Raw genomic sequence first — 115,343 nt, 5'->3', positions numbered from 1 at the left:
TCCCTGTGCTCGACGGTCGTCGAGGAGGGGCTCACGGCGAGTGACCCGTGGCAGGGGCTGTCCCTGGCGGTCGAAAGGCTCGTGACTGCGTACGGCGGCGACCCGCGGGTCCGGGCCGTCATCGCGCAGCTCTCCCGCAGCGCCGAGTTCACCGCCGATCGCGACCGGACGGTGCGCGGGCTGCTCGAACTGATCCGGCGTGCAAAGGCGAGCGGCGAACTGCGGGCGGACGTCGTACTGGAGGACGTCGTCCTCGCCGTGCAGGCGAGCCATGGCGTCCGCGCGGGCTCCCCGGCGGCACAGGCCGCGGCGACGCGTCGGCTCGCAGCACTGATCATCGATTCGTTCCGGGCGAACCCCGGCGCGGCCCCACTGCCCCCTGCCGCCCGGCTGCCGATGCGTGTGTGAAGCACTCGCCACGGCAGGTGCGTCACCGACCTCACCGGACGTCACAGCCGGGTCCGCGGCGAGCCCCATGTCCCGCCGCGGTCGCGGCCGTTGCCGCTGAGGCCCCGTCTTCCGTCCGCGCATGACCTCCGCGTAACCCCGAATTGCGCTGCTGCGAAGCCCCTGTTGCAATGCCGGCCGGGGCCCGGGGCGGCCGTTGACCGGTCAGTGGGGCGTCACTAATTTCGAGGTCATGCGCGAGTCCGATGCATTCACGTCGCGATGTGCCGCGGATCGACCCTGCGTCGCCGCCACTCGATGTAGCTGAGATCCCCGGCGCCACCGGCTCTTCCAGGCGGCGCGGGCGACACGGCGTGGCCCGGCCGACGGCACCCTCGATTCCCCGCTTCCGCCTTCGTACGCCGACAGTCGGTCCAGTGCGCGGGAGCCCTCCCCCACGGGGCGAGCGCAGCGGCCTACGGGCCCCAGCTCGCTGACGGCTCCGGACGCGGTACGAGCAGGGGCGCGGCCGGTGGCACGGCGGTTCCGAGCCGCCGCCCTGAGGCTCCCCGGCCTCTTCGCCGGAACGTCTTCGCCGCAACGTCCTCGCCGCAACGCCGTCCCGGTCCCGCGTCGTCGGCGCCTCCTCCTCGGGCGACCTCGGCACTTCGTCCCCGCTCGGCCACCGCGAACTCCCGCGACCGCACTGCGCACAGCCGCTGCCCGACATCGACCGGAACATCCCGGATCCTTCCGGAATCCACCGACCCACCCGTCCGCGTACCCGTCCACGTCCACCCACCCGTCCACGTCCACATCCACGAGGGAAAGACATGAGTGAGCAGCAGCCCGTCGACTCCATCACCGGCGGGCACACCGCCGAACCCGCCCAGCAGCCCGAGGAGGGGGCCAACTGGTCCTTCGAGACCCGGCAGATCCACGCGGGAGCCGAGCCCGACCCGACCACGGGGGCGCGGGCGGTGCCGATCTACCAGACGACGTCGTACGCGTTCCGGGACACCCGGCATGCGGCCGACCTGTTCTCGCTGGCCGAGCCGGGCAACATCTACACCCGGATCCACAACCCCACGCAGGACGTCTTCGAACAGCGGATCGCCGCGCTGGAAGGGGGAGTTGCGGCGGTCGCGCTCGCCTCGGGGCAGGCGGCCGAGACCCTGGCGATCCTGACGCTGGCGGGCTCGGGCAGCCACATCGTCTCCAGCACCTCGCTGTACGGCGGCACGTACAACCTCTTCCGGCACACCCTCCCCAAGTTCGGCATCGAGGTGTCCTTCGTCGACGACCCCGACGACATCGAGGCGTGGCGGGCGGCCATCAGGCCGGAGACCAAGGCGCTGTTCGCGGAGACGCTCGGCAATCCGCGCGGCAACGTCCTCGACGTGCGCGCCGTGGCCGACGCCGCCCACGAGGCCGGGCTGCCGCTGATCGTCGACAACACGGTGCCGACTCCCTATCTCCTGCGGCCTCTTGAGCACGGCGCGGACATCGTCGTGCACTCCGCCACGAAGTTCCTGGGCGGACACGGCACCACCATCGGCGGCGTCGTGGTGGACGGCGGAACCTTCGACTTCGGCGAACACGCCGAGCGCTTCCCCGACTTCCACTCCCCCGACCCCAGCTACCACGGCCTGCGCTACTGGCCGGACCTGGGACCCAGCGCGTTCGCCGTGAAGCTGCGCGTCCAGCTCCTGCGCGACCTGGGGCCCGCGATCGCGCCCCACTCCGCGTTCCTGCTGCTCCAGGGCGTCGAGACGCTCAGCCTGCGCATCGAGCGGCACTCGTCCAACGCGCAGGAACTCGCCGAGTGGCTGGAACAGCGGGACGAGGTCTCCGCCGTGCACTACCCGGGGCTGCCGTCCAACCGCTGGTACGAGGCGGCCCGCCGCTATCTGCCGCGCGGCGCGGGCGCGGTGGTCTCCTTCGAGCTGCGGGACGGCGTGGAGGCGGGCAAGCGCTTCGTCGACGCCGTCGGCCTCTTCAGCCACCTCGCCAACATCGGCGACGTCCGCAGCCTGATCATTCACCCCGCCTCGACCACCCACAGCCAGCTGGACGAGGCACAACTGGCCGCGACCGGTACGCATCCCGGCCTGGTCAGGCTCTCGGCCGGACTGGAGCACATCGACGATCTGAAGGCCGACCTGGAGAGCGGCTTCCGTGCGGCGAAGGGCGCCGCCTCCTGAGCGGCGCGAAGCGCGGTGGGCCCGACGGTCTCGTGGCGGGCGCCGGGGGCGGCACGACTGGTGCGGGTACGACGGGCACCGGTGGCACTGCGGGCACCGCGGGCTCTGCGGGCACCACGGGCGAGGAGAGCGGGGACGGCGGGGCCGTCGTGCCGCGCCTGCCGGGCCCCACGCGTACGCCGGGTCCCGAGCGAACGCCGCGCCCCGCCCGTACGCCGAGCCCACGCCTCCCTCCCGCCACGGGCGCCTGGCGGGAGGGAGACCCGGTGGGCAGGCGCCGCTGGGCGGACCTCGTCACCGGCACGCAGCACCCGTTGCCCCTCGAATCGGGCGGTCGACTCCCCACCGTGCGGCTGGCGTACGAGACATGGGGCCGTCTCGCGCCCGACGCCTCCAACGCCGTGCTGGTACTGCACGCGCTGACCGGCGACAGCCACGCCGCAGGGCCGGAGGGCCCGGGGCACCCGACCCCCGGCTGGTGGGACGGGCTGATCGGGCCGGGGCGGGCGCTGGACACCGACCGGTGGTTCGTCGTCGCGCCCAACGTGCTCGGCGGCTGCCAGGGCAGTACGGGCCCGGCCTCGCCGGCACCGGGCGGCAACCGCCCCTGGGGCAGCGCCTTTCCGTCTCTGACGCAGCGCGACCAGGTGGCGGCCGAGGCGCTGCTCGCCGACGCGCTCGGCGTGGAGCGCTGGGCGGCCGTCGTCGGCGGGTCCATGGGCGGGATGCGGGCGCTGGAGTGGGCGGCGGCCCAACCGGCCCGGGTGGGCGCCCTGTTGCTGCTCGCCTGCCCGGCGGCCGCGTCCGCGGACCAGATCGCCTGGTCGTCCGCGCAGATCGAGGCGATCCGCGCGGACGCCGGGTGGCGCGGCGGCGACTACCACGACGCGGGACCCGGACGCGGGCCGCACCGCGGCCTGGGCGTCGCCCGCCGCATCGCCCATCTCACCTACCGCGCCGAACCCGAACTCCAGGCGCGCTTCGGACGGTTGGAGCAGGAGGAGGACGAAGAGCCGGGCAAGGGGCCCCGTTACCGCGTGCAGTCCTATCTCGACCACCACGCCGACAAGCTGGTGCGGCGGTTCGACGCGGCCAGCTACGTACGGCTGAGCGAAGCGATGAACCGGCACGACGTCGGCCGCGACCGCGGCGGCACAGCCTCGGCGCTGCGGCGCATCAACGTCCCGGCACTCGTCGCGGGGGTGGACTCCGACCGGCTCTACCCGCTCGCCCAGCAGGCGGAGTTGGCCGCCGGCATCGCCGGCGCGGACCGGGTCCGGGTCATCGAATCCCCTTGCGGCCACGACGGGTTCCTCGTCGAGACCGAGCAAGTCGGCGCGCTGGTACGGGAGTTGCTGAGCTGAACGACCGAACCAGCCCAACGACCCAACCAGCCGAACGACCGAACGAGCCGAACGGGGCGATCGGCGGCCGGAGAGCCGGCCCGAGCGCCCTCGACCACACACCGCACTGGAGGTCCTGTCATGTCCGAGTCGTCCGAGTCGTCGACAGCGGATGAGCCGTCGAATGAACCGCAGTTGCCGCCCCGCCGGTGGAACCGCCGCCGCATCGCATGGTCGGCGTCCGTCGCAGTGGTACTGATCGCGGGGCTTGCCGTCGCGCTGGCCCTCTCCCTCGGCGGCGGGGCGAAATCCAGGACGGTGAGCATCGGTGTCACCGACGGATCGCAGCCGTACTGGAAGACGTTCGCCGCGCTGGCGAAGAAGAAGCTGGGCGTGAACGTGAAGTACGTCAACTTCACCGACTACAGCCAGCCCAATCCGGCCCTGGCGGAGAAGCGCCTGGACCTGAACCAGTTCCAGCACATCCAGTACCTGGCGAACTACAACGTCACGGCGCACGAGAACCTTCAGCCGGTCGGCGCGACGGCTGTCTACCCGCTGCCGCTGTACTCGCTGAAGTACAAGTCGCTGTCGGCGCTGCCGGACGGGGCGAAGGTGGCGATTCCCAACGACGCCGTCAACGAGGCGCGGGGCCTCCTCGTGCTCCAGGCGGCGAAGCTGCTCACGCTCAAGGATGGCGGTACGACGTTCTCCGGCACGTCGGACATCAAGACGCACAAGGTCGACGTGGTGACCCTGGACGCGTCGCAGACCGCCGGGGCGGTACAGAGCGGCTCGGTCGCCGCCTCGATCGTGAACAACAACTTCGCGACCAGCGCCAAGCTGTCGAAGTCGGACGCGATCTTCCAGGACGACCCCAAGAGCGCCGTCGCCGCGCCGTACGTGAACGTCTTCGCCTCCCGGCCCGGCGACAAGGACAACCCAACGTACCGCAAGCTCGCCGCGCTCTACCGGGATCCGTCGGTGCGCAAGGGCGTGCAGAAGGCCAACAGCGGCACCGCGGTCTTCGGCGAGCAGTCCCCCGGGAAGTTGCGTTCCGAGCTCGCGACCGTCGAGAAGCAGGCCGAGGCGGCGAAGAAGTGACCGTGGCGGAAGAGGAGTTGGCGACCGGGAGCGAGTCGTCCGGCGGGCAGGCACAGGAGCAGGCGCAGACACATGTGCGCTTGGAGCACGTGCACAAGGCCTTCCCCGGCAAAGGCAGGCGCGGCACGCCGTTCACCGCCCTCGACGACGTCGACGTGGACATCCGGCGAGGAGAGGTCTTCGGCATCATCGGGCAGTCCGGGGCGGGCAAGAGCACCCTGGTACGGCTCATCAACGGCCTGGAGTCCCCGACGTCCGGCACGGTGCGCGTGGGCGACCACGACCTCACGGCGCTGGACGAGCGGAGCCGCCGGAAGGTGCGGCGCGACATCGGCATGGTCTTCCAGCAGTTCAACCTCTTCCGGTCCCGCACGGTCGCGGGAAACGTCGCCTATCCGCTCAAGGTCGCCGGGGTCGACCGGGCGGAGCGGGACCGCAGGGTCGCCGCGCTGCTGGACTTCGTCGGCCTGCTCGACCGCGCGCACGACCACCCCGAGCAGCTGTCGGGAGGGCAGAAGCAGCGCGTGGGCATCGCCCGCGCGCTTGCCACCGAGCCCGCGCTGCTGCTGGTGGACGAGGCGACCAGCGCGCTCGATCCGCAGACGACCGGCGAGGTGCTGGCGGTCCTGCGCCGCGCCAACCGGAAACTGGGCGTCACCATCGTGATCATCACCCATGAGCTGGACGTGATCCGCGCCGTCGCGGACCGGGTCGCCGTGCTCCACGGCGGGCGCATCGTCGAACAGGGCAGTGTCTACGACGTGTTCGCCCGCCCGCAGGCGGAGGAGACAGCGCGCCTGATCGGCACCACGCTGCGCGAACGCCCCTCCGAGGCCACGCTGGCACGGCTGCGCCGCAAGCACACCGGCCGGATCGTCTCGATCCGGATCCAGGACCGCGCCGGGCTCCAGACCGAGGTCGCCCGCGTGTTCGCGGATCACGAGGTCGCCGCCGAGATCATCTTCGGCGGCATCGGCGAAGTGCAGGAACGGCCGGTCGGAAGCCTCACCTTCGAACTCGCCGGCGAGCCGGCCGCCGTCGACGCGGCCCTCGGCGCGCTGCGCGCCGAGGGCGTCGACCTGATCGAGGAGAACCCCTGACGTGGACGAGTTCATCACCAACCTGCCGGTCTACCGGGAGGCGATCCGGCAGACGTTCTACATCGTGCTCGTCTCCCTCGCGGCGGGGGGCGTGCTCGGGCTCGGGCTCGGACTGGTGCTGTACGCGACCAGGCCGGGGAACCTGCTGGGCAACCGCGCGGTGTTCGTCGTGGTCAACGTCCTTGTCAACGTGGTCCGTCCGGTGCCCTTCGTCATCTTCCTGACCGCCATCCAGCCGCTCATGCTGCACACCATCGGCACCACGATCGGGACCGACGCGGTCACCTTCGCCCTGTCGCTCGCAGCCGCGTTCGCCGTCAGCCGCATCGTCGAACAGAGCCTGCTCACCGTCGATCCCGGGGTCATCGAGGCCGCCCGCGCGGCCGGAGCCCGGCGGGCCGGCATCCTGATCACCGTCCTGATCCCCGAGGCCCTCGGCCCGATCATCCTCGGCTACACCTTCATCTTCGTCGCCGTGGTCGACATGTCCGCCCAGGCCGGCCTGTTCGGCGGCGGCGGCCTGGGCGACTTCGCCATCACTTACGGCTCCCAGCGCTACAACTGGCCCGTCGTCTACATCACCGTCGCGACCATCGTCGTGATCGTGCAGGCCGGCCAGTTCCTCGGCAACTGGCTCGCGCGCCGCGCACTGCGACGCTGAGCGCCTACTCCTTCGCCTGCCTCGGATCGACCGGGATCTCCGGTGCCGCGTTCTCCGCGCGGTCCTCGGCGACCGACTGCCGCCCCGCGGTCCCGCAGCAACGCTCGTACTGGTTCCGCCAGTCCGTCATGAACGTGTCGTAGCTGGACCTGCCGACCAGCTTCAGGTCCGTCTCGTCGTTGTGCCAGACGCCGTTGCTCGTCCAGTTCGAGGAACCCACGAACACGATCCTGGAATCGGCCGCACCCGCGTAACCACCGCTGACCGTCATGTACTTGTTGTGCGTGTAGTGCAGCGCGTTGCCGTTCGCGTCGGTGCCGCGGCTGGTGTCGTGCACGTCGATGCCCGGCCGGTTCCTCAGGTAGCTCTGCACGCTGTCGTCGACCTGGCCGGCGGTGATCAGAATGTGGATCTTGACGCCGGTCCGTGCCAGGCTCACCAGCTTCTTCGGCAGTTCGAGATAGTTCCGGTCGCCCGGCTTCCCGTGAGAGGTCCACTCGAACATGGCGATGTTCACGGTGGCCGGCGCCTTGACGTTGTTCAGGAAGTCGACCCAAGTGTCGCTTCTGCTGCGGGCCTTGGGCCACTGGTACGAGGGCGGGGACAGCGCCCTGGCGGCCTTGCCGCCGGTGGAGTAGTAGTCGGGCGCCAGCGGGCCCGGGCCGCCCAGCGCTCCCTTCGCCATGGCGGTGAAGTAGCGGAGGTAGGAGTTGTACAGGGCGACGTTGCCCTTGACGGTGGCGCTGCTGTTCCACGCGGTACCCGCCTGGGCCGAGGTGGGATTGGCGCTGCTGACGGTCACTGTCCGGTTCGCATCCAGCCCTCCGCTGAACATGTAGTACTTCGCGTGCAGGGAAGAGCCGCTGAAGTGGGTCAGGCAGCCGCCCGGGCACAGCGCGGCGAAGCTGGAGGCCCGCGGGTCGTTGCCCAGCTCGGCAACCATCGACTGCCAGATCGCGTTGTCGCTGTGGGCGTCCATCAGCGCCTTGACGATGACGCCGCGCCGGTGTGCGGCTATCAGGGCGTCGGCGAACTCCGGGCCCGGCCGTGCGCTGCTGATCGAGTACATGGCGACCCGTATGGTCTGCCCGCACCCGGCGCTGTCGATCGACTCGATGATCGGGCCCATGATCTTCATCTGGGCGGCGGGGTCCTCCGGGTCGTTGAAGCGCGGACCCGCGCTGGAGGTGAACGTCCGGGACTCGCAACTGAGCGGCGCCTTGGCCTTCTTGACCGCGGCCTGCGCGGACGTCAGGGGCAGCATGGCGACGACCAGCGCGATGATCAACGTGATCGCCCGCTTCATCGACGGCCTCTCACCGAGCTGTCGACGTTGACGAGGCTGTCGACCGTGAAGAGCCGGGCCGCCGCCGGGCCGCAGGGCCGCGGCGCGCAAGGCCGGAAATATGGCGAGTTGAAGCAGAACATCAAGGAAACCCCCGTGACGTCGAGTTGGCTGACTCATGTACCAACTTGCGACATGTGAGGCCTTCGAAAGGTTGCAGGACGATCCGAACCGTGACCTGGCACTTGCCGGCGGAACCGGATCCGCTTCGCGACTCGTCCTGGGCGAGATGGAAGGGGAGTCGTGGTGGAGCAGGCGCGGTCAGGCAGAGCCGGCGGTGCGGACGGTCCTCCGGCGCCGATGGCGGTGGGCGCCGCGCGAGAGCTCAACGGGCCGGCCGGCCCGGAAGCGGGGGCGGGTGCTCGCCGCGTTCGCGGTGGTGACGGCGGCGTTGCTGACGTTTCACCGGGCCGTGCCCAACTCCGTGGGACACCTGGGCAGTTTGCTGGAAGCCTTCCTGCCATGGCTGGGCCTGGTGGCCGTGGTGCTGCTCGGCCTTGCGCTGCTGCGCCGCTCGGTCACCGCGCTGATCGCGCTGCTCCTGCCGGCGGCCGCCTGGACGTGTCTCTTCGGGGGGCTGCTACTGCCCGGTGTGAAGCCCGGCGCGCACGACTTGACCGTGGTGCAGCACAACGTCAGTGACGAGAACGCCGATCCGGCGGGTACGGCCCGGACACTGGCCGGTGCCGGGCCCGATCTCATCGGGCTGGAGGAGCTGGTGCCCCGGGCGCTGCCTGCCTACGAGAAGGCCCTGGCATCGGACTACCCGCACCACGTGGTCAGGGGAAGCGTCGGGCTCTGGTCGAAGCATCCCCTGAGCGACACGCGGCCCGTGGACATCAGGCCCCGGGGAGTCCCGAAGGACTGGCGCCGCGGGCTGCGGACCGTGGTCCGTGCACCGCAGGGCGAGATCGCGGCGTACGTCGCGCATCTGCCCTCGGTCCGCCTCCGGGCGAGCGGCCTGGAATCCTCGTGGCGCGATGAGAGCGCCGGTCTGCTCGGCCGGGCCCTCGCCGCCGAGAAACGCAGGACGGCGATCCTGCTGGGCGACCTCAACGGCACGGTCGACGACAGGGGGCTCGGCCCGCTGACCTCCCGCATGAACGTGGCGGAGCGCGGCTTCGCCTTCAGCTTCCCCGCGTCACTCCCGCTGGCCCGGATCGACCAGGTCATGGCCCGCTCGGCGACGGTCCGCCGGATCCGCGCCCTGCCCCCGACCGGCAGCGACCATCTCCCGATCGCGGCCCGGATAACGCCGCGTTGAAGGAACGCCTCAGTGCGACGGCAGGCGCCCGCGCCGGGCACCCGACGAGGCTCTGATCACTCGCCCGCCTCCGTCCCGCGCGGGCCGCCCCGTCCGTCCCGCTGCCCGTGCCCGTGCCCGGCGAGACCGACGTACATGCTCCGGTGCAGTTCCGTCACGTGTGCGCAGGCCAGGTCGGCGGCGAGGGACGCGTCGCGCGCGCCGAGGGCCGCGCGGATGTGCTTGTGCTCGTCGTTGCTCTTGCGCAGGTAATCCATGGGATACGGGAGGAAGTAGGAGTACAGCTCCTTCACCACCCGTCGGTACATGCCCAATGCAGCGGTCGTCCCCGCGCAGTTCGCGAGGGTGAAGTGGAACCGCTCGTCCGCCGCGTGGAATTCGGCCCAGGTCCCGGCCTCGTCCATCTCCGCGGTGCAGGAGTCCATGGCCGCGAGCGCCTCCGGTGTCGCGCGCTGCGCGGCGAGGTGGGCCAGTCCCGTCTCCAGCACGGTCCGCTCCTCGATGAGGCGGTGCACGCGCTCGCTGTCCTCGTGGTAGGCGGTCACCTCCGCCACGGTGCCGCGGCGAGGCTCGTCGGACACGAACGTGCCGCCGGTCCGTCCCGGCGCACGGCGCACGACGCCTTCCCGTTCCAGGGAGCTGAAGGCCCGCCTGACGGTGATCTCGCCGACGCCGAGAGCGGCGGCCGTCTCGCGCGGATTGGGCAGCCGCTCGCCCGGGGCCAGCAGCCCGAGGTCCACCGCCAAGGAGATGCGCACCCGGACCGTGTCCACGGCGCTGGTCCGGCGGATGGCCCCGACCGCCCCGCCCGTCAGCACTGACGGCACGGCGGAATCGTCCCGTTCGGTCATCGAGTCAGCCTAGGGACCGCGGCGCGGCCGGTCACCACTGTGTCGTGAGGGCGCAGCACCGCTTCTCCCGTTCTCCGGCGTTATGTGATCGAGACCTCGGACACCATATACTTTATCAAAATGAGCATGTTTCCATGTGGCCGCAACCGCACGACCGCCCTGGACGGTTCCGGCCCGGAACCAGAGAAGGCAGCGCCCCCATGAAGATCGCCGGACTTCAGACCTCCGGGACCCCCGGTGACGTCGACGCCAACCTGCGGGAGCTCGACGCGGCCTGCCGGGCCGCGCGCGAGGACGGCGCCGAACTCCTCATCACTCCTGAGCTGTTCATCACCGGGTACGACATCGGGGACGCCGTGCTGGAGCTGGCACGCACCGACCTGCTCACACCGGTGCGGCGCATCGCCCGCGAGCACGGCATCGCGATCGTCCTCGGCGCCCCGGAGTCCGACTCGGGCGCCTGCTACAACAGCGCCCACTTCATCGACCGGACGGGCACGGTGATCGCCGGGCACCGCAAGAGCCACCTCTTCGGCGAACTCGACCGCAGGTACTTCACCGCGGGCGACCGCCTGACGTCGATCGTCGACTACGGCGGCCTCCGTATCGCCTTACTCATCTGCTACGACGTGGAGTTCCCCGAGACCGTAAGGGCCGCCGCGCTGGCAGGAGCAGATCTGGTGGTAGTGCCCACGGCCCAGATGGAGCCCTTCGAGTTCGTCGCCGAACGGCTTCTCGCCGTACGGGCCTGGGAGAACCAGGTCTACCTCGCGTACATCAATCACGACGGGACGGAACGGACGCTCACCTACGTCGGCCGCAGCTCGATCGTGGATCCCTCGGCGACGGTGCTCGCCGAGGCCCTCCATGGAAACCGGCTGCTCACCGCCGTCGTGGACCCCGAGACCGTCAGGACGGCCCGCGCGCGCAACCCCTATCTGCGCGACCGGCGCCCGGCGTTGTACGCGTCCGCTCCCCCGCCTCCCTCGTAGGAAAGGGTTCCTCATGGCGTCCGATCTCTCCCGATCCGGCTCCACCGGGTCCATATCGCCCACCGGCCTCACCGGACGCCTCGGCACGGGCTCCATCGTGTTCATGGTGATCGCGGCGGCCGCGCCCCTGACGGTCATCGGCGGCAACGTCCCGCTCGCCGTCGGCAACGGACCCGGCGCGGGCGCCCCCGTCGGCTTCGCCCTCGCGTCGCTGATCCTGCTGGTCTTCGCGGTCGGCTTCGTCACCATGACACCGCACGTCCCGGAGGCGGGCGCCTTCTACGCCTACGCCACCCGCGGGCTGGGCGACCGCGTGGGCGTGGGCACGGCCGGTGTCGCGCTCGTCGCCTACACCGCCGTCCAGGTCGGCGTCTACGGGTACTTGGGCTGGGCGGTGGACTCCACCGTGCGGTCGTTCGGCGGCCCGCACATCCCCTGGTGGGCGTCCGCGCTCGCGGTCGCCGGGCTGGTGGCCTTCCTCGGATACCGGCACATCGACCTGAGCTCCAAGGTCCTCGGCGTGGCGCTCGTCCTGGAGATCGGCGTCATGGTCGCCGTCGACGCCGCGGTCTTCGCACGCGGCGGCGCACACGGAGTCAACGTCGAGTCCTTCACGCCGCACGCGGTCTTCTCCGGACCGCTGGGCATCGCGGTGCTGTTCGCCCTCACCGGGTTCATCGGCTTCGAGGCGACCGCCGTCTTCCGCGACGAGGCACGCGTGCCCGAGCGGACCATTCCCAGGGCCACTTATCTCGCCGTGGTCATCATCGGGGTCTTCTACACCGTCTCCTGCTGGGCCCTGGTCCTGGCCGCGGGCGTGGACGACGCCACGACCGTGGCCCGGCACACCCTGGACGGCGACGGCAACATGCTCATGGACATCGCCCGGACCTATGTAGGGACGACGCTGCGGGACCTGATGCAACTGCTCCTGCTCACCAGCCTGTTCGCGTGCGTGCTCTCCTTCCACAACGTCATCGCGCGCTACACCTTCACCCTCGCCGGCAAGGGGCTGATGCCCGCCGCGGCCGGCCGGGTGCACGAGCGGCACCGCTCCCCGTACGTCTCGTCCCTCGCCCAGACGGTGACCGCCGTGCTGCTCATCGCGGTGTGCGCGCTGGGGCAACTCGACCCGCTGGTCGGTGTCTTCGGCTCGCTGGCGGGAGTGGCGACGGTCGGCATGGTGCTGCTCATGCTCACAACCTCGGTCGCGGTGGTGACGTTCTTCGTCCGCAACCCGCAGCTCGCCCCGGGCAAGCTGTGGCAGACCAGAATCGCACCGGTCCTGGCCGTGTTCGGCCTGCTGACGGGCCTGTGGCTCGTGCTGAGCAACTTCACGCTGGTGACCGGCGGCAGCACCGGTATCAGCGTCTTCCTGGCGGTCGTTCCGTTCGCGGCCTTCGTCGCCGGTCTGGTCCGCGGCCCGGGCAAGCCGTAGACGAGACGTCCGCAGATGACACGGCCGCAGGCGCGACGGCCGCAGGTGAGGTCACCGCCGGGAGTTTCCCGCGAAGATGCGATAGCCGATCAGCAGAACCAGCGATCCGGCGATGGCGGCGACCCAGGTGGCGAGGTCGAAGAACTGCTTGTCCACGGGGCGGTCGAGGACGGTGGCGGAGAGCCAGCCGCCGAGGAACGCGCCGGCGACGCCGATGAGCGTCGTGACGATCAGGCCGCCCGGGTCCCGTCCGGGAAGAAGCACCTTGGCTATCGCCCCCGCGATCAGGCCCAGGATGATCCAGCTGATGAAGCCCATGACTCTTCTCCGTCCTCTCGGGTGTCTTCTCGGGGGGGTGCCGTACAGCCTCCCCCATCTGCGAGGACGGGACTACGCCGGGTTCGGTTGCCTGCGACCCGGTCCCGGCCTTGATCACGTGAGGACGGCCCGGCCGCTCCGTCCCGTCCGGCCGCGGATGTTTTACGTCACGACATCTCCGCAGGATTCCGGCACCCGCTCCCGCAACTCGCGGTGAGTGCGCGACGATCTGGCGTCGCCCTGGCCACCCACGACGAGAAGGGGACTGCGATGCCCGGATGGAAGCTCTCACGGCGCGGTCTGCTCAAGGCGGGAGGCGCGACCGCTCTCGCCGCCGCAGGGGCCGGAGCGCTGACCGTCGGCACGGCTTCCGCCGCCGTGCCGGCATCGAAGCGCTTCGACCTGTCCAAGCCCTCGTACGACGTCCTCCGCAAGGTCCTGCTCCACGAGAAGCACCACGCGATGCAGGGCATGGCGTTCGACACCGAGAACCGGCATCTGTTCATCGCCCAGGTACGCGACGGCAGTTCGGGCGACGACCTGTGCATCAACCGTCTCGACGAGTCCGGCAGGGTCACCGGCAGGATGCACATCGACAACGCCGGGCACGGAGTCTCGATCGGCGCGGAACCGAACGGCTCGGACACCTTCGTCTGGGTCGAGTGCGACTCCGACGCGGATGACGACGGCGGGCGCGGCACGGCGCTGGCCCGCTTCAAGTTCGCCGACGGCAAGGCTCCGTCCGGGGTGAGGAAGTTCTTCACCGGCAGCAAGACGATCACCTGCGCCACCGACCCGGTCAACAAGCGCATCCTGATCCGCCGCAAGGAAGCGGGCGAGTTCACCTACCGGCTCTACGACTTCTCCAGCATGGACGTCGAGAACGGCACGTTCACCGACGAGTTGGCGAAGATCACCCAGCCCGTGCTGGGCGACGGCTCGGTGACGTTCCAGGGGTACGCCGTCTTCGGCAGCTACCTCTACACGCTGGACGGCGAGGGCCACTCCGACCCGGCCGACATCGACTCGTTCGTGACGGCCACCGACTTGAACACCGGCAAGGCCGTCGAGCGCTTCCTCACCAAGGCGGGCAAGTCACTGGTCTACCGGGAGCCGGAGGGCATGGCGGTGACCAGGACGTCCGGCGGGGAGGTCAGGCTGTGCTTCGGCTTCGCCTCCCGCACCAGCGTCGGCGACATCGACCGGTACGCCAACGTCTTCCACAAGAACGTCCTCGTCTGAGGAGCGACGGTGTCGCGGTGCACGGACGACCGACCTCCGGGCACCGCGGACGCCGTCGCGCCGTGGGCGTGCGGGACCGCGTGCGGTCAGGCGTACACCCGCACGGAGTTCGTCGACGTGAGGCTGGTCCACAGGCCCGAGTTGCAGTTGTTCACGCTGAGGTCCCAGGCCACGCTGCCCGTGCCGTTGGACCCCGTGAAGCCCTTGACCCCCGCGCCGCCCGTCTGGCAGTTCACCACGGTGTAGTCGCCGATGAGGTTGGCCACGTTGTACGTGCCGTAGCGGTAGAAGCTGTAGACCATGGGGTGGTTGGAACTGCCGTCCCAGATGTCGCCCTTGTAGATGCAGACGTAGCCCGAGTCGCAGGGAGCCGTCCGCGTCTCGTGGCCGGCGGAAGGCGCGGAGGTCGTCACGGCGGTCGTCGCGGCGGGTGACGCGGACGCGGCCGTGGGCGCGGCGAGGGCCGCGGCTCCGGCCAGCGCGAACGCACCGGCTGCCGCGGCGGCCCGGCGGCGCCATCGTCTGCTCGTGGGGATGCGGCTCGTCATGGTGTCCTCCATGTCTCCCTGACTCGGTGGCCCGGCCGCCCGGCGTGGAGTCGGCTCGCACACGGCGCGTGCTCGAAGTCGCGGCGGGGGCCGGTGATTTGACGCGACGATAGGCAAGAGCCATAAACAAGCACTAAATGCCCATTAAGGGGACCTTCCTGCCCGATGGGGCGACGCCGGGTCCGCGTGGGTCGGCGGCCGCATGGGCGAGCGGCGTTCAGGACGTCTCCTCCGCACCGCCGTGGATCTGCTGCGCGAGAAGCGCCAGGCTCCACATGAGCTTGTCCTCCGTACCGGCCATGCCCCGGCCGGTGACCTCCTGGACGCGCTGCATCCGGTACATGACCGTGTTCCGGTGGCAGAACAGCCGCTCGCCGGCGCCGGTCGGGGACCCGTCCTCGGCGAGCAGGGCCTCGACGGTGCGCACGAGGTCGCCGCCGAGAGCAGGGGGCAGTGAGAGCAGCGTCGTGACACCCCGGCCCGTCAGCAGCGGGGCGAGCGCCGGGGCGGCCGCGACGAGCACGGCCGGCAGCCGGTCCTCGGCGGCCGCCACCTCGGTGCGGTCCGAGGGCAGACTGCGGGCCGTCCACAGGGCGACGGCCAGCGCGTCGCGCGCCTTGAGCAGCGGGCCGGGCGGGGCCAGTCCCACCCGGCCGGGCAGGTGGCGTGCGAGTATCCCCGGCAAGGCGCCGGACTCACCCCTCTCCGCCACGATCAGTCCGCTCCCGTTGCGCCCGCTGGTGACCCAGGCCGACGCGATCCCGGCATCGGCCAGAGCAGCCTCCAAGCGGTGCGCCGCCACCGGCGTACGGCAGCCCAGCACGCAGACGGCGAGCACGGCTCCGGCACTGCCGGGGAGGTTCCCGGCCCGTGCGATGAGCGCCCCGGCGGGGTCGTCCCCCTGCCCGTGCGACCCCTGCACGTGCGGCGGCGAGGGGGACTGCCGGCAACGAGCGTGGCCCTCGCGTACCGCCTGGGTGTGGTCCTGTACGCAGCGCCAGTACCGGCCCGACTCCGCTGCCAGGCGGGCAGGTTCCGGGCGGCCTTGCTCGGTGGGGGCCTGCTGAAGCGCCGACCAGAGCAGGTCGGCGCCGAGGTCCGCGGTGGCGATCAGGGACGCGATCGGTACGCCGCTGCGGGCGCACCGTTCCCCCAGCGCACGGGAGCCGTCGACCGGGGGTGTGCCTGCCGGGGCCAGCCCGGTGAGCGACTGGAGTATCCGGGCCAGCAGTTGACGTGTGGCGCTGACCAGGCCCTGGCGGTGGGCGGAGTCCGCGAGTTCGCCGGCTGTCGCGGCGATGCGGTTGATGCTGTGCCGGACGGCCCTGGCGCCGGCGTCCAGGCCGGGATCGTCCCCGTGGCCGCCGTCCGGGCCCGGATCGTCCGCGTGATCGGAGAAGCCCCGGGGCACGCGCTGGTGCACGGTCATCGGGAACTGCCGCCGCGCAGCTCGGTCTTGAGTGTCTTGCCGGTGGAGCCCTTGGGCAGCGCAGGGGCGAACCTGACCTCGCGGGGGTACTTGTAGGCGGCCATCCGGGCACGGCAGTGGTCGATGACGGCGGCCTCGTCGGGCTCGCCGCCCTCCCGTAGTACGACGACGGCGACGACCTCCTCGCCCAGGCGGTCGTCCGGGCGGCCGATCACCGCCGCCTCCAGGATGGCTGGGTGGGCGAGCAGGACCTCCTCGATCTCGCGCGGATAGACGTTGTAACCGCCGCGGATGATCAGGTCCTTGCTGCGGTCGACGACGAAGTAGAAGCCGTCCTCGTCGGCATAGCCCACGTCGCCCGTGCTCAGCCAGCCGTCCCTCAGCAGTGCGGCGCTCTCGTCGGGGCGCCCGCGGTAGCCCTTCATGACGTTGAAGCCACGGGTGACGATCTCCCCGATGTTGCCGGGGCCCGGCGGCAACGAGGCGCCGCCGGGGCCGAGTACGGCCATCTCGACACCCCACACGGGCCGGCCCACGGACAGGACCCGGCGGTCCTCGGCGCTGGTGTTGAACGTGCAGATGCCGGCCGTCTCGGTCAGCCCGTACCCCTCCAGTACGGGCACGCCGTACTTGTTCTCGAAGGCGTCCATGACCTCGGCGGGCAGCGAGGCGCCGCCGGACCCCGCCACGCGCAGCCGGCTCAGGTCACGGCCGCCGACGTCGGCCTCGGCGAGCGCGAGGAGCATCGTCGGAACGCCGAGGATCTCGCTCACGCCGTGGGCCTCGACCGCGTCCAGGACCGCCGTCACGTCGAACCGGGGCACCACCGAGACGCTGGAGCCGAAGCGCACGGCCCGGATGAGGGCGGTGAGTCCGAAGACGTGGAAGAAGGGCAGCACGGCCAGGCTCACGTCGTCCGGCCGTTCGCCGAAGGCGTCGCCGACCACCGTTACGGCCAAGTACATCTGGAAGTGGGCGAGTTCGGCACCCTTGGGGCGCCCGGTGGTTCCGCTGGTGTAGACGAGCACGGCCGTGTCGTCGGCTGCCGTCGGATGCACTCCGCGGTCCGGGCCCGGCGGCATGTCGGGCAGCAGTGTCTCGAAGGCGGATGTCCCATCGGGCAGCGGCGCACCTGAGGGGGCGAGCGCGTAGACGCCGACGCCCGCCGCGCATGCGTCCGCGGCCGCCTCGTCGATGAAGCCCTCGAAGCCGATGAGCACCGCCGCCCCGGAGTCCCGCAGGTGGTACCGGGTCTCTGCGGACTTCAGCAGCGGGTTGAGCGGCAGCACCGTCATACCGGCCTTGAGCGCCCCGAAGCAGGCGACCGCGAACTCGGGGACGTTGGGGAGCTGGAGCGCCACGACGGCCCCGGGAGCCAGGCCCGCGTCGGCCAGTCCGCGGGCCATCCGGTCGGAGAGCCCGTCCAGTTCGCCGTAACTCATGGTGTGCCCCGAGCACTTGATCACCGGGGCGTGCGGTGTACGCGCGGCCGACTCCCGGAGCGTGGTCGCCAGGTTGAAACTCACGTGGACTCCTTCTTCGCACCCGGCCGTCGCCGTCTCCATGACGCGGACCGACTACTGATGAGACATTTCTAAATCTGTCTCACCGGGTTGTAGGAATGTAAATGCGCCTCAGTGCGATGTGTCAAGGTCGCGTCGAGGGGAGACGCATCGCCCTTCGTCTCGGTCACGCCGGGACGGCCGGGCCGGTCCGTACGGACTCCAGCCCGTCAGGGGAGGGCGGAGGAGCGCGATAGCGTGTGGCCCCTGGGGCGAGGAGGTGGAAGTCGATTGGCGCCCGCGCCCAAGCGCGAGAACCGCGAGAACGCTGCCGGTTGCGCGAACTCCGACGCCGATGTGCGAGTTGTCGTCCCGGAAGGAGTGGCGGCCCCGTCCGGCATCCCCGCCGACGTCTTCGCCGCCACCGTCTCCGCGTACGCCGCGGGCCGGCGGCTGGACATGCAGAGCCTCGCCCGTCGCCTCGGCATCGGCCGGGCCACGCTGTACCGGCAGGTGGGCAGCCGCGAACGGCTCCTGGACGAGGTGGTGTGGTGGCGCTCGCGGCACGCGCTGGTCGACGCCGTCCGCCTCAGCAGCGGGCAGCGCGGTGCCGACCGGATCACGGCGGTCGTCAGCCATGTGCTGTCGATGGCGGAGAAGGACCGTGCGCTGCACGCCTATCTGGAGAACGACCCCCGTGCGGCCCTGCGGATCCTGACCGGAGTGCAGAGCAAGTCGCAGCGCTGCATGGTCGGCGCGGTCGAACGGCTGCTGGAGCTTGAGCGCGACCGCGGACATCTGCCGCTCGACGACATCCCGGCCGCGGCCTACGCCATCGTCCGGATCAGCGAGACGTTCCTGTACTCCGACGTGATCGCCGACCGTGCCCCGGACGTCGCCGCTGCCGTGCGGATGATCCGGGCCATGCTCGTCGGGCTCGGCAGCGCAGACGCTCCTCCTGCACGCGGCCACTGAACGCACCGCCGTACACGGCACCGACTGGTCCTCCGGGACACGGCGTCATGCCGCCGTGAACCGCCGCCGTGAACCGCCGCCGTGAACCGCCGCCGCGCACCCGGGCCGCGCCTGTTGAGCGTCGGTGCGATCCGCCGGGGCCACCGGCTCCGCCGGGGCCACCGCGTGCAGCGCTGAGCACAAAGATGACGTGCCCCGAGGTCCGCCTCGGCCCCAAGCGCGCTCTCCCCGGGTTGACTGTGCTCTCCCGGTCTCCCGATCAGTCTCGGAGCAACCCCATGCGCGCAGTGCGGCTCTACGGCCGTGAGGACATCAGGATCGAGGATGTCCCGCTCCCCCGGCCCGGTCCCGGGGAGGTCGCCGTCCGCGTTCTGTACAACGGCCTGTGCGGCAGCGACGTCCACGAGTACTTCGACGGTCCCATCGGGGCCGGCTCCCGTCCCCACCCGGTCACCGGAGCGCACCTGCCGAGCATCCTGGGCCACGAACTCTCCGGCGAAGTGGCCGAATCCGGCGAGGGCGTGGCGGACCTGGCACCCGGCGAACGTGTAGCGGTCATGCCGATGCAGAGCTGCGGCCGGTGCCCGGACTGCCTGCGCGGCCGGCACAACGTGTGCCCTCAACTGGCGATCCACGGTTTCAACCGGGTCGGCGGCGGCCTGTCCGAAGTGACCGTCGTCCGCCGCGACATGGTCTTCCCTCTGCCGCCCGCGCTCTCGGCAGCCCACGGCGCGCTGGTCGAGCCGATGGCTGTCTCGTACCGGGCGGCACGCCGGGTCCACGCCGAACAGGGCGACCTGGTTGTCGTCTTCGGTGCCGGGCCGATCGGACTCGGTGCCGTCATCGCCCTGCGCGCCCGCGGAGTCGACACGCTGGTGTCCGAACCCTCCGCGCTGCGCCGCACGGCGGCCGAACTCGTCGGCGCCACCCACGTCATCGACCCCGCGAACACCGACGCCGTGGCCGCCGCCCGCGATCTGACCGACGGCTGGGGCGCCGCCGGAGCGATGGACGCGGCCGGTGACCCGGGCGTCGTCGGCCCCCTCATGGAGTGCTGCCGGACCGGCGGCCACGCCGTGATCGCCGCGGTGCACACCCGCCCCCTCCGGGTGTCCCGCAACGCGCTCGTACGCCGCGAGGTCGACCTGAGCGGCAGCATGACGTACGACAAGGGCGACTACGAGGCCGTCATCGCGGACATGGCCGCCGGCGCATACCCGGTCGACGGCTGGGTGGAGACGATCGAGTTCGAGGACGTCGTCGAACGCGGACTCCACGCCCTGCGGCGGCAGGAGGCGAACAAGCTGCTCGTCCGCGTCGCCGGGGACGCGCCCCGTCTCGGCGGGCGCGGGGCGGACGGCACACCGTGACGGCGCCCCGGCTCCACCCCTGGCCGCCGCGGGCCGGCACCCCGGCCAGGGTGACTCCGCACGTGGTGCACCTGCTCGCCCCCAATGCGCACATGTGGACCTGGGAAGGCACGAACACCTGGCTCGTCGGCTCCGATCAGACCCGGCGCTGCGCGGTGGTCGATCCGGGAACCCGCGACCCGGCGCACCACCGCGCCGTGATGGACGCGGCGGCCGGGCGGGGCTGGAGCATCGACACCGTCCTGGTCACCCACGGCCACGTCGACCACCTCGACGGAGCGGACGAGATCGCGGCGGCCACGGGAGCGCCGGTCCGCGGCCGCGGGACGCGCCCCGGTGAAGTCCCGCTGCGCGACGGCGAGTTGATCGACCTGGGCGACGTCCGTATCGAAGTGGTCGCCACGCCCGGTCACACCGACGACTCCACCGCGTTCCACATTCCCGCCGACGCCTGCGTGCTCAGCGGTGACACCGTGCTGCACCGCCGCTCCTCCGCGATCGAGGGCAGCCTGTCCGGGTTCCTCCGGTCGGCGGCCCGTCTGCGCGCGCTGGCCCGCACCGCGGTCCTGCTGCCCGGTCACGGACCCGCCGTGGAAGACGCCGCCGGGGTGCTGGACCGGGTGGTGAACCTGCGGCGCGGTCAGGCCGAGCAGGTACGCGCCTGCCTCGACCGGGGGGTCACCGGCGAGGACGCCGTCCTCGCCGACCTCTACCCCGGTCTGCCGTCCGCGCGCATGCCCGCGGCCCGGATGCTCGTCCGTTCCCTGCTCCAGCACGCCGAGTCCAGCAAGGAGGGCAACCCCTCATGAGTGCCGCCTCATCGGCCACCGGACCACCGGCCACCGGACCGCTCGCCGGGCACCGCGTCCTCGACCTCACCAACGTGATCATGGGCCCTTACGCGACGCAGATCCTCGCCGATCAGGGCGCCGACGTCATCGTCGTCGAGCCCCGGTCCGGCGACACCAACCGCCTGATGGGGCCGGGCCCGCACCCGCAGCTGTCGGGCATCAGCCTCAACCTGATGCGCAACAAGCGCTCGGTGACCCTGGACTTGAAGTCCCCGGCCGGACGCGACGCCGTTCGCCGGCTCCTGACGACGTGCGACGCGGTCGTCGCCTCCTACCGGCCCGGCGCGCTGCGCCGTATGAGCCTGGACTACGCGCGGGCCCGCGAGCTGCGTCCGGACGTCGTCTACTGCCAGGGCCAGGGCTTCCCTCTGGACAGCGACCGCGCCGACGAACCCGCCTACGACGACATCGTCCAGGCCGCGAGCGGGCTCGCCGACGCCGCGGCCCGGGTGTCCGGCACGCCCGCGCTGCTGCCCACGATCCTCGCGGACAAGGTGTGCGGACTGGTCATGGCGCAGGCCGTGACCGCCGCGCTGCTGCACCGCGAACGCACCGGCACGGGCCAGCACGTCGAGGTGCCGATGGTCGAGGCCATGCGCTCCTTCGTCCTCGTCGAGCACGGTGCGGGCGCGATCGCCCAGCCCCCGGTCGCCGACGCCGGCTACCCGCGCATCCTCAGCCCCCACCGCCGCCCGCAGCGCACGCTCGACGGGTGGATCAGCGTCCTGCCGTACGCGCCCGGGCACTACGCCGACCTGTTCGCCGAGGCCGGGCGCCGGGATCTGGCGAACGACCCCCGCTATGCCGACCGCCGCGCGGCGATCCGTCACTCCGACTCGCTCTACCGGGACGTGGCCGAGGTGATGGGGACCCGGACCACCGGCGAGTGGCTCGGCTTCTGCGCCACCGCCGGAATCCCGGCGAGCGCGGTGGCCACCCTGGACGAGATCGTCGCCGAGCTGCCCACCACCGACCATCCGGCCGCGGGCAGCCACCGCGTGATACCTCCGCCCGCACGCTTCTCGCGTACGCCCTCCTCGGTGCGCCGCGGCGCACCACTGATCGGCCAGGACACCGACGAGGTCCTCGCCGAGCTCGAACGGAGCGGCGCATGCTGACCCTTGCTCCCACCCAGCTCACCGAGGACGAACGCGCCCTGCGGTCCCAGGTACGCGAGTTCCTTGCCCAGCGGCTGCCGGAGGGCGGCTACGAACCCGGCCTCGGCCCGGCCGCGGCGTTCGACCGCGAATTCTCCCGCGCTCTGGGCGCCCGCGGCTGGCTGGGCATGTCCCTTCCCGTGGAGTACGGCGGTGGCGGCCGCAGCGCGGTCGAGCGCTTCGTCGTCGTCGAGCAGCTCCTCGCGGCCGGGGCACCGGTCGGCTTCCACTGGGTGGCCGACCGGCAGAGCGGTCCCGGCATCGCCAGATTCGGCACCGCCGAGCAGAAGGCGCGGTTCCTGCCCGGCATCTGCCGCGGCGAGCTGTGCTTCGCGATCGGCATGAGCGAACCGGACGCGGGCTCCGATCTCGCCGCGCTGCGCACCCGGGCCGTCGGCGTCACGGGCGGCTGGCGGCTGAGCGGCACGAAGATCTGGACGAGCGGGGCGGCGCACTGCGACTGGCTGATCGTGCTGTGCCGCACCTCCGACGACGGATACGCCGGCCTGACCCAGCTGCTCGTCGACCGGCGCGCCTCCGGCGTGACCGTCACGCCCATCCGATTCATCGACGGCACACAGGACTTCTGCGAGGTCACCTTCGACTCCGTATTCGTCCCCGCGGAGCTGGTACTCGGCGAGGTCGGCGGCGGATGGGCCCAGAACACCGCCGAACTCGCCCTGGAACGTGGCGGCCCGGACCGCTGGCTGAGCACCCTGCCCCTGCTGCGCGCATGGATCGGCTCCGGCCGCTGCGACCGCGATGACGAAGCGGTGCGGCGCGACCTCGGCGAAGTCGGTGCCCGGCTCTGGGCGTTGCGGGGCATGTCCCTGTCCATCGCGCGCGCCGTCGACGCCGGAGCCTCACCCACGGTGGAGGCGGCCCTCGTCAAGGAGATGGGCACCGGACTCGAACAGCACATCGCCGCCCTGATCGCCGACCACACCGGCCACGTACCCGACCCGAACTCGTCCGACCGTTTCGAACGGCTCCTCGCCAAGGCCCAGCTCACCGCCCCCGCGTTCACCATCCGGGGCGGCACCGACGAGGTGCTGCGCGGCGTCGTCGCAAAGGGGCTGCGCCGTGGCCGCTGACACCTCCGCCGACCCGCTGCTCACCGCGACCGCCGAGCAGGTCTTCGCCGACTCGGCCGACAGTGCCCGCACTTGGGAGGCCGAGCCGTGCACACCGGCTCGCTGGGCGCCCCTGGAGGAGACCGGCCTCGCGCTCGTATCCGTCCCGGAGAGTCTGGGCGGCAGCGGCGGAACGCTCACCGACGCCGCCGCCGTGCTGCACGCCGCCGGGCGGCACGCGGCTCCGCTTCCCGTCGCCGAGACGATCCTGGCCGCCTGGCTGCTCACCCGGGCCGGCGTCCCCGCGCCCGCCGGCCCGGCGACGGTGGCGCCGGGCGCCGATGGCGGCATTCCGGTACCGGGCACCGGTGCCGGCATTCCCGTACTGCGCCGCGGCCGTCTCGACGGTGTCCTGGCCGACGTGCCGTGGGCACGCTCGTGCGGCACCGTCGTGTGCCTCGCGGCCGGCCCGGACGGGCAGGTCCACATCGTCCAACTCGACCCGGCTGACTGCCATATCGAGGAAGGGCTCGACCTCGCCGGCCAGCCGCGCGACCGCCTCGTCGCCACCGGGGCGGAGCCCGTCGTGGCCCTGCCCGCCCCCGGCGGTCTGGACGCCGGGGCGTTGCGCTCCAGAGGCGCACTGCTGCGGGCCGCCCAACTCGCGGGCGCCATCGAGGCGGTCGCCGATCTCACGCTGGAGTACACGCAGCAGCGCGTGCAGTTCGGCAGGCCCGTCGCCGCCTTCCAGGCCGTGCAGCTCCACCTGGTGCGGCTGGCCCAGATGTCGGCGATGACGAACCTCACCGTGCTGCGAGCGGCCCGCGCCGCCGAGGACGCGCCGCTCCCCTCCGGGAGCGGCTTCGAGGTCGACGCCGCCAAGGAGGTGGCGAACGAGGCGGCGGCCGTCGCGGCGTCCGCAGCCCACCAGGCACACGGTGCGATGGGACTGACGCTGGAGTACCGGCTGCACCGGCTCACCAGGCGACTGCACGCCTGGCGAGGCGAGTTCGGCTCCTCGCGGGTGCTGCGGTCCCGCCTGGGGGCGGCCGTTCTCGACCACGGCATCGAGGCCGCGTTCACCGGCGGCACCACTCCGACGGGAGATCTGGAATGAGCGTCAACGTAATGCGTGACGGACACGTGGGACTCGTCGAGGTGGACCGCCCTCCCGCCAACCACTTCGACATGACGACGATGAACGGTCTCGTCGAAGCGGTCGAACGCCTCGATGCCGACTCCGGCTGCCGGGCACTGGTACTGGCGTCCACCGGGCGGCACTTCTCCGCCGGAATGGACTTCTCGGACGCCGAGCTGGGCGAGGAGACCGCACGGCAGGCCGAGGCCTTCTACTCCTGCGCGGCCAGGCTGTTCGACACGGCGACGCCTCTCATCGCCGCCGTGCAGGGCGCCGCCGTGGGAGGCGGCCTCGGCCTCGCCTGCGCCGCGGATTTCCGTGTCGCCGACGCCGACACGCGCTTCGTCGCCAACTTCGCCCTGCTCGGCTTCCACCAGGGCTTCGGGCTGTCGGTGACCCTTCCGGCGCTCGTCGGCGGACAGGCCGCGGCGGACATGCTCTACACGGGCCGCCGGATCGGGGGCCGCCAGGCGGTCGGGATCGGCCTGGCCGACCGCCTCGCCGAACCGGGAGAGACGCGGACCGCGGCCCTGCGGCTGGCGGAGGAGGTGGCGGCCTCCGCGCCGCTCGCCGTCGCGTCCATCCGGAACACCCTGCGCGGGGACCTCGCACGGCGCGTACGCACGGCCCTCGCCCACGAGTTGGAGGAACAGCGCCGTCTGTGGGCGACGAACGACGCCGCGGAAGGCGTCGCGGCGGCTCTCCAGCGCCGCACCCCGGCCTTCAACGGCAGCTGAAGCCCGTCGCCAAGACCCACCACGAAGACCCCTCACCGGAAAGCAGAGGCACATGCCCTTCAAGTCACCAGAGAGCAGGAGCACATGACCTTCGTCGAGCGAACTCCCGACCCCGGCACCCTTGAGTCCGGACCGTTCCAGGGCGTCCAGTCCCCCGACATAGCCGCCGACATCGTCACCGTCGGCGCCCTGGACCTGGACGGCGAGCCCGACGCGTGGGTGCCGCAGGCCGAGAACGTGTCCTACCGGCCGCTGATCTTCAACGTCAGCAACGGCTACTTCGTCAACCTGCTGCGGGTGAAGCGCAACGGCGTGCTCTCGCGGCACCAGCACACCGGCGCGGTCCACGCCTTCAACCTGCGCGGCCGGTGGCACTACCTGGAGCACGACTGGTGGGCCGAGGAGGGCAGCTACGTCTACGAGCCGCCCGGCGGCACCCACACCCTCGAAGTCCCGCACGGCGTCGAGGAGATGATCACGCTCTTCCACGTCACCGGCGCCTACGTCTACGTCGACGTGCACGGCACACCCATGGCCGTCGAGGACGCCTGCACCAAGCTCGCCCGAGCCCGCAGGCACTACGAAGAGGTCGGGCTCGGGGCGTCCTACGCCGACCGGTTCGTCCGCTGACCCGTCTTCCATCCCCCTGCAAGCCCGTCTTCCATCCACTTCCATCCACTACAAGGAGGCGACCCACATGGTCTCCCGCCTGCCCGCCATGCACCACGTCGGCATCGTCGTCGAGGACGTCGCCACGGCGTTCGAGGACTTCGAGCGCCGATGGGGACTGCGCCCCGCCGGCTCACGCGAGGTCACGTTCGAAGAGGCCCTGGTGAACGGCCGCGAGACGACCTTCACCGCCCACTACGGGTTCCTCGCCGTCGGAGAGACCCAGATCGAGCTGATCGCCCCGGTCTCCGGCGACTCCCCGTACACCGAGTTCCTGCTCGCGCACGGAGAGGGCCTGCACCACCTGGCATTCGTGGTCGGCTCCATCGACGACCAGCTCGGTCATGTCGCGGCGACGGACAAGCCCTGCTCGATCGTCACCGCCGGCGAACTGCCCGGCCTGGGCCGCTTCGTCTACGCGGACGGTGCGGCACACGGCACGCTCATCGAGCTGATCCAGGCCACGGGACCGGCGTCGGGAGGCGATCGCCTGCTTCAGATCTAGAACGCTCTCCGCGCGACGGCTCAGCGGATTCGGACAGCTCGGTGAATCGCACGGCTCGGTGAATCGCACGGCTCAGCGGATTCGCACGGCTCAGTGGACCGACGGCTCAGTGGATCGGCAGTTCCGTGCCCGCGAGCCGGCGGCCCGTCCCGTTCCACTTGAGCGCGATGATCTCGGCCATGATCGCGACCGCGGTCTCCTCCACCGTACGGCCGCCCAGGTCGAGCCCGATGGGAGAGGACAGACGCCGGAGCGCGGCCTCCCCGACCCCCGCCTCGCGAAGGCGCCGCAGCCGGTCCTCGTGCGTTCTGCGGCTGCCCATCGCACCGATGTAGCAGGCGGGGGTGAGCAGCGCCCGCTGAAGCAGCGGCACGTCGAACTTCGGATCGTGGGTGAGCACGCAGATGACGGTGTTCTCGTCGACTGTGAGCTGGTCGAGGAACTGGTGCGGCCACCGCACCACGAGTTCGTCGGCGTCGGGGAAGCGCTCACTGGTCGCGAACACCGGCCGGGCGTCGCAGACCGTGACGCGGTAGCCGAGGAATTTCGCGAGGCGTGCGACGGCGCCGGCATGGTCGATGGCGCCGAAGACGAGGAAGCGCGGCGGCGGGGCGAAGGACTCGACGAACACGGCGACTTCGCCCATCCGCCTCTCGCTGTCGCACGCGGCGTGCACCACCGCGGTGGTGCCCTGCGCGAGCAGGCCGCGGGCCTGCTTCACGACGCTCTCGTCCAGGCCGGCGTCGCCGAGTGCGCCCTTCGCCGTGTCCGCGCCGACGACGAGGCGCCTCCCCATGGGCGCCGGGCCGCCGATCACGGATGCGACCGCGACCGGGCGGCCCGAGTCGACGGCGTCGAGGACCTCTTCGAGCTCGGGCCAGTGCTCGCCGCTCGCCGGACGTACGAAGACCTCGATGACTCCGCCGCAGGTCAGCCCCGCCTCCAGGGCGTCGTCGTCGCTGACGCCGTATGTACGCAGCACCGGTTCGCCGTCGGCGAGCACGTCCATGGCGAGCTCGTAGACGGCGCTCTCCACACAGCCGCCCGAAATGCTGCCCAGCACCGTGCCGTTGCGGGCTACCGCCATGGTGGCGCCCGCCTGGCGCGGCGCGGACTTCCAGGTCCGCGTGACGGTGGCCAGAGCGAAGGGCACCCCGTCGGCCTGCCACGACCTGAGACCCTCAGCGATGTCCCGCACTCCGACTCCTCCCCGCCGGCGATCAGTTCACCGGCTTCCTCGACCGCTGCCGCGGGATCCTCCCGATGCGTGACCGGCTCCGGGAGGGCCACCGGGTGAGCCGACGATGCGTACGCGGCGGCAGCGGTGTCAACGGCGTCCTCAGCGTTCGCTTAACTCGCCCGTCACCTGTGACGACCCGCTCCGGGCGGCGTCCGCGCCTCTTCAGCGCGCCTTCGGGGCGCCGCCACACCTCAGCCGGTGCGAGGCGGCGGCGAGAGAAGTCCCGAGGGACTTAAGCAACTCCTTAACTCGTCGTTGACATCCCCTCACGCCGCGGGCCCAATGAGGCCCAAGCGCCGAGTGGAGATACCGGCTGCGGTGATGAGGAAGGGGTCTCGCAGATGCAGGTTCCCGCACCGTTCGAGTACGAGCGTGCCAGCAGCGTCGACGATGCGATCGGCGTCCTGGACAGGCTCGGTGACACGGCGAGAATCATCGCGGGCGGTCACAGCCTGCTCCCGATGATGAAGCTGCGGCTCGCCAACTTCGAATACCTGGTGGACATCAACGACCTCGCGGACGAGCTGGGCTTCATCGTCTTCGAACCGGACCGCGTCCGGATCGGCGCGATGACGCGCCACCGCGAGCTTCTGGAGTCCGCCGGACTGGCCCGCACCTTCCCGATCTTCAAGGACGCGGAGAAGGTCATCGCCGATCCGGTGGTCCGCAACCGCGGAACGCTCGGCGGGTCGCTCTGCCAGGCGGACCCGTCCGAGGACCTGTCGGCCGTGTGCACCACGCTCGGCGCGAGCTGCGTCATCCGCGGGCTCGACGGCGAACGCGTCGTGTCCATGGAGGAGTTCCACCGCGGCCCGTACGAGACGGCCGTCGGCGACGCGGAGATCCTCACGGAGGTGCGCTTCCCCGTGCACGATTCGGGGTCCAGCGCCTACGAGAAGGTCGAGCGCCGGGCCGGCGACTGGGCGGTGGTCTCCGCGGGAGCCGCCGTATGGCTGGAGGGCGGTGTCATCTCCGACGCCCGCGTCGGGCTCGCCGCCGTGGGCCCCAACACCACGGGGCTGCCCGAGATCTCGCGGGCGCTGCGCGGAGCGGCCCCCTCCGAGGAGGCATACGCGCAGGCCGGCGAGATCGCGGCACGCTCCTGCGATCCGGCCTCCGACCACCGCGGCAGCGCCGAGTACAAGCGGCACCTCGCGAAGGAACTGACCGTGCGGGCGCTGCGCCGCTCCGTCGCCAGGGTCAACGGAGAGGAAGACTGATGCAGGTCACGATGGTCGTCAACGACGAAGAGGTCACCAGGGAGATCGAGGGGCGGCTGCTGCTCGTCCACTTCCTCCGTGACCATCTGGCACTGACCGGCACCCACTGGGGCTGTGACACCAGCAACTGCGGCACGTGCGTGGTGTGGCTGGACGGCGAGCCGGTCAAGTCGTGCACGGTGCTGGCCGCCATGGCGGGCGGGCACGAGGTGCGCACCGTCGAAGGGCTGGAGCAGGGCGGTGAACTCGACCCCGTCCAGAAGGGGTTCGTGGAGTGCCACGGGCTCCAGTGCGGCTTCTGCACCCCCGGCATGATGATGACCGCGCGGGCCCTGCTGGACCGGAACGCCAGCCCGTCCGAGGGGGAGATCCGCGAGGCGATCTCCGGCCAGATCTGCCGGTGCACCGGCTACTCCACCATCGTCCGCTCCATCCAGTGGGCCGCGGCCGAGGAGGCCGGCACCCGCACCACGACCGCCGACGCAGCCAGCGCAGCCGACGTACCGACGACGGCAGACTCGGGGAGCGCCTCATGACCACCGTCGCGGGATCACCCGTCACCGAATTCGAGAACAACGACCAGAAGCCCGTCGGGCACGGGCGGATGCTGCGCAAGGAGGACCCGCGCTTCGTACGCGGCAGGGGCCGCTACGTCGACGACGTCCAGCTGCCCGGCATGCTGCACCTGGCGATCCTGCGCGCCCCCATGGCGCACGCCCGGATCGTCAGCGTCGACACCAGCCTCGCGGAGGCGCATCCGAAGGTGAAGCTCGTCGTCACGGGCGCGATGCTCGCCGAGAAGGGCCTGGCGTGGATGCCGACCCTCTCCAACGACGTGCAGGCCGTGCTCGCCACGGACAAGGTCCGCTTCCAGGGCCAGGAGGTCGCCTTCGTCGTCGCCGAGGACCGCTACTCGGCGCGCGACGCCCTGGAGTTGATCGACGTCGAGTACGAGATGCTCGACCCGGTCGTGGACGTGCGCAAGGCGCTGGACCCCGCGGCTCCCGTCATCCGTGACGACCTCGACGGCAAGTCCGACAACCACTGCTTCGACTGGGAGACCGGCGACGCGGAGGCGACGGAGGACGTCTTCGCCCGCGCCGACGTGATCGTCAGCGAGGACATCGTCTACCCGCGGGTGCACCCCGCGCCGATGGAGACCTGCGGCTCCGTCGCCGACTTCGACGCCGTCGACGGCAGGCTGACGCTGTGGTCGACGACCCAGGCGCCGCACGCGCACCGCACGCTGTACGCGATCGTGGCGGGCCTGCCGGAGCACAAGATCCGCGTCATCTCCCCCGACATCGGCGGCGGGTTCGGCAACAAGGTGCCGATCTACCCCGGTTACGTCTGCTCCGTCGTCGGCTCGCTGCTGACGGGCAAGCCGGTGAAGTGGATGGAGGACCGCTCGGAGAACCTCACCAGCACGGGCTTCGCCCGCGACTACGTGATGCGCGGTGAGATCGCCGCCACCCGGGACGGCAGGATCCTCGGCATCCGCACCAACGTGCTCGCCGACCACGGCGCGTTCAACGGCACGGCGGCGCCCGTGAAGTACCCGGCGGGGTTCTTCGGCGTCTTCACCGGCAGCTACGACATCGAGGCCGCGTACTGCAAGATGACGGCCGTCTACACCAACAAGGCGCCGGGCGGCGTGGCGTACGCATGCTCGTTCCGGATCACCGAGGCGGTGTACCTGGTCGAGCGGATCGTCGACTGCCTCGCGTACGAACTGGACATGGACCCGGCCGAGTTGCGGCTGCGCAACTTCATCCAGCCCGAGCAGTTCCCGTACACCTCCAAGACCGGCTGGGTGTACGACTCGGGCGACTACGAGCCGACGATGCGGCTGTCGATGGAGCTGGCCGGCTACGGCGAACTGCGCCGGGAGCAGGAGGAGAAGCGGGCCCGGGGCGAACTGATGGGCATCGGCGTCTCGTTCTTCACCGAGGCCGTGGGCGCCGGGCCGCGCAAGGACATGGACATCCTCGGACTGGGCATGGCCGACGGCTGCGAACTGCGGGTGCATCCCACGGGCAAGGCGGTCGTACGCCTGTCGGTGCAGACGCAGGGACAGGGGCACGAGACGACGTTCGCGCAGATCGTCTCCGAGGAGACCGGCATCCCGCCGTCCGACATCGACGTGGTGCACGGCGACACCGACCAGACGCCCTTCGGGCTCGGTACCTACGGCAGCCGCTCGACGCCCGTCTCGGGTGCCGCGGCGGCGCTCGTGGCGCGGAAGGTACGGGACAAGGCGCGGCTGATCGCCTCGGGAATGCTGGAGGTCCCGGCCACCGACATCGAGTGGACGAAGGGCTCCTTCCATGTGAAGGGCGACCCGTCCGCGTCGGTGACCATCCAGGACATCGCGATGAGGGCGCACGGCGCCGGCGATCTCCCGGAGGGCATCGAGGGCGGTCTGGAAGCGCAGATCTGCTACAACCCGGAGAACCTCACCTACCCGCACGGCGCGTACATCTGCGTCGTGGACGTCGACCCGGGCACGGCACGCGTCACCGTCCGCCGCTTCGTCGCGGTCGACGACTGCGGTACGCGCATCAACCCGATGATCATCGAGGGGCAGGTGCACGGAGGTCTCACCGACGGCGTCGGCATGGCGCTGATGGAGATGATCGCCTTCGACGAGGACGGCAACTGCCTCGGCGGCTCGCTGATGGACTACCTGATCCCGACGGCGCTCGAAGTGCCGGACTGGGAGACGGGGTTCACGGTGACGCCGTCGCCGCACCACCCCATCGGGGCCAAGGGCGTCGGGGAGTCGGCGACCGTCGGCTCGCCACCGGCCGTGGTGAACGCGGTCGTCGACGCACTCAAGCCGTTCGGTGTCCGGCACGCCGACATGCCGCTCACCCCGTCCCGGGTGTGGGAGGCCATGCAGGGCCGCCCGATGCCGCCGATCTGATCCGGGAGCACGCGATGCCGAGCAGGGTGTCCACGAGGGCGGGTGAACTCGCCGAGCACCGGGTGCCGTTCGCCCACGCCAGGGTCGTACGGGCCCAGGTGCCGACGTCGGCCCACGCCGGGGACGAGGCGATCGTCCTCCAGGACGGGTCCGTCGACGGCTTCGTCGGCGGGGTGTGCGCGGAGGGCACGGTGCGCACGGCGGCGCTCCGTGCGATGCGGGAGGACGCCGCCGTGCTGCTGCGGGTGCTGCCCGCGGGGGACGACGCGTCCTTCCCCGACTCCCCCGGCGCCGAGGTGGTGGTCAACCCGTGCCTGTCGGGAGGGGCGTTGGAGATCTTCATCGAGCCCCGGCTGCCGCCGCCCCTGCTCGGTGTCGTCGGCCGTACGCCGGTGGCGGACGCGCTCGTGGCGATGGCGGAGGTGCTGGGGCACGCGGTGGTCCGCTCCGGTCCGGGGACCGGCGGCGCCGGGGCGGACGGGGCGGACGGGGACCGGGAGGACCCGGACCGTCCGGACGGGGCCGAGGTCTCCGCAACCGAGGTCCCGAAGAACGCCTCGGCGGTGATCGTCGCCACCCACGGCCGGGACGAGGAGGGGACCATCCGCGCCGCCCTCGACGCGGGAGTGCGCTACGTCGCGCTGGTCGCCAGTCCCCGCCGTGGCAGGGCGGTGCTGGAGGGGATGGGCCTGACCCCCGAGGAGGCCCAACGCGTCAGCACGCCCGCCGGGTTCGACATCGGCGCGCGCACGGCTCCCGAGGTCGCGCTGTCCATCCTCGCGGAGATGGTGGGCGTCCTGCGCGCGGACGAACGGGAGGCACACGGCACGTCCGGCGCGCCGTACCCGGCGGACGTCCGACCGGAGGCACCGCGGCAGGAGTCGGACCTCGTCTGCGGGATGACGGTGACGGTCATGCCGGACACCCCGCGGCTGACGGTCGACGGCGCCGAGGTCTTCTTCTGCGGTACGGGGTGCCGCGACGGCTACGCCCGGGGCACGGGCGGCAGCGCGGATACGGCCGGTGCCGAAGCGGACGCGCACCCGGTGGCGGGGAGGTGAGCGGCGTCGTCACGGACCCCCCGTTCACCGGCCCCGCGGACGTCGCGCGCCGCCTGGACGAGGTCGACTACCTCGTCGAAGAGGGCACCTCCACCGCCCTGTTCCTCGCCATGGCCCTCGGCCGGCCGCTGCTGCTGGAGGGAGAACCGGGCGTCGGCAAGACCGCCGCGGCGAAGGCCATGGCCGCCGCCCTGGACACCCCGCTCATCAGGCTCCAGTGCTACGAGGGTCTGACCGCCGCCGAAACCCTCTACGAGTGGAACCATCAGCGCCAGCTGCTCGCGATCCGGCTCGCGGAGTCACGGCACGAACGGCTCGCGGAGGCCGACCTGTTCGGCGAGGAGTTCCTCCAGGACAGGCCGATCCTCCGCGCGGTCAGGCACACCGGGCCCACCGCACCGGTGCTGCTGATCGACGAAATCGACCGTGCCGACGAGGAGTTCGAGGCGCTGCTGCTGGAGTTCCTCGGCGAGGCCGCGGTCACCGTGCCCGAGCTGCGCACCTTCAGGGCCGTCCGGCCGCCGTACGTCGTCCTCACCTCCAACCGCAGCCGCGAACTGCACGACGCCCTGCGCCGCCGCTGCCTCTACCACTGGATCGACTTTCCGCCCGCCGCCCGTGCCGCCGAGATCGTCCGCCGCAGGGTGCCCACGGCGAACGAGCCTCTGATCGCCTCGGCCACGGACTTCGTCGGCCGGGCACGGGGGCTGGACCTGGAGAAGCCGCCGGGCATGGCCGAGACCATCGACTGGGTCTCCGCCCTGTCCGTACTGAAGGTCTCCGAACTCCTGCGCGCCGACATCGTCAGCACGCTCGGAGCCCTCGCCAAGAGCCCGGACGACCGCACCGCGATCACCGACGCCCTCGACGAACTCGGTCATCCCGAATCGGCGTCGGCCTGATACCGGCCGGCACGCCCGTCAGGGCCCGGTCGAGACGCCCGGTCAGGACGCGGACACCCGGTCAGGACGCGGACGACCGGCCAAGCAGAGACGCCCAGCCAAGCAGAGAGGAACTCATGAAGATCGACAACGAGTTCACCGTCGGTGTTCCGGCAGAGCGGGCCTGGGAGGTGCTCACCGACCTGGAAGGCATCGCTCCCTGCCTGCCCGGTGCCCAGCTCACCGGCGTCGACGGGGACGTCTACTCCGGCAAGGTACGGGTCAAGGTCGGGCCGGTGATCAGCCAGTACGCGGGGACGGCCCAGTTCGTCGAGAAGGACGACGCCGCCCACCACGCCGTGATCAGCGCGAAGGGCAAGGACTCGAGGGGCGCGGGCAACGCCTCGGCCCTGATCGACGCGCGGATGCGCGCGGAAGGCGATAAGACCGTCGTCTCCGTCAGCACCGACCTCAACGTCACAGGAAAGATCGCCCAGTTCGGCAGCGGGATGATCAAGGAGGTCTCCACGAAGCTGCTCGGGCAGTTCGTGGAGAACCTGGAGGCCCAACTGCTCGCTCCCGCCGCGACAGAGCACGAGGGCACGGCGGCGGACCCCGCTCCCGCGGGCGCTACGGGCACGGGGCCCGCGGTGAGCGAACAGCAGGGCGCGGACGGCCGTACGGCGACGGAAACCGAACAGCACGCCGCCGAGCGGCGACCGGAGGAACCGGAGCCTGCCGCTTCAGCCGCCCCGTCCAAGAGCGGAACGGCCGTCGGACAAGCTGTCGGACAGACCGCCGGGAAGCCGGAGTCGCAGCCGCTGGACCTCATGGGCCTGGCCGGAACGTCCGTGTACAAGCGCCTGATCCCCGCGGTGGCCGGCCTCATCGTCGTCGTCGCGGTGGTCGTCTGGCTCGTTGTCTCCTGACGCTCGATGTCTCCTGATCCGGCGGTCGCACCGCTGCTGAGGCACGTCGACAGGGCGGCGTTCGCCGTCGCCCTGTCGGCACGCCTGCGCGCGGGCGGCATGCCGGTGGATCTCGCCTCCACCGAGGTCTTCGTACGGGCGCTCGCGGCCTCGCCCACCCTGACCCGTACGTCCCTGTACTGGAGCGCGCGGGTCTCTCTCGTACGGGCGCACTCCGAACTCGCCCTGTTCGACCGGGTGTTCGCGGCCGTCTTCGAGGACGCCGTGCTGGAGCTGGATCCGAACGCACGGCGGGACGGCCTCGGCGGCGCCCCGCACGCCGGCGACTCCGGCGGCTCCCCGCCGTCCGTGCCGCCCGGCTCCCCGTCCGGAGCGGGCCCCCTGCCGTGGGTGACTCGTCCGCAGGCCGTCGCGGGTTCCCGTGACGCGGACGGCGCGTTCGCGGTGCCCGAGCGGCTGCCCAGCGGGACGGACGGCCCGGTGGACGCGCCGTTCGAGCAACTCACCCCGGAGGAGACGGCGTTGCTCGGCCGGTGGCTGGAGTCCGCCGTACGCGACTGGCCGCTTCGGCGCTCCCGCCGGTACACGAGCCGCGCACCGGGGCGCCGCATCGCCTTCCGCGAGACCGTGGCCCGCTCGCGGCGCACCGGCTGGGAGCCGCTGGAGCTGGTGCGCTCCGGGCCCGCCCGCAAGCCACGTCGCGTGGTGATGGTGTGCGACGTCAGCAAGTCGATGCAGGCGCAGGCCACGGCCTATCTCCACCTGATGCGGGCCCTCGCGCGCACCGCTCACGCGGAGGTCTTCGCCTTCGGTACGTCGCTGACGCGGCTGACCGGCGCCCTGTCGCACCGCTCGGCACAGGCCGCCGTCGAGGAGGCGACGGCGAAGGTGACCGACCGCTTCGGCGGCACGCGGATCGCGACCAGCCTCCGTACGCTGCTGACCTCGCACCACGGCGACTGCCTGCGCGGAGCCGTCGTGATCATCGGCTCCGACGGCTGGGACTCCGATCCGGCGGAGGAGCTGACCGCCGTCATGGCGTGGCTGAACCGCCGCGCGTACAGGGTGATCTGGATGAATCCGCGGGCGTCGGCCCCGGGGTTCGAACCACGCGTGGCGGCGATGGCGGCGGCCCTGCCGCACTGCGATCTGCTGCTGCCCGCGGACACGTTCCGCTCGCTCGCCGCCGTGCTGGCCGAGATCTCACGCTGCGCGGCTCCGTCCGCCGCGGGCCCGCGCTCCGGCCGTCACGCGGCGGGCCGCGGCCGGGGCGTGTCCGCGGAGTCCCTCCCCCGGGCCCCGTCCGGGAGGGGCCCCCAGGCCGCGAGCCCCGGCACGCGCTAGTGCTGTGACCGCATAGGTCCGCCGGGTTCATGGCATCGGAGAGAGCCGTGTCGTAGGTGGGCGCCAAATATTCAGTGCCCTCGGGTGGCAGTGTCCGCTACGGTCCGCCGGATGACTCTCTCCCACGACATCTCAGGGGATGGCGGTCCTGCTCTGGTGCTGCTGCACTCGTCGGTGTGTGACCGGCGCATGTGGGACCCGCAGTGGCCGGTGCTGGTCAATGCCGGGTACCGGGTGGTCCGGTGCGACTTCCGGGGGTTCGGTGACTCCCCCGTGGCGGATGGCCCGTACAGCGATGCCGGGGATGTCGCGGACCTTCTGGACCACCTGGGCATCGAACGGGCCGCTCTGGTCGGGGCTTCATACGGCGGGCAGGTCGCCCTGGAGGTGGCGGCAACCTGTCCGGGCGCGGTCACGGCCCTGGTGCTGCTCTGCGCCGCGATGCCGGGACATGTTCCCGGCGCCGCGCTGCGGTCCTTCGCTGAACGGGAGGACGCGCTGTTCGCAGCAGACGACCTCGCGGGGGCCGTCGAGCTGAACGTGGAGACGTGGCTGGGACCGGAGGCCAGTGACGAGGTCCGCGAAGAGGTCCGCCGGATGCAGCGGCACGCCTTCGAGGTGCAGTGGGCCGCGAAGGAGGAGTTCGCTCCGACCGAAGCGCAAGTCGACCTCGCGCGGATCAAAGCACCCTGCCTGGCCGTGTCGGGCGCGCACGACCTGGCGGACTTCCGCGAGATCGCCGCCCGTCTGCCGAAGCAGATCTCCAGCGCCCACCACCTGGAACTGCCCTGGGCTGGCCACCTGCCGGGCTTGGAGCAGCCCGACACGGTGGCTGACCTGCTGACACGATTCCTCCGTGAGGCCGCCGTCCGCGACTGAAGACGGCGCCACGCAGGCCGTCAGGCTGCTGTGGTGAGGGGGCGTCCGCCCCAGCGGATGCCCTTCTCGCTGCGGATGCGGGCGCGTTCGCGGCGTTCGGCGGCCAGGACATCCCGGTGGCGGGCGTTGGCATTGCGCCAGCGCAGGTAAGCGTGCAGGGCCCGGGTCTGTACCGGGTGGTTGGGGTGGTTGGAGTTGGCGACGGTGAACTGCCGCAGTGGTCCGAAGTGGGCCTCGATGGGGTTGGCCCAGGACGCGTAGGTAGGGGTGAAGCACAGTTCGACGCGGTTCTTCTTCGCCCAGTGCCGGATATCGGCGCTCTTGTGCGCGGAGAGGTTGTCCAGGATCACGTAGATGGGGGAGCCGTCGGGCCGAGCGGTGCGGATCGACTTCAGCGCGGCCAGCGTGTTCACGGCTCCCTTCTTGCGGCGGTTGACGCCCCACAACGTGTCGTCGCCGACCGAGTAGCAGCCGTGGAAGTACCGCACGCCGTGGGTGCGGTGGTAAGTGGCCGGCAATCGGTCGGGATGGCTTTGCTCGGCTCAGCCCGAGCCTGCGGTGGGCCGGATCCCGAGCGGGCCGAACTCGTCGAACGCGAAGACCCTGTCCGGGAAGCGGTCCAGGACGTACTCGATGCGATCCAGCTTTGTCTCACGCTCGGGATCCGGTGACTCCTTCCACGTCTTGGTGCGCCGGAAGGTGACGCCGCGGCGGGCGAGCAGGCGGCGTAAGGCCTCGCGGCCGATACGGATCACCCGGCCGTGGACACGGTGCAGGTAGATCACGAGCTTGCGGATCGACCAGCGGGTGAAGGGCTGGCCGAGCTTGGTCGGGTGGGTAGTGGCCGTCTGGACGACGAAGTCCTCATCGTCAGGGCTGAGTTGGCGGGGACGGCCTCCCGCCCACCGAGGGTCCAGGCAAGCCAGGCCGATCTCGTTGAACCGGTGGATCACATCCCGGACCGTGTCCTCATCGGCCGCCACCAGCTGGGCGATCACCGGTACACGGTTGCCGCCTGCCGAGGCCAACAACATCATCGCCCGCCGGTAGCGCACCGAGCTGGTACTGCCCCGGCGCACGATCTGCTGCAACCGCTGCCCCTCCTGGTCGGTCAGTCTGCGCACACGGACAGGCTCAGCCACCGCACCTCCAGCGATCGGATCGGACCTCACGCACATCCAACCGTCCCGACCACCAACCCGGCGAACCTATGCAGTCACAGCGCTAGCTCCACAGGGTCACGTGGATCGCGGGACGGAACCGTCCCGCGGTGACGCCCGCGCCGCGCAGCATCGCCTGGGTGGCGCGCGGCGTGGTCACGAACCGTGTCAGCTCCGCCGCCGCGGCGGGAGCCCCCGCTCCGGCGAGCGTCAGGATGTTCCAGGCGCCCTTCGCCTGCGCGTACTTGCCCGCGAGAGGCCTGAGGTAGCCCCCCGCGATGTCCTGGGAGACCGCGAAGGCCACTGCCAGCGCGATGCCCTTGCCGCGCTTGGCCTCCTCGACCGCCGCCGCATGGCTCTGGAAGATCTGCTGATGCTCCTCGGGCACGTTGATCTTCCGTAGCAGGGAGGGCACGAGCCCGACCCGGTCGGCCGCGGAGGGACCGAGCAGCCAGGTCTGCGCCCGCAGCTCTCCGACGCTGGGCGAGGCCACTCCGCACAGCGGGTGATCGGGGCTGACGACCGCCATCAGCTGGTAGTTCAGGAACGGCGTGCAGGTCACGGACCCGTCGACGGTTCCCGGGCGCGGGCCGATCGCGACATCCACTTCGCGGGTGAGCAGCATGCCCGCGAACCTCTGGGGGCTGTGCTCGCTGAGTTCGACGTCCAGATCGTCGGCACGGCTCGCGAACAGCTCGATCAGTCCCGGCGCCGCGTGCTCGGCGAAGAGATTCGACGAGGCGATGCGCAGCATTCTCCGGCCGGCCCCCGCCTGGCTCACTTCGAGAACGGTGCGGGCCTGGAGCCCAAGCATCTCGGACGCACGGCTCGCCAGCCGCAGCCCGCCCGGCGTGAAGGCGAGCCCGGCTGCCGTACGCGTGAACAGCTTGTCGCCCAGCTCCTTGCGTAGGTGGGCGATGTGCATCGAGATCGCCGCCTCGGTCACGGAAAGATCGGCGGCGGCCAGCTTGACGGAGCTGAGACGGACGACGGCGGCGAACGCCCGAAGCTGAGTTGGCGTCACACCAGTCCTCCCGTTGACGCTGCGAAATCGTCCCTGACATGCGAAGAAACGACACCGTCATCTTCTCGCGGGCGTACTTCGAAGACCAGACCACGGGCAGCAGTCTCGACGCACGGGGCGGTCCGACGTGATCAAGGCTGTGCCGAAGGGCCGCCCCGCACGCCGTCCGCACCGGCTCCGCCCCGTCCTCCCCGCCCGGCCCGCCCGGCCCGCACCGGACGCGGCACACGCCTTGTGCAATACGATTGCGGGTACTAAGTTACCCAAAAAGGTACCGCCCCTTCGGCGCACGGACGCGGAGGGCCGAGCCGCCACCGGACGAACGACCGGGCCGGGGCCCGTAGATGAAAGGCGGGAGGGCATGAAAGGTCCACGGTGGACGAGGAAGCCGAGCATCTGCGGGATCGCCCTGATCCTCATGGCGGGCCTGACGGCGAGCGCCGCCGGGCCCGCGCGAAATGAGCCCACCTCACCGGGCGCATCCGCGCCGCACGCGTCCTCGCCGCAGGCGTCGCCCGTCACCGGACCCCGGATGGACTGTTCCGCCCTGGCCGTACGGAAGGTCGGCGCACTGCCCGGCGAGACCGCGGCGATCGAGTCCGCCAAGCTCGTGGAGGCGACCGGGAGCACCCCGGAGTTCTGCGAGGTGACGGCGCTGATCGCCCCGCAGCACCAGTTCACGATGCGGCTGCCCACGAAGACCTGGACCGGTCGCTACCTTCAGATCGGCTGCGGCGGGCTGTGCGGCATCTCCACCGAGACCACCGACCAGCCGTGGATGGCGAAGCGCTGCCCCGGCTACCGGCAGGGCGAGTTCGCGGTGGCCTTCGGCAACGGCGGCCACGTGGGCAGCACCAACGCGACCTGGGCGACGGAGCCCGCCCTCACGAAGGACTTCGCCTACGAGAGCGAGCACCAGCTCTCCGTGGTCGCCAAGAACATCACCGGCCTCTTCTACGGCGAACGGCCCCACCGCAGCTACTTCGTCGGATGTTCCGGCGGCGGCCGTCAGGGACTCGATCTGGCGCAGCGCTATCCCGAGGACTTCGACGGCATCGTCGCCGGCGCCCCCGCGAGCGCCTGGGTCGCGCTCTTCGCCTTCTCGATGGCCTGGAACGTGCGGGCCAACCTGGCGCCGGACGGCGGCCGGCTCCTCACGCCGAAGGATCTGCCGGTGCTGCACAAGGGCGCCCTGAAGTCGTGCGACGGCCGTGACGGCCTGGTCGACGGACTGATCACGGATCCGCGTGCCTGCTCGTTCGATCCCGGTACGCTGCGCTGCCGCGCCGATGAGTCGTCGGGCTGCCTGACCGAGGCCAAGATCGAGGCCGCGCGCAAGATCTACCGGGGAGCCGTGGACGAGAACGGCGTCCCCTTCTATCCGGGATACCCCGGCGGCGGGGAGCCCGTCGGTTCCGAACTGGCCTGGAAGCACACCATCGTCCGTGACGTACCCGAGGTGCCGTCGGTCAGCGAGTGGCTCGCGGAGAGCCATCTGCGCCACTTCGCGAAGCTCAATAACGGCCGCGCCCACGACTTGCGGAAGCTCTCCTTCGACCGCGAGACGTTCCGCGAACTGTCCGCGACGTCCCCCGTCATGGACACCACCGACCCGGACCTGCGGGACTTCCGCGACGCGGGCGGCAAGCTCATCCTGTGGCACGGGCTGAGCGACGCACCGATCCCGCCGCAGGGCACCGTCGCCTACTACGAGGCCCTCAGGAAGATCACGGGACAGGGCACGGGTGACTACGCCCGGCTCTATCTGATGCCCGGGATGTACCACTGCATGGGCGGCGACGGGCCGGACGAGGCGGACATGCTCGGCCCGCTCACCGACTGGGTCGAACGGCACCGGGCTCCGGAGCGGATCGTGCTGACCGAGCGTGACGGCTCGGGCGGCACCGTGCGGACCAGGCCGGTCTTCCCGTATCCGAAGGTCGCGGTCCACGACGGGTCGGGCGACCCGGACGACGCGGCCAGCTTCCGGCCGGGACCGGGGCGCAGCTATCCGCCGGCCCGCTGGACCGGCGAGTTCCGCACCGGCTACCAGCAGTGGTGCGAGCCCAGGAACGGGCGGCTGATCTGCGGCCGGTCCCACGACGGCCGTTGACCCCGGGCCGCCGACGACCGCCGGGGGCGTTGCCGAACGGGCCGACGGTACGGCCGCTGGAACCGCTGTATCCTGCACCGTACCTACAGGCCCACGAAAGGCTCACCACATGGCAACGTCCCCCCGGACGGCGCTGGCCTCCCGGCGGGCACGGCCTGGCGGGCGGCGGCGCCGGATCGACGAGACCAGACGGGAACAGCTGCTCGGCCGGCTCGAAGGGCTCATCCTCGCCGAGGGGTTCGCCGACCTCACCGTCGATGAGCTGGCCACTCGGCTGCAATGCTCGAAGTCGACTCTCTACGGCGTCGCCTCGGGCAAGGAGCGCCTGGTCACGGCCGTCTTCAAACGGTTCTTCCGGAACGCTGCGGACGGGATCGAGGAGCGCGTCGCCACGATCTCGGATCCGGCCGACCGGATCGCCGCCTATCTGGCCGCGGTCGGCGAAGCCATGGGCAAGATGTCGCGTACGTGCCACATGGACATGGTCGCCAACGACGCCACGTTCGAGATCTGGGCGCTCAACGCCCATGCGTCGGCGCAGCGGGTACGGGAGTTCATCCGTGAGGGAGTGGACTCGGGCCGGTTCCGCGGCATCCACGCCGAGTTCGTCGGGGAGTCGGTCAGCCTCCTCGTCGACGGCATCCAGCAGGGCGAGCTGCTCACCCGCACCGGGCTGACCTCCGGCGAGGCGTACACGGAACTGAGCGAACTCGTCCTTTCGGCACTCACCAACACCTCCCGCTAGCCCGGCCGTTCAGGCCGTCGGCGGGACCGTCACACCCTTGTTCAGTACGAGTCATGGTACTAACGTATCCAGATGCGTACCTGCACGCATGCCCGCCGGGTACACACCCGCCTGTGTGAGGAGCGACGCCGATGCCACTGGTGCACCGCACGACCACCGATGATCCGGCGGACCGGATCGGAGAACTCCTCGCGATGTACGGCGACTCGCGCACGAGCGTGGCCGGTCTGCTCTGCGACCGGCACCCGGCGACGGCGGTCGCCTACACGGTGGCCGGTCCGGCGGACCCCGAAGACGCGAACCCCGAAGACCCGCACGCAGGGCTGGACCTCCGCCCGGTGACGTACGGCGAACTGGCGGAATCCTCCGAGCGGTTCGCGAGCGCTCTCGCCGCGCTGGGTGTGCGTCCCGGCGACCGGGTGGCCACGCTGCTCGGCAAAAGCACGGAGCTGCTGACCGCCGTGCTGGGCATCTGGCGTCTCGGCGCCGTGCATGTGCCCCTGTTCACCGCGTTCGCGGGACCCGCGGTGACGATGCGGCTGCGGCACAGCGCCGCGGCCGTGGTGGTCTGCGACCCGGCGCAGCGGCCCAAACTCCGGCCGGAGCCTGGCGGTTCGGCCGGACCGGTCCCGTGGCGGATCATCGTCACCGGCACCCCGGAGCAGACGGAGACGGACCAGGCGCACCCGGCGGACCCAGCTGACCCAGCCCACGCGACCGACCTGCGATTCGACGAGCTGCTCGCGGCGCAGCAGCCCGGCTTCCCCGCCGCCCGGCTCGGGGGCGGCGCTCCGGTCGTGCAGATCTACACCTCCGGCACCACCGGAAGTCCCAAGGGCGTCGTGGTGCCCGCCGTCGCGCTGGCGAGCTTCCACGCCTACCAGGAGTTCGGCCTGGACGTCCGGCCCGGCGACGTCTTCTGGAACGCGGCCGACCCGGGCTGGGGCTACGGGCTCTACTTCGGGATCATCGGCTCGTTCTGCGTGGGCGCCCCGAGCGTGCTCCAGCGAGGGGGCTTCTCCCCCGCGACGACATGGGCGGTGCTCTCCCGCCTCGGGGTCACCAACTTCACCGCGGCGCCCACCGTTTACCGGTCGCTGCGCACATCGGACGCCGCCGTGCCCGACGGCCTGCGGCTGCGCCGCGCCTCCTCGGCGGGCGAACCGCTGACCCCGGAGGTCAATCAGTGGGCGCGGCAGGCGCTGGGCGTGCTCGTCCACGACCACTACGGAACGACGGAGACCGGCATGGTCATCAACAACCATCACCACCCGGCCGCGTACCGTCCGCCGCGGCCCGGCTCGATGGGCCACGTCATGCCGGGCTGGACCGGCGCCGTGCTGTCCGGCGACGGCGACGAGCCGGCGCCGCCGGGCGTGCCCGGGCGGATCGCCTTCGACCTGCACAGGAGCCCCCTGGCCTGGTTCGGCGGCTACGAGGACGATCCCGGGCGCACCGCGGAGAAGTTCGCCGGGAACGGGCGCTGGTATCTGACGGGCGACGTCGGCAGCGTCGACGAGGACGGGTACTTCCGCTTCCAGGCCAGAGATGACGACGTCATCATCATGGCCGGCTACCGGATCGGCCCGTTCGACGTCGAGTCCGTGCTGGTCACCCATCCCGCCGTGGCCGAAGCCGGGGTGATCGCCGCACCGGACGCCGTCCGCGGCGAGGTGCTGGAGGCGTACGTCGTGCTCCGTGACCCCGCCGCCGCGTCCCCGGCCCTGGCCGAGGAGCTGCGGCAGCAGGTGAAGAGCGGATACGCGGCGCACGCCTACCCCCGCACCGTCCACTTCGTACAGTCGCTGCCGAAGACCCCGAGCGGGAAGATCCAGCGGTACGCGCTGCGCGAGCGCCGCCGCGCCGAACTCGAAGCGGCCGGTTCGTGAACCGGCCGGACGACCGCCTGGACCCGGCGGACCGGGAGCCGGCAGCGGCATCGGCACCGGCTTGGGCATCGGCACCGGCATCGGTGCGGACCGAACAGCACGCGGCGGTCCGCTGGTTGTGGCTCAGCAGGCCGCATCGGAGGAACGCCCTCGACCCGTCTCTGGTCGCCTCCCTCGACGAGGCCGTCGCGGCGGCGGTCCGGGACGAGCGCACGGCCGCAGTGGTGATCGCCGGTGACGGGCCCGGCTTCTGCGCGGGCGCCGACCTTCGCCACCTGCTGCGCACCCTTGACGACGAAGCGGACCCGCGCCCGTTCCTCCGCGCGGTCTCGGGCTGCTTCGACCGCGTGGAACGCTCGCCCAAGCCCGTGATCGCCGCGGTGCACGGGCACGTGGTGGCCGGAGGCCTGGAACTGGCCCTGGCCTGCGACGTGGTGATCGCCCGTGCGGGCACCCTCATCGGCGACGGGCACGTGCGCAAGGGCCTGCTGCCGGCGGGAGGCGCCAGCGTACGGCTGCCCCGCAAGGTGGGCGAGCCGCTTGCCCGGCGGCTGATGCTCTCGGGCGAACTGCTGCCCGCCGAGGCGTTCGTGGCATGCGGCTTCGTCCACTCGGTCGTGCCGCGCACGCGGTTCCTCCCCGAGGTCGCGGCGGTGGCCGGCCAACTGGCCGCGGTCGGCGCCGGTTTGACGGCCCACGTCAAAGGACTGCTCGACCGTGGGCCGCAGCAGCCGGACGAAGCGGCGCGGGCGGCACACGAGTTGGAGGTGTTCGCCGAGCACTGGCGCGACAAGGAAGCGGACTTGGCGGCCACGCTCCGCCGCTTCGTCGACGGCACCGCGCGGACGCCGGCCCTGGAGCGGGACGGATGAGCCGGTACACGGGCCGAGTCGTCATGATCAGCGGGGCCGGGCAGGGCCTCGGGCGGGCGATGGCCGAGCGGTTCGCCGCCGACGGCGCCGCGGTCGCGGTCGGCGACGTGCGGGGTCCCGCCGCCGGCGAGACCGCCGCGCTCTGCGGCGTCCCGCTCGCCCGGCCGAGCACCGTGGACGTCACCGACGCGGGGCAGGTCGACCGGTGGGTGGCGGACACGGTGGACGCGTTCGGGCGCGTGGACGTGCTCGTCAACAACGCCGGTGTGCTGCGCGACAACCGGCTGGAGCACATGACCGGAGAGGAATGGGACACCGCCGTGGACGTGAGCCTGCGCGGTGCCTTCCACTGCACGCGGGCGGTGTTCGCGCTGATGAAGGCCCAGAGGTACGGCCGCGTCCTCTCCCTGTCCTCGGTGTGCTGGCGCGGCAACTTCGGCCAGGCCAACTACGCCGCGGCGAAGGCGGGCATCGTCGGGCTGGCCCGGACCGTGGCGCTGGAGGGTGCGGCGCACGGCGTCACCTCGAACGTCATCTCCCCCGGGATCATCGAGACGCCCATGCTGGCCGCGCTCCCCCGCCGCGCGCGCGAACGGCTCTCCCGCAGCGTCCCGGTGCGGCGGGCCGGCCACCCCGCCGAGATCGCCGACGCCGCGGCCTTCCTGTGCGACGAGCAGGCGGCGTACATCACCGGCGCAGTCCTGGACGTCGACGGCGGATTCAGCGTGGGCTCGGCCCTGCGCTGAACACCGCGGGAGGCCCCTGGGGGCGCTGAACCGCCGGGGCTCCGGCACTCGAAGAGAAGCGCGGGGTTCCCCGCCCGGATACGGGTACCCGGCTCAACGCCCGTTTCCGCCCGGCCGATTGAAGGGACCCGCAGGTACATGGCCACCCCCGACGACGCCACAGCGACGGCGACCACAGGCCCGGAGGGCGACACCGGAGCGCAGGACGGAGAGACCCGCGGCACGGTCTACGTGGCGATGGGGGCCAACCTGTTCATCGCCGTGGCGAAGGTCGCCGGCGGGATCGTCAGCGGCTCCTCGGCGCTGCTGTCCGAGGCCGCGCACTCGGTGGCCGACAGCCTCAACGAGGTGTTCCTGCTCGCAGCGCTCAAGCGGAGCAGGAAGCGCCCCGACCGCAGGCACCCCTTCGGCTACGGCAAGGAACGCTACTTCTGGTCCCTGCTCGCGGCAGTGGGCATCTTCGTCATGGGCGGCTGCTTCTCCTTCTACGAGGGCGTCGAAGCCCTCAGCAGCTCGTCCGGACCGCCCTCGGGCGGCTACCTCGTCGCCGTCGTCGTTCTCGCCGTCGCCGGACTGGTGGAAGGCGCGTCCCTCGTCAAGGCGCTCTGGCAGGTCCGGAACGAGGCCGCGGAGCACGGCACTTCATTCCTGAACCAGCTGCGCGACGGCGACGACCCCGCGCTCCGTACGGTCATAGGCGAGGACGGCGCCGCCGTCACCGGTGTCCTGCTCGCCCTGGCGGGCGTCTTCCTGCACCTGGCGACCGGCGACGCCGTCTGGGAAGGGGCGGCCTCGCTGGCCATCGCGCTCCTCCTCGTCTACGTCGCGTACACCCTCGCAAGAGACGCCCGCGGGCAGCTGGTCGGCGAGGCGCTGGGCCGCCGGGTCCAGCAGGAGATCCACGCCTTCCTCACTGAGCAGTCCGAGATAGACACCGTCACCGCGCTGCTCACCATGCGCCTCAGCCCCGACTCGGCGCTGCTGGCGGCACGGGTCGACCTCGTACCCGGAACCGACAGCGAGGAGGTCGAGGAGGTGGCCGTGCGCATCAAGCGCGACATCTTCGACCGCTGGAGCGAGGTCGATCATGTCTTTCTCGACATCACGGACGCCGGGGCCGCCGGCCGCCGGGACGCGAAGCGCCTCAGCCGCGACCTGAACCGTCAGGGCACCTCATAGGCCGCGCACCCTGACGGTCCTTCAGGCCGGTCGCCGGCGGACGGCGGCTCACGGACCGCGGCTCACGGACCGCGGCTCACGGACGGGGGCTCGCGGAACGGCCGTGCGGGCGGCGCCACTTCACTTCTCCTCGGTGAGGTCGTAGAGGACCGTGCCGTCGATCGTCTTCTTGGCGTAGTGCTTCTCGACCCACTTCACGAGGCGGGCGGAGTTGCCTCCCCTGCCGCCCGGGCCCGCCGGGCCGTCGCCGCCGATGAAGTAGTGGATCCTCCCGTCGTGCACGTACTCCTTGAACTGCGTCAACGTGGGCGCGGGATCGGTGCCGTTGAAGCCTCCGACGGACATCACCGGCTCTCCGGTGGCGAGTTGGTAGCCGGCTCCGTTCATCGCGCCGATGGTGGCGGCGACCCAGGTGTACCGGTCGGCGTTCCCGGCCAGCTTGGCCTTGACGGCGCTGCCGACCTTCCGGCCGTTGAGCAGTCCGCCCATCGCGCCGCCCCCGGGGAAGCCTCCCTTCCACTCGCCCGCCGAACCGCGGCCGGGCCACTTGTTCCCGGGACCGCCCTGCCGCCCCTGCCCTCCGGGCATGCCGGGAGCGCCCGCCGGGAACCCGCCGGGCCGGGCGGCCTGTTGGCTCCCCCGGTCCGGCAGCCCGTGCGCTCGTGACTGCCCCGGCCTGCCGTCCGGGCCGCCGAAACCTCCCGCACCGGGCCCGGCTCCCGCCACCGAGGGACCCGCGGTCACGATCGCTCCCGCATGCGGGGTGCGGACCGTGCTCAGCGTGTACGCCACGGGACCGGCGAGTGACGCCACGAGCGCGAGCGCGGCCACCAACGGCACGGCCCGGCGAGGCAGGAGGACCATCACCACAGTTCCGAGTGCGGCCAGTATGCCGACGCAGAGGACCGCCCACTTCAGCCACGGCAGCCAGCCCGCGGCGCGCCCGAGCAGCACGTAGGACCACACCGCCGTCACGGCCACAGTGCCGGCCAGCACGATGGACGCGGCGCGCTCGGTGCGCCGCCGCCACAGCAGCACCGCCCCGATGGCGACGACCGCGGCGGTGTACGGAGCCAGGGCGACCGTGTAGTAGTCGTGGAAGATCCCCGACATCAGGCTGAACACGGCCCCGGTGACCAGCAGCGAGCCGCCCCACGCCAGAAGTGCCGCGCGCTGTGGGTCCGTTCGGGCCGCCTTACGGGTCAGGACCAGCCCCGCAACGAGCAGGACGAGCGCCGCGGGCAGCAGCCAGGAGATCTGGCCGCCCGCCGTCTGGCTGAACATCCGCCCGATGCCGCTCTGACCGAAGGGGCCGCCTCCGGGACCGCCGCCACCGCCGGGTCCTCCCGGCCCGCCCGCGCCCGGTCCCACGCTTCCGGTCTCGTTCCCGGTGATGCGGCCCAACCCGTTGTAGCCGAGGGTCAGTTCGAGAAAGCTGTTGCTCTGGGAACCCCCGATGTACGGGCGGGAGCCGGCGGGCCACAGCTCGACGAGGGCGACCCACCAGCCGCACGTCGTCAGCATCACCAGCCCGGCCAGCAGAAGATGCTTGACGCGGACGAGCAAAGGCGGCCGGGCACAGGCGAGATGAACGGCCACCAGCGGCGGCACGATCAGCCACGCCTGCAACGTCTTGACGAGGAAGCCGAGCCCGAGTGCGACGCCGCACAGCAGCAGCCACCTGCTGCGGGTGTCCTCCACGGCGCGAAGCAGGCAGTACACGGCGCACACGGTCAGCAGACACAGCAGCGCGTCGGGGTTGTTGAAGCGGAACATCAGCGCCGCGACCGGCGTGACCGCCATCAGCCCGCCCGCGAGCAGTCCGGCGGCGGGGCCGAACCAGCGCCGTACGGCCGCGTACAGCACCGCGACCGTGGCAACGCCCATCAGCGCCTGCGGCACGAGGACCTGCCAGGCACCGAGCCCGAACAGCCGCACGGACAGGGCCATCGGCCACAGCGCCGCCGGAGGCTTGTCCACGGTGATCACGTCGTGGGAGTCGAGGGATCCGAAGAGGAAGGCCTTCCAGCTCTCGCTGCCGGCCTGAACGGCCGCCGAGTAGAAGGAGTTGGCGTATCCGGAGGCGCCCAGGCCGTAGAGGAAGAGGACCGCCGTGACCGCGAGCAGCGCCCAGTAGCCCGGCCGCTCCCAGCGGGGACGGTCCGGCCGGGCCCGGGCGGCCGTCCTGCCGAACGGGGTGAAGGAGCGTGCGACGGTGGTCATTCGGTGGTCCGTTCCGTGAAGAGGGCCTCGTCCGCGCCGAGTTGGTCGAGTGGTTCGCCGTGCGGTGGCGCGGCGCGGTGCGATTCCGATTCCGATGGAGCGGCGCGGTGGGGTTCCGGTGGCGCACCGCCGTCCGCGGCCGGGTCCGGGTGTGGGTCGGCTCGTGCGTCCGGCGGTGCCTCCTCGTCCTCCCCCGCGAAGACCCAGGTGCGGAAGAGCAGGAAGCGCAGCAGCGTCGCGGCGAGGTTGGCGACGATGAGCACCGCGAGTTCCGCGCTGTGCGGCGGGTGTGGAGCGGCCGTGTCGAGGGCGGCGAGCGAACCGCTCGTGAGCGCAAGCCCGATCGCGAAGACGAGCAGCCCCTGCGCCTGGTGCCGTATGAGGCCGTTGCGTCCACGGACCCGGAAGGTGTGCCGCCGGTTGGCCGCCGTGTTGCCGAGCGCGGTCAGCAGCAGCGCGAGCGCGTTGGCGTACTGCGCGCCGAGTCCGAGACGCAGCAGTGAGTAGAGCGCCAGGTAGGCGAGCGTGCTGAGCGCGCCCACCACGCAGAAGCCGACCAGCTGGCGGGCGAGGCCGTTCGGCACTCCGCGCAGCGCACGGTCGCGCGGGTCGTCCCCGAAGGGCCGCTGCACCCGTGAGAGGGGCAGCGCTCCCGTCACCAGCGCACGTCCCACGCGCCAGACGCCGCGCAGGTCGGCCAGTGCCGTGCGCAGGAGATCCACGCGGCTGTCGGGGTCGTCGACCCAGTCGACGGGGACCTCGTGGATGCGCAGCCCGGCGCGCTCGGCGAGCACGAGCAGTTCGGTGTCGAAGAACCACCCGGTGTCCTCCACGAGCGGCAGCAGCCGGTCCGCGACGTCCCCGCGTACGGCCTTGAAGCCGCACTGGGCGTCGGAGAAGCGGGTGGAGAGGGAGCCGCGGAGGATCAGGTTGTACGAACGGGAGATCAGCTCCCTCTTCGGGCCGCGCACCACTCGCGAACCGCATGCCAGGCGGGTCCCGACGGACAGGTCGGAGTGTCCGGAGATCAGCGGTGCGACCAGCGGCAGCAGCGCGTTGAGGTCGGTGGACAGGTCGACGTCGAGATAGGCGCGTACCGGCGCCCCGGAACGGCTCCACACGGTGTGCAGCGCCCGCCCCCGGCCCTTCATCTCCAGGCGTACGGCGACGACTTCGTCCAGTTCGGCCGCCAGCCGCGCGGCGATGCGCCCGGTGCCGTCCGTGCTGGCGTTGTCGGCGATCGTGATGCGGAAGCCGTATGGGAAGTGGCTGGTGAGGTAGGTGTGGAGGCGTCTCGTGGACGCCTCCAGGGTGCGCTCCTCGTTGTACACGGGCACGACTATGTCGAGCACCGCCGAGGCGGGGCCCGCCTCCTCTCGCGGCAGAGGCAGCGGGCGACGGGCGGGCAGGGAGTCCGCGGGCGGGCGGTCCGGCGGCAGGGTGTGTGTTCGCATGCCCGCAGCGTCGTCAACCGCCCTGTCAGGAGGGTGTGCTGAGGCTGTGCGTGGGCTGTGAGTTCTCCTGGGGCGCATGTTTCCGCCGGGGCGCATGTGCCGCATCGGGCGAGGGCCCGGCCGGTCCCGCCGGTGCCGCCGCCGGGAGTCGTACGGCGAACACCGTCCGCCCCTGCGCGCTGTCCACCGTCACCCTGCCGCGATGGGATACGACGACGGCTTCCACGATGGCCAGGCCGAGCCCCGTGCTGCCGTGAGCGCGGGAGCGTGCGGCGTCGCCACGGGCGAACCGTTCGAAGATGTGCGGCAGTACGTCCGCCGGGATGCCGGGACCGTCGTCCTCGACCTCGACGACGACCTCGCCTGCGGCGGGCTCGGGCCGCAGCCGTGCGGTGACCGTGGTGCCGGGACGGGTGTGCGTGCGTGCGTTGGCGAGCAGATTGACCAGAACTTGCTGAAGCCGCTTCCCGTCGCCTCTCAACTCGACGGGTTCGGCGGGGAGTTCGAGCCGCCACGTATGGCTGCGGCCCGCCGCACGAGCGTCGCTCACGGCGTCCACGACGAGCGACGAGAGATCCACGTCCGCGGACTCCAGGGGTCTGCCGGCGTCCAGCCGTGCCAGCAGCAGAAGATCGTCCACGAGGCCCGACATGCGGGTGGCCTCGGCCTCGATCCTCCGCAGCGCATACCGCACCTGCGGCGCGCTGTACTCGCCCAGGGCCGCGCTCCCGGTACGGGTCGCCTGTTGGGCGTGGTGCTGGTCGAGGTGGTGGTCGTCGCCGCCGTCGCGGTGGCCGTCGCCGTCGCCGTGGTCGTCGCCGTGGCCCTGATCCCAGGCCGCGTCCCGGTCCTGATCCCAGGCCGCGTCCCGGTCCTGGTCCCAGTCCCGGCCCCGGTCCGGGCCGCCCGAAACCCGCCTCGTCAGCTCGGCGTAACCCCGGATCGAGGCCAGCGGCGTCCGCAGCTCATGGCTGGCGTCCGCCACGAACTGCCGCACGCGCGTCTCGCTCTGCTGCCTCGCCTCCAGCGCCGCGCCGACGTGACCCAGCATGCTGTTGAGCGCGGCGCCGACCTGCCCGACCTCGGTGCGCGGATCCGTGTCGCGCTCCGAGACCCGGTGCGGCAGCTCCACATCGCCGCTGTGCAAGGGCAGTTCGGTCACCTGGGTCGCGGTCGCCGCCACACGGCGCAGCGGGCGCAGTGCGATCCGTACCATCGCTGTCCCCGCGAGACCGGCTGCGAGCAGGCCCGCCGCGGAGACGCACACCTCGACCACCACGAGCGTCTCCAGGGTCGAGCTCACACCGCTCATCGGCAGCCCCACCAGCAGACCGTCCTCCTCGCCGGGAAGCTCGCCGGACTGGACCCGGTAGTCGCCCAGGCCCGGCAGCGACACCGTGTGCGGATGTCCGTCGAGCGGTACGCCGTCGAGCACCCTGCTCTGCTCGGCCGTCAGCCCGGTCAGGCGGTCGGAGAGGTCCATGCTGGGGCCGCCGCCCGCGTCCGTGCTGCGCGCGGCACCGGTCAGATCGCCGTCCTGCCCGGTACGGGCCCCGACGGTCCCGATGGGCTGCCCCGGTATGGCGACGAACCGCAGATCGCCGGGGTCCGGCCGGGGCCCGTGCGGCGGGCCGTGGGAACGCTGCACCGAAGCGCGCAGTTCGTCGTCCAGGCGGGACTTGAGCGAGGTGTCGACCGCTATGGCGGTCACGGTGCCGATCACCGCGCAGACCACGGCGAGCAGTGCGACCGCCGAGACGACGAGCTGGGTGCGCAGGGGCCGGCGCCTGCGTTCCCGGGAGAACGGCCGCGGCTTCACGGCCCGTCACCGCCCTCGTGGCGCCGCCCCTGCTCGGTCGCGCCTCGCGGCTCGTACGGGGAGTTCGCGGGACCCTCTCGCCCGCCCGGCTCCGCCGCTTCGGCGCGCTCGTCGAGCGCGGGCTTGATGAGGTAGCCGGCACCCCGGCGGGTGTGGATCATCGGCGCCCGGCCCGCGTCGATCTTCCGCCGCAGATACGAGATGTACAGCTCGACGACGTTGGCCCGGCCTCCGAAGTCGTAGTGCCAGACCCGGTCCAGGATCTGGAGCTTGCTCAGCACCCTGCGGGGATTCCGCATCAGGTAGCGCAGCAGCTCGAACTCGGTCGCGGTCAGCTCGATCTCGGCGCCGCCGCGCGTCACCTCATGGCTCTCCTCGTCGAGGGTGAGGTCGCCGACGACGAGTACGGACTCCGGCCGCACCGTCAGCGCCCCCGATCTGCGCAGCAGCCCGCGAAGCCGTGCGACCAGCTCTTCGAGGGAGAAGGGCTTGGTGACGTAGTCGTCGCCACCGGCCGTCAGCCCGGCGAGACGGTCCTCCAGCGCGTCCTTGGCCGTGAGGAACAGCACGGGGATCTCGGGCAGCTCCCGCCGCAGCCCGCCGAGCACCGCCAGCCCGTCCATGTCCGGCAGCATCACGTCCAGGACCACCGCGTCCGGCCGCCACTCCCGCGCGGTGCGCAGCGCCGAGCCACCGTCGCCCTCCCCCCGCGTCTCCCAGCCCTCGTAGCGCAGGGCCATCGACAGCAGGTCGGTCAGCGCCTCCTCGTCGTCGACGACGAGAACCCGGGAGCGACGGTGACGGGAAGCTGGGGCATCGTTCATACGCACAGACTGTGCGCTCTTCCTGAGCGTTGCCTTTGAGTTCCCTGTGAGTTCCCTGTGAGTTCCCTGTGAGAACGCTGAGAGCGGAGCGGCGCGAGAGGTCCCCGGTGCGGGGAGGGGACGGGCTCGTCCGCGGTCGGAGCCCGGGGTGTGGCCGGGACGTGGCCTGGGAGACCTACGGCCCAAAGCGCCGGAGCGCGCCGCTTGTTGGGCATCGAGCCCGGTGCTTCGCAGGAAGGTCGGGGGCAGTCGGCGCACCGCTCCCCGCCGGTTTCACTTTATAGCAGATTCGCGCTTCTCATGAGATTCCGAAAAGTGCTCCATACTTGCCGCCGTTGCGAACCGGCCGACGGACGATGGGGGAAACGGAATTGGGCGACGTGATCGGTTTCGAGCAAATCAACTCGTCGAATGCGGGAGACGTCGGCGGAAAGGGAGTGCACCTCGCCGAGCTCTCGCGAATCGGCGGCGTCCGCGTGCCGGACGGCTTCTGCGTGACGACCGGCGCCTTCCAGCGGGTCGTGGCCGAGGCGCCGTCGATCGAGGCCCAACTGGAGCTGCTGTCAAGCGTGAAGCCCGACGACCACGAGGCGATCCGCACCGTGAGCGCCGGGATCCGCCGCGTCGTCGAAGGCGTCCGGATGCCCGGCGATCTCGTGGCGGCGATCGGCGAAGCGGTCGCCCGGCTCGGCGAGTACGGCTCGTACGCGGTGCGTTCCAGCGCGACGGCCGAGGACCTGCCGACCGCGTCCTTCGCGGGCCAGCAGGACACGTACCTGAACGTCGTCGGTCCGGAGGCGGTCATCGGGCACGTACTGCGTTGCTGGGCCTCGCTGTTCAGCGAGCGGGCGGTGACCTACCGGTGCCGCAACGGCTTCGACCACCGGAAGGTATCGATGGCCGTGGTCGTACAGCGGATGGTGTTCCCGGACGCGGCCGGCGTCCTGTTCACCGCGGACCCCGTGACCTCGAACCGGAAGATCGCCACCGTGGAAGCCGGGTTGGGGCTCGGCGAGGCGCTCGTCTCCGGTCTGGTCCCCGGGGACGTCCACACGGTGCGCGACGACCGGGTCGTCACCACGGCGGTCGCCGCCAAGCAGCGCTCCGTCCAGGCGTCGCCGGAGGGCGGTACCCGGGACGTGGCGGTCGATCCGCGGCGGCAGACCCAGCCCGCTCTCACGGACGCGGAAGTCGTGCGCCTGGTGCGGCTGGGCCGGCGGGTCGAAGAGCACTTCGGGAGTCCCCAGGACATCGAATGGTGCCTGGCCGGCGGGGAGTTCCACCTCGTCCAGAGCCGCCCGATCACCACCCTGTTCCCGATTCCCGCGAACGACGACGGGGAGAACCACGTCTATCTCTCCGTCGGTCACCAGCAGATGATGACCGACGCGATGAAGCCGCTGGGGCTCTCCCTGTGGCAGCTGACGACGCCGAAGCCGATGCACGAGGCCGGCGGACGGCTCTTCGTCGACGTGGCCTCCGCCGTGGCGTCCTTCTCGGGCCGCACGAGTCTCCTGGAGACCCTGAGGCGATCGGACCCGCTGACCGGGGACGCGCTGCAGAGCGTCCTCGACCGCGACGGCTTCCTCCGCTCGCCGCTCCCCGACGAGGCTTCCGGCGACGCACCCGCCGGGGACCCGCCCGCCCCCGTCGAGACGGACCCCGTCGAGACGGACCCGGTCGAGACGGACCCGGTCGAGACGGACCCGGTCGAGACCGATCCGGCCCTGGTCACCCGGCTGATCCAGGAGAGCCGGGCGTCCATCGCGGCCCTCAAGCGGGAGATCCGGAACGTGTCCGGGCCGGAGCTGTTCGACTTCATCGCGGCCGACATCGCGGAGCTGAAGCGCATCCTGTTCGCCCCGGAGAGCATCCAGGCGATCATGGCGGGGATGGAGGCGACCTGGTGGCTCAACGACCATCTGGAGACGTGGCTGGGCGAGAAGAACGCGGCCGACGTGCTCGCGCAGTCCGTCCCCCACAACGTCACCTCGGAGATGGGACTGGCCCTCCTCGACGTGGCGGACACCGTACGGCCGCACGCCGAGGTCGTGGACTTCCTGCACCGTGTCGTGGACGAAGGCCGGGAGGACGACGGCTTCCTGGACGAGCTGACCGGGCTGGTCGGCGGCCGGGAGGCGCGTGATGCCGTACGGGGCTACCTCGACGAGTACGGGATGCGCTGCGCCGGCGAGATCGACATCACCAGGACGCGCTGGAGCGAGCGTCCCGTCATGCTCGTGCCCACCCTCCTCGGCCACATCAGGAACTTCGAACCGGGCGCCGGCAAGCGGCGCTTCGTGGAGGGACGCCGGGAGTCGCGGCGGAAGGAACAGGAGATCCTGACGCGGTTGCGCGCCCTGCCGGACGGCGAGGAGAAGGCCGCGGAGACCAAGCGCATGATCGACCGCGTCCGCGCCTTCACCGGCTACCGGGAATACCCCAAGTACGGGATGATCAGCCGCTATTCCGAGTACAAGCAGGCGCTGCTACGGGAAGCCGAGCGCCTCGTCGGTTCCGGCGCCCTGCGCGAGAAGGAGGACGTCTTCTTCCTCCGGTTCCAGGAGCTGCGGGAGGTCGTGCGAACCGGCGAGGCGGACGCCGGGCTCGTGCTGGAACGGCGGGAGGCGTTCCGGTCGTACGAGGCGCTCACGCCGCCCCGGGTCCTCACCTCGGACGGCGAGGCCGTCACCGGCCGGTACGCGCGCGATGACGCCCCGCCCGGCGCACTGCCCGGCGTGCCGGTCTCGGCCGGTGTCGTCGAGGGCCGCGCCCGCGTCCTCACCGACATGACGCAGGCCGGGCTCGAAGCGGGCGACATCCTGGTAACCGCCTACACCGACCCCAGCTGGACGCCGCTGTTCGTCACGGTCGCCGGACTGGTGACGGAGGTGGGCGGCCTCATGACGCACGGGGCGGTGATCGCGCGGGAGTACGGCCTGCCCGCCGTGGTGGGCGTGGAGCGGGCCACCCGGCTGATCAAGGACGGACAGCGGATCCGCGTTCACGGAACCGACGGGCACGTGGAGATCCTCGGCTGAACCGCCGCGACGGCACGGCCGCTGCCGTCGGCGACGGGCCGGGCCGCCCCGAAGCGCATGTCCATAGGATGAACGTCGCTTCCTGCCGGGACGGCGCCCCGGTGCACCATGACACCACCGGGCCGCCGAGCAGAAGCGGAGTGCAGATGGCCGACGCAGGGGCGGAGAGCCCGCGGATCGCGATCCTGGGCGGTGGGATCGGCGGGCTCGCGGCCGCCGCCTTCCTCCGTCGTGAAGGGATGGCCGCCACCGTCTACGAACAGGCGCCGGAGCTGAAAGAGGTCGGTGCGGGACTGGTGGTGGCCCCGAACGCGGTCCGGCTGCTGCGCCGGCTCGGCGTGCTGGAGGACTTCCTGCGCCGTGCCGTACGGCTCGGCACCGGCTGGGAGTTCCGCCGCTGGCAGAACGGCACGGTGCTCTCCGCCGAGGACCTCGCCTCCGCCTGCGAGCGGCTGTACGGCGAGCACACCTACACCGCGCACCGCGCCGACCTGCTGGAGGTCCTGCGGTCGGCCGTCCCCGACGGCGGCGTCCGCCGCGGCAAGCGGTGCGTGGACCTCACCTTCCGCGACGGCGGGCGGCCCGTAGTGCGCTTCGCCGACGGCGGCACCGCCGAACCCGACGTCGTGATCGGGGCGGACGGGATCCACTCCGTCGTGCGCGGAACGATCGCCGGGTGCTCACCGGCCGCGTACTCGGGCCTCTGCGCCTTCCGCGCCCTCGTACCGTCCGAGCGGGCACCTGCCTTCGCCCGGCGCGAAGCCCAGACGCTCTGGATCGGGCCGGGCCGCCACCTGGTGCACTATCCCGTCTCGGCGGGGCGGCTGGTGAATCTCGTCGCGTTCGCTCCCGCGGGAGACGAGGCCGTCGAGTCGTGGACCGCGACCGCGACGGTGGAGGAGTTCCTGGCCGAGTTCGAAGGCTGGGACCCACGGCTCACCGAGCTGATCCGCGCGGCCGGCACACCGGGACGTTGGGCCCTGCTGGACCGGGCACCGCTGCGGAGTTGGAGCCAGGGCCCCGCCACCCTCCTCGGCGACGCGGCCCACCCGATGTTCCCCTTCTTCGCGCAGGGCGCCGCCCAGGCCGTCGAGGACGCCGCCGTCCTCGCCCGCTGCCTCGCCGACGGGCCCGGCGATCCGCCGGGTGCGCTGCGCCGCTACGAGGCGCTGCGGATTCCCCGTACGACCCGCCTCCAAGAGGTCAGCCACGCCCGGTCGTTCGTCAACCACCTGCCCGACGGACCCGAGCAGCGGGCCCGCGACGCATCCTTCACGGACGCCGATCCGCTGGTGGCCAACGGCTGGATCTACGGTTACGACCCCGACGACGCACTCGCAGAGAGCACGGGCACACGATGACTTCTCCCGACTCCCGCGCAGGGATGCACTTCACGCACGACACGCTTGCGCAGCGGGTCCGGTTCGCCGCCGGCGAGGCGGCGACGGCGCTCGGCGAGGAGGTCACGGCCCTCGGCGCCTCCCGTGTGATGGTCGTCGCCGCGGCGCCCGAGCAGGAGCCGGCCCGGCGGATCGCGGGCGGCCTCCCGGTCGCGCACTGGCATCACGAGGTCGCGATGCACGTGCCGGTGCCGGTCGCCGAGCGGGCCCGCGCCGCCGCGCGGGAGCACGAGGCGGACGCGCTGGTCTGCGTCGGCGGCGGGTCGACCACCGGGCTCGCCAAGGCCGTCGCGCTCACGACCGGGCTCCCGGTCGTGGCGGTGCCGACGACGTACGCCGGCTCGGAGGCCACCGACGTCTGGGGGCTCACCGAGGACGGCCGCAAGACCACCGGCGTCGACGCACGGGTGCTCCCCCGCACGATCGTGTACGACGCCTCGCTGCTGACGACGCTGCCGGTGGACCTCAGCGTCTCCTCCGGGCTCAACGCCCTCGCGCACGGCGTGGATTCGATGTGGGCCCCGCGCGCCGACCCGGTCGACCGGGCGCTCGCCGCGGAGGGCATCGGGGCGCTGCGGACCGGGCTGCCGCAGGTGGTCGCCGACCCGGAGGGGCTGAAGGGGCGTGAACTCACCCTCTACGGCGCCTACTTGACGGCGGTGGCCTTCGCGTCCGCCGGTTCCGGACTGCATCACAAGATCTGCCATGTGCTCGGCGGCATGTTCGACCTGCCGCACGCGCAGACCCACGCGGTGGTGCTGCCGCACGTGCTCGGCTTCAACGCGCCCTCGGCGCCTGAGGCGGAGCTGCGCATCGCCGCTGCGCTGGGCGAAGGCACCGCGCTCGGCGGGCTGGCCCGGCTGCGCTCCAAGGTGAACGCCCCCGACTGCCTGCGCGACCTCGGCATGCCCGAGGAGGGGATCCCGGCCGCCGCCGAGGCCGTGCTGGGCGCCGTACCCGCGGGAAACCCGCGACCCGTGACCGCCGACGGCCTGTCCGCACTGCTGCGGGCGGCCTGGGAAGGAGCCGACCCCCGATGACCCCGAGCGACGGCGCAGCCGACACCGCCGAGACGCACGAAGCTTCCGAGACACGGACCGCCGCCGGGACGGAGACCCCCGGGGAAACGGAGACCGCCGCCGGGACGGAGACCGCCGGGGAGACGGGGGCGGCCGCCGCCGAGCAGGACCGCCGCGAGCAGGAACTCCTGGAGCGGGTGCTGCGCTCGTACGACGACTGCGCCGACCCTCGGCTCAAGGAGCTGATGGGGGCGCTCACCCGGCATCTGCACGCCTTCGTCCGCGAGGTACGTCTCACCGAGGAGGAGTGGCAGAAGGGCATCGAGTTCCTCACCCGGATCGGGCGGATCACCGACGACAAGCGGCAGGAGTTCATCCTGCTCTCCGACACCCTCGGCGCCTCGATGCAGACGATCACGGTCAACAACCGTGCACACGGCGACGCCACGGAGGCGACCGTCTTCGGACCGTTCTTCGTCGACGACGCTCCCCTCGTCCGGCTCGGCGACGACATCGCGGGCGGGGCGCCCGGCGAGCCGTGCTGGGTGGAGGGAACGGTCCGCGGCACCGACGGCGCCCCGGTCCCCGGCGCCCGGATCGAGGTGTGGGAGGCCGACGGGGACGGCTTCTACGACGTGCAGTACGCGGACGGCCGCACCGCCGCCAGGGCCCACCTCTTCAGCGGGCCCGACGGGGAGTACCGGTTCTGGGCGATCACGCCGACCCCGTATGCCATCCCGCACGACGGGCCCGTGGGAGAGATGCTCTCCGCGGTCGGCCGCTCCCCGATGCGCGCCTCCCACCTGCATTTCATGGCGGTCGCCGAGGGGTACCGCACGCTGGTCACGCACATCTTCGTGCGCGGCGACGAACTCCTGGAGTCCGACACCGTCTTCGGCGTGAAGGAGTCGCTCGTCAAGGACTTCGAGCGCCGTCCGGCCGGCACGCCCACCCCCGACGGCCGCGCTGTGGAGGACACTTGGTCCACGGTCCGGTTCGACATCGTGCTCGCCCCCGCCGAGGCCTGACGGGCGACGGACAGGACCTGCGCCGGGGCCGGGCCCTCGGCCGGGGCGCCCGGTGGCCCAGCGAACCCGCCGCCGACTGCGGGCGCACGCATACAAGTTGATGTGAAAAGCTTGCCGCTGTCGAGAGGAGTGCGGCGTGAGACAGGACGGCTTCCGCAGCGAGGAGATCGACACCAGCAGACCGCATCCGGCGCGGATGTACGACTACCTGCTGGGCGGCAAGGACAACTACGAGCTGGACCGGCAGGCCGCCGAGGAACTCGCCGCCGCCGCACCCGAGGTGAGGATCGGCGTGCAGGCCAACCGCGCCTTCCTGCGGCGCGCCGTGCGGTACGTCGTCGGCAGCGGAGTCCGCCAGATCCTCGACATCGGCACGGGCCTGCCCACCTCGCCGAACGTCGAGGAGATCGCCCGGGATGTCGCGCCGGACGTGCACGTCGCGTACGTCGACAACGATCCGATCGTGAACCTGCACGCCAGCACGCTGCTCACCGACTCCGAGGCCACCACCACCGTGCTCGCCGACCTGCGTGACCCGCAGGCCGTCGTGGACGATCCGGACGTCCGCCGTGTCATCGACTTCGACCGGCCGGTCGCCGTGCTCCTCGTGGCCGTCGTCCACTTCCTCACCGAGGCGGAGAAGCCCGCTGAGGTCGTCGCCACCCTGCGCGACGCCCTCCCCGCCGGCAGCTTCCTGGTGCTCTCGCACGCGACGGGCGACTTCGCCGACCGCACCGCGGCCCAGGCCGTCTACAACAAGGCCTCCGCCACTCTGACCCTGCGGGACCGCGCCCAAGTCGAGCGCTTCTTCGACGGGTTCGAGCTGGTCGAGCCCGGCCTGGCCCAAGTCCCCTTCTGGCGCCCGGACACTCCGCCGCCCGCCAGGTCCGGCGAGATCGGATTCTACGGAGGCGTGGCCCGCAAAACCGGCTGACGGTCGTCGCCGAATCTCCAATTCCGCCTCAACTCGTCGTTCCCGCGCGCCTACTACCGGTCCGATAACGGCCGGTCTCTTCGGGTGGCCGAATCCTCTGCCGTCCCCTTTCCGTCGTCTCTTCTCCCCGGCGGACCGGCGTACCAAAATGGGTTTCGCACCCGCACCCTGGAACGGAACCAAAACTTCCGGGCCTCTTTGCGCCTTTTCCATGTCCGGAATGGTGCCGGTGCGATCGGCCGGGCCTCAGGAAATCCCGTCCGGTCACGACGGAAACAACGAGATGAGGACGGAATCGATGAGGAGAGATGCTTTCTCCGTGTTACGGCGAGCCGCGGCGGTGTGCGCCTCGGCGGTGTTCCTCATGGTCGGCACGGGAGGTTCCGCGCCCGCCGCCGAACGAGGAGATCCGGTCTGCGAGGCCACCACCGTCGACGTCACGCTCGGCGACGGCACCGGGAAGATGTGGGGCGAACTGTGCCGTCCGGCAGGGTCGTCACCGAGCACCGTGGTGACGATGGTCCACGGGGCGACCTACAACCACAACTACTGGGACTTCCCTTACCAGCCCGGGAAATACTCGTTCAGCAAGATGCTGAACCGGGCCGGGTACGCCACCTTCGTCGTCGACAGGCTGGGCACCGGCAACAGCACGGTCCCGCCCAGCTCCCAGCTGAACCTGACCACCGAGGCACGCCACATTCACGAGGTCGTGCAGGACCTGCGGGCGGGCCGAATAGGCGGCACCGGCTTCAGCAAGGTGGTGCTGGGCGGATACTCGCTCGGCTCCGCGGTGTCGAGCATCGAGGCGTCCACCTACCACGACGTCGACGCGGTGCTGATCACCGCCCTGGGCCACTACAACAACCCGGCGGGAACGCAGGCGATCATCGACGCCGGCGAATCACCGAACGACGACCCGGTGCTCGGCGGCAGGCACGACTACGACGACGGCTATGCCACCGTCAAACCGGGCAGCCGCAAGCACATCTTCTATGCCGATCAGCCGATGGATCAGGGCGTACTGGCCACGGACGAGCTCACGAAGGACGTGAACGTCCCCAGCGAATCGGCCGATCCCCTCGTCATCGATCCCGCCGTCAGCCGGGGGATCGACGTGCCGGTCATGTTCGCGCTCGGCGACCACGATCCGCTGATGTGCGGCCCCGGCTATGAGGACTGCACCTCCCAGCCGGCCCTCCGCGCCCAGGAGGCTCCGTTCTTCACCTCCGCACCCGGCTTCGACGTGCTTCTGCTCCCGGACGCCGGTCACGGCCTGAACCTCGTGCCGAACACCGGCGTCTACCAGAAGGCGTCCCTGGCCTGGCTCGACAGGGTCGCCGGACACGGCTGACGACGGCGAAGCGCCGTCACCGGCCTGCCCCTTCGCTGGGCGGGCCCGGTGACGGCGCTTGGCAGCGGCACCGGTTACGCGGCCGAAGAACCGGTGCCGGGTGGTGCCATGTCGTGCCGGGTGGTGCCGGGTGGTGCCGTGCCGTGACGCGTCACGTGCTCAGGCGGCGGACCGGTCCCGGATCATCCCTCCGGCTCGTCCGCGCCCGGCCCCGGTGACCGTTCCTTGTGCAGGAACACCGCGTTGGCGGGGCAGAGCCGGGCCGCTTCGCGCACGGAGTCGGCCAGTTCGGGCCCCGGTTCGGGCTGGAGCACGTCGGCGACCTCCGCCACGTCGCTCATCCGGAAGACCTCCGGAGCGGCGTCGACGCAACGGCCGTAACCGGCGCAGCGGGCCAGGTCCACCTCGACGCGCGCCACCCGGCTCCTGCCGCCACGCGCCCCGTCGAGCGGCATCAGAGCAGGACGCCCATGTTCGCGGGCAGGGTCTCGGCGTCGATGACGACGCGGTGCTCGGCGAAACGGAGCCCGCCGTCCGTACGGACCAGGACGTCGTCGTAGCGACCGCAGACATGAAGACGGGAAAGGTCGGTGCGGTCGGTCACGTACAAGACGAAGTACGCCGCGGCCTCGATCCGTCCGTCGCCGGTCTCCGCCGCCCGCACATTGGTCACCGTGTGCAGGGTCCGGGTCGGATTGTGGCGCAGATAGCCGTTGGTGTACGCGGCCCGCTCCTTCAGGGCGCCGAGCCCCCGGTCGGTGTACCACCACATGCCGGTCGTCGAGACGTTGTTGTGCGTGCCGACGGCGTACACGCCGCTGTCGAGGAAGGTGGCGACCCAGTCGTTGGGGCGTCTGTCGTCCATCGTCAGCGCGTAGGAGAAGTAGTGATCCTCCACCTCGGCACGCACGCCGGGCGAGGTCATGACCACTGTGGACATGGCGGCGCCGGGCCTGCCTCTCGTCGTCGGGCTGCTCACTGCTCCTCCCTCAGGTACTGCTGATAGACACGGAAGAACTCGCGCTGCGAGTACTCGTCGCGGACGTCGGCGCCCTCGCCGCCGCGGCCCGGCTCGACCCCGCGGGTGAACAGGTTGAACCGGCTGCCCTCGCCCCTCAGGCCCGCCTGGCACCGGGCGGCCGCCTCGGTGTCGTCGCAGCTGAGCTTGCCCCAGGAGCCCTGGGTGTCCGCGAGGTTCTCCAGCGCCGCCTGTCTCGTCTGCTCGTCGTCCTCGACGTCCGAGTACACGGTGATGTCGACGCGGGCGCGGTCGACGCCCAGCGGCGTGACCGTCTGGAGGTAGCCCGCCTTCATGCCGCGCGGGGTGTCCTTGGGGCCGGGCTGTACATCGAGGTTGGGGAACAGCGCCAGCACCTCCTGCCGGATCTCCGGTGGTTCGCCTCCCTCGAAGCCCTCCGGCGGGCCGCCCTGCCCCTCGGCGAGCATGCTGCTCCAGCCGACCGGCATGACGCCGTCCTTGAACTCCACGCCGCTGAACCGCTGGAGCTGGCGGGCGTACTTCGGGGGATCGAGAGGCGGAAAGACCCACTGGAGGACGGAGTGCCCCGGCGACGCCCCCCAGTTCCAGCCGCCCTCCGTGGTGCCGGCCAGCAGGTCGCGGATGCTGCGGTGGGTGAACTCGGCGTGATAGTCGTCCCTGAAGTTCTCGTGCCAGAGTTTCCAATTGCCGTGGTAGATCCAGCTGTTGCGGCCGATCGGCTCGATCCCCTGCACATACGGCGCGAGGTACTCGGCCATCTCGCCGAGGAAGTCGGTCAGCGACGGCACCGTGGGCCGCAGCGCGACGAAGACGAGGTCGTGGAAGGTGTCGCAGTGCACCGGCGTCAGGCCGTACGAGCGGCGGTCGAAGTCCGGCCCGTACCCCTCCTCGTAGGGCACCCCGATGAGGTCGCCGGTCAGGTCGAACGCCCAGGCGTGGTACATGCACTTGAGGACCTGGCCCTGGTTGCCGCACCGCTCCCCCGTCAGGACCGCGCCCCGGTGGCTACAGGCGTTGTGGAAGGCGCGGATCTCCCCGTCGCCTCCCCGCACCACGAGCACGGGCTGATCGGCTATGGAGACGTTGAAGAAATCGCCGGGCCTTCTCAGGTCGCCGGTGGTGCAGGCGTACTGCCAAGTCCGGCTGAATATCCGCTCTTTCTCCAGCGCCAGGATCTTCTCGCTGGTGTAGATTTCGCGGTCCACCACCCCCGTGGCGAGGTCGGTGCGAAAGTCCGGGCTCAACGTCATGTCGCAACCTCCGTCAGGGCACGCGGACGCCGCGTATGCCCGCATCTGATTCGCGACGATTCTGGCGACCGCGCGAGTTCTTCGTCAACGATCGGCGAACCGCCGACACCGTTGTCCGACTGGGGACTTTCCTCAGTCGGACATCCCGCTTTTCGCTCGTCATTGACAGCCGGTATGCATGACGATGACCCTCGGAACCGGCCTCGGCGTGCGCGGAGAAATTGCGGATCAGTCACCTCCGGCGGTGTGCGCACGCCGTACGCGGGTGGTCGCCGACGAGCCCGACACGACACCCAACGACCGGAGTCCGTGATGTCTCTCTTCCGGCTGGACACCAGCGTCCTCGGCACCAGATCCAGCACGATCGCGCTCGCCGACCTGGTGGAGCGGGAGTGGCGCGCCGCCCTCCCCGACTCACCCGTGGTCCGGCGGCACCTCGGTGAGGCTCCGCTGTCCTCGACCCACTGGGGCGCCGCCGTCGCCGCGCAGTTCGTACCGCCGGCGCAGCGCACCGCCGAACAGCGGGAGGCCCTGTCGCTGGCCGCGTCGCTGGTCGACGAACTCGTCGCCGCCGAGGCCTTGATCCTCGCGGCGCCGCTGTACAACTACGGCGTGTCCCAGCACCTGAAGACCTGGGTGGACCTCCTGCTGACGGATCCGCGGATGGCCGCGGGGGCTGAGTCGCCGCTGACCGGCAAGCCGGCGGTGCTGCTCACCGCCCGCGGAGGCGCCTACGGGCCGGGCACCCCGCGCGAGGGCTGGGACCACGCCATCGGCTGGATGAGCCGGATCTTCGGCGAGGTCTGGGGACTGGATCTCACCGTGGTGGAACGGGAGTTGACCCTCGTCGGGGTCGATCCCGCGCTCGAGCCGTTCAGGGAGCTGGCCGAGCGCACCCGTACCGACAGCGAGGAACGGGCGCGCAGGGCGGGCCGGAACCTCGCCCTGTGCAAGGAGACGTTCCCCGCCTGAGCCGAGCCCGCGCCCACCGCCCGGAAGGGGCCACCGCCCGGAAGGGCCCAGCGCCCGGAGAGGGCCCACCGCTCAGAGAGGGAGGACGACGTCATGCCCGCACGCACGGGGAAGCAGTACCTCGACAATCTGAAATCGCTGAACCCGGAGATATATCTCGACGGCCGCCGCATCGCCCATGTCACCGAGGAGCCGGTCTTCGCCGGGCCCCTCCGGACCATCGCGGAGCAGTACGACTTACAGCTGGACCCGCGGTACGCCGACGTCTGCACCTACGAGTCGCCCACCACGGGAGAGCGGCTCTCGCGCTCCTTCCAGCCGTGCCGCAGCAAGGACGATCTCGTCGCCAAGCGCCGCCACTTCAAGCTGCGGGCCGACCACACCTTCGGCATGATGGGCCGGTCGCCGGACTTCATGAACGCGTTCATCCTGGGATGGCTGAACAACGCCGGGACCTTCGGCGAACTCGACGAGCGGTTCGGCGTCAACGCACGCCGGTACTACGAGCACGTGCGGGACAACGACCTCTTCATGACCCACGTCCTGATCAACCCGGCGATCGACCGGTCGAAGACCTCGGCCGAGCAGGAGGACCCGTTCCTGCACCTGGGCAAGGTGCGGGAGACCGCGGAGGGGATCGTCGTCCGCGGGGCGAAGATGCTCAGCACGATGGCCCCTCTCACGGAAGAGCTCGTGGTCGTGCCCTTCGGCGGCATCGCCCCCGGAGACGACGACTACGCGGTGGTCTTCGCGCTTCCCGTCGACACACCGGGGCTGAAGTTCATCTGCCGCGAGCCGGTGGCGCCGGCGGGCCGCACGGAGTTCGACCACCCGCTCAGCAGCCGGTTCGAAGAGATGGACTGCATCGCCGTGTTCGACGACGTCCTCGTCCCCTGGGACCGGGTCGTCGTCGACGGCAGGCCCGGCAGCCGCGACCTCGTCAATCGCGTGCTCGGCAACGACCCGAGCGTCCTGGTGGTCAACGCCGCCCGGAGCCTCGCCTCGCTGGAGCTCCTCTGCGGCATCGCGACGAAGATCGCCGACGCGACCGGCATCGACAACTTCCTGCACGTACAGGAGAAGCTGGGCGATCTCATCGCCAGGCTCGACACCCTGCGGACCCTGTTCCACGGCGCCGAGGCACTGGCCTCCCCACTGCCGGACGGGACATGGGTGCCGTACATGCCCGGGATGATGGCGTTCCACATGCAGACGGCGCCGACGCACCGGCGCATGGTCGAGGTCATCCAGATCCTCGCCGCCGGCAACTTCTTCTACGCGCCCTCCGGCGGAGACTTCGCGAACGAGGAACTGCGCCCGTTCATCGACCGGTTCGTGCGTGGCCGCCCCGGGGTCTCGGCGGAGGAGCGCGTCCGGCTGTTCAAGCTCGCCTGGGACATCGCCGGTGACGGGTTCGGGCAGCGCCTCATGCAGTACGTGAACTACTACAGCGGCGACCCCGTGCGGCTGACCGCCGGGCTCTACCTCGCCGCCGACAAGACGGAGATCCACCGGGCCGTCGAGCGGGCGCTCGCGGGATCGGAACAGAGCCTCGACATCCCGCTGTCGCCCGAGCGGCTCGGGATGGAGCCGCCGCCCGCGCCGACCAAGCCGCTCACCGGGATGTACCCGGCGAAGAGCCAGCCGTCGTCGTAGCGGGGACGGTGTGCGAGTGGGGACATTCCCCACTCGCACACCGCCACCGCCTCCCGGCACCTCGGGCACCTCGGGCACCTCGGATTTCACCCCTTCGTGAAGGGTCCGGGACCGGTCCCTGCCGTAGCGTGGACGGGCACGCACGAAAGAGAGAACTCCCTTGCCTGTCCAGCAGTCCGTAGCGCCAGAGAAGACAGCGGTGCGAGTGGCCCTGTGGCGTGCCATGCACGTCCAGGTCGACGAGCCGCCCCATGTGATCGAGGACGAGATCGGCCTGCAACTGGCCGGGCCCGGTGAGAAGTGGCGGCGCCGTCCCGACATGGGCCGCAAGGCCACGAGCGGGTTCCGCGCGGGCGTCGTCGCCCGGGCGCGGTTCCTGGAGGACCTGGTCACCGAGCAGTTCGAGAGCGGCGTGCGGCAGTACGTGGTCCTCGGCGCCGGTCTGGACACCTTCCCCCAGCGCCGCCCCGAACTGGCCGCACAATTGCGGGTGTTCGAGGTCGACCAGCCCGGGCCGCAGGAATGGAAGCGGAAGCGGCTTATCGAGCTCGGCTACGGGGTTCCCGAGTGGCTTCGGATGGTGCCCGTCGACTTCGAGGCCGACGAGGACTGGTGGGAGCGTCTCACCGAGGCCGGGTTCGACCCGTCCCGGCCCGCGGTCGTGGGCAGCACCGGCGTCAGCATGTACCTCACCAAGGACGCCGTCGCGGACACCCTGGCCAAGGCGGCGAGGACCGCCCCGGGTTCCAGCTTCGCCATGACGTTCCTGCTCCCGCCCGAGGCCGTCGCGGTCCCCGGCGAGGCGCAGCGCCGCGGGCTCCGGTTCCGCAGCTACTTCACCGCAGACGAAATGCTGGCGCTGGCCCGGGAGTCCGGGTTCCGCGAGGCACGGCACATCCCGACGGCGGAGGTCACGCGGCGCTACTTCGCCGGGCGCGCCGACGGGCTCCAGCCGGAGGTCGGCGAGTCGATCCTGCTAGCGACCACCTGACACGTCGGCGCCGGACGGCTGCGACGGCTGCGACGGCTCCGCGGACTCCTCCGGCTCCGCCGGGGTGGAGGGCCGGTGCGCGGCGAAGTCCCGTTCGCGGATCAGGACGGTGGCCAGCACTCCGCCGACGAGCGCGACCAGAGCCGCGGCGAGCAGCACGTCGTTGAGTGAGTCGGCGAATCCGGCGCGTATCGCCTCGGTGAGTCTGCCGCGCAGTTCCGGCGCCGCGGCCGCGACCGCTCGGTCCTGGACTCCCCGGTGCACCGCGTCCGCGATCCCGTCGACCTGGCCGCTCAGCGCGGGCACGCCGGCGAGCCGGTGCTGGAGTGCCGCATGGAGGGACGCGGAGAAGACGGTGCCGTACCAGGCGATCCCGACCGCCATGCCGATCTGCCGGAAGGTCTGATTGGCGCCCGAGGCCATGCCGGACCGTTGCAGCGGCACCACGCCCACCGCGGTCGACGCCAGCGGCGGGTTGACCATTCCGGCACCGATGCCGGAGACGATCAGCCCGGGAACCAGGTGGGTCCAGTCGGAGCCGGGGGTCACGCCCCGCATCAGCAGCAGGCCGCCGCCGACCAGGCAGAGGCCGGGGCCGATCAGCCAGCGCACCGGGACACGGCTGGAGAGCCGGCCCGCGAACACGGCCGCCACGAACGTGAAGGCGGAGCCGGCCAGCAGCCGGACGCCGGTCACCAGGGGGCCGCCGCCCAGTCCGTTCTGAAGGTAGAAGACGAGGTAGAGGAACGCCGCGTACAGCGAGGCGTTCATGGCGACGGCCGCGACCGAGCCCCCGAGGAAGGCCGGGATCCGTAACAGCGGCAGGCTGAACATCGGCTCCCGCACGCGCCGTTCGACGACGGCGAACGCCGCGAGGCACAACGCCGCCAGGCCCAGCAGGCCCAGCACGCTCCGCTCGCCCCAGCCGCTCTCCGTCGCCGTGATGAGCGCGTAGACCAGGCTGAACAGCCCGGCGGTCAGCGTCGTCACGCCCAGCCGGTCGACCCGGCCGCCCCGTGCCGAACGGGACCCTTCGACCCGGCACAGCGAGATCACGATCGCGGCGACGCCGACCGGCACGTTCAGCAGGAAGATCCACCGCCAGCCGATGCCGCCGGTGACCACGCCGCCGAGCACCGGGCCCAGCCCGGTTGCGACGCCCGCGACGGCGCCCCACACGCCGAAGGCGACGCCGCGCTGCCGCCCCTGGAACGAGGCGGCCAGCAGCGCGAGCGAGGTGGCGGACAGGATCGCGGCGCCCGCGCCCTGCACCGCGCGGAAGAGGATCAGCGCCGGCGCGCTCTGTGCGAGACCGCAGAGCAGTGACCCGCCGGTGAACACGGCCAGCCCGGTGACGAACACCGTCCGGCGGCCGTACCTGTCGGCCAGGGAACCGGCCGTGAGCAGCAGCGCCGCCAGCGTCAGGGCGTAGGCGTCCGTCATCCACTGCACTTGGCCGAAGCCCGCGTGCAGCGAGCGCTGGATGTCCGGCAGCGCGATGACGATCACGTTGACGTCGAGCAGGAGCATGAACATGGACGCGCAGACGACCAGCAGCGTCCACCATCGGCGTTCCATCGGACGGTGCCTCCTCGGTTCGCGTTGATTACGGCGCCGTCGCTCCGGCGACGTCCAGGATCAGCCGCCTGCCGTGCAACTCCCCGCCCTCCATGCGCTGGTGGGCCTTGGCGGCGGCGTGCAGCGGCAGGGTCTCGATGTCCCGGGCCCGCAGCCGGCCCGTGGCGAGGAGCCGGTTGACGGTGACGGCCGCCTCGGCCAACTCGGCCGTCGTGGCGCGGGAGATGACGAAGCCCCGTACCGAGGCGTCCTTCATGTACAGCGGTCCCGCCGGCAGTACGGGGCGGGTCCGCGCTCCGGCGAGCAGCACGATCCGGCCCCGTGGCGCGAGGAGTTCGACCGCGGTGCCGAGGTCGTTGCGGCCCGAGGTGTCCACGTGCACGTCGATCCCCCGGGGGCACAGCGAGGCGATGCGCTCGGTGAGGCGGTCGTCCGCGTAGTCGAGCGCCTCGGCGGCCCCGAGCTCGCGGCAGTGCTCCAGGTCGTGCTTCGCGGCGGTGCCGATCACGCGTGCGCCCGCCTCGGCGGCCAGTACGACGAGTGCGCTGCCGACGTTCCCGGCGGCGCCCGCGACGAACACGGTCTCGCCCGGCCCGAGTCGGCCGTGCCGGAACAGGGCGAGCCAGGCGGTGGCCGCGGGGTGCACCACGGCGACCGCGGCGAGCGGCGGCACCCGGGCCGGCAGCCGGTAGAGCCGGCGGGCCTCCACCGACGCCTGTTCCGCGGCGGCTCCCTGGCGTCCGTCGTGGCCGAGGCTGTTGCACCACACCGCGTCTCCAGGTGTGAAGCCACGCACGCCGGCACCCGTCTCGGCGACCGTGCCGACCAGGTCGCGGCCGATCACGAACGGGAAGCTCAGCCGGGTCGGGTAGCGCCCGGACCGTACGAAGGTGTCGACGGGGTTGACCGTGGTGGCGGCGACGTCGACCAGCACTTCGCCCGCCCGCGGCCGCGGGGGCGCGGTGAGTTCGCCGTAACGTATTTCACCGGGCGGACCGAGTCGCTCTACATAGGCAGCCAGCACGCCGCCGATTGTGGCACCGGCAACCGGAATACGGGGAAGTCAGGGGAATCCGGGGAAAAGAGACTCCCGAATTCGTCAACTCACGGGCAGAGCCCGGGACTTGACGGATCCTGGGCCCTTTTGACGGACGACGGAGACTTTTGACGGACCCTCGTCGCTTCCTTTGACTGACGCCGCCGCCTCCACGAGATTCGGGGCATGAGCCGAACGAATACTCCGGTCACACCGTTATTCGAAATGCAGGCGAGTATTTCCGTCTCCGCCGCACCGGCCGACGTCTACGCGGTGGTCAGCGATCTGCCTCGCAGCGCCGAGTGGAGCCCGGAATGCAGGGGCGGCACCTGGGTTTCGGGCCGTCCGTCACAGGTCGGCGCCGTCTTCCGCGGCGAGAACGTCCGCTCGGAGGACGTCGTCTCATGGGCGCCCGTGGTGCGCGGCACCTGGCACACCGAGTCCCAGGTGATCGCCGCCGAACCCGGCCGCGTCTTCCGCTGGGCCATGCGCGACAGCACCGGCCTCGTGCAGGACAGCGTGTGGTCGTACGAGATCGAACCGGCGGAAGGCGGATGCGTTCTCGTGCACGCCTTCCGCATGGGAGCGGCGACCGAGGGGATCCGCGGCATCACCGCGGACATGGACGAGGCCGGCAAGAAGAGGTTCTTCGCCGACTGGAGCGTCAAGCTGGCCGGGGACCTCAAGGCCACGCTGGTGCGCGTCAAGTCGGCAGCCGAGAAGGCGTGACCGGAGGGGTTTGGCATGCTGCTGCAACGCTTGGGAAACCGCGGTATCCGGCTGGGCACGCTCTTCGACCGGGCGGCCGCTCGGCATCCGGCCAACGTCGTGGTCCTCGACCACGACCTGGACCTGGCACCGGGCCTCGGCCGCCGGGCGACCGTCGCTGAAATCGCGGACCTGGTCGACGACTTCGCATCCCGGCTGTGGGCCGCGGGAGTGCGGCCCGCGGACCGGGTGGTCGTCTACAAGACGAACAACTTCGACATCACGCTGCTTGCGTGTGTCGCGGCCCGGATCGGCGCGGTGCCGGTGCTGCTGTCACCGAAGCTCGACGGGAAGACCGTGGCCGAACTGGTGCGCCGGGTCGACCGGCCGTACCTGGTGACCGATCAGGCCAAGCTGGACGGTGAACTGCCCGCCGAGGTCTTCGGGTTCGCGCGCCGGGTCCTCCTCGCCGCCGGCGACCACGCCGACGCCCGGCGGCTGCACGACCTGGAATCGCTCCCGCGCGTGGCACCCGTGGCGATGCCCGCGAACCATCCGACGCTGATCACCCACACGTCCGGCACCACCGGCATCCCGAAGCTGGCCGTGCACACGGGACGGACGTTGCAGGCCCGCTACCGGCCGCAGGCCTCCGCGGCCGCCCTGGTACGCAAGCGGCGCCCGGTGGCCGTGCACGTCTCCTTCGTGCACTCCCGGCTCTTCACCGCGCTGGCGATGGCGATGCTGCGCGGGTTCCCGCTCGTCATGCTCGCGGACGACGATCCCCGGCACGTCACCGACGTCTTCGCCCGGCTGCGCCCCGGCGTGGTCGAAGCCCATCCCAATACGTTCATGAAGTGGGAGCAGCTCGCGGACGACCCGCGGCGACCGCTGGCGGACGTGAAGTACTTCAGCAGCACCTTCGACGCCATCCACCCGAGGACCGTGCAGCGGATGCTGAGCGCCTCCGGGCACCGGATGCCGGTCTTCGCCCAGCTCTACGGCCAGAGCGAGGCCGGGCCCGTCGTCGGGCGGATCTTCACCCGGCGGCGCGGCGAGGACGCCGACGGCCGCTGCGTCGGCCACGCCTTCCCCGGCATGACGGGCGTACGGGTGGTCAGCCGCGACGGGCGTCCGGTGTCGGAGTCCTCCCCCGGATACATCGAGGTCCGCACCGACGGGCGGATCCTGACGTACCTGGGCGAGGAGGAACGCTTCAACCGGCAGGAGAACGGCGGCTGGTGGCGCATGGGCGACGTGGGCTACCGCACCCGGTGGGGCTGTCTGCACCTGCTCGACCGCGAGGTCGACGTGATCCCCGGCTTCGGCAGCACGCTGGCCGCCGAGGACACCCTGCTGTCCGAACTCGACGAGCTGGCGGAGGTCATCATCGTCGCCGGCGCGGACGGCAAGCCCGTACCGGTGGTGTGCACGAGGGACGACGAGCCGCTCGACATGGCCGCGTGGGCACGAGCCGCGGCCTCGTTGCCCGTGATGGCCGAGCCGGTTCAGCGGCGCCAGTCGGAGCTCCCGCAGACGGCCACGACGAAGATCAAGAGGCTGGAGCTGGCCGAGGTCCTGAGCAGCGAAGGCCGGGGCCGATAGGGATGGCGAGGATAGTCGTCGCCGGCGGCGGCATCGGCGGGCTCGCGACCGCGCTGAGCGTCGCCCGGCAGGGCCACGACGTGGAAGTCCTCGAACGCAGCGGCACTTTCGCCGAACTCGGCGCCGGACTCCAGCTGGCCCCGAACGGGATGCACGCCCTGGAGCGCCTCGGCCTGGGCGCCGAGACACGGGCCCACGCCGTGCACGTCGACCACCTGCGGTTCATGGACGGCGTCACCGGCGAGCACGTGACGAGCGTGCCCCTCACCGAGGGCTACCGGCGCCGCTTCGGCAATCCGTACGTCGTCGTACACCGCGGCGAACTCCACGGGCTGCTGCTCGCGGCCTGCCGCGATTCGGCGCGAATCACGCTGCGCGGCGGCCGGCCGGTGACCGGATACGAGCAGGACGGCACGAGCGCGACGGCCGTCACCCACGACGGCGAACGCGTCGCCGGCGACGCCCTGATCGGCGCGGACGGCATCCACTCCGCCGTCCGCCGTCAGCTCGTCGGCGACGGGGCGCCGCTGGTGTCGGGCATCACCGTCTACCGCTCGGTCATCCCCATGGAGCTGGTGCCCGAGCACGTGCGCTGGAACGCCGTGACATGGTGGGCGGGCCCGAAGTGCCACTTCGTGCACTACGCGATCGCCGGGGGCAAGTACCTGAATCTGGCGGCCAGTCACGACGACGGGGCGACCGAGGCGCTCGCCGGGGTCCCGGTGGACAAGCCCTTCGTCCGCGGCCTCTTCACGATGCTCGACGAGACACCGCGGCGCCTTCTCGAACTGGGCGAGGGGTGGAAGGCCTGGGTGCTGGTCGACCGGGCACCGGTCGGCCGCTGGACCGACGGCCCGGTCGCCCTGCTCGGGGACGCCGCGCACCCGATGCTGCACTACGCGGCCCAGGGGGCCTGTCAGGCGCTCGAAGACGCGGTCGTGCTGGGCGACTTGCTCGCGGACGGCGACGGATCCGGGTTCGCCTCGTGCTTCGAGCGGTACAACCGGGTACGGCGCGAACGCACCGCCGCCGTACAGCGGATCTCACGGGACAGCATCGGACTGTGGCATCCGTCCGGTGCGGCGGCGGCAGCCAGGAACAGGGCGCTGTCCGGGCTCTCCGCGACCCGGCTGCACGACCACCTCGCATGGATGCACGGCGCGCGGGACTTCGCAGCCGGCGGGCCGCACCTCCTCCCGGACCCCGAGGAACACCTCACCGGCGTCCCGGAGTTCACGGACGTCACGGACGTCACGGACGTCACGGACCTCACGGACGTCACGGATCTCACGGACCGGGAAGCGGCCCGATGACCGAGCGGCGTCTTGAGGTCTGCGTCATAGGAGCCGGTCCGCGGGGGCTGTCGGTGCTGGAGCGCCTGTGCGCCAACGAACGGCACGAACGACGGTGCGCCTCACTGACCGTGCACGTCGTCGACCCGGAGGCCCCCGGCGCGGGCGCCGTCTGGCGCACCGGACAGTCCAGGTGCCTGCTGGCCAACACCGTGGCCTCGCAGATCACCGTCTACACCGACGACAGCGTCCGCATGGCGGGGCCGGTCGAACCGGGCCCCAGCCTCCACGAATGGGCCCAGGGCGTGGCGCTGTTGGGCTCGCCGGCCGACTGCGGCGAAGACGTCCTCGCGGAGGCGAGGGAGCTGGGGCCCGACTCCTACCCGACCCGGGCCCTGTACGGGCACTACCTGCGGGACGCCTTCCGTCGCGTGGTCTCCGGCGCCCCCGGTCACATACGGATCCGGGTGCACCGGTCCCGCGCCGTGGCCATGGCCGACACCCACGGTGTGCCCGGCGGCGCGCAGGGCGTGCGGCTGGAGAACCGGACCCGGCTCGACAGCCTCGACGCCGTGGTGCTGGCCCAGGGCCACCTCCCGGCAAGGCTGACGCCGCACGGGGAGCGCACGGCCAGCCTGGCCCGCATCCACCACCTCGACTACCTGCCGCCGGGCAGCCCCGCGGAGACCGACCTGAGCGGCATCGAGCCCGGCAGCCCGGTGCTGATACGCGGCCTCGGCCTCAACTTCTTCGACTACATGGCCCTGTTGACCACCGGCCGCGGAGGCGTCTTCGCCCGCGACGGTGGCCGTCCGGTGTACCGCCCGTCCGGCGACGAGCCCCGGCTCCATGCCTTCTCCCGCCGCGGAGTCCCCCACCACGCCCGCGGCGAGAACGAGAAGGGCGCATCCGGGCGGCACCGTCCGCGGCTGCTGACACCGGAGTTCCTCGACGAGCTGCGCAGGCGCGGCCGCGCGGGCGGCCACGTCCGCTTCGGCACCGACCTGTGGCCGTTCATCGCCCGGGAAGTGGAATCGGTCTACTACGGCACGCTGTTGGCCTCCCGTGGGCGGCGGGCCGAACAGGACGCCTTTACGGAGCGGTACTTGCCGCTGCGGGACCCGGCCGCGCGTGCCCGGCTGCTGGACGCCCACGGCATCGCGCCCGCCGACCGCTGGGACTGGGACCGGGTCGCCAGGCCCTGCGCCCGCGAGGAGTTCGGCGACCGCGAGGACTTCCGCACCTGGTTGCTGGAGTACCTGGCCCGCGACGTGCGGGAGGCAAGGGCCGGAAACGTCGGCGGCCCGCTGAAGGCCGCGCTCGACGTGCTGCGCGACCTGCGCAACGAGATCAGGCTCGCGGTCGACCACGGCGGCCTGGACGGCGACTCGCACCGGGACGAGCTCGACGGGTGGTACACGCCGCTCAACGCCTTCTTGTCCATCGGCCCGCCGGCGTCGCGCATCGAGGAGATGATCGCCCTGATCGAGGCGGGCGTACTCGAACTCACCGGCCCCGGCACGCGAGTTCACATCGACACCGCCGCACCGGGCTTCGTCGCCGACTCGCCCCTCGCGCCCGGACCTCCCGTGCGCTCCACCGTGCTGCTCGAAGCCCGGCTGCCCGAACCCGACCTGCGCCGTACCGCCGATCCGCTCCTGCTCCACCTGCTCCGCACCGAGCAGTGCACCGCCTACCGCATCCCGGACGCGCACGGCGGCAGCCACGAGACCGGCGGGCTCGCCGTCACCGAGCGCCCCTACCGGCTGCTCGACGCGCGAGGTGACTCGCACCCGCGCCGGTTCGCCTACGGCGTCCCCACCGAGTCCGTGCACTGGGTCACGGCCGCCGGCATCCGCCCCGGCGTGGATTCGGTGACCCTCGGCGACTCGGACGCGATCGCCCGCGCCCTCCTCGGCGTTCCGCCGGTCGTACGTGAGCCGGCCGTGCCCCATGCCGCAAGTGACACCGACGACCTGACGGGAGTGCCGATATGACGCCGTCCGACGCCGATCCGGACACGGGTCTGCTCTCGCCGGTGCGGGCAGGCACACCTGCCGAGGCCGCCACCGGAGACCGGGCGTGGCTGCAAGCCATGCTCGACGCCGAGGCGGCGCTGGCGAGGGCCCAGGCCCGTCTGGGCACCGTGCCCGAGTCGGCGGCCGCCGCCATCACCGCCGCGGCCGGGGCCGACCGCTTCGACCTTCGTCAACTCGCCGTACAGGCCCGGGAGACCGCCAACCCGGTGGTGGCTCTGGTCAAGGCGCTCACCCGGATCGTCGCCGACGAGGACCCGGAAGCGGCCGAGTATGTGCATCAGGGCTCCACCAGCCAGGACATCTTCGACACGGCCGCCATGCTCGTCTCCGCCCGCACCCTGCGCATCGTCCGCGGCGACCTGGGACGTACCGCGGAAGCGCTCGCCCGTCTCGCCGGACGGCACCGGGACACCGCGATGGCCGGCCGGACCCTGGCCCTCCAGGCCGTGCCCACTACGTTCGGGCTGAAGGCCGCGGGCTGGCGGTCGCTGGTCCTCGACGCCACCGAGCGCGTCGACCGGGTGCTGCGGGACTCGCTGCCGGTGGCGCTCGGCGGGGCGGCCGGCACTCTCGCCGGCTATCTCGAACACGCCGGTGCGGACGGCGGTTCCGACCCGGGCGCGTACGCGGACGCCCTGGCCGGCGCGTTCTCCGCGGAGACCGGCCTCGCCCGGCCGCTGCTGCCCTGGCACGCGCTGCGCACTCCGGTCGCCGACCTCGCGGCGGCGCTGTCGTTCACCGCCGGTGCGCTGGGCAAGATCGCGGTCGACGTGCAGACCCTCACCCGTACCGAGATCGCGGAGGTGACCGAACCGGGAGCGCCCGGTCGCGGCAGTTCCTCCGCCATGCCGCACAAGCGCAACCCGGTGCTCGCCACCCTGGTCCGCAGTGCGGCGCTACAAGTGCCCGCCCTGTCTGCGGCGCTGACGCAGTGCCTGTGCGCCGAGGACGAGCGGTCGGCCGGCGGCTGGCACGCGGAGTGGCAGTCGCTGCGCGAGTGCCTGCGCCTGACCGGCGGTTCGGCGCACACCGCGGCCGAACTCGCCGAAGGCCTGCGGGTGCGCCCGGAGCGCATGCGCGGAAACCTCGGGCTGACCGGGGGCCAGGTCGTCTCGGAACGGATCGCCGCTCTGCTGGGCCGCGCCCTCGGCAAGGCCGCCGCCAGGCAGCTGATGACCGAGGCCGCCGCGGTCGCGGAGCGGTCAGGCCGTCCGCTCGCCGGCGTGCTCGCAGAGGCACCGGAGCTCGAAGGCCGGTTCTCGGCCGGGGAGTTGGCGCAGCTGTGCGACCCGGCCCGGTACACGGGCGCGGCCGGACCGCTGACCGACCGGGCACTGCTGCGTTCCCACGGGGACTGATCCCCGGAACCCCGCCGCACGGCGCGTACCGGACGGGCGGGGGCGGCGCGAACCGGACAGGCGGGGGCGGCGCGAACCCGCCGGGCAGCGTGCCCGGAACACCGTCACGAGGTGCGGTCCGACAGCGGCCGCCCGAGGGCCTCGCCCACCCGGTCGGCGATGATGCGGACGCCGTCCACGGTGAGCACGGATTCCGCGTGGAACTGCACCGAGGCGAACCGGGGACCGCGCAGTGCGTACACCTCGCCCGTCACCGGGTCGCGGCTGACCTCGACCATGCCGACACCGGGACAGTCGATCTTGTCGTCGGCGCAGCGGGCGGCGAACGTGTTGTAGAAGCCGACCCGTTCCCGGACGCCGAACAGGTCGATGTCCAGCTGGAGTCCCTGGTTCGGCATCTCCTTGCGGATCACTTCGAGCCCGAGCCGGGCGCTGAGTACCTGGTGGCTGAGGCAGACCGCGATGAACGGCCGCCGTTCCGCCAGCAACCGGCCGAGCGCGGAGCGCAGATGAGCGGTCTTGGGGTGCCGGTCGTCCAGCGGGTCGCCCGGTCCGGGCCCCATGACGACCAGGTCGTAGCCCTCTGCCGTATATCGCTCGTCGAACCTCCGTACCGTCACCTCCAGCCCCAGCGAACGGAGTTGATGACCCAGCATGCCGGTGAAGGCGTCCTCGGCGTCGACGACCAGCACCCGGCGGCCGGCCGCCGGGGGCCGCCGGCCTCCCCGTTCGCCCGCGGGCGTCAGCCAGAAGCCGGCGATGCCCGTGTTGCGGCGCGCGAGCGCGGCCCGCACCTGCGGATGCTCGCCGAGGCGGGCCGGCCGCTCGGTCTGGAGCGCGGCGAGCAGCCCGGCGGCCTTGGCCCGGGTCTCGGCGACCTCGGACACCGGATCGGAGTGACGAACGAGGGTGGCGCCGACCCCGATCCGGATCCGCCCGGCCCGGTCGATGTCGGCGGTGCGGATCAGGATGGAGGAGTCCAGGGTGCGCCCGCCGCTCTCGTCGCGGCCGATGAGCGCGACGACCCCGCTGTAGTAGCCGCGGCCCACCGGCTCGTACCGGCTGATGGTCCGGCAGGCGTTCTCCAGCGGGCTGCCCGTCACGGTGGGGGCGAACATCGTCTGCCGCAGGATCTCGCGCGGGTCCAGGGCCGTGTGCCCCTCGATGAGGTATTCGGTGTGCGCCAGCCGCGCCATCTCCTTGAGGTAGGGGCCGACGACCCTGCCGCCGCCGTCGCAGACGCCGGCCATCATCTTCAGCTCCTCGTCGAGGACCATGTACAGCTCCTCGGTCTCCTTGCGGTCGTCGAGGAACTCCAGCAGGTCCGGCAGGGCGGGACCGGACGGCGGGTAGCGGTAGGTGCCGCTGATCGGATTCATCACGGCCGTGCCGCCGTGCACGCTGATGTGCCGCTCAGGGGTGGCACCGACGAACGTCCGGTCGCCGGTGTGCACGATGAACGTCCAGTACGCCCCGGTCTCCTGCTGCATCAGCCTGCGGAACAGCGACAGCGCGTGCTGCGGCGTGTAGTCGGTGATCTCCGCGACGTAGGAGCGCTTGAGGACGAAGTTGCCTCCCTCGCCCCGGCCGATCTCCTCGCTGAGGACCGTGCGCACCAGCCCGGCGTACTCGTCGTCCGAGACGTCGAAGTGCTCGCCGGTCAGCCGGGTCGGCAGGTCGGGCAGCTTCGCCAGCGCCTCCCCGCAGGGCAGCGAGGCCTGGGCGGCGACCGTCATCGCGAGCAGCGGCTCGCCGTCGTCGTTGCAGGCGAAGCCCCGCTCGGCGAGCTGCCGGTACGGCACGAACACCAGCACGTCGTGGCCCGCGCGGCCGCTCTCCGGCAGCGGTACGTCCGCCAGGGCGTCCGCCTCGCAGAACTCGCCGACGAGCACCTCCAGCACCGCGCCGCCCGTACGCTCCGGACGGTGCATCAGCGCGAACGCGGGAGGCCGCGGCGCCAGGACCTGTTCGAGCAGGTCCGCCGCGGCCGGCGTCACGGAGTCCGTCATGCGCAGACCTCCTTGACCGTGGTGACCACCGCGCAGCGCTGCGCCGCGTACCGGAGGGTCAGCCGGTGGTGTTCCTCGGAGAAGTCCGCCATCGCGTCGGCGACGAGGAACGCCTGGATGTCGTTGGTGAACGCCTCGACCGCGGTCATCAGCACACCGACGTGCCCGTAGACACCGCAGACGATGAGCTGGTCCCTGCCGGTCCGCGCCAGCCGCTCCATGAGGTCCGACCGGAAGAACGCGCTGTAGCGCCACTTGGTGAACATCCAGTCGTCCTCGGCCGGCGCCAGCTCGTCGACGATCAGACGGTCGGCGGGGGCGACCTTCATGCCCGCGCCCCAGAAGTCCTTGAGCAGGCCGCGGTCCTCGTCGGTCATTCCGCCCGGCTGGGCGGTGTAGGCGACCGGGATGCCGAGGCTCACGCAGCGCGCACGCAGCTGGGCCACGTTCCGTACGAGGGGCTCACGTAACGCCTCCGGGAACGGGCGCAGGAAGTAGCGCTGCATGTCGTGGACGAGCAGCACCGCCCGGTCCGGATCGGCCTCCCACTCCGCGGTGTTCGCGGGCAGATCGCCCGCCGTCGGCAGCAGGTAGGACTCGATGGGCGGTATGCCCGCCGCCGTCTCCTTCGCGGCCACGGCCCTCACACGCCCAGGGTGGCGCCGCCGTCGACGGTCAGGTCGTGCATGGTTATGTGCCCGGACTGCTCGGAGAGCAGGAACACCACGGCGTCCGCGACGTCCTCCGGCCGGGCCAGCTTGCCCAGCGGAATGCCGAGCTTGTACGCCTCGGGCCGGCCGTCGATCGTCGCCTTCGGCCCGTTCTCGTCCTGCCACATGGACCGGAGCATCGCCGTGTCCGTCGACCCGGGTGCGACGACGTTGCAGCGGATGCCGTGGCCGGCGACCTCCAGGGCGAGGCACTTGGTGAACATCGCGGCCGCGGCCTTCGACGCGGCGTAGGCGGCCATCTCCATGCGGGGCGTGCCCGCCGCGTTCGAGGCCACGGTGACGATCGCTCCGCGCGAGCGGGGCACCATGCGCTTCACCACCGCTCGCGACACCAGGAACACACCGGTCGTGTTGACCGCGAACGTCGCCGCCCAGTGCTCCTCCTTCTGGCTGCTGACCGGACCGAGATGCAGCACGCCGGCGGCGTTCACCAGGTAGTCCAGCGGACCGAGCGCGCGTTCCACGGCGCCCACCACGTCCTCCACGTCGGCGCCGCGCGTGACGTCGAGGGGGAACGCCTTCACGGCGGCTCCGTCGGCGGTCTCCTTCGCCACGGCCTCGGCGAGCCGGTCGGCGTCCCGGTCGACCGCTGCCACCCGTACGCCCCGCCGGCCCAGCGCGCGCACGACGGCTGCGCCGATGCCCCCCGCTGCCCCGGTGACCAGGGCGGTCCTGTCCTCCATGGTTGAGACCTCCGTTGCTGGATGTGAACGGTGAACTCCCGGTGTCTCCGGGCCTGTTGCGAGCCGGCGGCCGCGAGTGCCGCAGTTGCCGCGGGTGCTGCGGGTGCCGCGGGCGCTCATCTCCCCCACGCCGCGACCACCGAGAGGGCCTGGTCCGGGTTGAGGCGCGGATCGCAGAGACTCGTGTACTTCTCCGCCACGTGGTGGATGTCGTTTCCGGTCCGTACGCACTCCGTGACGTCGTCCGGCGTGGTCTCCAGATGCAGTCCGCCCGCGACGCCGCCGCCGTCGGCGACCGCCGCCCGGAAGTGGTGGACCTCCTGCACGATCCGTTGCAGGAGCCGGGTCTTGAACCCGTCCGGTGTCTTGAGGGTGTTGCCGTGCATGGGATCGCACAGCCAGATCACCGGGTGCCCGGCCGCCCGTACCGCCGATACGAGAGCGGGCAGCCTGCCGCGTGCATGATCGGCTCCCATGCGGGCGATCAGCGTGAGCCGTCCCGGTGCGCGCTGCGGGTCGAGCCGTTCGCAGAGGGCGAGCAGTTCACGGGCCGTCATGCCGGGGCCCACCTTGCAGGCCACCGGGTTGACGACCTCCGCGAGCAGAGCGACATGCGCCCCGTCGATCTGCCGGGTGCGCTCGCCGATCCACGGCCAGTGCGTCGAGGACAGCCACGACCGGCCCGGTCCCGCGCGGCGCACCATCGGCAGCTCGTAGTCGAGCAGCAGGGCCTCGTGGCTGGTCCACACCGCGGGCTCGGTGCGCGGGCGCACGCCCCGGTCGCCCCAGCCCAGGGACCTCATCACCGAACCGGCGAGCCGGTAGCCCGACAGGATCCTCGTCGGATCCGGCGTACGGGACTCACGGTCGGGCTCGGAGCCGTTCACCATGTGCCCCCGGAACGCGGGCAGTTCGAGGTCGCCGATCCGCTCCGTCGGGCTGGAGCGGGGCTTGGCGAACTGGCCGGCCAGCCGTCCGGCCAGCACCACGGGCCTGCCCGAGTTCATCTTCATCCGCCCCGCGAGCAGCTCCAGCAGGCCCGTCTTGCGGGCGACGTCGGCGGGCGTGCACTCGGCGAAGTCCTCCGCGCAGTCGCCGGCCTGCATCACCTCGGCCTCACCGGCGGCCACCGCGGCGAGCCGGGACCGCAGGGCCAGCACGTCCTCGGCCTCCGACAGCCCCGGGAGAGCGGCCAGTCGGCCCCGGACCCGCAGGGCGAGCGACGCGTCGGGCCACCGGGGCTGCTGTCCCGCCGGCCTCCTCGGCCGGCTGTCGAGCACAGCGGCGTCCGCGGACTCCTCCTGCGATGGACGTGTGAGCACAGTGATCTCCCGGACTTGCCCGATGGATGTCCGGCCGGGCCGTGCGGTCGGGCCGCATCGATCGAGGGTCGGCTGATTGCGCCTCAGTCTTGTGTCTGTCTCCCGGCCGGGCAAATATCCTCAACCGGCTTTTGTCAAGTGAGTCCCGATTCCATCAGGTCGCTTTACGGAACCTCATTTCGGTCGGACATGACAAAGACACAATCGAGCGCATCGGCGGTCCACCGTCCGACTGGGGACAAAAAATTCCGGCGCGGCCTTGACACGGATAATCGGCATCCGCACTTGTTGCCCGGGGAGGCTTTGTATAGCCTCGGGCACGATCCTCGCGATCCACCGACGACCGAGGATCCGTCTGCCGAAATCCCCGATTCCAGTATTGCGCCGGGGATTTCCGCCGCGCATCGGAACTTACGGGCGCACCGGTCGACCACGCAGGCCCCTGCGTTTCCCGGATACGCGGCGCGGACGAACCGGATGAGGGGGACATCGATGCACTGGGAACAGGCTCCGGCGACTCAGGACGACGGTCTTCGCGAAATCCACGAGCCGGACGACCCGTATGCGGCCACGCGGACATTCACCATTCCGATCCGCATGCTGCGGCACGGAGAGAATCTACGGGCACAGGGCGAAAGTCAGGAGTACGTCGCCGCGCTCGCCCGGTCACCGGTCAGGCTGCCGCCGATATTCGTGCACCGCGGGACCATGCGGATCCTCGACGGAATGCACCGGCTCAAGGCGGCGGAACTGCGCGGCGACCAGTCGATCGAGGTCGTCTTCTTCGACGGTGACGAAGAGGACGCGTTCGTCGCAGCGGTGTCCTCCAACGCCCGGCACGGCCTGCCGCTCTCCTTCGAGGAGCGTGCCGCCGCGGCGGCACGCATCCTCAAGTCACGCCCGCACTGGCCGGACCGGTCGGTCGCCATGGTGACCGGCCTCGACCCGAGAACGGTGCGCGAGCTGCGCGTACGGTCGGGCGTTCCCGACCCGCAGCCGGCCAACCTCGTCCCGCTGGAGCGCCCGCCCCGCCCCTCGGTGCCGCAGAGGTACGGCGACCTCCTCGGAAGGGTGCCGCGGGCACGGCCCAGTGCGCCGGTGCACCAGGTGGCGAGGGAGTTCGAACTCGAGCCGTGCACGGTCGTGGACGTGCTGAACCGGCTCCGCCACGGCCGGCGGGAGACGCCCGGGGAGCATGCCGACCGGACCGGACCCGGGGTGCAGGACCTCGGCACGGCGCGGCCCGGCACGATGCCGGAACAACCCGTACCGGAACAGGCCTTACCGCAGCCCGTACCGGAACACGCACCGGAGCAGCAGCCCGTGCCCGACGGCATGCCCGCCCGGCTGCGGCGGGTCGGCCCGGCCGACGCGACCGAGCTGGTCCTCGACCAGGTGTGCGGCGAGCTGTTCGCGACGCTCACCAGGCGGGACCAGCGTCAAAGAGCCCGGCAGTATCTGCGGGGCCTGCTGGAGACGTCGGGCAGGAAGACCATCCGGAACATCGCGGCCTACGTCGACGGGCCGGGGACCGATCAGCGGCTGCACCACTTCATCAGCGACTCCACATGGGACTGGGAGCCGGTGCGCACCGCGCTGACCCGCTACGTGGCGAGGACCATGGAGCCCGAGGCCTGGGTGATCAGGCCGGTGATGATCCCCAAGGCCGGCCCCCAGGCGGTGGCGGTGACCCGGCGCTTCTGCCCGACGCGGGGAAAGGCCGTTCAGGGCCAGCAGGCCGTCGGGGTCCTCGCCGTGTCCGCCGCGGCGAGCACCCCGGTGAGCTGGCGGCTTCAGGTGCCCAAGGAGTGGGTGAAGGATGCGCACCGGCGCGCTCGGGCCGGCATGCCCGACGACGTCAGCGCCGAGGCCCTCGGCGAGTGCACGGCCCAGGCCCTCCTCCGCGTCCTGGCCTGTACGGGCGGCCCCGACCGCCCGGCGGTACTGGACGGCCGGGACATGGAACCGGCGCAGCTCCTCAGGCCGCTCGGCGCGGCCGAGGTTCCGTTGCTCGTGCGGATTCCGGCGAACCTCCGCCTGCTGAGCGGGGATCCGGCACCGGCCGGGCACCGCGCGAACGGTCCGCTCACGGCCCGTCAGATCGTGGAGGCGGCCCGCTTCCGCCGCCGGCCGGTCGTCTGCCCGGAGCCCGGGACCGAACGGGGCTACATGGTCACGAGCGTCGACGTCCGGCTGCCCGAGAGCGACGGGAACCCGCACCCTGCCATGGACGCGCCCTTGCAGCTGACGGGGGTCAGTCCCATCGGGGAGAACGTGTGCGAGGAGCTGTGGCTCACGACCCTCAGGACACTGCCCGCCGCGACCGTTTCGCGACTGGCCAGGCTCGTGAGGCGGGTGGACCGGGACCTCGAATCGGTCTCCGAGAACGTCGGCATATGGGACTTCAGCGGCCGCTCCTTTCCGGGCTGGCACCGCCACGTCACGCTCGCCTCCGTAGCGCATCTCGTACGGCTTCTGGCCCGGACCGACTACCGGGACGACCTCCTCTACCACTGCGACAGCGGGAATTCTCACTGACAGGGAGCGCTCATGTCCGCCCGGAGAGACACCACGGAAATGCTGATCGCCGGCGGAGGGGTCACGGCGCTGTCCATCGCCTGCCACTGCGCCCGTGCCGGAATCGACGTCGTCCTGCTCGATCCGGACACGTCCGAAGCCGGCCTCTCGCGGGCCCCCCGCCCGGTCCGCAGCTATCAGCCGGGGAAGGTCCACGACTCGGAGCTGACGGTGCGCAGCCTCGCGGACTACCGTTCGTTCGGCCCGGCGGGAGGCGCCGATCTCGTGGTCGGGGACGTCGGCTGGCTGGTGGTGGCGACCGGCCGGGAGCATGCCGCCGGGCTGGAGCGGGAGCTGGCGGCCCAGCGCGACGCCGGGGTGGAGCTGGAGCTGCTGACCCCGGCTCAGGCGTGCGGGTACAACCCGTGGCTCGACCCGGCCGGCGTCGAGGCCGCGGTCTGGTGCCCGCAGTCGTACCTCATCGACGTGGAGAAGGTGTTACGGGGATACGCGGCGGAGGCGCGGGAGTACGGCGCCCGTCTGCTCACGGGCCACTCGGTGACGTCGCTGGACCCCGGCAGCGGCCAAGTCACCACCACCCGGGGCGAGTTCGACGCGGAGACGATCGTGATCGCGGCCGGTGCCGCCAGCGGCGGGATCGCCGCGGCGGCCGGGCTGGACCTCCCGCTGTGGGCGCAGTCCGCCGAGCTGTTCCGCACCGGCCCGGTCATCGGCGAAGGCGGGCCGGCGACGCCGTTCACAGTGCACCCGGAGTCCGGCCTCAAGACGCTGGGCGCCGGCCGCTCCTTCCTGATCGGACTTGAGCGCATCTCCCGGCGGCACGGCATGCGCGACGTGTGGTTCGAGGAGGCCGTCGGCGAGACGGCGAAGCGGTACCCGCGGCTCAAGGACGTGGAGCTGCACAGCGCGTGGACCGGGTCGGTGGACGTCACGCCGACGGGGACGGCGTTCGTCGGCCGGGCGGGCGGCGCGCACGAGCGGATCCTCGTCGCGTCCGGGTACACCGGCCAGGAACTCGGCCAGGCACCCGCGACCGGAAGGATCATCCGCGACCTGTGCCTCGGCCGGTCCCCCGGCGTCGACCTGACGCCGTTCTCACCGGGCCCGAGCGGTTCGTGACCGCCCGTCAGGCGCCGAGCGCCCGGCTGCACCGCGTCCGCGCCAGTCCCCGCACCGTGTTCGCCGTGCTCTGCGGCGGATTCTTCATGACGCTGGTGGACGCCGGCATCGTCAACGTGGCCCTGCCGGCCATGCTCGACGACCTCGACGCCGGCTTCGACCAGGTGCTGTGGGTCGTCAACGGCTATCTGCTGGCGCTGGCCGTCCCGTTGATCGCGGCGGGGCGGCTCGGCGACCGGTTCGGGCCGAGGCGTCTCTATATCGCGGGACTCGTCGTGTTCACCGTGGCGTCGGCGATGTGCGCTGCCGCCGGGGACGTGCACCAGCTGATCGGGGCCCGCGTGCTCCAGGGCCTCGGCGCCGCGTTGCTGACCCCGCAGACCCTCGCCTTCGTCACGGTGCTCTTCCCGCCCCGCGACCGTGGCGCGGCCTTCGGGGTGTGGGGCATGGTCGCCGGGCTGTCCACCGTGGCCGGGCCGCTGCTGGGCGGGGTCGTCGTCGACGCGCTGGGCTGGCGCTGGATCTTCCTGGTGAACCTGCCGGCCGGCGTCCTCGGCACGGGCGCGGCCGTGCTGCTCGCTCCGCGGCCACCGCCGGGTCCCCGTCACCGCTTCGACGTGCCCGGCATGGTGCTGATCTGCCTGGCGCTGCTGTCCCTCAGCTTCGGCCTCCTCGAAGGGGAGCGCTACGGCTGGGGCACCGTCGCCGGGCCCGTCACCATTCCGCTGCTGCTCGTCCTCGGCGGTCTGCTGCTGGCCGCCTTCGTCGTGCAGCAACGGCTGGAGAGGCGGGAACCGCTCGTGCCACCCCGCCTGTTCGCGAATCGCAACTTCTCCCTCGCCAACGCCGTGATGCTCTGCTTCGGCATCGCCATGGCCGGGCTCATGCTGCCGATGACGATCTACCTTCAGGCCGTGCTCGGCCTGTCGCCGGGCGAGGCCGGGCTCGCTCTGGCGGTGGCGTCGTTCGCCTCGGGGGTGGCGGCACCGTTCGTCGACCGGCTCGGCGAACGGATCGGGAGGAAGGCGCTGCTCGTCTACGGTCTGATCGCCTACGCCACGGGACTCGCGGTGGTGACGGGCCAGATCGGCGCCGGGGCCGGGCCGTGGCAGTTCGTACCCGCGCTCGTGGCCGCGGGCACGGGGATCGCCTGTGTCTTCGTGCTCATGGCCAAGCTGGGCGTCGGCGATCTGGATCCGGCACTCACCGGTGCGGGCTCCGGCGTCTTCAACACCACCCGGCAGGCCGGAGCGGTGGTGGGCAGCGCGGCCGTCGGCGCGCTGCTGATGAACCGGCTCGACGCCGCGCTGCCAGGTCTGACGGCCCGGCACACCGGCGGGCTGCCGCCCGGCGACCGGCAGTCGCTCGGCGGCCGCTTCACCGGCCTCTCCCCGCTCGACGTCCACGGTGACGGGGCGTCCGAAGCGTTCCGCCAGGGACTGGCCGGCGCGCTGCGGGAGACGGCCCTGCTCCCGCTCGCGGTCTCCCTGGTCGCGCTGCTCTGCGCGTCGGCTCTGACACGGCCACGGCACGAAGAGAAATCCGGCCCCGAATTTGTCAGGTCCGGCACCGGAATACCCGCGCAGGCGCACGGAAGACGGGCCAAGTGACAAACAGCGAGTTTTGCGTCCCGGATATCGATGTGACAAAGACCGGGCTTTATCGCGGGCCCGGTCAATTCTCACTACCACCTGATAACGGGCGCTGATAGCGTCGCCGGCGTCACTATCCGACCGGCTCTCTCCTGGTCTGCCGAACACTGCGTTCCGCAGAAGGGCCGAGTAGAACGGGGTAGGAATAATGCGCCAAATTGAAATCTCCTGGCCGTCGATCGGCGCCAAGGTGCGGATCGCTCTCGACGAAGAGCGCAACTCGGAACTCGTCGAACCGCTGTGGGCGGCGCTGCCGTATCAGACCTTGCAGGGGCACGCGCTCGTCGCCGGGGACTGCATCTACCACCTGCCGCCGGCGCACGATCTCCTGCACGCCGTGCCGGACCACCGCGTCGACCGCAAGGTCCAGCCGAACGGCACCGTGTTCTGTTCGGCGGTGCAGCACCTCACCATCAAGTACGGCGACCTGACCGAACCGATGCCCACGGCCCCGATCGGCTCCGTCGTCCCCGAGGACGTGGACTCGCTGCCGAAGATCGGCCGGATGGTCTGGGATTCCGTGCACGGCGACGGCGCCCCGATCCTCGCGCAGGTCCGGCGGGCCGACGGCGACGCCGGGCACGGCGTGCGCCGCATGCCCGCGGAGTCCGCGCGGGTGCGCGACCTGATCGAGCGGATCGCCTCGGAGACGGAGCGGGTGCTGATCGAGCCGCCCGACGAGCTGATCGCCGCGCACGAGGGCCGGTTCGACACGGGGGCCGGGACCAAGAACTCGGTGCTGACCACGCTCGTGTGCATCAACGGCGAGACGCGGCCGCTGGGTTACGTCTCCCACACCGGGCTGGTGCGGGCCGCCCGCCTGACCGACGTACCGCTCTCGGCGCTGGTGGAGATGGCCGGGATCCTGCTCGTCAAGCCCACCGAATTCCTCGGCTACTGCGGCCTGGACACGCTGTGGGACCTGACCCGGGACATGGTCGCCCTGCTGCCGGAGATCACCTCACGGGACGACTTCGCCGCCCTGCTGTCCCACATGGCCACCTACACCAACGCCCTCGGCGCGTGGAACCTACAGCTGTTCCCGTGGGAACTGGGGGGCGACACATGGACGTTCCGTCCGACCATCACGAGGAGTGTGCATGCCTGACCGGAAGAACAAGACCGAGCTGCTGATCATCGGCGGTGGCGTGATCGGCGTGTCCATCGCCTACCACTGCGCCGAGGCGGGCATCGACGTGGTCTTGCTGGAGAAGGACCAGTTCGGCACGGCCACGACGTCGCAGACCGCCCGCGCGTTCCGCACGTACTTCCCGAAGAAGGTGCACGACTCCGAACTGGCGGTACGCAGCCTGCCCGAGTTCCGCTCGTTCGCCGGGAAGACGGGCACCGACATAGGCCTGGCGGATCTCGGGCTGCTCACCTGCCTCACCAGCCCGGAACAGGCCGCCGAGATCGAGGCGCTGCTGCCCGCGCATCGCGACGTGGGCGTCAAGCTGGACCTGCTCACCCCCGCCCAGGCCCACGAGTACAACCCGTGGCTGGACCCCGCCACCATCGAGGGGGCGGTCTGGTCGCCGGAGTGCTACCGCGTCAAGCCGGAGATGCTGGTCAAGGGGTACGCGGACGCGGCACGCAAGCTCGGCGCGAGGCTGCTGAACGAGACCACCGTGACCGGCCTGAACGCCCGCACCGGCGAAGTGACCACCACCGCGGGCGACTTCACCGCCGACGCGATCGTCATCGCCGCCGGGCCGTGGAGCGGAGACGTCGCCGAACTGGCCGGAATGGAGCTGCCGGTGTGGGGGCAGTTCGCCGAACTGCTGCACACCGACCCGCTCGCCGACCACGAGATAGACACCCCGTTCACGTTCCATCCGGTCTCCGGCCTCAAGACGATGGGGATGGGCAAGTCCTTCCTGGTCGGCCTGGAGCGCATCTCCAAGCAGGAGGGCATGCGCGACATCTGGTTCAAGGCCGCGGTCGAAGAGCTGCCCAAGTGGTATCCGAACCTGGACGACATCGAGCTGCACAGCGCCTGGACGGGGACCCTGGACGTCACCCCGACGAAGTCGGCGCTCATCGGCCGCGGCGAGGGCGAGCACGAACGCATCCTCTTCGCGGGCGGGTTCACCGGTCACGGCCTGGCTCACGCGCCGACCGCCGGCCGCATCGTCCGCGATCTCCACCGCGGCGACGACCCCGGAGTCGACCTCACCCCCTTCTCGCTGGCCACCAGCTCCGAGCACACACCGGCCTGAGCGAACTCCCCGCGGCGGGCAGCCCGAACACGCTGCCCGCCGCCCCCGGTTGCGGGACGGCGACGGCCGTGGACGCCTGCTCCGCTGTCATGCGCGGCGTCCGCGGCGAGATCTGAAAGGTGTAGAACATTGCCGTCGGTAGACGAAGTCACTTCGGAATGGCAAGGCCAGGCACTGACGCCGTTGAATCCGGACACCGCGTTCAACGGCTATATCTGCGCGCACGTGCTGCACGCGCTGGAACGGCTCGGAGTCTTCCGGCAGTTGCACGAAGAGCAAGTCATCGACATTCCCGTCTTCTGCCGGGAGAACAAGCTGGACCCCGACGTCTTCCGGGCGCTCGTCCGGGCCGCGGAAGGGTTCGGATACCTCGACGCACACGCCGACCACGTAAGGGCCACCGCCGTCGGCACGGACGCCGGCAGGACCCTCGGCTTCTTCACCTGGGGCGTCGGCGGCTACCACGACGTCTTCGCCAACGCGGCGCCCCTCGCGCGCGGTGAGCGCCGGTTCGGCCTCGACCTGCACCGCGACGAGCGGATGGTCGCGCTCGGCTCGGCCCAGGCGGACACGGCCCTGATGCGCCACATCCTCGACGAGGAGATCGCCGGAATCGACTTCCACACCCTGGTCGATCTCGGCGCCGGAGTCAGCGAGCGGATCTCCCGGCTGGTCAAGGACCGCCCGGGAAGCCACGGGATCGGCATAGACATCAGCCGGCCGGCCACCCTGCTGGCACACGAGACCGTCGAACGGTACGGCCTGCGCGGCACGGTGGAGCCGGTGTGCGCGGACGTGCTCGACATCCTCTTCAAGGGGCACGAGATCGAAGGCGGCGACCAGGCCGACGTCGTGATGAGCTTCATGTTCCTGCACGACCTGCTGGCCGCCCCGGAGCGCCGTGCGGAGGTCATCCCGCGGCTGCGCAAGTCCTTCCCGCGGGCGCACACCTTCCTGCTGGCGGACACCACGATCAGGCCGCGCAGCAGCGGCGCGGACTCCCGGCTGCCGGTCTTCTCCAGCGGGTTCGAACTCGCCCACGCGCTGATGGGCGTCCCCGTCTACACCCGTGAGGAATACGAGCACCTCTTCGAGCAAGGAGGGATGCACCTGCGCCGCACCGTGCCGTTCGGCGCTCCGCACACGTACCTGTTCGTCCTGGAGACGTCGTGACCGTACGGGACCAGGCGGCCGAAGCCGGCGCGGAGATCATCACCGGACTCCCCATCCCGCTCGCCGTGGCGGGGCACCACCGGCCCGCGCCCTTCTACCTCACCGCCGACATGTTCGGCGGGCTTCCGGTGCAGCTAGCGGGCGGCGAGCTCAGCGAGCTCGTGGGCAAGCCCGTTGCCGCTCCGCACGTACACGAGGTCGACGAGCTCTACCTCCTCGTCTCCCCCGAGCCGGGCCAGGCCCGTATCGAGGTCCATCTCGACGGAGTGCGCCACGAGTTGGTGTCACCGGCGGTGATGCGCATCCCCGCCGGCAGCGAGCACCACTTCGTCACCCTGGAGGCCGCGGTGGGGAGTTACTGCTTCGGGATCCTGGTGGGAGATCACCTGTGAACTCCCTGACGAGGGCCGCGGCGGGGGTGCTTCGCCCGTGAACGCTCCGGCCCGGCCCGAGACGCAGAACTACAACACCGGCGTGCCGTCGGCCGACTCCCTGGTGCGGCTGCATCTCAGCGAGAGCCCGCACGGCGCGAGCCCCGCGGCGGTCGCGGCCGTGACCGGTGAACTGGACCGGATCAACCGCTACCCCGCGCCCGACCGTGAGGGACTCGTCCAAGCGCTTGCCCGGCACTGGGAGTTGCTCGAGGAACAGATCGCGGTGGCCAACGGCAGCGACGAACTGGTGCTCGCGACCGCGCTCACCCTCGGGGACCCGGACCGTCCCGGCCTCGTCACCGCCGGCACCTTCCCCGGCTACCTGGCGGCGCTGGAACGCATCGGGCGCGGCGCCGTCGAGATACCGCTCGCCGGTGCCGGGGTCGACGCGGCCGCGTTCGCGGAACGGCTCCCCGGATACGGCATCGGCTACGTGTGCAATCCGCACAACCCGTGCGGCACCGCACTGCCCGGCCCGGCGCTGGAGCAGCTGGTCTCCGCGGCACGCGCCGGCGGCACGCCCCTCGTCTTCGACGAGGCGTACCACGAGTTCGGCCCGCCGGCGCAGCCGCAGGCGAGGGAGCAACTGCGGGACGGCACCCCGGTGCTCGCCCTTCGTACGTTCTCCAAGGCCTACGGGCTGGCGGCGCTGCGCATCGGCTACGCCCTCGGTCCCGCCGAGCTGATCGCCGAGGTGCGCCGCACGCTGAGCGTCCTGCCCTTCAGCGTGAACCGTGCCGCGCAGGCGGCGGCGCTGGCGGCACTCGCCGACCAGGAGTTCCTCGGCCGGGTACGGCAGGACTGCGAGCAGCGGCGGCGGTGGTTCTGCGCCGAACTCGCCCGCCGCGGACACCGGTACCTGCCGTCGGTCACGAACTTCGTCGCCGTGGAGGTCGCGGCGTCCGGCGAAGCGCAGGACCTGCTGGCCAGGGAGCACGGCATCCTCGTGCGGGACACCGGCATGTTCGGCTTCCCCGGTCATCTGCGGGTCTCGCTCGGTTCCGTGGACGAGCTACGGGAGTTCCTCGGCGCGCTCGACAAGATCACCGCCGGCCGGCAGCGACCGTAGCACCCACTCGACGAAGTCATGGAGGCAGCACATGGTCAAGGCGGTTCCGGACGGCTACGCGGAGCTGACGGCGTATCTGTCCGTGGCGGACGCGGACGAGGCGATCGCCTTCTACACCCGGGCCTTCGGCGCGAAGGAACTCTCCCGGTACACCGCGCCCGACGGCATGGTGCCGCACGCGCAGATCCAGATCGGCGGCACGATCGTCATGCTCTCCGACGAGTCACCCGCCGCCGGTCTCCCGGGCCCGAAGGTCCTCGGTGGCACGCCCGTCACCCTGTATCTGTTCGTCGAGGACGTCGATGCGACCTTCGCCCAGGCCCTGCGGGCGGGCGCGCAGGAGACCCGGCCGGTGCAGGACCACTTCTTCGGCGACCGGACGGGGCAGTTGACCGATCCGTTCGGCCACCGCTGGACCGTCGCAACCCGTATCGAGGACCTGAGCCCGGAGGAGTCCGAGCGCCGCGCCGGCGAGTATCTGCGGGAGAAGAGCTGAGAACCCGCCCCTCATCGATCCGGGCCTGCCGCGTGTGCGGCAGGCCCGGATTCATGAGGCCGGGGATCGACGCCCCGGCCGTGCGATCACGTGGTGGCGACCAGCAGTTGTTCGATGCTCGACGGCCGGAGGCCGTCACCGCGCCCGGCGAAGTAGCGCTCTTCGAGGTCGCCCGCCGACACGTACTCGGCCTGGCGGAACCCGCTGTCCTTGGCGAGGGCCAGGATCTCGTCCGGGCTGAAGAAGCTGAGGAACGGAGTACCGTCCGCGCGCGCGGCGCTCTCCACTCCTTGCCTCGCGGGCCGTTCCTCCGCGTCGACGAGGTCGAGCGGCGGCATGAACGTCACCGCCAGCGTGGAGCCCGCCGCGAGGGTCGCGGCCTGCCGGAGCGTCGCGGCGACCGCGTCCTTCGTGAGGTACATGGTGACGCCGGAGCAGGCCAGCACGGCCGGCCGGCCGGGGTCGAAACCGGCTTCCGTCAGGCGCGCCCACCAGGACTCGTCCGATTCGAAGTCGACGGGCACGAGCCGCAGCGACTCGGGGACGCCGTACCCCAGCTCGTCGAGACGCCGCCTTTTCCACGCCTGCGTCCCCGGCTGGTCGACCTCGAACACCCGCACTCCCCCGGCGGTTTCGGGCCGCCGCTGCGCGAAGGTGTCGAGCCCGGCGCCGAGGATGACGTACTGGTCGACACCTCGGCCGGCCTGCTCGACGACCAGGTCCTCGGTGAACCGGGCACGGGCCACGATTGACGCCCTCGCCCGGGCGGTGGCTCCGGGCGCCATGTCCGGCCGTGACCGCCAGCCGGTGTCCGGTGCCACGAGCTGCGCGCCGAGTTCGTCGTCGAACACGTGCGGAGGCGGATCGATCCGGACGTGCAGAGCCCGCCACAACGCAACCCGAACCGCCGTCTTGTCCGCCGTCGCCGTCACTGATCGATCCTCTCCTAGGCTTCACGGTCCCGGGCCCCCGGTCCTGTCGGGAGCCCGTAAGTCCTTACGCGGGCGCGGCCCCTGTCGCGCCCTGATCTCCGGCATCCGGGGAGCGCAGGTACTCCGACTCCAGCACCAGGTCCCTGACCCACGACTGGTACTCGACGTGGGTGCGGTGCTCGCGGGTGCGCCACTCCTTGCCCTCGGCGTCGCGCAGGTACTCGCGGTAGCGCGGCGCACCGGGCACCTTCATGTTGTCGGCCAGCACGATCGAGCCGGGGTGCAGCCACCGCCGGTCGAGGATCCGTCGCAGGTCCGGCAGATACGCGTCGCTGACGTGGTCGACGAACACGAAGTCCACCCGGCCGGGGCCGAAGCCGTACCGGCCGGTGAGTCGCCCGATGGTGGCCCCGCCGTCCCCCAGCGTGCCGTGCAGCACGGCGACGCGCTCCTCCCCCAGCCCGGCGTGGTCCCAAATACGGCGCGCCACCGAGGCGTTGGCGGCGTTGAACTCGATCGAGCACAGCCGTGCCCCCGGCGGCATGACGCGGGCCATCCGCAGCGCGCCGTATCCGCAGTACGTACCGAGTTCGAGGAGCAGCCCGGGCTGTGCCCGCCGCACGGCCGCGTCCAGCAACAGCCCCTTCTCGTCACCGACGTTGATCAGCGTGGCCTGCCGGTAGGCGTACTCGTCGATCACCCGGATCACGTCGTCGAGGTCTCCCGGGGCCGCGTGCTCCAGCACGTGCTCCACGAGGGCCTCCTCCCGGCCGTCGCCGACCTGTCCCGTCCGGGTCAGATTCCCCATGCGCATCAGCATTCGAAGCCGTCTTGCCATCACCGATCTCCGATCCGGGTCTGAACGCGCAGGGGTAATGCGGGAGTTGAAGTGACATCCGAAAGGCATCCCAAAAGCATGCGAAAGGAATCCGCCGAGAGCCTGCATTCCGGGCGGCCTCTCGGCGGGCTTTTCAACGCTATCGCGAGAGCTTCCGCCGAGTACGGGCTGTCCGACTGGGAATTTCCTCAGCCGGACACCCCGTACTCACACGAAGGCGTTCCGAAATCGCGCTCACAGGAGCCGGATCACGCACCGGGAGCCGGATCACGCACCGGGAGCCGGATCACGCGCCGGGTGCCGGTTCCGTACGCGAGGGCGGGCGGCGCGAGCCGAGAAACCAGGCTCCCCGCGAACGCGCCGGACCGTCGTGCCGGCTCGGAACCAGTTCGAGCATGTCGCGTCGGCGGATGTCCGGCCGGGGCGCCAACGGCTCTGCTGCGCGCGGCCTGTTGAGGTGCTCGATGACCCAGTCGGAGGCGCAGGAGTCGAAGACGAGCCCGCCCGAGCGCACCATCTTCACCGCCAGCACGAGGTCCTGCCAGCGGGCGCCGTTCAGCAGATAGCCGCGGGCCCCCGCGCGCATCGCGGACATCAGAGCCTCACGGTCGTCGTGCGGGCTGATGATGAGCACGGCCGTGTCCGGGCAGGAACCGGTGATCGGATCGATCACCTCGGCGATGCGCTGGTCCGGCAGCACGATGTCCATCACCACGACCTGAGGACGGAGCGTGTGCGCCATCGCCACCGCCTCCGGGCCCGTCCCCGACTCGCCGACGACATGGAACGACTCCACGCCGTCCAGCAGGATCCGTAACCCGGAGCGGTAGATCGGGTGATCGCCCGCGATCAACACCGTCGTACGCGTGGCACGAGCCGGCTCCAGCGTCGCTGTTCTGATCACATTTCCCCCGCGAATCAGTGGTCGACAGTTGATCGGCTGTCCGTCGCCGCGAGCGCACGGCGCCGCGGCGGCCGGACCGGCCGTCCCCTTGCGGCGCCACGGCTCCCCTCACACGCGGGCCTTGCCGCGCAGGCCCGACAGGATCGCCGCGAGGACCATGATCCCCATCATGGTGTAGAAGGCTCCGCTCAGCCCGTCGGCGAACACCACCGCGAGGCGACCGTGCAGGCTGCTGGTGCCGACGAAGATGGCGAACGCCAGGTCGCGCGGGATCGAATGCGAGGCCACGAGCATGGCCGTCGTGAACGAGAACACCATGCCGATGCTGGAGAACGTGCGCAGCACACCGGAGGCGATCCCCAGCCGGTCCGGCGGCGCCGCCCTCATCACGGCGGTGCTGTTCGCCGGAAAGAAGAAGCTGCCGCCGATCATGATCACGAGGTTGCCGACCGCGGCCAGCCACAGGCTGCTCACCGCCGTCATCTGGGCGAAGATCGCCATCGCGGCCACCGAGATGCCGAGACCCACGGTCGCGGGGACGACGGACCCGAACCGGTCGGTGAGCCGCCCGGCGTACGGCCCCACCACGGCGCCGATCACATAGCCGGGCACGAGCAGCAACGACGCGTTGATCGGGCTCATTCCGCGCGTGCCCTGGAGATACATGATGACGAGGAAGAGCACGGCGAAACTGCCGACGCCCTGAAGCAGCGCGGCCATCAGCGACGGCGCCATCGTGGGGATGCGGAAGAGGGACAGGTCCAACGTCGGCTCGCTGTGCCGCAGTTCGATGAGGACGAACGCCGCCAGCAGCACGATCCCGCCCACGAGGAAGGCGATCAGGGTCCCGTCGAGGGGCCCGGACGCCAGTCCCGTCATCGCCCACAGGATCCCGAAGAGCCCGAGCCCCAGGGTGATCATGCCGCCGAAGTCCAGGGTCCTGCGGCGGCGTTCGCTGTGGTCGCGCAGCACCGCCCCCGCCAGAACCAGCGCTACGAGGCAGATCGGCACGTTGATCCAGAAGATCCACTGCCACGACACGTAGGTCACCATGACCCCGCCGAGCAGGACGCCGAGCACCGAACCGATGGAGAAGCCGAAGGCGTTGTACCCGTAGGCACGGCCTCGCTCCTCCGGCGGATACAGCTCGGAGATGATCGCGCCGCTGTTGGCCGCGATCAGGGCCGCGCCGAGCCCCTGGAGCAGGCGGAAACCGATGATGGTCGAGGCGTCCCAGGCCAGCGCGCACAGCACCGAACCGAGCGTGAACACCCAGAAGCCGGCCTTGTACATGCGCACCCGGCCGAACATGTCGCCGAACCGGCCCAGTTGCGTGGAAAGCACCGTGACCACGAGGAGATAGCCCACGACGACCCATGTCACCGCGGCCAGAGAGATGTTGAGGTCCTCTTCGATCTCCGGCAGGGCGAGCACCACGATCGTGCCGTCGACCGCCGAGATGAGCACGCCGACCATCACGACGAGCATGCCGAGACCGCGCCGCGGCGTCTCGGGCGGCGCCGGAACGTCCGCCCTCTCCGTCGCGGATTCTTCGCTGACCATCGGTGCCCCCGCATCCCTTTCGACTCGGAAATCTTCTGTCATGCGAGGATGCTAGCATGCTCGCATGACAGATACAGGGGCGTTTGCCGGCCATTCGTCCGGGAGTTGTCGCACCGCCCGTGGAAATCCGCCGCCGGCAGCGGAAACGGCTTCCGGGCGGAGTGTGTGAGAGGGACTGCCGAAGCTTCCCCCTTTCCGGGCGGGCGCGAAAGGGGAACGCCCCCGATGCCACTCGGCATCGGGGGCGTCGGGGCGAGGCGCTTCCGCGTCGCACAGCCGGGGGAGCCACCGGATTTCACGGTGGCCGGCGACGGGTCCCGCCTCGGCTCGGGGGTTCAGCTCTTGAGCGGCGCCTCGATGCTCCATTCCCGCCCGTCGGGGTCGCGCACCACCATTCGCTGAGTGCCGTAGTGAGTCTCCTCGAACGGCGAGACCACCTCGACGACGGGATCGGGCTTGAAGGTGGCGGCGTCCGCGACGTGCAGCACGACCTGCACCTGGGGCTTGCGCTCCTCGGGAATCTCACCGACGACGAAGTACGGGCCGTCTTCCTGCTTCAGCATCCCCGAGCCGTGCTCGGTGGAGAATTCGACCTTGAAGCCCAGCGACTCCAAGAACTTGGCCATCTTCCCCCAGCTGTGGGTCTCGATGTAAACGCCTTCGACACCCTCGGTCGTCATACCTGGTTCCTTTCACGAGGTCACCACGTCTCAATTCTCCCGCTGGTGCTCTGCGAGGTAGGCACGCAGCGCTTCAGCAACCAGCGCCGACAGCGACAATTCGCAGTCGATGGCAAAGTGCTTCACCTGCCTGATCAGCTCTCCCGGCAGGTAGACGTTGAATTGCCTGACATCCTCAGCACCCATGCGAGCATGCTAGCATGCTCGCATGGGGTTGCCAACTGTCGCACGTGACCGGGCACATCACAGGGTCCGGTCCCAGGCTGCCGGCAGCCACCACCCGTCACCGGCGGCCCGCGGTGAAGTAATGCGAGGCCCGGTTCATTTCCGTCCGTACGCGATGCGGAAGGCAACAGTCCGCCAGGCTCCGCGAGTTACTCGGCCGGCCGCACGGCGTTATGCTCGACGAATGCGATTCGGCTTAATGGCAAGTAATCCACTGGAATGGCTGCTCATCAAGTCCAATTTGATCGCGCGGCCCGTGCTCGACACTCAGGTCGGGGGCACCTACGTCCAAGTCATCATGGCGGCGGTCAAGGTCGGCCTTTTCGACGCGGTGGCCGCCGGCCCTGCCACCGCCGAAAAGATAGCGGCCGACTGCGGCACCCACCCGGCCAGCACCGCGAAACTCCTGCCGTCGCTGGTGGCGTCGGGATATCTGCGAGCCAGCGGTGATCAGTACGAGCTGACCAAGCTGTCCCGTAAATGGCTGGTCACCACGAGCCCGCACGCGGTCAACGACAAGCTGCTCCTCCAGTTCTACGAACTCGGGCTCATGCAGCGAGCCGACGAGTACCTGCGCAGCGGCAAGCCGCTCGACTTCCACACCGGCATGACCGACGACGTATGGGACTCCTACCAGCGCGGCATGAAGGCGCTGACCCACGGACAGACCGGCATGGTGGCCAAGGCAGTTCCCGTTCCCGAGGGAGCCACCGATCTGCTCGACATCGGCGGCTCGCACGGGGCCTATTCGGTCGCGTTGTGCCGCCGTCACCCGAGCCTGCGCGCCGTCGTGCTCGACCTTCCCGACGCCGTACGGCACGCCGCGCCGCTGCTGGCCGAGGACGGGATGGGCGACCGCGTACGTCATCAGGCGGGCAACGCGCTGACCGACGACTTCGGCGAGGAGTGCTACGACGCGGTGATCATCATCGGGGTGGCGCACCACTTCAGCGACGCGCAGAACCGTGAGCTGACCGCCAAGGTGGCGCGGGCCCTGCGTCCCGGCGGCGTGTACACCATCGCCGAGTTCCCCGCCTCGAAGGGCCAGGGAAAGGCGCAGCAGTTGGCCGCGCTGAGGGACTTCTACTTCGCGCTGGCCAGCGAGTCGGGAACGTGGTCGCCGTCCCGGATGGCCGCCTGGCAACGCGCGGCGGGGCTCAAGCCGGCCAAGCCGGTGCGGCTGGCCGCCAGCGGAGGACTCAACCTCCAGTCGGGCATCAAGTCCCGGTGATATTCCCGGTCTTCGGCCCGGTCCCCGATGTTCGGGGACCGGGCCGGAGACATCTCGCGCTCGGTCGGCGGGACCGCGGAGGGCCCTCACGCCCTGATCGGCACCCTCACGCTCACACCGTGACCGGCACGCTGACAGGCCCGCGCGTGATCATCAGCGGGTGCCAGGCGATGTCGTCGGCCAGCGCCAGCCTGTCGAAGCGGCGCACCAGGCGGCAGACGGCGATCCGGATCTCCAGCCGCGCCAGCGCGGCACCGAGGCAGTGGTGCGGTCCGCCGCCGAAGGAGACGTGCTTCCTCGCCTCCGGCCGGTCCAGGCGCAGTTCGTCCGCGGACGGGCCGAAGACCGCCTCGTCGCGATTGGCCGAGGCCAGGCCGGCCAGCACCGTGGCACCCGCGGGGATCACCTTGCCGCCGGCCTCGTGAGGCGACAGCGTGATCCGCCGTGAGTACTGCACGGAAGTGTCGTACCGCAGCAGCTCGTCCGCCGCGTTCGCGTCCAAGTCCTCCCGGGTACGCAGCAGTTCGAGCTGCGCGGGGTGGCGGAGCAGGGCCACGACGCCGTTGGCGAGCAGGTTCATGGTGGTCGCGTAGCCCGCCAGATACAGCAGCACGACCTGGGCGATCAGCTCCTCGTCGCTGAGCACGTCGCCGCCGTCCTCGGCCTGGATCAACTGGGTCAGCAGGTCGGGGTTCTCCCGGGCGGGCGCCTTGCGCTTGGCCTCGATGACGCCGGCGATCCGTTCGACGAGTTCGGTCTCGGCCGTCTCGATCGCCTTGATGAGCTCCGGTCCGGGGTCGGCCACCGGCTCCAGCGAGTGCGCCAGAACGGCGGCCCGCTCACGCAGCCACTCGTAGTCGGCTTCCATGCCGAGCATCTCGCAGATCACCAACAGCGGGAGCGGATAGGCGAGTTCGGCGACCAGGTCGGCCTGCCCCTGCTCGGCCACCGTCTGCTCGACACGGTCCAGGGCCTTGTCGACGAGGTCGGTGATCAGCGGGGCGAGTCCGTTGACGGCACGCTCGGTGAACACCTTGGTGAGCAGCCTGCGGAGCCGGGTGTGGTCCGGCGGGTCCTGGTCCATCATGGACAGCGCGTGAATCCGGCTCTTGGTGACGTTGTCGTCCTCCACCGAGTGCTTGGCGCGCAGCAGGCCGACCACGTCGGCGTGCCTGGAGACGATCCAGAACCCCTTCGGATGCTCGTGCACCGGGTCGGTCCCGCGCAGTCTCGCGTAGTGCGGATACGGGTCGTCGGAAAACCCGGGCGCGAAGGGATCGAATACGTACGGCGCCTCGGTCGTTCCCGTGCTCTTCGTCGGCAACTTCTTTTCCCGGTCGACCATTGGAATTCTTCCTGTCCTGTCCGGAGGCGGCACATCGCGGGCACCGTCGGGCGATTCTCACGTGCTCAGTGCCGTTATAGATTGCGCAGTTGACGCCTGACAAGGCTGAGCAGGGCGGCCCGCGTCCTGCTGTCCGAGTGGGGAATTTCTCCACTCGGACACGCGCGAGCCGGCCCGTCAGCGTAAGCGCCGAAGCGCCGCCCCGTCCTGTGTGCTCTCCGGTCGCTTGACGCTTATATCCCGGGTTCTTAAAACTCGGATCCGGGGCCGAACCACCCGTACCGATCCAGCGAACACCGCCGAAAGCAAGGGGAATTCACGTGCCCGAGAAAACAGTGGTGCCGGACGAGACAGCGGTGCGGGTCGCCCTCTGGCGGGCCATGCACATGCGGGTCGACGAGCCTCCGCATGTGATCGAGGACGAGATCGGGCTGCGGCTGGCGGACCCGGGCGAGGACTGGAACCTGCGTCCGGACATGGCGGGAGACGGAATGAGCGGCTTCCGGGCGGGCGTCGTCGCACGGGCGCGGCTCATCGAGGATCTGGTCGCCGAGCAGTGCGGCCAGGGCGTGTCCCAGTACGTGATCCTCGGTGCGGGTCTGGACACCTTCGCCCAGCGCCGGCCCGAATTCGCCGGGCGGCTGCGGGTGTTCGAGATCGACCAGCCCGGCACGCAGGAGTGGAAGCGGCGGCGGCTGGCCGAGCTCGGCCACGGAGTCCCGGAGTGGCTGCGGTTGGTGCCCGTCGACTTCGAGGCCGGCGAATCCTGGTGGGACAGCCTGGTCGAGAACGGCTTCGACCCGGCGAGGCCCGCGGTGCTGGCCTGTGCGGGCGTGACCATGTACCTCACCAAGGAGGCCGTGACGGACACGTTGAGGCAGGCCGCGCGAGCCGCCTCCGGCTCGACCCTGGCCATGACGTTCATCCTGACCACCGCCTTCGACGAGCCGGAGGACCCCGCCGCGCACGAGGCGGCGGGCCGGCCGAAGCCGGGGCCCCGCATCCGGTTCCGCAGCTGCTTCACGCCCGAGGAAATGCTGGACCTCGCCAGGGAGGCCGGGTTCCGCGACGTCCGGTACGTCTCCACCGAGGAGGTCACCGAGCGCTACTTCACCGGGCGCACCGACGGCTTCCGTCCGGCGGCCGGGGAGCCCTTCCTCATCGCGGGCACCTGACGGGAGCGCGGGCACCTGACGCGAGAAGGACTCGACGGACCGGGGCCGGGACCGGGCGGACGCTCCTGCGGAGGCATTTCACCTCCGCAGGAGCGTCCGCGTCGTATGTCCGTCCGAGCATCGTGGCAGCCCGCGCCTCGGCGACCCCCGTCACGTGGTGACGACCAGCAACTCCTCGGCGTTGGACGGGCGGAGGCCGTCGGCCCGTCCGGCGAAGTAGCGCTCGGTGAGGTCGGCCGCGGGCACGTGCTCCGACGTACGGAAGCCGGCGTCACGGGCCAGCGCCACTATCTCCTCGGGGGCGAAGAAGCTCGTGAACGGCGTGCCGGACGCACGCGCGGCCTTCTCCACGCGTGCGCGGAGTTCGCGGGGACCCGGCTCGATCATCTCCAGCGGGAGCTGGAAGGTGGTGACCAGGGTCGAGCCGGGGGCGAGCGCGGTGCCCTGCCGCAGCATGCCCACGATGGCCTCCTTGCTGAGGTACGTGCTGACGCCGAGCGACGCCACGACGGCCGGCCGGTCCGGATCGAAGCCCCCCGCCACCAGCTCGTCCCACCAGGACCCGCCCGATTCGAAGTCGAACGGCACGAAGTGCAGCCACGGGGGAATGCCGAAGCCCAGTTCCACCAGGCGCCGCCGCTTCCACAACTGCGGTCCGGGAGGGTCGACTTCGAAGATGCTCAACGCCGGAGCGAGATCCGTCCGGCGCTGGGCGAAGGTGTCCAGGCCGGCGCCGAGCACGACGTACTGCCGCACCCCGCGGCGGACCTCCTCGACGACAAGGTCCTCGGCGAATCTGCATCGCGTGATGACCGCGGCGCGGGCGAACGGATTGTCGTCCGGCTCCATGTCGGGACGCCGGCGCCACTCCTCGCCCGGACCGGCCAGACGGAGACCGGTCTCGTCGTCGAGAACCGGCGGCGAGTCGTCGTGCTGGACGTGCAGGGCACGCCACAGGGCGGTGCGTACGGCGGTGCTGCTGGGCTCTGCACAGATCTGGTCAGGCACAGCGGTGTCCTCTCCGATCGGTTCGCACATGGCAGGGGATTTCAACGGCGCCCGGTGTTTCGGTCAGAGGTCGGCCGCCAGCTTTCCGCCGCGACCCCAGTGGTCCGTCTCCACATCGGTGATGATCACTGTGACGGCGGCCTCGGGGCACTTCGCTATCCGCGCCACAGTCCCCGTCACCTCTTCGACGAGCTGGCGGCGTTCGGCCTCGCCGACGCCCTTCCACCAGTTCACCTGCACAAGTGGCATCGCAGGTCATCCCTCCTGTCCGGTCTCGCTCTGTCCGACTGCTCTGTCGTCTCGCCGTGTCCGGTCTGTGTGTCCGGTCTCGCTGAGTCCGTCTCGCTCTGTCCGTACGTGCGATCTCGTCCTAGATCTCCGCCTGTTGCTGCCGCTGTTCGACGGCGACCGCGAACTTCTGCCAGAAACGGCCGTACTCCCTGGCCAACTGCGCTATACCGGCCGCGCGGTGAATCGGCACGTTCTCGCTGAGCCGCGCCAGGTCGTCCGAATCGGGCGCGTACGCGGTGAGCAGCCGCAGCAGAACGCGCCCCGACTCGGAGAACCGCAGCGAAGGGTCGCTGCGCAGGCTGCGAACCAGTGCGGACCGGTCGGGAACGCCCGCCTCCGGCTGCGTCCGTACGCACGTGCTCGCCGGCTTGGGAGCTTCGCTCTCCTCCCGGCCGGGGGCCGCGGCGCCGGCGGGTTCGGACACCAGCGGGATCTCGGCACGGCGCGAGTCGTCACGCACGTTCCGCACCGTGTCCGGGCTGACCCCGGCCTCACGGGCGATCTCCCGCAGCGAGGCGCCCTGCCGGTCCACGAGCAGTCCGCTCACCCTGGCGCGGACGGCGGCGCCGTCGACGGGCCGCAATCTGCCGTCCCTGCCCCGGCGATGGGTAACCGGCTCGGAGTCCTTCGTCAGCCGTCTTCGAATCGTCCCGACCGTCTTGTGCGAGAGTCCGGCCACCGCGGCGATCGCGCGGTCCGACCATTCCGGATAGGAGCCGATGATGCGCTCCGCCGCCGCCGTCCGTTCGGCCCGCGACAGGGGCAGTCCGTGCCGCACGTTCTTCTCGACCGCGAGCACGAACGCCTCGTCGTTGTCGCAGTCGCAGAAGTCCACTTCGATCGCCTGCTGCCCGCGGAGTCTCGCGGCCATGAGCCGATGCGCACCGTCGACGACGCGCATGGTGCGCCGGTTGACGAGGATCGGCGGCAGCGCCGCATCCGAATTCGCCAGCAGCCGGGCGTGCTCGTCGTCGACGCCGGACAGGCGGGGCGAGTCGGGCTGCACGACGTCGGTGAGCGGCAGCCTCCTCAGGACCGCCGGGACCGTGGTCCCTCCCACGTCGTTCTCTTCGGCAACGCCGACAACGGACTGATCATTCACAGTGCGACCTTCCTGCTCGAAGCGATCGTCGCTGGTGATGCGGCAGGTCGTAGCGCGGACCTCTCCGCTCGATGGGTGGTTCTGCGCATGCTTGATTCGCTCTACCCCCAGATCAGTTCGCCCGGTGCGGCTCCGGCGGGACGACGGTCGGACTCACCCCGTGCCGTGACCCCGGACCCAGGTGGCGTCCGGCGACGGGCTCGCCTGATCGTCGCGGACGTTCCCGCACGTTGCCAGGCGCACTGTCCTACCGCCATGGGTCAGATATCCCGAGGCTTTCCCACTCCGGGTGGGACTCGTGGCCCTCCCGTAGTTCCCATGCGGCTGGGGGCAGATGACTCACGACAGGACGGCACGGGCGCTGTTCGATGACCACGGTGCTTACGGGGACAGGAGGTAGTGGAATGAGCCGCGTCGACGGCCGTTCCAACGCGGGAGTGCCGCCGGACGACCTGGCCCGGCCGGAGAACTCCCTCCTTCACGGACTCCACGGCGACGCCTTCTTCGACCACCGGCGGACACTTCGAGGCGCCAGGCGACCCTGATCGCCGCGGCTCCCGCCCGGCTGCTCGCGGGGGGCGGTGGATCATGCGAACGCCCGCTGAGCCGGCGTCAGTTCCCGCGGGCGGGACCGGCGCCGGCGTCGGTCACGGTCTTCCCGGACGGCCGGGAGCCCTTCTGCACCGGCCAGTTCCGGCACACACGTAAGGAATTCGGGGATCGACCGCCCTGGCTGCGGTCGAAGGGGAGGAAAGTCGCGATGTGCCGTATATACGGCTATTTCAATGCACACGCCTCGCCGCACGAGATGCGGGTCGCCGGCGCGCTCCAGCGCCACGGGGGGCCGGACCGCACGGGCGTGTCCCGGGGCGAGGCCTGGGGGCTCGGCAGCAACCGGCTCGCGATCGTCGACCTCGACGGCGGGCGGCAGCCCTGCGAGAGCGCGGACGGCCGGATCAAGGCCGTCTTCAACGGTGAGATCTACAACCACGACGCCCTGCGCACCCGTCTGAAGGCGCGCGGTCACACGTTCCCCGACCGCTGCGACAGCGCGATCATCCCGGCCCTGTACGAGGAGTACGGCGAGGGCTTCACCGACCTGCTCGACGGCATGTACGCCATCGCCCTGGTCGATCTGCGCGAGCAGCCCAGGCTTCTCCTCGTCACCGACGAGGCGGGGATGAAGCCCCTCTACTACCGCTGGGACCCGGTCGAGCGGTCGCTGCACTTCTCGTCCGAGATCCCCGCCCTGCTCCAGTTCGAGGGCGCGGGAAGCACGGTGTGGGAGCCAGGGCTCGACGCGTACCTCGCGACCAAGACCCCGTTCGGCGAGCAGACCATGTTCGCCGGGATCAAGGTCCTGCCGGCGGCCGCCACCATGCGCTGCACGCTGGGCGGTGCGCCTGAGCTGACCGTCCGTCCGCCGGCTCCCGGCCCCGGCGTCGACGACCCCGACAAGGCCGCCGACGTCGTACGCGAGCGGCTGCGCACGGAGGTCGGCCGGCTCCTCCTGCTCGCCGACGTGCCCGTCGCCGTCATCACGTCCGGCGGACTCGATTCGAGCCTGGTGACGGCGCTCGCCGCGGAGCACGGCCACGTGCATTCGTTCAACATCGCTTATCAGGGCGACTGGCCCTTCGACGAACGTCACTTCGCACGCGCGGCCGCCGGTCGTGCGGGCGCCGACCACCACCAGGTCGAGCTGAGTCCGGACCGGCTGCCGTCCCTGATCGAGGACGTCGTCTGGCACCTGGGCCAGCCGAACGCCGACCCGATCACGGTGAGCACGTACGCCCTGTTCGGCGCGGTGCGCGAGGCCGGCTTCAAGGTCGCGCTGACCGGGGACGCCGCGGACGAGGTGTTCGGCGGCTACGCGCGGATGCACGCCGCGCACACGGCAGCGTCCTCCGGCTCCGACTGGTATGCGCCGTACCTCGACGCGCTGGCGGTCCTGCCCGCCGGACAGCGGCGACTCCTCTACACCGACGACTACCGGGCGTTCACGGCGGACGTCGGCGCGATACCCGCGAACGCGCTCGACCGGCTGCGGGACGGCTCCGGAACGGTGCTCGAGCGCATCACCGACTTCGAGCTCACCCAGCGGCTGCCCTCCTACCACCTGCGGAGGGTCGACCACCTCAGCATGGCGTCGTCGGTCGAGGCGCGGCTGCCGTTCTGCCAGGACAGCGTCGCCTCCGTGGGCCGGTCGCTGCCCGATCCGCTCAGGATCGGCGGCGGCAGGGTCAAGCGGACGTTGTACGGGGCGGCCGCCGGGCTGGTGCCCGACGAGGTGCACCGTCGTATGAAGCAGCCGTTCACGCTGCCCGTCACGGCGATGCTGGCACCCGGTACCCCGCTGTGGGACTTCGCGCGCGACGCGCTCGACACGGACCGGCTGCGTGCGGCGGGCCAGCTCGAACCGGCCGCCGTCGAGGCGCTGTTCGCGACGCAGGCCGCACGTCCCGACGACACCGCGGCGCTGACGATCTGGGCGCTGACGATCCACGAGGTGTGGCGGGAACAGTTCCGAGGGTCGCTGCGGACCCGGACCCCCGACCGTGTTGCCGCGTCCGCATGATCGGGCATCTCGCGTACGCGACGGGAAGCCCCTGCCCCACGCTCGTCCTGGACCGCGCGGGGCTGCCGCAGGGCGGGCCCGCTCTCAGGGCGGCGCTCGCCGAGGCCCGGCGAGCGCTGACGGCGGAAGGCATGGGGCACGTACTGAAGATCGCGCTGGTGCAGCCTTCGCTGCACCCGATGTTCGATCTGGACTACGAGTTCGTGCAGGCCATGCCGGACGCGCTGGACTCCTTCGACCACCACGGCTCCTGCGGGCATTCGATCCTCTCCACGGCCCTGGTGGCAGAGCGGACCGGCATGCTGCCGCCGCTGTCGGTGGGCTCCAGGGTGCGCGTGCAGGTCCTCAACAACGGCGACAGCGTGGTGTGCGAGGCCGGCGCGATCGACGGCGACGTCACCCAGTTCACGGTCCACTTCGTGCGCGGCAGGCCGGTCCCCGTGACGGATCTGCTGATCACGGACCGGCCGCGGACGGCGGTGACGGTGGACGGCAGGCAGCACGAGGTGTCCCTGGTGTCGTCGGGCAATGCGTACGCGTTCATCGACGCACGCGCGGTCGGCATCGAGGACACGGACGCGCTGTTCGCCGACGACCCGGACCTGTTCGACCGGCTCGGCCGGATCCGCGCCGCGGTGACGGACCTGCTCAAGTGGCCCCGCGGCGGGGCCTTCCCGAAGATCGCGGCCCTGCTGCCGTCGGCGGGCGGCATCGCCGCGCGTGCGATCTCGGTGCCCTCGTGGCATCCGACGATCGCGCTGACCGGCGCGGTCTGCCTCGGTTCCGCCATCCGCATCCCGCACACGGTGCCGTGGCGGATCGCGCGCGAACTGGGCGAGCCGGAAGGGCTGCTGGACATCGTCACGCCGGGCGGCGTCAGCGCCGTCACCGCGGACGTCCGGGACATCGACGGTGTGCCCGCGCTGAGTTGGGCCTCCGTCGACCGCAAGCGAGTGACGTTCCAGGGGACTTGCCCGCTGGAGCCGTCCGCATCATCTGCTTCCTAAGGAGTTGCGTCGAATTGCCTGGCACAGTCAGCGATGTCCGCACGCCGGCCGACATCGATCCCGAACTCGCGGAGCGGTTGCGGAAGTCGGCCGTCAGCACCGCCGTCACGGGCGAACCGGACCTGGAGACCCTGGCCGCCCTGCGGAAGTCGGGCCTGCTCGCGACCGCCGTACCCCGTGCGTACGGAGGGCACGGCGGCGATGCCTCCGACATCAACCGCATCTGCGAGCGGCTCGCACATCTCAACCCCTCCCTCGCGATCATGGTCTTCCAGCACTTCGCCGTGAGCGCGCGCATCGCCGAGTGGGGCTCGGCGGAGCAGAAGGACACGCTCCTTCCCGCACTCGCGGACGGCACCGCGCTGGCCGCCTCCGCGTGGAGCGAGCAGGGCGCCGGCGCGGCGAAGCGCAACCTCAGCAGCACCGCCGTACGCAAGGACGACGGGACGTGGGTGCTCGACGGGGCGAAGTCCTTCACCACGACCGCGTCCGTCGCCGACCTCTATCTCGTACTCGTACGCACCGGGGACCTCGCCGAGGACAAGGACGGCGGATACGGCGCTGCCGGGCAGACGTTCTTCCTCGTCCGTGCCGAGAATCCGGGGCTCGCCCCCGACTTGAGCCTGGACCTCGTCGGCATGCGGGGTTCGGCGACGGGGTTCGTGTCGTTGCGCGGGTGCGTCGTCACCGACGCCGACCGGCTCGGACCCGAGGGCCGTGCGAGGCAGATCATCGCGGGGGTACGGGAGTCGGGGGCGAGCCTCGGCGCGATAGCCGTCGGCGTCGCGCAGGCCGCCCTGGAGGAGCTGACCGGACACCTGGAGCGCAGGGGCCAGTTGGCCTCGCCGCTCGCGAGGACGCGGCTCGTCGACATGGCGACCAGGGTCGAGTCTGCGCGGGCGATCGTCGGCCGGGCCGGGGCGCGCGCCTCGGCCGATCCCGGGACGACCACGCTGCACAGCAAGCTGCACGCGTCGACCGTGGCCGAGGAGGTCTGCCTGGAGGCGGTCAGGATGCTCGGCTCGTCCGGGTACACGACCGCGTCGGCGCTGAACCGGCTGCTCGCCGATGCCCGGGCCGTGGCCCTGATGGGGCCGGCCAACGATCTGTGCCGAGAGCTGGTGGCGTCGACATGGCCGAAGTGACCGCATCCGGACCGGCCGCCGCACCCGAACCGGCCGCACCCGAACTGGCCGTGACCGCGGGGAAGTTGGTGACCCCCTCGGGTGTGCGCGCGGGGACCCTGCTGATCGGGGACGGGCGGATCCTCTCCGTCGAGGACGAAGGCGCCGCGCCGCCGCCGGGAGTTCCGGTCGTCGACGCGGGCGACCGCTACGTCCTTCCGGGCCTGATCGACTCCCACGTCCACTTCCGTACGCCGGGCCTCACCCACAAGGAGGACTGGGAGCACGGCAGCAGGGCGGCGGTCACGGGCGGTGTGACAACGGTGATGGACATGCCCAACACCGTTCCGCCGCCGCTGACCGAGGACGGCCTTCGCGAGAAGAACGAGATCGTCCGCGGCCACTCGCTGGTGGACTACCGCTTCCACATCGGAGCGGACCCCGAGCATCCCGAGACGCTCTCGCACATCGACCCTGCCGTCGCCACCAGCGCGAAGATCTTCATGGCGGGACATCACACGGCGCCGACCGTCTTCCGCAATCCGGACGAGCTGGAGAAGTCGTTCATCGCCGCGGCCGAGGGCCGGGTGCAGCTGGTGCTGCACGCCGAGGACGGCGCGCTCTTCTCCCTGCTCGACGACTGGTGGGGAGCCCCGGACAGCTATCTGGACTACGAGGCGCGCCGCCCGCGCAGCGGGGGCATCGCGGCTGTAGCCAAGGTCCTCGAACTGGTACGCCGCCACGGCACCAGAGCGCACATCCTGCACCTCTCCAGCGGGGAGGAGGCGGACCTGGTGTGCGCTGCCCGCTCCGCGGGACTGCCCGTGACCTTCGAACTGACGGGCCACCACCTGTCGTTCACCGACACCGACACCCGCCGGCTCGGCGCGCGGACGCGTCTTTCGCCGTCGATCCGGCAGCAGCGCGACCAGGACCGCCTCTGGCAGGCGCTGTTCGCCGGGGACGTCGCCACGATCGGCAGCGACCACGCCCCGCACACCGTGGAGGAGAAGACGCGGACGGTGCAGGAGTCGCCGCCGGGTCTGCCCGGTGTGCAGGAGCTCGCGGTGGCGGTGTGGACGGGCATGCGCAGAAGGCGTCCCGACGAGGACCCGGATGTCGCGATGGCACGTCTGGTCCGTCATCTGGCCGCGGGGCCCGCCGAGTTGTTCGGGCTGAGGGGCAAGGGGCGCATCGAGCCCGGCGCCGACTCGGACCTGGTCTTCTTCGCCCCGCACGACACATGGATGCTGTCGGCGCGTGACGTGCGCGCCAAGTGCGGCTGGTCGGCGTACGAGGGGTGGACGATGACGGGCCGCGTCACGCGGACGATGCGGCGCGGACACGTCGTCTGGGACGCGGAGACCGGCGCCTTCGGCTCGTACGACGGCCGGTGGATCCGGTGACCGCCCGGCTCACGGCCGTGGTGGCCGGCGGCGGCATCGGCGGTCTCGCCGCGGCGGCCGCGCTCGGGCATGCGGGGATCGCGGTGACCGTCGTCGAGCGTGCCGCGCGGATCGCCGACGTCGGCTCCGGCCTGATGCTGTATCAGAACGGTGTCGCCGCGGCGGACGCCATCGATGCCCGGCTCGGCGAACGGATCCGCGCGGCGGGCCACGTGGTGGGACCCGACGACGTACGGCTGCTGATGGACTCCGCCGGCACCGTCCTCGCGAGGGAGGCGGTCGGCGAGGTGGGGGTGCGCCTCGGACTGCCCCAAGTACCCGTTCTGCGGGCGACACTTCAGAACGTCCTCTTCCAGGAGGCCGTCGACGCGGGGGCGGAGGTCCGCCTCGGCACGGCGCTCCGGGGGTACGCGCAGGACGGCGGCCGCCCGTCGGCTCACCTGTCGGACGGCAGCATCCTCGAAAGCGATGTGCTGGTGGCGGCGGACGGCCTCAACTCCGTGGTCCGCGCGGCCATGCTGGGAGACGGGCCGCCCCGGTACCTGGGCTACACGTCGGTGCGCGGCCGGGTCGTCGGATCCCCGCTGCATCCGCAGGCCTTCGTGATCAACGGGCAGGGCGTGCAGATCTTCGTGGCCCCCGCCGACGGCGACACCCTGTACTGGACGGCGAAGATCACCGCACCGCCCGGCGAGTGGCCCGCCATGGGACAGGAAGGCGCCCTCGCGGCGCTGCTGGAACGCATCGCCGGCTGGCACGAGCCCGTCGCAGACATGATCCGCTCCGCGTCTCCCGCGGACCTCGCGGTCACGGACATCCACGACCGGGACCCCGTGCCGTGCTGGGTGGACGGGCGGGTGGCGCTGCTCGGCGACGCCGCGCACCCGATGGCACCCGCGATGGGGCAGGGCGCGAACACGGCACTTGAGGACGCGTACGTGCTGGCCCGGTCGCTCCGCTCGTACGACGACCCCGGCGAGGCGCTCATCGCCTACCAGACGCAGCGCGTCGAGCGCACCGCGGCGATCGTGCTGCACTCGCGCCGGCAAGGCGCGGTCGACCAGGGCGCCAGCCGCACGGAGGCGGCGTCCCGCGACGACGCCATGAGGTCCAGCGGCCGCAAGGACGCCGCGACTCTCGAAGTCGTCGACTGGAGGCCGGACAAGGACGTTCCCTGCTCGAAGCCGGTTGCCAGCTCCGGCACATGACATCGACGGAGGTTCTCGCAACCGTGAACGCATCCAACATCGTGCTGGTCAGCGGCTCCCTCAGGGCGAAATCGACGACGGAGCGCGTGACGACCTGGTGCGCGAGCCGGTGCGCGGAGGAGGGGGCGGCCACCCGGGTCTTCACCGGCGCCGAGTTGCAGTTCCCTTTCTACCGGCCCGGTCTGTCCGAAGGCCCGGGCGCGGCAGGGGAGTTCGTACGCGCACTGGAGCGCGCCGACGGACTCGTGCTCGTCTCGCCCACGTATCACGGCACGATCTCCGGGCTGCTGAAGAACGCCCTGGACTACGCGAACGACCTCGTCACGCCGCGGATGTTCCTCGAAGGAGTCCCGGTCGGCTGCGTCGCGGTCGGTGCGGGAGCGCAGGGCACGGCGTCCACGCTGGCGACGATGCGCACGGTCGGCCACGCCCTGCGTGCCTGGCCGACGCCGCTGGGGGTGACCACCCGCGCCTGGGAGGACGACCCGGGCGGCCTGACGGGAGCCGCGTCGGACGAGCAGATCCACGCCCGCACGCAGATGACCGTGATGCTCTCCCAGGTCCTCGGCATGGCGGCGCGGAACGCGGCTGCCACACGCCCAACTCCCTTGCAGCCGGCGGCAGTCGACTGGAACGGAAGCCGCAGTGACGGGCTTCGCAGGGACTGCTTGCGCAACTCCAACTAGGCCATTAATCTAAAGATCCATAGATTTGAAGGTGAGTGCGTGAATGAGCGCGTGAGACAGCCACGGACGAGGCTCCCGAAGCCCACCGGCAAGGGCTTCAGGGAGCTGGGCGAGGACCTGCGCACCGTCGTCGACCGGGACCCCTCGGTCCGTACGCGCGCGGAGGCCCTGCTCCACCCCGCCCTGCCGGCCCTGTGGACCCACCGCGTCGCCCACCGGCTCCACCGGCGCGGGCTGCGGGCGTCCGCGCGGGCCCTGTCGGTCGCCGCCCGTGCGGTCACCGGCGTCGAGATCCATCCGGGCGCGGAGCTCGGGCGCAGGGTCTTCATCGACCACGGCGCCGCGGTCGTCATCGGCGAGACCGCGCGCATCGGGGACGACGTGACCATCTACCACCAGGTGACGCTCGGCGCGGTCGGCTGGTGGCACGACAACGCACGGGCCGAGGGCGAGCGGCGCCACCCCGTCGTCGGGGACCACGTGATGCTCGGCGCCAACGCGACGGTCCTCGGCCCGGTGACCATCGGCGCCGGAGCCGTCGTCGGGGCGCAGGCCCTCGTCGTGCGGAACGTGCCGGCCAAGGCCCGAGTCCTCGCCCCCGCCGCGGTCGAATCACCGCGCCGGCAGACCCCGCAGCACGCCGTCGAGCTGATGCGCCACACCGCCTCGGCAGGTTGCTGGTGATCCAGCGCCCGGCACCCACACGTCGGAGGAAGACGCCCATGCCCGAATCGCTCTCGCCCGTACTCCCCGCCGCCCGGCCTCGCATCGCGGACGGCATCGAGGACCTGATAGGCAACACGCCGCTGCTCAGACTGCCCGCCGCCGGGGCCGCGGACGGCACTCAAATCCTCGCGAAGCTGGAGTCGGCCAACCCGCTGGCCAGCATCAAGGACCGTGCCGCGCTGTGGATGCTGAACGCCGCGGCGGAGACGGGCCTGCTACGGCCCGGCGGCACCGTCATCGAGGCGACGTCGGGCAACACCGGCATCGCGCTCGCCGCCCTCTCGGCCGCCCGCGGCTACCGCTGCGTGATCGTGCTCCCGGACAACTCGACCGAGGAACGCAGGGCCCTGCTGCGCGCGTTGGGCGCCGAGGTGGTGCTCACGCCGCACGAGCTGCGCTTCCAGGGGGCCATCGACCGGGCCGAGGAACTGCACCGGGCCACCCCGGACTCCTGGTTCCCCCGCCAGCACGAGAACGCCCACAACGTCCGCGCACACCGCGAGACCACCGGCCCGGAGATCTGGGCCGACACCGAGGGCTGCGTCGACATCCTGGTGTGCGGGATCGGCACCGGCGGGACGCTCTCCGGCGCGGCCGGCTTCCTCAAGGAGCGCAATCCGCACCTCAAGGCCGTCGCCGTGGAGCCGGAGAGCTCGCCGGTCATCTCCAAGGGATACGCCGGCACACACGCCATCCCCGGGCTGACCGGCGGTTTCATCGCCGACACCACCGACCTCGCCCTGATCGACGACGTGCTGACCGTCTCCGACGAGGACGCCATGGAAACGGCCCGGTGGCTCGCCCGCAGCCTGGGCGTGCTCGCCGGAGTCTCCTCCGGTGCCGCGGTGCACGCCGCCCGGCGCGTGGCCCGGCTCCCCGAGCACGCGGGTCAGACCGTCGTCACGATCCTGCCGGACACGGGCGAGCGCTATCTCAGCGTCTGGCCCTCCTCGGACCCGTCCGCGGACCGGCCATGACGGCCGGCCTCCCCGCCCGCAGCACCGACCCCACCAGCCGCCGGCTGTTCGCACGGAAGGGACACCTCGCTTGAACCCGGACACCACGCTGCTGCTCGTAGGCGCGAACGACGAGACCGTACGCAAGGCCAAGGACCTCGGCCTGCACGTACTCCTCCTCCAGCACCCCACGAAGGTCAGCGCCGAGCAGGAGAAGCTCGCCGACATCACCTGCGTACTCGACTACACCGACTGGGCCGAAGTGGAGCCGGTCGTCAGGGAGTTGAGACAGACACCGGGGTTCGCCGCCGCCCTGTCCATCACCGAGGCGGGACTCGAGAACGCCGGCCGGGTCAACGACCTCTACGGGCTCGGCGGCACCGGTCACGCCGTCGCCCAGCGCATCCGCGACAAGTGGGCGATGCGGCGCCATCTCGCCGGCCGCGATCCCGTCGCCGTGGGCGCGGCACCGCTCGTGCGCCGCAAGGACCTGGACGACTTCGCCGCCGCGCACGGCTATCCGTTCATCGTCAAGCCCGTCGACGGCACCGCGAGCCTGGGCGTGTTCCGGGTCGAGGGCCCCGACGGCACCGACCAGGTCTGGGAGCACGTGGAGCGGCTGCGCGGCACGCGCACCGACCGGGTCTCGACGCTCTTCGTCCTACAGGACTTCCTCATGGAGGAGTACGTCGAGGGACCCGAGTTCAGCGTCGAGTCCTTCAGCTTCGCGGGCCGTCACGTCGTCGTCGCGGTCACCGAGAAGTTCGTCGATCCATACCGTTTCGCCGAGGTCGGGCACGCCGTCCCCGCGCGCATCGACTCCGCGACGGAGGAGCAAGTGCGCGCGAGCGTACGCGGCTTCCTCGACCTGATCGGCATCCGGGACGGCGTCTGCCACACCGAGGTGCGCATCGGTGCGCGCGGCCCCGTCGTCATCGAGAGCCACAACCGCATCGCCGGCGACGCCATCACGGACCTGGTGCACGGCGCCTACGGCATCGACCTGGTGTCGTACGCGCTGGGCTGGCCCTTCGGCCTGGTGCCCGAACTCCCCGACAGACCGAAGGCGCACGCCGGGGCGAGCACCCGGTTCCTGGTGGGCGATCCGGGGCGGGTCGAGTCCATCGAGGGCGTCGACGAGGCCCTCGGCATGGCGGACGTCCTCGAAGTGCGGACAAGCGTGAAGCCGGGAGACGAGGTGCGCTCCCTGAAGGACAACTGGGACCGGCTCGGTCTGGTGGCCGTCACCGGCTCCGACACCACGGCGGCGATCCGGCGCGGCGCCGAACTCATCCGCGACACCGTCGAGATCCGGATCGCCGGGGACGACGGGACCGGCGGCCGCGCCCGCGTCGCCGAGCTCGGCCCCGAGACCGTCCGCGGCATCCCGGAGGGCGCGGCATGAGCATCCTGATCCTGCACCGCAACCCCTTCGAGCCCTTCCCGTACGAGCGGTGGCTGCGCGACTACGACGGCGAGGTCGTCGTCCTGGCCGCGCGCGACAAGCTGGAGCTCTTCGGCGAACAGGTCCCGGCCGCCCACGGGTTCGCGCACCTGGAGGTACTCGACGACTTCGACGACGAGGAGCTGATCCGTGCGCGCGCCCTCAAGCTGGTGGCCGAGTACGGGACACGGCACATCGTCGCGCTCCACGAGGCCGACCTGATCCTGGCGGCCCGGCTGCGCGAGCAGCTCGGCCTCGACGGCCCGCGCCTGGCCGACGTGGAGCCCTTCCGGGACAAGGCGCTGATGAAGGAACGCCTCGGGCGGGCCGGCGTCGAGGTCGCCCGGCACACCCTGCCGCGGACCGCGCAGGACGCGCACGCCTTCGCCGAACAGCACGGATTCCCCGTGGTGTTCAAGGACCGGACCGGCTTCAACTCCATCGGCCTGCGCATCCTGCGCGACCGGGAGGAGCTGG

At 71.4% G+C, this 115,343-nt stretch carries 100 protein-coding genes and 1 pseudogene (2 of these 101 cut by a window edge); 69 read left to right on the top strand and 32 right to left on the bottom strand.

Annotation, left to right across the window (positions count from 1 at the left end):
- The 6 genes from HCC61_RS15325 to HCC61_RS15300 form a co-directional block, all read left to right on the top strand.
- Positions 1 to 408 carry the 3' portion of a TetR/AcrR family transcriptional regulator gene (locus HCC61_RS15325; protein WP_169135989.1) on the top strand. It extends 207 nt beyond the left edge of the window, so 408 of the gene's 615 nt are visible here — the last part of the coding sequence; its start codon lies off the left edge, out of view; the stop codon is at positions 406 to 408.
- Positions 409 to 1,220: 812 nt separating this feature from the next.
- Complete coding sequence (locus tag HCC61_RS15320; RefSeq protein WP_169135988.1) at positions 1,221 to 2,591, top strand: bifunctional o-acetylhomoserine/o-acetylserine sulfhydrylase; 1,371 nt, start codon at positions 1,221 to 1,223, stop codon at positions 2,589 to 2,591.
- A gap of 266 nt (positions 2,592 to 2,857) precedes the next feature.
- Positions 2,858 to 3,955, top strand: a complete 1,098-nt coding sequence (locus HCC61_RS15315; protein WP_346777211.1) for a homoserine O-acetyltransferase — start codon at positions 2,858 to 2,860, stop codon at positions 3,953 to 3,955.
- Between the two features lie 120 nt (positions 3,956 to 4,075).
- Positions 4,076 to 5,038, top strand: a complete 963-nt coding sequence (locus HCC61_RS15310) for a MetQ/NlpA family ABC transporter substrate-binding protein (RefSeq protein ID WP_169135987.1) — start codon at positions 4,076 to 4,078, stop codon at positions 5,036 to 5,038.
- Positions 5,035 to 6,138: a methionine ABC transporter ATP-binding protein gene (locus HCC61_RS15305; protein WP_346777210.1), complete on the top strand. Its 1,104-nt coding sequence runs from the start codon at positions 5,035 to 5,037 to the stop codon at positions 6,136 to 6,138. Before HCC61_RS15310 ends, HCC61_RS15305 begins: the two co-directional genes overlap by 4 nt.
- Before the next feature lies 1 nt (position 6,139).
- Positions 6,140 to 6,799, top strand: coding sequence for an ABC transporter permease subunit (locus HCC61_RS15300; protein ID WP_169135986.1), 660 nt, complete (start codon positions 6,140 to 6,142; stop codon positions 6,797 to 6,799).
- Positions 6,800 to 6,803: 4 nt separating this feature from the next.
- On the opposite strand, the gene HCC61_RS15295 is transcribed toward HCC61_RS15300, so the two are convergent.
- Positions 6,804 to 8,105, bottom strand: a complete 1,302-nt coding sequence (locus tag HCC61_RS15295) for a phospholipase D-like domain-containing protein (protein ID WP_169135985.1) — start codon at positions 8,103 to 8,105, stop codon at positions 6,804 to 6,806.
- A 397-nt stretch (positions 8,106 to 8,502) separates the two neighbouring features.
- On the opposite strand from HCC61_RS15295, the gene HCC61_RS15290 reads away from it, so the two are divergent.
- Positions 8,503 to 9,408 carry an endonuclease/exonuclease/phosphatase family protein gene (locus tag HCC61_RS15290; protein ID WP_346777209.1) on the top strand — a complete coding sequence of 302 codons (906 nt, stop codon included), beginning with the start codon at positions 8,503 to 8,505 and terminating at the stop codon, positions 9,406 to 9,408.
- A 56-nt stretch (positions 9,409 to 9,464) separates the two neighbouring features.
- Here HCC61_RS15290 and HCC61_RS15285 read toward each other — a convergent pair whose 3' ends face one another.
- Entirely contained in the window at positions 9,465 to 10,259 is a 795-nt protein-coding gene (locus HCC61_RS15285; protein ID WP_169135984.1) for an FCD domain-containing protein, read from the bottom strand.
- Positions 10,260 to 10,459: 200 nt separating this feature from the next.
- On the opposite strand from HCC61_RS15285, the gene HCC61_RS15280 reads away from it, so the two are divergent.
- Positions 10,460 to 11,251, top strand: a complete 792-nt coding sequence (locus HCC61_RS15280; RefSeq protein ID WP_169135983.1) for a carbon-nitrogen hydrolase family protein — start codon at positions 10,460 to 10,462, stop codon at positions 11,249 to 11,251.
- A gap of 13 nt (positions 11,252 to 11,264) precedes the next feature.
- The gene (locus HCC61_RS15275; protein WP_169135982.1) at positions 11,265 to 12,689 is read left to right on the top strand and encodes an APC family permease; all 1,425 of its coding nucleotides are present in this window, start codon (positions 11,265 to 11,267) and stop codon (positions 12,687 to 12,689) included.
- A 51-nt stretch (positions 12,690 to 12,740) separates the two neighbouring features.
- On the opposite strand, the gene HCC61_RS15270 is transcribed toward HCC61_RS15275, so the two are convergent.
- On the bottom strand, positions 12,741 to 13,007 hold the full coding sequence (locus HCC61_RS15270; RefSeq protein WP_169135981.1) for a GlsB/YeaQ/YmgE family stress response membrane protein: 267 nt from the start codon (positions 13,005 to 13,007) through the stop codon (positions 12,741 to 12,743).
- A gap of 270 nt (positions 13,008 to 13,277) precedes the next feature.
- On the opposite strand from HCC61_RS15270, the gene HCC61_RS15265 reads away from it, so the two are divergent.
- Positions 13,278 to 14,249 (top strand): teichoic acid biosynthesis protein C, encoded by a 972-nt coding sequence (locus tag HCC61_RS15265; RefSeq protein ID WP_169135980.1) that lies wholly within the window; start codon positions 13,278 to 13,280, stop codon positions 14,247 to 14,249.
- Positions 14,250 to 14,335: 86 nt separating this feature from the next.
- On the opposite strand, the gene HCC61_RS15260 is transcribed toward HCC61_RS15265, so the two are convergent.
- From HCC61_RS15260 to HCC61_RS15250, 3 genes are all read right to left on the bottom strand, one after another.
- Positions 14,336 to 14,797, bottom strand: a complete 462-nt coding sequence (locus HCC61_RS15260; protein WP_169135979.1) for a hypothetical protein — start codon at positions 14,795 to 14,797, stop codon at positions 14,336 to 14,338.
- Positions 14,798 to 15,014: 217 nt separating this feature from the next.
- Positions 15,015 to 16,226, bottom strand: coding sequence for a helix-turn-helix domain-containing protein (locus tag HCC61_RS15255; protein ID WP_169135978.1), 1,212 nt, complete (start codon positions 16,224 to 16,226; stop codon positions 15,015 to 15,017).
- Entirely contained in the window at positions 16,223 to 17,752 is a 1,530-nt protein-coding gene (locus HCC61_RS15250) for a long-chain fatty acid--CoA ligase (protein ID WP_169135977.1), read from the bottom strand. The genes HCC61_RS15255 and HCC61_RS15250 overlap by 4 nt, the downstream gene beginning before the upstream one ends.
- A gap of 267 nt (positions 17,753 to 18,019) precedes the next feature.
- Here HCC61_RS15250 and HCC61_RS15245 point away from each other — a divergent pair, with 267 nt between their 5' ends.
- The 9 genes from HCC61_RS15245 to HCC61_RS15205 all read left to right on the top strand — a co-directional run bounded on the left by HCC61_RS15245 (position 18,020) and on the right by HCC61_RS15205 (position 26,203).
- Positions 18,020 to 18,703, top strand: a complete 684-nt coding sequence (locus HCC61_RS15245; protein WP_169135976.1) for a QsdR family transcriptional regulator — start codon at positions 18,020 to 18,022, stop codon at positions 18,701 to 18,703.
- 278 nt (positions 18,704 to 18,981) lie between these two features.
- Positions 18,982 to 20,073: an alcohol dehydrogenase catalytic domain-containing protein gene (locus HCC61_RS15240; RefSeq protein WP_169135975.1), complete on the top strand. Its 1,092-nt coding sequence runs from the start codon at positions 18,982 to 18,984 to the stop codon at positions 20,071 to 20,073.
- Between the two features lie 50 nt (positions 20,074 to 20,123).
- Entirely contained in the window at positions 20,124 to 20,882 is a 759-nt protein-coding gene (locus tag HCC61_RS15235; RefSeq protein WP_169135974.1) for an MBL fold metallo-hydrolase, read from the top strand.
- The gene (locus HCC61_RS15230; RefSeq protein ID WP_169135973.1) at positions 20,879 to 22,042 is read left to right on the top strand and encodes a CoA transferase; all 1,164 of its coding nucleotides are present in this window, start codon (positions 20,879 to 20,881) and stop codon (positions 22,040 to 22,042) included. Before HCC61_RS15235 ends, HCC61_RS15230 begins: the two co-directional genes overlap by 4 nt.
- Positions 22,036 to 23,175, top strand: a complete 1,140-nt coding sequence (locus HCC61_RS15225; protein WP_169135972.1) for an acyl-CoA dehydrogenase family protein — start codon at positions 22,036 to 22,038, stop codon at positions 23,173 to 23,175. The genes HCC61_RS15230 and HCC61_RS15225 overlap by 7 nt, the downstream gene beginning before the upstream one ends.
- Entirely contained in the window at positions 23,165 to 24,271 is a 1,107-nt protein-coding gene (locus tag HCC61_RS15220) for an acyl-CoA dehydrogenase (RefSeq protein WP_169135971.1), read from the top strand. Before HCC61_RS15225 ends, HCC61_RS15220 begins: the two co-directional genes overlap by 11 nt.
- A complete protein-coding gene (locus tag HCC61_RS15215) occupies positions 24,268 to 25,029 on the top strand; it encodes an enoyl-CoA hydratase/isomerase family protein (protein WP_169135970.1) in 762 nt (253 codons plus the stop codon). Before HCC61_RS15220 ends, HCC61_RS15215 begins: the two co-directional genes overlap by 4 nt.
- Before the next feature lie 84 nt (positions 25,030 to 25,113).
- Positions 25,114 to 25,659 carry a 2,4'-dihydroxyacetophenone dioxygenase family protein gene (locus HCC61_RS15210; RefSeq protein ID WP_169135969.1) on the top strand — a complete coding sequence of 182 codons (546 nt, stop codon included), beginning with the start codon at positions 25,114 to 25,116 and terminating at the stop codon, positions 25,657 to 25,659.
- Between the two features lie 67 nt (positions 25,660 to 25,726).
- Entirely contained in the window at positions 25,727 to 26,203 is a 477-nt protein-coding gene (locus tag HCC61_RS15205) for a VOC family protein (protein ID WP_169135968.1), read from the top strand.
- A gap of 106 nt (positions 26,204 to 26,309) precedes the next feature.
- On the opposite strand, the gene HCC61_RS15200 is transcribed toward HCC61_RS15205, so the two are convergent.
- Positions 26,310 to 27,401, bottom strand: coding sequence for an XdhC/CoxI family protein (locus tag HCC61_RS15200; protein WP_169135967.1), 1,092 nt, complete (start codon positions 27,399 to 27,401; stop codon positions 26,310 to 26,312).
- A gap of 383 nt (positions 27,402 to 27,784) precedes the next feature.
- On the opposite strand from HCC61_RS15200, the gene HCC61_RS15195 reads away from it, so the two are divergent.
- The 8 genes from HCC61_RS15195 to HCC61_RS15160 all read left to right on the top strand — a co-directional run bounded on the left by HCC61_RS15195 (position 27,785) and on the right by HCC61_RS15160 (position 36,683).
- Entirely contained in the window at positions 27,785 to 28,663 is an 879-nt protein-coding gene (locus HCC61_RS15195) for a xanthine dehydrogenase family protein subunit M (RefSeq protein ID WP_169135966.1), read from the top strand.
- Complete coding sequence (locus HCC61_RS15190) at positions 28,663 to 29,199, top strand: (2Fe-2S)-binding protein (RefSeq protein WP_169135965.1); 537 nt, start codon at positions 28,663 to 28,665, stop codon at positions 29,197 to 29,199. Before HCC61_RS15195 ends, HCC61_RS15190 begins: the two co-directional genes overlap by 1 nt.
- The gene (locus tag HCC61_RS15185) at positions 29,196 to 31,589 is read left to right on the top strand and encodes an aerobic carbon-monoxide dehydrogenase large subunit (RefSeq protein ID WP_169135964.1); all 2,394 of its coding nucleotides are present in this window, start codon (positions 29,196 to 29,198) and stop codon (positions 31,587 to 31,589) included. Before HCC61_RS15190 ends, HCC61_RS15185 begins: the two co-directional genes overlap by 4 nt.
- 14 nt (positions 31,590 to 31,603) lie before the next feature.
- Positions 31,604 to 32,650, top strand: coding sequence for an XdhC family protein (locus tag HCC61_RS15180; RefSeq protein WP_169135963.1), 1,047 nt, complete (start codon positions 31,604 to 31,606; stop codon positions 32,648 to 32,650).
- On the top strand, positions 32,647 to 33,552 hold the full coding sequence (locus HCC61_RS15175; RefSeq protein WP_346777208.1) for a MoxR family ATPase: 906 nt from the start codon (positions 32,647 to 32,649) through the stop codon (positions 33,550 to 33,552). The genes HCC61_RS15180 and HCC61_RS15175 overlap by 4 nt, the downstream gene beginning before the upstream one ends.
- Positions 33,553 to 33,668: 116 nt before the next feature.
- Positions 33,669 to 34,460, top strand: a complete 792-nt coding sequence (locus HCC61_RS15170; protein ID WP_169135962.1) for an SRPBCC family protein — start codon at positions 33,669 to 33,671, stop codon at positions 34,458 to 34,460.
- Positions 34,461 to 34,466: 6 nt separating this feature from the next.
- Positions 34,467 to 35,804 (top strand): VWA domain-containing protein, encoded by a 1,338-nt coding sequence (locus HCC61_RS15165; RefSeq protein ID WP_169135961.1) that lies wholly within the window; start codon positions 34,467 to 34,469, stop codon positions 35,802 to 35,804.
- A gap of 111 nt (positions 35,805 to 35,915) precedes the next feature.
- The gene (locus HCC61_RS15160) at positions 35,916 to 36,683 is read left to right on the top strand and encodes an alpha/beta fold hydrolase (RefSeq protein WP_169135960.1); all 768 of its coding nucleotides are present in this window, start codon (positions 35,916 to 35,918) and stop codon (positions 36,681 to 36,683) included.
- Between the two features lie 20 nt (positions 36,684 to 36,703).
- Here the strand turns inward: HCC61_RS15160 and HCC61_RS15155 are convergent.
- Together HCC61_RS15155 and HCC61_RS15150 are read right to left on the bottom strand one after the other, a co-directional pair.
- Positions 36,704 to 37,825 (bottom strand): annotated as a pseudogene (locus HCC61_RS15155) (IS630 family transposase).
- 82 nt (positions 37,826 to 37,907) lie between these two features.
- Positions 37,908 to 38,867, bottom strand: coding sequence for a LysR family transcriptional regulator (locus HCC61_RS15150; protein WP_169135959.1), 960 nt, complete (start codon positions 38,865 to 38,867; stop codon positions 37,908 to 37,910).
- 361 nt (positions 38,868 to 39,228) lie between these two features.
- Between HCC61_RS15150 and HCC61_RS15145 the strand changes: the two genes are divergently transcribed.
- The 6 genes from HCC61_RS15145 (at position 39,229) to HCC61_RS15120 (ending at position 46,411) form a co-directional block, all read left to right on the top strand.
- Positions 39,229 to 40,980 carry a tannase/feruloyl esterase family alpha/beta hydrolase gene (locus HCC61_RS15145; protein WP_169135958.1) on the top strand — a complete coding sequence of 584 codons (1,752 nt, stop codon included), beginning with the start codon at positions 39,229 to 39,231 and terminating at the stop codon, positions 40,978 to 40,980.
- A gap of 109 nt (positions 40,981 to 41,089) precedes the next feature.
- Positions 41,090 to 41,725 (top strand): TetR family transcriptional regulator, encoded by a 636-nt coding sequence (locus HCC61_RS15140; protein ID WP_169135957.1) that lies wholly within the window; start codon positions 41,090 to 41,092, stop codon positions 41,723 to 41,725.
- 131 nt (positions 41,726 to 41,856) lie between these two features.
- A complete protein-coding gene (locus tag HCC61_RS15135; RefSeq protein WP_169135956.1) occupies positions 41,857 to 43,614 on the top strand; it encodes an AMP-binding protein in 1,758 nt (585 codons plus the stop codon).
- Between the two features lie 83 nt (positions 43,615 to 43,697).
- Positions 43,698 to 44,486, top strand: coding sequence for an enoyl-CoA hydratase/isomerase family protein (locus tag HCC61_RS15130; RefSeq protein ID WP_169135955.1), 789 nt, complete (start codon positions 43,698 to 43,700; stop codon positions 44,484 to 44,486).
- The gene (locus HCC61_RS15125; RefSeq protein WP_169135954.1) at positions 44,483 to 45,232 is read left to right on the top strand and encodes an SDR family NAD(P)-dependent oxidoreductase; all 750 of its coding nucleotides are present in this window, start codon (positions 44,483 to 44,485) and stop codon (positions 45,230 to 45,232) included. Before HCC61_RS15130 ends, HCC61_RS15125 begins: the two co-directional genes overlap by 4 nt.
- A gap of 138 nt (positions 45,233 to 45,370) precedes the next feature.
- Positions 45,371 to 46,411, top strand: coding sequence for a cation diffusion facilitator family transporter (locus tag HCC61_RS15120; protein ID WP_169135953.1), 1,041 nt, complete (start codon positions 45,371 to 45,373; stop codon positions 46,409 to 46,411).
- A 120-nt stretch (positions 46,412 to 46,531) separates the two neighbouring features.
- Here HCC61_RS15120 and HCC61_RS15115 read toward each other — a convergent pair whose 3' ends face one another.
- From HCC61_RS15115 to HCC61_RS15095, 4 genes are read right to left on the bottom strand one after another with little or no spacing between them, the layout of a single operon-like run.
- A complete protein-coding gene (locus HCC61_RS15115) occupies positions 46,532 to 48,634 on the bottom strand; it encodes a glycosyltransferase family 39 protein (protein WP_169135952.1) in 2,103 nt (700 codons plus the stop codon).
- Positions 48,631 to 50,088: a glycosyltransferase gene (locus HCC61_RS15110; RefSeq protein ID WP_169135951.1), complete on the bottom strand. Its 1,458-nt coding sequence runs from the start codon at positions 50,086 to 50,088 to the stop codon at positions 48,631 to 48,633. The genes HCC61_RS15115 and HCC61_RS15110 overlap by 4 nt, the downstream gene beginning before the upstream one ends.
- Before the next feature lie 25 nt (positions 50,089 to 50,113).
- Entirely contained in the window at positions 50,114 to 51,907 is a 1,794-nt protein-coding gene (locus HCC61_RS30715) for an ATP-binding protein (RefSeq protein WP_346777207.1), read from the bottom strand.
- A complete protein-coding gene (locus HCC61_RS15095) occupies positions 51,904 to 52,731 on the bottom strand; it encodes a response regulator transcription factor (protein WP_169135950.1) in 828 nt (275 codons plus the stop codon). Before HCC61_RS15095 ends, HCC61_RS30715 begins: the two co-directional genes overlap by 4 nt.
- 356 nt (positions 52,732 to 53,087) lie before the next feature.
- Here HCC61_RS15095 and rph point away from each other — a divergent pair, with 356 nt between their 5' ends.
- The 6 genes from rph (at position 53,088) to HCC61_RS15065 (ending at position 61,507) form a co-directional block, all read left to right on the top strand.
- Positions 53,088 to 55,772 (top strand): rifamycin-inactivating phosphotransferase, encoded by a 2,685-nt coding sequence (gene rph, locus HCC61_RS15090; protein WP_169135949.1) that lies wholly within the window; start codon positions 53,088 to 53,090, stop codon positions 55,770 to 55,772.
- A gap of 146 nt (positions 55,773 to 55,918) precedes the next feature.
- Positions 55,919 to 57,133, top strand: coding sequence for an FAD-dependent monooxygenase (locus tag HCC61_RS15085; protein ID WP_169135948.1), 1,215 nt, complete (start codon positions 55,919 to 55,921; stop codon positions 57,131 to 57,133).
- Positions 57,134 to 57,156: 23 nt separating this feature from the next.
- The gene (locus HCC61_RS15080) at positions 57,157 to 58,212 is read left to right on the top strand and encodes a maleylacetate reductase (protein ID WP_169136059.1); all 1,056 of its coding nucleotides are present in this window, start codon (positions 57,157 to 57,159) and stop codon (positions 58,210 to 58,212) included.
- On the top strand, positions 58,209 to 59,219 hold the full coding sequence (locus tag HCC61_RS15075; protein ID WP_169135947.1) for an intradiol ring-cleavage dioxygenase: 1,011 nt from the start codon (positions 58,209 to 58,211) through the stop codon (positions 59,217 to 59,219). Before HCC61_RS15080 ends, HCC61_RS15075 begins: the two co-directional genes overlap by 4 nt.
- A gap of 136 nt (positions 59,220 to 59,355) precedes the next feature.
- The gene (locus HCC61_RS15070) at positions 59,356 to 60,153 is read left to right on the top strand and encodes an SAM-dependent methyltransferase (RefSeq protein WP_169135946.1); all 798 of its coding nucleotides are present in this window, start codon (positions 59,356 to 59,358) and stop codon (positions 60,151 to 60,153) included.
- 319 nt (positions 60,154 to 60,472) lie between these two features.
- Positions 60,473 to 61,507: an alpha/beta hydrolase gene (locus HCC61_RS15065; protein WP_169135945.1), complete on the top strand. Its 1,035-nt coding sequence runs from the start codon at positions 60,473 to 60,475 to the stop codon at positions 61,505 to 61,507.
- Positions 61,508 to 61,689: 182 nt separating this feature from the next.
- Here HCC61_RS15065 and HCC61_RS15060 read toward each other — a convergent pair whose 3' ends face one another.
- The 3 genes from HCC61_RS15060 to HCC61_RS15050 are packed head-to-tail and all read right to left on the bottom strand — an operon-like array spanning position 61,690 to position 63,757.
- The gene (locus HCC61_RS15060) at positions 61,690 to 61,926 is read right to left on the bottom strand and encodes a ferredoxin (RefSeq protein ID WP_346777206.1); all 237 of its coding nucleotides are present in this window, start codon (positions 61,924 to 61,926) and stop codon (positions 61,690 to 61,692) included.
- A 35-nt stretch (positions 61,927 to 61,961) separates the two neighbouring features.
- Positions 61,962 to 62,486 carry a nuclear transport factor 2 family protein gene (locus HCC61_RS15055; RefSeq protein WP_169135943.1) on the bottom strand — a complete coding sequence of 175 codons (525 nt, stop codon included), beginning with the start codon at positions 62,484 to 62,486 and terminating at the stop codon, positions 61,962 to 61,964.
- Positions 62,483 to 63,757, bottom strand: a complete 1,275-nt coding sequence (locus HCC61_RS15050) for an aromatic ring-hydroxylating dioxygenase subunit alpha (RefSeq protein WP_169135942.1) — start codon at positions 63,755 to 63,757, stop codon at positions 62,483 to 62,485. The genes HCC61_RS15055 and HCC61_RS15050 overlap by 4 nt, the downstream gene beginning before the upstream one ends.
- A 312-nt stretch (positions 63,758 to 64,069) precedes the next feature.
- On the opposite strand from HCC61_RS15050, the gene HCC61_RS15045 reads away from it, so the two are divergent.
- From HCC61_RS15045 to HCC61_RS15035, 3 genes are all read left to right on the top strand, one after another.
- Entirely contained in the window at positions 64,070 to 64,729 is a 660-nt protein-coding gene (locus tag HCC61_RS15045) for an NAD(P)H-dependent oxidoreductase (protein WP_169135941.1), read from the top strand.
- Positions 64,730 to 64,822: 93 nt separating this feature from the next.
- The gene (locus HCC61_RS15040) at positions 64,823 to 66,385 is read left to right on the top strand and encodes a 4-hydroxyphenylacetate 3-hydroxylase N-terminal domain-containing protein (protein WP_169135940.1); all 1,563 of its coding nucleotides are present in this window, start codon (positions 64,823 to 64,825) and stop codon (positions 66,383 to 66,385) included.
- A 160-nt stretch (positions 66,386 to 66,545) separates the two neighbouring features.
- A complete protein-coding gene (locus HCC61_RS15035; protein ID WP_169135939.1) occupies positions 66,546 to 67,376 on the top strand; it encodes a class I SAM-dependent methyltransferase in 831 nt (276 codons plus the stop codon).
- Here HCC61_RS15035 and HCC61_RS15030 read toward each other — a convergent pair.
- Positions 67,362 to 68,954 carry an MFS transporter gene (locus HCC61_RS15030; protein ID WP_169135938.1) on the bottom strand — a complete coding sequence of 531 codons (1,593 nt, stop codon included), beginning with the start codon at positions 68,952 to 68,954 and terminating at the stop codon, positions 67,362 to 67,364. The two genes, HCC61_RS15035 and HCC61_RS15030, sit on opposite strands and share 15 nt — an antisense overlap.
- A 28-nt stretch (positions 68,955 to 68,982) precedes the next feature.
- Positions 68,983 to 69,978 (bottom strand): NADPH:quinone reductase, encoded by a 996-nt coding sequence (locus HCC61_RS15025; protein WP_169135937.1) that lies wholly within the window; start codon positions 69,976 to 69,978, stop codon positions 68,983 to 68,985.
- Positions 69,979 to 70,215: 237 nt separating this feature from the next.
- On the opposite strand from HCC61_RS15025, the gene HCC61_RS15020 reads away from it, so the two are divergent.
- The 5 genes from HCC61_RS15020 to pcaB are packed head-to-tail and all read left to right on the top strand — an operon-like array spanning position 70,216 to position 76,992.
- Positions 70,216 to 70,719 carry an SRPBCC family protein gene (locus tag HCC61_RS15020; RefSeq protein WP_240968989.1) on the top strand — a complete coding sequence of 168 codons (504 nt, stop codon included), beginning with the start codon at positions 70,216 to 70,218 and terminating at the stop codon, positions 70,717 to 70,719.
- 15 nt (positions 70,720 to 70,734) lie between these two features.
- Positions 70,735 to 72,303 carry an AMP-binding protein gene (locus tag HCC61_RS15015; protein WP_169135935.1) on the top strand — a complete coding sequence of 523 codons (1,569 nt, stop codon included), beginning with the start codon at positions 70,735 to 70,737 and terminating at the stop codon, positions 72,301 to 72,303.
- Positions 72,304 to 72,305: 2 nt separating this feature from the next.
- Complete coding sequence (locus tag HCC61_RS15010) at positions 72,306 to 73,616, top strand: FAD-dependent monooxygenase (RefSeq protein WP_169135934.1); 1,311 nt, start codon at positions 72,306 to 72,308, stop codon at positions 73,614 to 73,616.
- The gene (locus tag HCC61_RS15005; protein WP_169135933.1) at positions 73,613 to 75,592 is read left to right on the top strand and encodes an FAD/NAD(P)-binding protein; all 1,980 of its coding nucleotides are present in this window, start codon (positions 73,613 to 73,615) and stop codon (positions 75,590 to 75,592) included. The genes HCC61_RS15010 and HCC61_RS15005 overlap by 4 nt, the downstream gene beginning before the upstream one ends.
- Positions 75,589 to 76,992, top strand: coding sequence for a 3-carboxy-cis,cis-muconate cycloisomerase (gene pcaB / locus HCC61_RS15000; RefSeq protein WP_169135932.1), 1,404 nt, complete (start codon positions 75,589 to 75,591; stop codon positions 76,990 to 76,992). Before HCC61_RS15005 ends, pcaB begins: the two co-directional genes overlap by 4 nt.
- 104 nt (positions 76,993 to 77,096) lie before the next feature.
- On the opposite strand, the gene HCC61_RS14995 is transcribed toward pcaB, so the two are convergent.
- From HCC61_RS14995 to HCC61_RS14980, 4 genes are all read right to left on the bottom strand, one after another.
- Complete coding sequence (locus HCC61_RS14995) at positions 77,097 to 79,001, bottom strand: anthranilate synthase family protein (RefSeq protein ID WP_169135931.1); 1,905 nt, start codon at positions 78,999 to 79,001, stop codon at positions 77,097 to 77,099.
- The gene (locus HCC61_RS14990) at positions 78,998 to 79,648 is read right to left on the bottom strand and encodes an isochorismatase family protein (protein ID WP_346777205.1); all 651 of its coding nucleotides are present in this window, start codon (positions 79,646 to 79,648) and stop codon (positions 78,998 to 79,000) included. Before HCC61_RS14990 ends, HCC61_RS14995 begins: the two co-directional genes overlap by 4 nt.
- Positions 79,645 to 80,415, bottom strand: coding sequence for a 2,3-dihydro-2,3-dihydroxybenzoate dehydrogenase (locus HCC61_RS14985; protein WP_169135930.1), 771 nt, complete (start codon positions 80,413 to 80,415; stop codon positions 79,645 to 79,647). The genes HCC61_RS14990 and HCC61_RS14985 overlap by 4 nt, the downstream gene beginning before the upstream one ends.
- Before the next feature lie 116 nt (positions 80,416 to 80,531).
- The gene (locus HCC61_RS14980; RefSeq protein ID WP_169135929.1) at positions 80,532 to 81,737 is read right to left on the bottom strand and encodes a 3-deoxy-7-phosphoheptulonate synthase; all 1,206 of its coding nucleotides are present in this window, start codon (positions 81,735 to 81,737) and stop codon (positions 80,532 to 80,534) included.
- A 492-nt stretch (positions 81,738 to 82,229) separates the two neighbouring features.
- Between HCC61_RS14980 and HCC61_RS14975 the strand changes: the two genes are divergently transcribed.
- From HCC61_RS14975 to HCC61_RS14935, 9 genes are all read left to right on the top strand, one after another.
- Positions 82,230 to 84,275, top strand: a complete 2,046-nt coding sequence (locus HCC61_RS14975; protein WP_169135928.1) for a transposase — start codon at positions 82,230 to 82,232, stop codon at positions 84,273 to 84,275.
- 12 nt (positions 84,276 to 84,287) lie between these two features.
- Positions 84,288 to 85,394, top strand: a complete 1,107-nt coding sequence (locus HCC61_RS14970) for an FAD-binding oxidoreductase (RefSeq protein WP_169135927.1) — start codon at positions 84,288 to 84,290, stop codon at positions 85,392 to 85,394.
- Positions 85,391 to 87,004, top strand: a complete 1,614-nt coding sequence (locus HCC61_RS14965) for a DHA2 family efflux MFS transporter permease subunit (protein ID WP_169135926.1) — start codon at positions 85,391 to 85,393, stop codon at positions 87,002 to 87,004. The genes HCC61_RS14970 and HCC61_RS14965 overlap by 4 nt, the downstream gene beginning before the upstream one ends.
- Positions 87,005 to 87,194: 190 nt before the next feature.
- Entirely contained in the window at positions 87,195 to 88,154 is a 960-nt protein-coding gene (locus HCC61_RS14960; RefSeq protein ID WP_169135925.1) for a hypothetical protein, read from the top strand.
- Positions 88,147 to 89,265 (top strand): FAD-dependent oxidoreductase, encoded by a 1,119-nt coding sequence (locus HCC61_RS14955; RefSeq protein ID WP_169135924.1) that lies wholly within the window; start codon positions 88,147 to 88,149, stop codon positions 89,263 to 89,265. Before HCC61_RS14960 ends, HCC61_RS14955 begins: the two co-directional genes overlap by 8 nt.
- 129 nt (positions 89,266 to 89,394) lie before the next feature.
- Positions 89,395 to 90,438, top strand: coding sequence for a class I SAM-dependent methyltransferase (locus HCC61_RS14950; RefSeq protein ID WP_169135923.1), 1,044 nt, complete (start codon positions 89,395 to 89,397; stop codon positions 90,436 to 90,438).
- On the top strand, positions 90,435 to 90,830 hold the full coding sequence (locus HCC61_RS14945) for a cupin domain-containing protein (RefSeq protein ID WP_169135922.1): 396 nt from the start codon (positions 90,435 to 90,437) through the stop codon (positions 90,828 to 90,830). Before HCC61_RS14950 ends, HCC61_RS14945 begins: the two co-directional genes overlap by 4 nt.
- Before the next feature lie 37 nt (positions 90,831 to 90,867).
- Complete coding sequence (locus tag HCC61_RS14940) at positions 90,868 to 91,941, top strand: histidinol-phosphate transaminase (protein WP_169135921.1); 1,074 nt, start codon at positions 90,868 to 90,870, stop codon at positions 91,939 to 91,941.
- Between the two features lie 31 nt (positions 91,942 to 91,972).
- The gene (locus HCC61_RS14935) at positions 91,973 to 92,437 is read left to right on the top strand and encodes a VOC family protein (RefSeq protein ID WP_169135920.1); all 465 of its coding nucleotides are present in this window, start codon (positions 91,973 to 91,975) and stop codon (positions 92,435 to 92,437) included.
- Between the two features lie 86 nt (positions 92,438 to 92,523).
- Here the strand turns inward: HCC61_RS14935 and HCC61_RS14930 are convergent, their stop codons facing one another.
- The 6 genes from HCC61_RS14930 to HCC61_RS14905 form a co-directional block, all read right to left on the bottom strand.
- Positions 92,524 to 93,369 carry a class I SAM-dependent methyltransferase gene (locus HCC61_RS14930; RefSeq protein ID WP_169135919.1) on the bottom strand — a complete coding sequence of 282 codons (846 nt, stop codon included), beginning with the start codon at positions 93,367 to 93,369 and terminating at the stop codon, positions 92,524 to 92,526.
- Positions 93,370 to 93,433: 64 nt separating this feature from the next.
- A complete protein-coding gene (locus tag HCC61_RS14925; RefSeq protein ID WP_240968988.1) occupies positions 93,434 to 94,177 on the bottom strand; it encodes a class I SAM-dependent methyltransferase in 744 nt (247 codons plus the stop codon).
- A gap of 316 nt (positions 94,178 to 94,493) precedes the next feature.
- Complete coding sequence (locus HCC61_RS14920; RefSeq protein ID WP_346777204.1) at positions 94,494 to 95,111, bottom strand: response regulator transcription factor; 618 nt, start codon at positions 95,109 to 95,111, stop codon at positions 94,494 to 94,496.
- 108 nt (positions 95,112 to 95,219) lie between these two features.
- Positions 95,220 to 96,716: an MFS transporter gene (locus HCC61_RS14915; protein ID WP_240968987.1), complete on the bottom strand. Its 1,497-nt coding sequence runs from the start codon at positions 96,714 to 96,716 to the stop codon at positions 95,220 to 95,222.
- A 293-nt stretch (positions 96,717 to 97,009) separates the two neighbouring features.
- Positions 97,010 to 97,354 (bottom strand): VOC family protein, encoded by a 345-nt coding sequence (locus HCC61_RS14910; protein ID WP_169135917.1) that lies wholly within the window; start codon positions 97,352 to 97,354, stop codon positions 97,010 to 97,012.
- 30 nt (positions 97,355 to 97,384) lie between these two features.
- Entirely contained in the window at positions 97,385 to 97,540 is a 156-nt protein-coding gene (locus HCC61_RS14905; RefSeq protein ID WP_169135916.1) for a CopG family transcriptional regulator, read from the bottom strand.
- 238 nt (positions 97,541 to 97,778) lie between these two features.
- Between HCC61_RS14905 and HCC61_RS14900 the strand changes: the two genes are divergently transcribed.
- Positions 97,779 to 98,810 (top strand): class I SAM-dependent methyltransferase, encoded by a 1,032-nt coding sequence (locus tag HCC61_RS14900; RefSeq protein WP_169135915.1) that lies wholly within the window; start codon positions 97,779 to 97,781, stop codon positions 98,808 to 98,810.
- A 112-nt stretch (positions 98,811 to 98,922) separates the two neighbouring features.
- Here the strand turns inward: HCC61_RS14900 and HCC61_RS14895 are convergent, their stop codons facing one another.
- Positions 98,923 to 100,155: a cytochrome P450 gene (locus HCC61_RS14895; RefSeq protein WP_169135914.1), complete on the bottom strand. Its 1,233-nt coding sequence runs from the start codon at positions 100,153 to 100,155 to the stop codon at positions 98,923 to 98,925.
- 320 nt (positions 100,156 to 100,475) lie between these two features.
- Between HCC61_RS14895 and HCC61_RS14890 the strand changes: the two genes are divergently transcribed.
- Complete coding sequence (locus HCC61_RS14890) at positions 100,476 to 101,330, top strand: class I SAM-dependent methyltransferase (RefSeq protein WP_169135913.1); 855 nt, start codon at positions 100,476 to 100,478, stop codon at positions 101,328 to 101,330.
- A gap of 150 nt (positions 101,331 to 101,480) precedes the next feature.
- Here the strand turns inward: HCC61_RS14890 and HCC61_RS14885 are convergent, their stop codons facing one another.
- The 3 genes from HCC61_RS14885 to HCC61_RS14875 form a co-directional block, all read right to left on the bottom strand.
- Positions 101,481 to 102,368 (bottom strand): class I SAM-dependent methyltransferase, encoded by an 888-nt coding sequence (locus tag HCC61_RS14885; RefSeq protein WP_169135912.1) that lies wholly within the window; start codon positions 102,366 to 102,368, stop codon positions 101,481 to 101,483.
- Between the two features lie 33 nt (positions 102,369 to 102,401).
- A complete protein-coding gene (locus HCC61_RS14880; protein ID WP_169135911.1) occupies positions 102,402 to 102,587 on the bottom strand; it encodes a 2-hydroxymuconate tautomerase family protein in 186 nt (61 codons plus the stop codon).
- Between the two features lie 121 nt (positions 102,588 to 102,708).
- Positions 102,709 to 103,689 (bottom strand): ParB N-terminal domain-containing protein, encoded by a 981-nt coding sequence (locus HCC61_RS14875; protein WP_346777203.1) that lies wholly within the window; start codon positions 103,687 to 103,689, stop codon positions 102,709 to 102,711.
- 446 nt (positions 103,690 to 104,135) lie between these two features.
- Between HCC61_RS14875 and HCC61_RS14870 the strand changes: the two genes are divergently transcribed.
- The 11 genes from HCC61_RS14870 to HCC61_RS14820 form a co-directional block, all read left to right on the top strand.
- Entirely contained in the window at positions 104,136 to 104,276 is a 141-nt protein-coding gene (locus HCC61_RS14870) for a hypothetical protein (protein ID WP_169135909.1), read from the top strand.
- Between the two features lie 215 nt (positions 104,277 to 104,491).
- The gene (gene asnB, locus HCC61_RS14865) at positions 104,492 to 106,309 is read left to right on the top strand and encodes an asparagine synthase (glutamine-hydrolyzing) (RefSeq protein WP_169135908.1); all 1,818 of its coding nucleotides are present in this window, start codon (positions 104,492 to 104,494) and stop codon (positions 106,307 to 106,309) included.
- Positions 106,306 to 107,316: a PrpF domain-containing protein gene (locus HCC61_RS14860; protein WP_169135907.1), complete on the top strand. Its 1,011-nt coding sequence runs from the start codon at positions 106,306 to 106,308 to the stop codon at positions 107,314 to 107,316. The genes asnB and HCC61_RS14860 overlap by 4 nt, the downstream gene beginning before the upstream one ends.
- A gap of 14 nt (positions 107,317 to 107,330) precedes the next feature.
- Positions 107,331 to 108,461 (top strand): acyl-CoA dehydrogenase family protein, encoded by a 1,131-nt coding sequence (locus tag HCC61_RS14855; RefSeq protein ID WP_206322501.1) that lies wholly within the window; start codon positions 107,331 to 107,333, stop codon positions 108,459 to 108,461.
- Positions 108,449 to 109,846 (top strand): dihydroorotase family protein, encoded by a 1,398-nt coding sequence (locus HCC61_RS14850; protein ID WP_169135906.1) that lies wholly within the window; start codon positions 108,449 to 108,451, stop codon positions 109,844 to 109,846. Before HCC61_RS14855 ends, HCC61_RS14850 begins: the two co-directional genes overlap by 13 nt.
- Complete coding sequence (locus tag HCC61_RS14845; protein ID WP_169135905.1) at positions 109,843 to 111,054, top strand: FAD-dependent monooxygenase; 1,212 nt, start codon at positions 109,843 to 109,845, stop codon at positions 111,052 to 111,054. Before HCC61_RS14850 ends, HCC61_RS14845 begins: the two co-directional genes overlap by 4 nt.
- Positions 111,055 to 111,077: 23 nt before the next feature.
- Positions 111,078 to 111,740: an NAD(P)H-dependent oxidoreductase gene (locus HCC61_RS14840; protein WP_206322500.1), complete on the top strand. Its 663-nt coding sequence runs from the start codon at positions 111,078 to 111,080 to the stop codon at positions 111,738 to 111,740.
- A 105-nt stretch (positions 111,741 to 111,845) separates the two neighbouring features.
- Entirely contained in the window at positions 111,846 to 112,424 is a 579-nt protein-coding gene (gene epsC / locus HCC61_RS14835) for a serine O-acetyltransferase EpsC (protein ID WP_206322542.1), read from the top strand.
- A 38-nt stretch (positions 112,425 to 112,462) separates the two neighbouring features.
- Positions 112,463 to 113,443, top strand: a complete 981-nt coding sequence (gene cysK / locus HCC61_RS14830) for a cysteine synthase A (RefSeq protein WP_169135903.1) — start codon at positions 112,463 to 112,465, stop codon at positions 113,441 to 113,443.
- 70 nt (positions 113,444 to 113,513) lie between these two features.
- Positions 113,514 to 114,827 (top strand): ATP-grasp domain-containing protein, encoded by a 1,314-nt coding sequence (locus HCC61_RS14825; protein WP_169135902.1) that lies wholly within the window; start codon positions 113,514 to 113,516, stop codon positions 114,825 to 114,827.
- Positions 114,824 to 115,343, top strand: partial view of a hypothetical protein gene (locus tag HCC61_RS14820; RefSeq protein WP_169135901.1) — the beginning only. 824 nt of this gene lie beyond the right edge of the window; only the first 520 of its 1,344 coding nucleotides appear in the window; it begins with the start codon at positions 114,824 to 114,826; the stop codon falls past the right edge of the window. The genes HCC61_RS14825 and HCC61_RS14820 overlap by 4 nt, the downstream gene beginning before the upstream one ends.

Source organism: Streptomyces sp. HNM0575, from assembly GCF_012726265.1.
Classification (GTDB): domain Bacteria; phylum Actinomycetota; class Actinomycetes; order Streptomycetales; family Streptomycetaceae; genus Streptomyces.
Note: the sequence above shows the minus strand (reverse complement) of the source record. Positions and strands in the feature narration are given on the sequence as shown.

Excerpts from the sequence above, each read along its gene's own strand:
- HCC61_RS15320 (WP_169135988.1), top strand. The coding sequence starts at position 1,221 with ATGAGTGAGCAGCAGCCCGTCGACTCCATCACCGGCGGGCACACCGCC.
- HCC61_RS15310 (WP_169135987.1), top strand. The coding sequence starts at position 4,076 with ATGTCCGAGTCGTCCGAGTCGTCGACAGCGGATGAGCCGTCGAATGAA.
- HCC61_RS15295 (WP_169135985.1), bottom strand. The coding sequence starts at position 8,105 with ATGAAGCGGGCGATCACGTTGATCATCGCGCTGGTCGTCGCCATGCTG.
- HCC61_RS15285 (WP_169135984.1), bottom strand. The coding sequence starts at position 10,259 with ATGACCGAACGGGACGATTCCGCCGTGCCGTCAGTGCTGACGGGCGGG.
- HCC61_RS15280 (WP_169135983.1), top strand. The coding sequence starts at position 10,460 with ATGAAGATCGCCGGACTTCAGACCTCCGGGACCCCCGGTGACGTCGAC.
- HCC61_RS15275 (WP_169135982.1), top strand. The coding sequence starts at position 11,265 with ATGGCGTCCGATCTCTCCCGATCCGGCTCCACCGGGTCCATATCGCCC.
- HCC61_RS15270 (WP_169135981.1), bottom strand. The coding sequence starts at position 13,007 with ATGGGCTTCATCAGCTGGATCATCCTGGGCCTGATCGCGGGGGCGATA.
- HCC61_RS15265 (WP_169135980.1), top strand. The coding sequence starts at position 13,278 with ATGCCCGGATGGAAGCTCTCACGGCGCGGTCTGCTCAAGGCGGGAGGC.
- HCC61_RS15260 (WP_169135979.1), bottom strand. The coding sequence starts at position 14,797 with ATGACGAGCCGCATCCCCACGAGCAGACGATGGCGCCGCCGGGCCGCC.
- HCC61_RS15255 (WP_169135978.1), bottom strand. The coding sequence starts at position 16,226 with ATGACCGTGCACCAGCGCGTGCCCCGGGGCTTCTCCGATCACGCGGAC.
- HCC61_RS15240 (WP_169135975.1), top strand. The coding sequence starts at position 18,982 with ATGCGCGCAGTGCGGCTCTACGGCCGTGAGGACATCAGGATCGAGGAT.
- HCC61_RS15230 (WP_169135973.1), top strand. The coding sequence starts at position 20,879 with ATGAGTGCCGCCTCATCGGCCACCGGACCACCGGCCACCGGACCGCTC.
- HCC61_RS15225 (WP_169135972.1), top strand. The coding sequence starts at position 22,036 with ATGCTGACCCTTGCTCCCACCCAGCTCACCGAGGACGAACGCGCCCTG.
- HCC61_RS15215 (WP_169135970.1), top strand. The coding sequence starts at position 24,268 with ATGAGCGTCAACGTAATGCGTGACGGACACGTGGGACTCGTCGAGGTG.
- HCC61_RS15210 (WP_169135969.1), top strand. The coding sequence starts at position 25,114 with ATGACCTTCGTCGAGCGAACTCCCGACCCCGGCACCCTTGAGTCCGGA.
- HCC61_RS15205 (WP_169135968.1), top strand. The coding sequence starts at position 25,727 with ATGGTCTCCCGCCTGCCCGCCATGCACCACGTCGGCATCGTCGTCGAG.
- HCC61_RS15195 (WP_169135966.1), top strand. The coding sequence starts at position 27,785 with ATGCAGGTTCCCGCACCGTTCGAGTACGAGCGTGCCAGCAGCGTCGAC.
- HCC61_RS15190 (WP_169135965.1), top strand. The coding sequence starts at position 28,663 with ATGCAGGTCACGATGGTCGTCAACGACGAAGAGGTCACCAGGGAGATC.
- HCC61_RS15185 (WP_169135964.1), top strand. The coding sequence starts at position 29,196 with ATGACCACCGTCGCGGGATCACCCGTCACCGAATTCGAGAACAACGAC.
- HCC61_RS15180 (WP_169135963.1), top strand. The coding sequence starts at position 31,604 with ATGCCGAGCAGGGTGTCCACGAGGGCGGGTGAACTCGCCGAGCACCGG.
- HCC61_RS15170 (WP_169135962.1), top strand. The coding sequence starts at position 33,669 with ATGAAGATCGACAACGAGTTCACCGTCGGTGTTCCGGCAGAGCGGGCC.
- HCC61_RS15165 (WP_169135961.1), top strand. The coding sequence starts at position 34,467 with ATGTCTCCTGATCCGGCGGTCGCACCGCTGCTGAGGCACGTCGACAGG.
- HCC61_RS15160 (WP_169135960.1), top strand. The coding sequence starts at position 35,916 with ATGACTCTCTCCCACGACATCTCAGGGGATGGCGGTCCTGCTCTGGTG.
- HCC61_RS15145 (WP_169135958.1), top strand. The coding sequence starts at position 39,229 with ATGAAAGGTCCACGGTGGACGAGGAAGCCGAGCATCTGCGGGATCGCC.
- HCC61_RS15140 (WP_169135957.1), top strand. The coding sequence starts at position 41,090 with ATGGCAACGTCCCCCCGGACGGCGCTGGCCTCCCGGCGGGCACGGCCT.
- HCC61_RS15135 (WP_169135956.1), top strand. The coding sequence starts at position 41,857 with ATGCCACTGGTGCACCGCACGACCACCGATGATCCGGCGGACCGGATC.
- HCC61_RS15125 (WP_169135954.1), top strand. The coding sequence starts at position 44,483 with ATGAGCCGGTACACGGGCCGAGTCGTCATGATCAGCGGGGCCGGGCAG.
- HCC61_RS15120 (WP_169135953.1), top strand. The coding sequence starts at position 45,371 with ATGGCCACCCCCGACGACGCCACAGCGACGGCGACCACAGGCCCGGAG.
- HCC61_RS15115 (WP_169135952.1), bottom strand. The coding sequence starts at position 48,634 with ATGACCACCGTCGCACGCTCCTTCACCCCGTTCGGCAGGACGGCCGCC.
- HCC61_RS15110 (WP_169135951.1), bottom strand. The coding sequence starts at position 50,088 with ATGCGAACACACACCCTGCCGCCGGACCGCCCGCCCGCGGACTCCCTG.
- HCC61_RS15095 (WP_169135950.1), bottom strand. The coding sequence starts at position 52,731 with ATGAACGATGCCCCAGCTTCCCGTCACCGTCGCTCCCGGGTTCTCGTC.
- rph (WP_169135949.1), top strand. The coding sequence starts at position 53,088 with ATGGGGGAAACGGAATTGGGCGACGTGATCGGTTTCGAGCAAATCAAC.
- HCC61_RS15085 (WP_169135948.1), top strand. The coding sequence starts at position 55,919 with ATGGCCGACGCAGGGGCGGAGAGCCCGCGGATCGCGATCCTGGGCGGT.
- HCC61_RS15080 (WP_169136059.1), top strand. The coding sequence starts at position 57,157 with ATGCACTTCACGCACGACACGCTTGCGCAGCGGGTCCGGTTCGCCGCC.
- HCC61_RS15075 (WP_169135947.1), top strand. The coding sequence starts at position 58,209 with ATGACCCCGAGCGACGGCGCAGCCGACACCGCCGAGACGCACGAAGCT.
- HCC61_RS15050 (WP_169135942.1), bottom strand. The coding sequence starts at position 63,757 with ATGACGTTGAGCCCGGACTTTCGCACCGACCTCGCCACGGGGGTGGTG.
- HCC61_RS15045 (WP_169135941.1), top strand. The coding sequence starts at position 64,070 with ATGTCTCTCTTCCGGCTGGACACCAGCGTCCTCGGCACCAGATCCAGC.
- HCC61_RS15040 (WP_169135940.1), top strand. The coding sequence starts at position 64,823 with ATGCCCGCACGCACGGGGAAGCAGTACCTCGACAATCTGAAATCGCTG.
- HCC61_RS15030 (WP_169135938.1), bottom strand. The coding sequence starts at position 68,954 with ATGGAACGCCGATGGTGGACGCTGCTGGTCGTCTGCGCGTCCATGTTC.
- HCC61_RS15020 (WP_240968989.1), top strand. The coding sequence starts at position 70,216 with ATGCAGGCGAGTATTTCCGTCTCCGCCGCACCGGCCGACGTCTACGCG.
- HCC61_RS15015 (WP_169135935.1), top strand. The coding sequence starts at position 70,735 with ATGCTGCTGCAACGCTTGGGAAACCGCGGTATCCGGCTGGGCACGCTC.
- HCC61_RS15010 (WP_169135934.1), top strand. The coding sequence starts at position 72,306 with ATGGCGAGGATAGTCGTCGCCGGCGGCGGCATCGGCGGGCTCGCGACC.
- HCC61_RS15005 (WP_169135933.1), top strand. The coding sequence starts at position 73,613 with ATGACCGAGCGGCGTCTTGAGGTCTGCGTCATAGGAGCCGGTCCGCGG.
- pcaB (WP_169135932.1), top strand. The coding sequence starts at position 75,589 with ATGACGCCGTCCGACGCCGATCCGGACACGGGTCTGCTCTCGCCGGTG.
- HCC61_RS14995 (WP_169135931.1), bottom strand. The coding sequence starts at position 79,001 with ATGACGGACTCCGTGACGCCGGCCGCGGCGGACCTGCTCGAACAGGTC.
- HCC61_RS14985 (WP_169135930.1), bottom strand. The coding sequence starts at position 80,415 with ATGGAGGACAGGACCGCCCTGGTCACCGGGGCAGCGGGGGGCATCGGC.
- HCC61_RS14975 (WP_169135928.1), top strand. The coding sequence starts at position 82,230 with ATGCACTGGGAACAGGCTCCGGCGACTCAGGACGACGGTCTTCGCGAA.
- HCC61_RS14970 (WP_169135927.1), top strand. The coding sequence starts at position 84,288 with ATGTCCGCCCGGAGAGACACCACGGAAATGCTGATCGCCGGCGGAGGG.
- HCC61_RS14960 (WP_169135925.1), top strand. The coding sequence starts at position 87,195 with ATGCGCCAAATTGAAATCTCCTGGCCGTCGATCGGCGCCAAGGTGCGG.
- HCC61_RS14955 (WP_169135924.1), top strand. The coding sequence starts at position 88,147 with ATGCCTGACCGGAAGAACAAGACCGAGCTGCTGATCATCGGCGGTGGC.
- HCC61_RS14935 (WP_169135920.1), top strand. The coding sequence starts at position 91,973 with ATGGTCAAGGCGGTTCCGGACGGCTACGCGGAGCTGACGGCGTATCTG.
- HCC61_RS14925 (WP_240968988.1), bottom strand. The coding sequence starts at position 94,177 with ATGGGGAATCTGACCCGGACGGGACAGGTCGGCGACGGCCGGGAGGAG.
- HCC61_RS14915 (WP_240968987.1), bottom strand. The coding sequence starts at position 96,716 with ATGACAGAAGATTTCCGAGTCGAAAGGGATGCGGGGGCACCGATGGTC.
- HCC61_RS14910 (WP_169135917.1), bottom strand. The coding sequence starts at position 97,354 with ATGACGACCGAGGGTGTCGAAGGCGTTTACATCGAGACCCACAGCTGG.
- HCC61_RS14905 (WP_169135916.1), bottom strand. The coding sequence starts at position 97,540 with ATGGGTGCTGAGGATGTCAGGCAATTCAACGTCTACCTGCCGGGAGAG.
- HCC61_RS14900 (WP_169135915.1), top strand. The coding sequence starts at position 97,779 with ATGGCAAGTAATCCACTGGAATGGCTGCTCATCAAGTCCAATTTGATC.
- HCC61_RS14895 (WP_169135914.1), bottom strand. The coding sequence starts at position 100,155 with ATGGTCGACCGGGAAAAGAAGTTGCCGACGAAGAGCACGGGAACGACC.
- HCC61_RS14885 (WP_169135912.1), bottom strand. The coding sequence starts at position 102,368 with ATGTGCGAACCGATCGGAGAGGACACCGCTGTGCCTGACCAGATCTGT.
- HCC61_RS14880 (WP_169135911.1), bottom strand. The coding sequence starts at position 102,587 with ATGCCACTTGTGCAGGTGAACTGGTGGAAGGGCGTCGGCGAGGCCGAA.
- HCC61_RS14870 (WP_169135909.1), top strand. The coding sequence starts at position 104,136 with ATGAGCCGCGTCGACGGCCGTTCCAACGCGGGAGTGCCGCCGGACGAC.
- asnB (WP_169135908.1), top strand. The coding sequence starts at position 104,492 with ATGTGCCGTATATACGGCTATTTCAATGCACACGCCTCGCCGCACGAG.
- HCC61_RS14860 (WP_169135907.1), top strand. The coding sequence starts at position 106,306 with ATGATCGGGCATCTCGCGTACGCGACGGGAAGCCCCTGCCCCACGCTC.
- HCC61_RS14850 (WP_169135906.1), top strand. The coding sequence starts at position 108,449 with ATGGCCGAAGTGACCGCATCCGGACCGGCCGCCGCACCCGAACCGGCC.
- cysK (WP_169135903.1), top strand. The coding sequence starts at position 112,463 with ATGCCCGAATCGCTCTCGCCCGTACTCCCCGCCGCCCGGCCTCGCATC.